Genomic DNA, 115,343 nt, shown 5'->3' on the forward strand with positions numbered 1-115,343 from the left:
ACCCTCGGGGTCATGCGGCCGGAGAAGCAGGCCAGGATCGCCAAGGTCACCCGGGACGTCCTCATCCCCCTCGCCGAACGCCTCGGCGTACAGGCCCTCAAGACGGAGCTGGAGGACCTGGTCTTCGCCATCCTCCACCCCGAGGAGTACGCGGGCACCCGGGCGCTGATCGCCGCGGCGGACGGCGGCCAGGACCCGCTCGCGGAGATCGCCGAGAGCGTGCGGGCGACCCTGCGTGAGGCCGGTATCAGCGCCGACGTCCTCATCAGGCCCCGCCACTTCGTCTCCGTGCACCGGGTCCGGAGCAAACGCGGCGCACTGCGGGGCACCGACTTCGGACGGCTGCTGGTGCTGGTCTCCGAGGACGCCGACTGCTACGCGGTCCTGGGGGAGCTGCACACCTGCTTCACCCCGGTCGTCTCCGAGTTCAAGGACTTCATCGCGGCGCCGAAGTTCAACCTGTACCAGTCGCTGCACACGGCGGTCGTCGGTCCCGAGGGCGCGGTCGCCGAAGTGCTCATCCGTACCCACCGGATGCACAAGGTCGCCGAGGCGGGCGTGGTCGCCCTGGGCAACCCCTATGTGCAGGACGGCACCACCGCGGCCCAGCACGACGAACCCGTGGACGGCGAGCGGGCCGACCCGACCCGGCCCGGCTGGCTCTCCCGGCTCCTCCAGTGGCAGGAGTCCGCGACCGACCCGGACACGTTCTGGACCACCCTGCGCGACGACCTCGCCCAGGACCGGGAGATCACCGTCTTCGGCCCCGAGGGCGGCACGCTCGGGCTGCCCGCCGGCGCGAGCTGTGTCGACGCCGCGTACGCCCGGTACGGCGACGCGGCGCACGGCTGTATAGGGGCGCGCGTCAACGGGCGTCTGGCCACCCTGAGCACCGTCCTGACCGACGGCGACACGGTCCAGCTGCTCCTCGCCCAGGACGCCTCCTCCGGGCCCTCCCCGGAGTGGCTGGACCACGCCCGTACGCCCGCCGCGAGGATCGCGATCGCCGGGTGGCTCGAAGCCCACCCCGACGCGGCCCCGGGGAACCCCAAGAGCCGGCCCGCACCGCCCCGGGCCCAGGACCGCTCCGACGACTCCGTGCCCGGCTCCGCCAGGAGGGGTGACCGCGACACCGGTGTGACCGTGGACGTCCCGGGGGCGCCGGTCCGGCTCGCCGGCTGCTGCACCCCCGTCCCGCCCGACGACATCATCGGTTTCACCGTGCGCGGCGGAGCCGTCACCGTGCACCGCCGGGAATGCCCCGCCACCACCCGGATGCGGGCGGTGGGCCGGCCCGCCGTCGGCGCCCGCTGGCACGACACCGGGGAGTGGGGCGGGCCCGCCGACCACCGGGTCACCCTCGTCGCCGAGTCCTTCGGACGTCCCCGGCTGCTCGCCGACCTCACCGAGGCCATCGCGGCCGCCGACGCGGCCATCGTGTCGGCCACCGTGGAACCGCCGAGCGAGCAGCGTGTCCGGCACACCTACACCCTCCAGCTCCCCGACGCGGCCGGGCTCCCCGCGCTGATGCGGGCGATGCGCGCCGTACCGGGCGTCTACGACGTCAGCCGCGCCCAGCAGCCCGCCGCCGCCCGCTGACCCCCGCCCCGCGACGGGACCCGGCGACCCCGTTCGGGTGGTGCGGCGCGCGCCACCCCCACCCGGGGTGTTTCCGCTGGTAGCGGTAGTCCATGCCGCATACCTCCCGCCGACTGCGTGCCGCGCTGCTGGTCACCGCGTCGGCCGCCCTCGTCGCCGCGACCCTGCCCGCCCCCGAACCGCTCGGCATCGGTGACCGCCTCTTCCCCCACCTCGGCAACCCCGGGTACGACGTCCTCGCGTACGACATCTCGCTCACCTACCGAGGGAAGAACACCGAACCCCTCGACGCCGTCACCACCATCGACGCGCGGACCACGCACTCCCTGGAGCGCGTCAACCTCGACTTCGCCGTGGGGACCGTCGAGGCCGTCGAGGTCGACGGACGCGCCGCCGAGTTCGCCACCCGGGACGAGGACCTCGTCATCCGGCCACCGGACCGCCTCCCCGCCGGTGTGCCCGTCCGCATCACCGTCCGGCACACCAGCGACCCCTCCGGGGACCCGTCCCGCGGCGGGTGGGTGCGCACCGCGGACGGCCTCGCGATGGCCAACCAGGCGGACGCCGCCCACCGCGTCTTCCCCGGCAACGACCACCCGGCGGACAAGGCCTACTTCACCTTCCGGGTCACCGCCCCGAACGGCCTCACGGTGGTGGCGGGCGGTCTGCCGGCGGGGCGGCGGCAGCACGGGGCCACGACCACCTGGACCTACCGCACCGCCCACCCGATGGCCACCGAACTGGCCCAGGTGTCCATCGGCCGCTCCACCGTCCAGCACCGCACGGGCCCCCACGGGCTGCCGGTCCGCGACGTGGTGCCCTCGGCCGACCGCGACACCCTGGAACCCTGGCTGGACAAGACCCCGAAGCACCTGGCCTGGATGGAGGAGCAGGTCGGCCCGTACCCGTTCGAGACGTACGGACTGCTGGTGGCCGACACCGAGACCGGCTTCGAGCTGGAGACCCAGACTCTCTCGCTCTTCGAACGGTCCCTGTTCACCGAGCCCGCCCACCCCGCCTGGTACGTCGAATCGGTCATGGTGCACGAGCTCGCCCACCAGTGGTTCGGCGACAGCGTCTCGCCCCGGGTCTGGTCCGACCTCTGGCTCAACGAGGGACACGCCACCTGGTACGAGGCCCGGTACGCCGAGGAGCACGCCGACAAGCCGCTCGAACAACGCATGCGGGAGGCCTACACCCACTCCGACGCCTGGCGCGCCGCGGGCGGACCGCCCGCCCACCCCGACGCGCCCTCACCGGACCACAAGATCAGCCTGTTCCGGCCGGTGGTCTACGACGGCAGCGCCCTGGTCCTGTACGCCCTGCGGCAGGAGATCGGCACGGACGCCTTCGACCGCCTGGAGCGCACCTGGGTGCGGGAACACCGGGACCGCTCGGCGACCACCGCGGACTTCACCCGGCTCGCCGCACGGATCGCCGGACGGGACCTGACGGCGTTCTTCGACGGCTGGCTCTTCGGCGAGAAGACACCCCCCATGCCGGGGCACCCCGACTGGCGCAGCGCGAAGCCCCGTACCACCGCGGGGCCGCGGGGCGCCGTACCCGCCCCGAAACCCGGGTGACGGGCCCATCGGGGGCATGCCACTATCGACACGTCGGCACGGCGACGTCCCGCGGGATCCCGGTCCATGGGAATCTTCCGGCGGCGTCACACGTTGTGACCGATGTAACGACTTCCATCGACGTAAGGATCCAATGACCTCCTCTTCCTCCCTTCCCCAGGACGCGCAGGACGCGCAGAGCGCCACGGACACCGCGTCCGAAAGCCTCACCGAGAGCCTTCGGGCCGACGCCCTGATGGAAGAGGACGTCGCCTGGAGCCACGAGATCGACACCGAGCGGGACGGCGAACAGCTCGACCGCTCGGAGCGCGCGGCACTGCGCCGTGTGTCCGGGCTCTCCACCGAGCTCGAGGACGTCACCGAGGTCGAGTACCGCCAGCTGCGCCTGGAGCGCGTGGTGCTGGTCGGTGTCTGGACCTCCGGCACGGTGACCGACGCGCAGAACTCCCTCGCCGAGCTGGCCGCCCTGGCCGAGACGGCCGGCGCGATGGTGCTCGACGCCGTCTACCAGCGGCGCGACAAGCCGGACCCGGCCACCTACATCGGCTCGGGCAAGGCGCTGGAGCTGCGGGACATCGTCCTCGAATCGGGGGCGGACACCGTCGTCTGCGACGGTGAGCTGAGCCCCGGCCAGCTGATCCACCTCGAAGACGTCGTCAAGGTCAAGGTGGTCGACAGGACCGCGCTGATCCTCGACATCTTCGCCCAGCACGCCAAGTCCCGTGAGGGCAAGGCGCAGGTCTCGCTGGCGCAGATGCAGTACATGCTGCCGAGGCTGCGCGGCTGGGGCCAGTCCCTCTCCCGGCAGATGGGCGGCGGCGGATCCAGCGGCGGTGGCGGCATGGCCACGCGTGGTCCCGGTGAGACCAAGATCGAGACCGACCGGCGCCGCATCCGCGAGAAGATGGCGAAGATGCGCCGCGAGATCGCGGAGATGAAGACCGGCCGCGAGATCAAGCGCCAGGAGCGCAGGCGCAACAAGGTGCCCTCGGTGGCGATCGCCGGATACACCAACGCGGGCAAGTCCTCCTTGCTCAACCGGCTCACCGGCGCGGGCGTGCTGGTGGAGAACGCGCTGTTCGCCACCCTCGACCCGACCGTGCGCCGGGCCGAGACCCCGAGCGGCCGCCTCTACACGCTGGCCGACACCGTCGGGTTCGTGCGCCACCTTCCGCACCACCTCGTCGAGGCGTTCCGCTCCACGATGGAGGAGGTCGGCGAGTCCGACCTGATCCTGCACGTGGTGGACGGCGCCCATCCGGTGCCGGAGGAGCAGCTCGCCGCCGTGCGTGAGGTGATCCGGGACGTCGGCGCCGTCGACGTACCCGAGATCGTCGTGATCAACAAGGCGGACGCGGCCGACCCCCTGGTGCTCCAGAGGCTGCTGCGCAACGAGAAGCACGCGATCGCCGTGTCGGCGCGTACGGGTGCCGGGATCGACGAGCTGCTCGCGCTCATCGACACCGAACTGCCCCGCCCGTCCGTCGAGATCGAGGCACTCGTGCCCTTCACCCAGGGCGCGCTCGTCTCCCGGGTGCACGCCGAGGGCGAGGTGGTCTCCGAGGAGCACACCCCGGAGGGCACCCTGCTCAAGGCCCGGGTCCACGAGGAACTGGCCGCGGAGCTCTCGACGTTCGTGCCCGCGGTCCACTAGGGACGTACGCACGGCCGTGACACGCCGGAGGCCCGGCCCCCCTCCACGAGGGGGGCCGGGCCTCCGGCCTGTGCGGGGTGCGCGGGACTCAGCGGTCGGCGTACTTCTTGCTGGCCGCCTCGTAGATCCCCTTGGCCTCCGTGCCGAGGCGCGGTCCGGCCAGCCAGCCCGCCCGCACCGGACCGATGGAGGTGTTGGAGACCAGCGCGGGCTCGCCGTCCCGGCCCTTCGCGACCCAGCCGCCGCCGGAGGAGCCGCCGGTCATCGTGCAGCCGATGCGGTACATCGTCGGCTGGTCCTCGAAGACCGAGAGACGTCCCGGCGTGTCGGCGCACTGGAACGCCTTCTGGCCGTCGTACGGCGGAGCCGCCGGGTAGCCGGTCGCCGTCATGCCGTCGATCTTCCCGGTCGCCGGGGCGTCGAAGTCGACCGGCAGGGCGGAACCGACCGTCTCCTCCAGCGACTTGCCCGTCGAGCCCTTCTCCGGAGTGACCTGGAGGACCGCGAAGTCGTACGGGGCGCCCTGCCCGCCGGTCGACGCGCCCTCGGAGATCCACTCGTCCGAGGTCTGCGCCCACTGGCCCCACCACACGCCGTACGGGGCGATCTGCTCCTTGGACGCGTTGTCCAGCTCGGCGGCCGGCATGGCGCTGTCGTTGTAGGACGGGACGAAGGCGATGTTGCGGTACCAGCCGCCCTTCTTGCCCGCGTGCACGCAGTGGCCCGCGGTCCACACCATGTTGGACTTGCCCGGGTGCGCCGGGTCCCGCACCACGGTCGCCGAACAGACCATCGGTCCCTCGGGGCCGTCGAAGAGCAGCTTCCCGGACGCCGGGGCGCTGTCGTGGTACGGCGTCGGCAGGCTCGTGGCCTCGACCGGGGCGGGTGTCGGGTCACTCACGCCCTCGTCGCCCGAGATGTCGTCGTCGACCGGGTTCTCCGGGGGCTTCTCCGCCTCACGCATCCGGTCCGGGTCCCACAGACCCTCGATGATCGGGTTGACGTAGTCCTTGGCCTCACGCAGCCATGTCTCGCGGTCCCAGTTCTTCCACTCGCCGTCGCGCCACTTGTCGACGTCGATCCCGTGCTCCTTGAGGCGGTCCTTCAGGTCCTCCGGAATCGTGATCTTGCCGTCGGACTGCCCGGCGGCGGCGTCGCTCGCCTTGTCGCCCGGACCGTCCTCGTCCGGTCCGCAGGCGGTGACCGTGAGCGTCAGGACGGCGGCGAGCGCCGTCACGGCGAGGGCGGGACGGCGTACGCTCCTCCCGCGGCGTGCGGTGTCGGTCGGGCGCATGGGTCGCATCTGGTGATCCCCCTGGGACTTCGTCACTGACGTCGGTACGGCACTGCCTTCGGTACTGCGCCGCGGAGTCGCCCGGCGCGCGCGGCGCGGACACCCGGTGCCCCGCCCCGTACGCCGAGCCGGAGCGCCGGCTCCCCTCGCGTGCGGCCCCCACTATGCCGGTGCCGTCGGGGACGGTGCGCGGCAGGGCCGCGGTTCCGCGGCCGCGAGGATCTCGCGCCGGAGCCGTGATCCCCGGTGCCCCGCGTCGTTGGTACACACGAGGGACGCCCGTACAGCGTTCACCGGCGGACTCCGCCTGTCGAGCGCCGTGCCGAGGTGCGACGTGACCGTGACAGCGGGAGGACCGAAGAGCCGTGGCCGTGACCGAACCAGCTCCGGCGGCAGCCACCGCCGCCCACGAGGGAATCCTGCGGCGCCAGGCACAGCGCGAGTCGGCCGCCCGCACCTACGCGCGCTCGCTGCCGATCGTGCCGGTGCGGGCCAGGGGCATGACCATCGAGGGCGCGGACGGGCGGCGCTATCTGGACTGCCTGTCCGGCGCGGGCACCCTGGCCCTCGGGCACAACCACCCGGTGGTGCTGGAGGCCATCAGGAAGGTCATCGACTCCGGTGCCCCGCTGCACGTCCTCGATCTCGCCACCCCGGTCAAGGACGCCTTCACGACGGAGCTGTTCGCCACCCTGCCCCGCGAACTGGCGGACGACGCCCGGGTCCAGTTCTGCGGGCCGGCCGGGACGGACGCCGTCGAAGCCGCGTTCAAGCTGGTGCGGGCCGCGACCGGCCGCGACGGACTGCTGGCGTTCACCGGCGCCTACCACGGGATGACGGCCGGGGCGCTGGCCGCCTCCGGAGGCGCCACCGACGTGCGGGTGACACGGCTGCCCTTCCCGCAGACCTACCGCTGCCCCTTCGGCACCGGTGGCGAACGCGGCGCGGAGATCGCCGCCCGCTGGACCGAGCACCTCCTGGACGACCCCAAGGGCGGGGTGCCCGCACCCGGCGCGATGATCGTGGAACCGGTCCAGGGGGAGGGCGGCGTCAACCCGGCGCCCGACAGCTGGCTCCGCCGGATGCGTGACATCACCCGGGACCGTTCCATCGCCCTGATCGCGGACGAGGTACAGACCGGGGTCGGCCGCACCGGCGCGTTCTGGGCGGTCGAACACAGCGGTGTCGTCCCCGACGTGATGGTGCTGTCCAAAGCCATCGGGGGCTCGCTGCCCCTCGCGGTGATCGTCTACCGCTCCGGGCTCGACCTCTGGCAGCCGGGCGCCCACGCCGGGACCTTCCGCGGCAACCAGCTCGCCATGGCGGCCGGGTCCGCCACGCTCGCCTACGTCCGGGAGAACCGCCTCGCCGAGCGCGCCGGGACGCTCGGCGCGCGCATGATCGCCCAGCTCCAGGCGCTCGCCGCGGACCACCCCAGCATCGGCGACGTCCGGGGCCGCGGTCTGATGATCGGGATCGAACTCGTCGACCCGGAGGCCGCGCCGGCCGACGTCACCGCGGAGAACGGCTGTGCCCCGCCCCCGGATCCCGCGCTCGCCGCCGCGGTCCAGCGGGAATGTCTGCGCCGAGGCCTTATCGTCGAACTCGGCGGACGCCACAGCGCCGTGGTCCGACTGCTCCCTCCCCTCACGCTCACCGACGAACAGGCAACGGCGGTCGTGGACCGCCTCGCTGACGCGCTGAGAGCAGCGGAGCGCTCGTCGCATCGTCGGACCGCCGCCGGCCGACCCGCTGACCCCGGATCCCTCACAAGGAAGACGCCGTGAACCCCACCCCCGCACCCCAGGCCGACGGCCCTCTCACCAGCCAGCAGCGAGGAGCGGAGCTGCCGGACAGCGACGTCGCCGTGGAACCGGCGACGGTACCTCGTCAGAAGTCCGGGGCCGGCGCGACACCGCGCACCCCGGCGGGCATCGACGCCGGACCGGTCCGACCGGTCACCCCCGCGCAGCCGTCCGGCGAACCGGACGCGCTGGACCACCCCGACCCCTCCCGCGCCGCCGACAGCGCGGGCACCGAGAGCCTGTTGCGCTGCTGGATCCGGGAGAACGACCTGCCCCGGCCCGAGGACGGCCTCATGCGCATCCCGCTGCCCGCCAGCGGCACCGCCCTGCTCGTCCCGGTCGGCCACTGGTCGGCGACCGGCTGGCACCGCCTGGGCACCCCCGCCCTGGAGAGCGCCCCGGCGGGCGCCCCGGGCGTCGACGCCGTCACCGTGGCCGCCCTCCTCGGGCGCGAGAGCGACCGGAACACCGGGACGGACCTGGTGGCCCGGGTCGCCGACTCGGTACGGCAGACCGCCGTCTTCCTCGCGGATCGGCGCCGGCAGCCCGCCGCCGACCCCGGAGCCGACCTCTTCCTCACCGCGGAGCAGGCCCTCGTCCTCGGCCACCCCCTGCACCCCACGCCCAAGAGCCGCGAGGGCCTCTCCGAGTCCGAAACCCTGCTCTACTCACCCGAGTTGCGCGGCTCCTTCCCGCTCCACTGGATGGCCGTGGACCGGTCGATCCTGGCCACCGAGTCGTCCTGGACCCAGGACGGACGGCCGGTCGGCGCCGAAGAACTCCTCGCGTCCCACACCGAGGGACTGCGCCTGCCCGACGGCACCGCCGCCCTGCCCCTCCACCCCTGGCAGGCGGCCGAACTCACCCGCCGCCCGGACGTCGTGGCCCTGCTGGACAAGGGCCTCCTGCACGACCTCGGCCCGTACGGCGACCGCTGGCACCCCACCTCCTCCGTACGCACCGTGCACCGCCCCGGCGCCGGGGTCATGCTCAAGCTGTCCCTGGGCGTCCGCATCACCAACTCCCGCCGGGAGAACCTCCGCAAGGAGCTGCGCAGGGGAGTGGAGGTGCACCGGCTGCTGGAGACCGGGCTGGCCCGGCAGTGGCACCAGGCGTACCCCGGCTTCGACATCGTCCGCGATCCCGCCTGGCTCGCCGCCGACACACCGGACGGCGCCCCCGTGCGCGGGCTCGACGTGATGCTCCGTCACAATCCGTTCGCCACCACCGACGACGCCGTGTGCATCGCCGGCCTCACCGCGCCACGCCCCTGGCCCGGCCACCCCGGCACGCACTCCCGGCTGGCGGACGTCGTCTCGTCGCTCGCCACACGCACCGGCCGCACCGTCCAGGCGGTCGGCGTGGAGTGGTTCCTGCGCTACCTCGACCAGGTCATCCGCCCCGTAATCTGGTTGGATGCCATGGCAGGCGTCGCCCTCGAAGCACACCAGCAGAACACGCTCGTACTCCTCGACGCGGACGGCTGGCCGGCCGGCGGCAGGTACCGCGACAACCAGGGGTATTACTTCCGTGAGTCCCACCGGGCCGCGCTGGAGCACCGGCTCCCGGGCATCGGCGCCGTCAGCGACACCTTCGTCACCGACTCCGTCACCGACGAACGGCTCGCCTACTACCTCGGCATCAACAACGTGTTCGGGCTCATCGGGGCGTTCGGCTCCCAGCGCCTGGCCGACGAACAGGTGCTCCTCGCCGCGTTCCGCGGATTCCTGGAGGAGGCCGCCGCACTCGGCTCGTCCCTGCCCGGATACCTGCTCGGCACCACCCAACTGCGGTGCAAGGCCAACATGATGACCCGGCTGCACGGGCTCGACGAACTCGTCGGTCCGGTCGACACCCAGTCCGTCTACGTCTCCATCACCAACCCCCTCCGCGCCTGAGGCCCCCGGGCGACCCCCACGAGAGGAGAGCGTCACGGTGCACCAGGCCGATGCGCACACCGACGCCGCGGCCGGGGCGGAACCGGCCGACGGACCGGGAGCCGAAGACACCCTGGAACTACGGCTCACCGAGGAACTGCTCGCCGTCCTCGGGGACGAGCCGCAGCAGGCCGGCACGCGCCGTGACGCCTCCGACCTGGTCGGCGACCCCGCGTCCTGGCGCCCTGCCGCCACACCCGCCGGGGAGTTCCGGCTCGTCCCCGTGGAGCTGACCCGCGACCTCGGGGTCCTCACCCGCTGGATGAACGATCCGGCGGTGGCGGCCTTCTGGGAGCTGGCCGGACCCGAGTCCACCACCGCCGACCACCTGCGGCGCCAACTGGACGGAGACGGCCGCAGCGTGCCCTGCCTCGGCGTGCTGGACGGCCGGCCGATGAGCTACTGGGAGATCTACCGCGCGGACCTGGACCCGCTGGCGCGCCACTACCCGGCCCGCCCCCACGACATCGGCCTCCACCTCCTCGTCGGAGGCGTCACCAACCGGGGCCGGGGCATCGGCACCCTGCTGCTGAAGGCCGTCGCCGATCTCGTACTCGACAACCACCCGCGCTGCGCCCGGGTCGTCGCGGAGCCCGACCTGCGCAACACCCCCTCCGTCGCAGCCTTCCTCGGCGCCGGGTTCCGCTTCTCCGCAGAGGTCGAACTGCCCGACAAACGAGCCGCCCTGATGATCAGAGAGCGAGCCCACCGTGCACAGCTGTGACCAGCAGACCGTCATATCCCGCTCACTTCAACCCACTCGGTCCCACCCGGAGGTGTCACCGTGCCGACATACCCTGCGAGCCACGACCCGGCCGAACCCGATCCCGCACACGGCCTCCCGGAGCTGACCCAGCCCCTCTGGGACCGGGTGTCGGCGCGGCTGCTCGCGAAGACGCTCGGTGAGTTCGCGTACGAGGAAGTCGTGGAACCCGCCCCGGCACCGGACGGTGAACCGGGCGCCGAGGGGCAGTACACCCTCCCGCTCGACGACGGCACCCTCCTGCGCTTCCGGGCCCGGCGCGGCGTGTACGGCAGCTGGCGCATCGACCCCGACTCGATCTCCGCGACCCCCCTCACCCCGGGACCGTCCGACGGAGCCGACGCCCCGGTGCCCTTCCGCGACCCGCTGGACTTCCTCGTCCGCGCCCGCCACCTCCTCGGACTGGACGGCGCCACCCTCGGCCACCTGATACGCGAGCTCACCGCCACCCTGGCCGCCGACGCCCGCCTCGCACACACGGCGCTCGGTGCCGACCGGCTCGCCGACCTCCCGTACGCCGAACTGGAAGGGCACCAGACCGGGCACCCCTGGCTCGTGGCCAACAAGGGCCGGCTCGGCTTCTCCGCCGCGGACGCCGCCCGGTTCACCCCGGAGGCGCGTACGGCCACCAGACTGCCCTGGATCGCCGTCAGCACCCGGATAGCCAGCTACCGGGGAGTGGCCCGCCTCGCCGCCCCCGAAGACCTCTACTCCCGCGAGCTCGACACGGCCGTCCGCGACTCCTTCACCGGCATCCTGCGCGCCCGCGGGCTCGACCCCGAGGCCTATCTGTTCCTTCCGGTCCACCCCTGGCAGTGGGACGAGTGGATCGTCCCCCTCTTCGCCCCGGCGATCGCCGGCGGCGACATCGTGCCCCTGCACGCGGACGACGACCTCCGGCTCCCGCAGCAGTCCATCCGCACGTTCAGCAACGTCCGACGGCCCGACCGGCACTCGGTCAAGCTGCCCCTGTCGATACTCAACACCCTCGTCTACCGGGGCCTGCCGACCGAACGCACCCTCGCCGCCCCGGCGGTCACCGCCTGGGTCCAGGGGCTCTGCGACAACGACCCGTTCCTGCGGGACACCTGCCAGGTCATCCTGCTGGGTGAAGTCGCCTCGGTGGCGGTCGAGCACCCGCTGTACGACCACCTCCCCGAGACCCCCTACCAGTTCAAGGAGATCCTCGGCGCGATCTGGCGGGAGCCGCTGCCGCCCCGGCTCGCCCCCGGCGAGCGGGCCCGCACCCTGGCCTCCCTGCTGCACACCGACCCCACGGGCCGGTCCTTCACCGCCGAGCTGGTCGCCCGCTCGGGGCTCACCCCGCAGGCCTGGCTGACCCACCTCTTCGCCGCCCTGCTGCCGCCGCTCCTGCACTTCCTGTACCGCTACGGCACCGTCTTCTCCCCGCACGGCGAGAACGCCATCGTCGTCTTCGACGCGAACGACGTCCCCGTACGCCTCGCGATCAAGGACTTCGTCGACGACGTGAACGTCAGCGCCCGGACGCTGCCCGAGCACGACTCGATGCCGCCGGAGGTCCGCCGCATCCTGCTGACCGAGGACCCCTCCTTCCTCACCCAGTTCATCCACTCGGGGCTCTTCGTCGGCGTCTTCCGTTACCTCTCGCCGCTCTGCGAGGACCAACTGGGAGTGCCGGAGGGCGAATTCTGGTCACTCGTCCGGGCCGAGATCCTGCGCCACCACACCCGGTTCCCCGAGCTCAAGGAGCGGTTCGAGCTCTTCGACATGCTGACGCCGACCATCGAGAGGCTCTGCCTCAACCGCAACCGTCTGCACGTGGACGGCTACCGCGACCGGCCGGAACGCCCGCACGCGGCCGTCCACGGCCACGTGCCCAACCCGCTCCACCCCTCCGCGTGAGCCCCCCGCCGCCCGTGAGCCCGGTCCCCCGGGGGGACCGGGCCGTCCGCGGGCGTCCGGGAGTGGGCGTCGATGTCGGTGGTGAGCCGTAGGGTGGACGCGCTATGACGAAGCCATCACTCCCCGAGCTCCTCCACGCCGCCGTCACCGCCGTGGGCGGTGCGGAACGGCCCGGCCAGGCCGCCATGGCCGGAGCCGTCGCCGAGGCCGTCGACGACAACGCCCACCTGCTGGTCCAGGCCGGTACCGGCACGGGCAAGTCCCTCGGATACCTGGTGCCCGCGCTGGCCCACGGGGAGCGTGTCGTGGTGGCGACCGCGACCCTGGCCCTCCAGCGCCAGCTGGTGGAGCGGGACCTCCCGCGCACGGTCGACGCGCTGCACCCGCTGCTGCGCCGCCGCCCGCAGTTCGCCATGCTCAAGGGCCGGTCGAACTACCTCTGCCTGCACCGGCTCCACGAGGGCGTCCCGCAGGACGAGGAGGAAGGCCTGTTCGACCAGTTCGAGGCGGCGGCGCCGTCCAGCAAGCTGGGCCAGGACCTGCTGCGGATGCGTGACTGGTCGGACGACACGGAGACCGGCGACCGCGACGACCTCACCCCGGGCGTCTCCGACCGGGCCTGGGCGCAGGTCTCGGTCTCCTCGCGCGAGTGCCTGGGCGCGACGAAGTGCGCGTACGGCGCGGAGTGCTTCGCGGAGGCGGCGCGGGAGCGGGCCAAGCTCGCCGATGTCGTCGTCACCAACCACGCGCTGCTCGCCATCGACGCCATCGAGGGCGCCCCGGTCCTCCCGCAGCACGAGGTGCTGATCGTGGACGAGGCCCATGAGCTGGTCTCGCGGGTCACCGGGGTGGCCACCGGCGAGCTGAACCCCGGCCAGGTCAACCGGGCGGTGCGCCGTGCGGCCAAGCTGGTCGACGAGAAGGCGGCCGACGCGCTGCAGACCGCCTCGGAGGGGTTCGAGCGGGTCATGGAGCTGGCGCTCCCGGGGCGCCTGGAGGAGGTGCCCGAGGATCTCGGCTACGCGCTGATGGCCCTGCGTGACGCCGCGCGTACGGTGATCTCCGCGCTCGGTTCCACCCGGGACAAGTCCGTGCAGGACGAGGACGCCGTCCGTAAGCAGGCGGTGGCGTCGGTCGAGTCCGTCCACAGCGTCGCGGAGCGCATCGTCCAGGGCTCCGAGTACGACGTCGTCTGGTACGAGCGCCACGACCGCTTCGGCGCCTCCGTGCGGGTCGCGCCGCTCTCCGTGTCGGGGCTGCTGCGGGAGAAGCTCTTCGCCGAGCGTTCGGTGGTCCTGACCTCGGCCACGCTGAAGCTGGGCGGCGACTTCAACGGGGTGGGCGCGTCCCTCGGGCTCGCCCCGGAGGGCACGGCCGGCGAGGACGTCCCGCAGTGGAAGGGGCTGGACGTCGGTTCGCCGTTCGACTATCCGAAGCAGGGCATCCTGTACGTCGCCCGGCACCTGGCGACCCCGGGCAGGGAGGGGTCGCGCACGGACATGCTGGACGAGCTCGCCGAGCTGGTGGACGCGGCGGGGGGCCGCACCCTGGGGCTGTTCTCGTCCATGCGGGCGGCCCAGGCCGCGGCGGAGGAGCTGCGCGGACGGCAGGACAGGACGATCCTCCTCCAGGGGGAGGAGACGCTCGGGGAGCTGATCAAGAACTTCGCGGCGGACCCGGAGACCTGCCTCTTCGGCACCCTGTCGCTCTGGCAGGGCGTGGACGTCCCCGGGCCGAGCTGTCAGCTCGTCGTCATGGACCGGATCCCCTTCCCCCGGCCCGACGACCCGCTGATGAGCGCGCGCCAGAAGGCGGTCGAGGAGGCCGGAGGCAACGGCTTCATGGCGGTCGCGGCCACGCACGCGGCACTGCTGATGGCGCAGGGCGCGGGTCGGCTGGTCCGGGCGACCGGTGACAAGGGGGTGGTCGCCGTGCTCGACCCACGGCTGGCCAACGCGCGGTACGGGAGCTATCTGCGGGCCTCGCTGCCCGACTTCTGGTACACCACGGACCGCAACCAGGCGCGACGCTCACTCGCGGCCATCGACGCGGCGGCGAAGGCGGCCACATAGGAGGGGGCGCGGGGCGGGGCGGCGGCCAGGCGGCACCCAGCGGGCGGCGACGGAGGCCGTGGCGGTCTACGGGGGCGTGCCCGGTCTGCCGGGCGTCGGCCTGCCGGGCGTCTGTGCGCGCCGACGCCGGTCCGTACCCGGGCGGGATGATGGGTGACAGGCGACCGGGCGGTTCGTGCCGCGTGGTCCACCCCCCCGCACCTGTCAGCGGCGCGCCTCAGGAGGCCAGGCAGCCCGGGGAGGTCAAGCGGGCCCCAGGGACATCACACAGGCCCCGGGGACCGGCAGTCAGGTCCCAGGGGCCCGGTTCGGCACGGGCGGCCTTCACACGCGCCGGAGCACTGCCACGACCTTGCCAAGGATGGTCGCCTCGTCACCCGGAATGGGCTGGTACGCGGAGTTGTGCGGGAGCAGCCACACATGGCCGTCCTCCCGCTTGAAGCGCTTCACCGTCGCCTCTCCGTCCAGCATGGCGGCCACGATGTCGCCGTTCTCCGCGACCGGCTGGCGGCGCACGGTGACCCAGTCGCCGTCCATGATCGCGGCCTCGATCATGGAGTCGCCGACGACCTTGAGGACGAACAGCTCACCGTCGCCGACGAGCTGGCGGGGGAGCGGGAAGACGTCCTCGACGGACTCCTCCGCGAGGATCGGGCCACCGGCCGCGATCCTGCCGACCAGCGGGACGTACGAAGCGGCGGGCTTGCCGGTCGTGTCCGTCGGCTGCGTGCTGGGCTGGTCGGACCCACGCACCTCGTACGCGCGGGGCCGGTGCGGGTCCCGGCGCAGGAACCCCTTGCGCTCCAGGGCCATCAGCTGATGGGCGACGGACGAGGTGCTGGACAGCCCCACCGCCTGGCCGATCTCCCGCATCGACGGGGGGTAGCCGCGGCGCTGCACCGAATCACGGATGACCTCGATCACGCGCCGCTGCCGGTCGGTCAGCCCCGAACTGTCCGCGCGGATGCCTGGTGGCCTTCCGGGCATGGACCGCGCGGGGCGGGCGGGCTCTGGCCCCTCCGGGTTCATGGCTGCGTCATTCATGGCGTGCACCGGCTCAAGTCGGCTCTGGGAGCGGTGGTCCTGGGCGGTGATGGTGGCACTGTCAGTGGTGGTCACGGCGGCCCCTCTCGAGTGTTCTCCCTAGTTAGGCAACGGTAGTAGCTTTCGAAAGGTTGCGCCAAACACACGTTCGAGTGAAAAACGGATAAAGGTCTGCCGCCCACGTGCTCCGAGGTGTATGGGTGGCCCCCGGCCGCCCTGGCCCGGGTGTCGGCCGAGCGATCTCGGTGGGCCCGTCCGGGGTGCCGCGCACCCGGGCCGGAGGTGCCCGGGGGGCCGGCGCGCGGGCCGGTGAGGGTCCCCTCGGAGCCCCGCGACAGTCTGCCATCCCCGGGGACCCGCGATCGGATCGGCCGGTCGTTTCCCGTACCCTCGTGCCGGGCCGTACGCTGCCTCCCGGGTGACCCGGGGAGCGCGACACGCCCTGGGGCCGCACCACGGCAAAACCCTAGATCTAGTGGTTGGATTGCCGTGAGTACCTAGAAGTAGTGGTCCCGGGTCTGTCGAGGCCGGAGCCATCGCCTATGCTTGCTGCTGCCGGGGACGGTCCCTCACGGGGCCTGACAGGGCTATTCAGTCGCGCTGTGAAGGAGGGTTCGGAGATATGCACTGCCCCTTCTGCAGGCACCCCGACAGCCGGGTCGTCGACAGCCGCACCACGGACGACGGGACGTCGATCCGGCGACGGCGCCAGTGCCCCGACTGCGCGCGCCGCTTCACCACGGTGGAGACCTGTTCGCTCATGGTGGTCAAGCGCAGCGGCGTGACCGAGCCCTTCAGCCGGACCAAGGTCATCTCGGGCGTCCGCAAGGCGTGCCAGGGGCGTCCCGTCACCGAGGACGCGCTCGCGAAGCTGGGGCAGCGGGTCGAAGAGGCGGTGCGTGCCACCGGGAGCGCGGAGCTGACCACGCACGACGTGGGTCTGGCCATACTCGGCCCCCTGCAGGAACTCGACCTCGTCGCCTACCTGCGCTTCGCGTCCGTCTACCGGGCGTTCAACTCGCTCGACGACTTCGAGGCCGCCGTCGCGGAGCTGCGGGAGCAGCGGCCACCCACGGGGGAGCGGGAGGGCGGAGAGACCCCCGAGGTCCCCGCGCCCGCCACCGCCGCCTCCGACTGATCGCGGGGCCGGTCCCGGCAGGGCGGCGGGGCCGGTGGGCGGGCGGTACAAGACCTGCTCCGGGGCGCTGTGCGCCCGGAGCATCAGACACACACTGTGCCCTGGGAAGAACTGGGCACTTCAGGGCGTTTTTGCCCATATATGGGAGGCGGCATGACAGAGACGGCGAGCGGCCCGGCACGAGGTTCCCGGAGCAAGGGAGCCAAGTCGACTGCGAACAAGCAGGGCCTGCGCATCGAGCGCATCCACACCACCCCCGGCGTGCATCCGTACGACGAGGTGGCGTGGGAGCGCCGTGACGTCGTCATGACCAATTGGCGCGACGGCTCGATCAACTTCGAGCAGCGTGGCGTCGAGTTCCCCGACTTCTGGTCGGTGAACGCGGTCAACATCGTCACCAGCAAGTATTTCCGGGGAGCCGTCGGCACGCCGCAGCGCGAGACCGGTCTGCGGCAGCTGATCGACCGGATCGTGAAGACGTACCGCAAGGCCGGTGAGGAGTACCACTACTTCGCCTCCCCGGACGACGCGGAGATCTTCGAGCACGAGCTGGCCTACGCCCTCCTGCACCAGATCTTCAGCTTCAACTCGCCGGTCTGGTTCAACGTCGGTACGCCCCAGCCGCAGCAGGTCTCGGCCTGCTTCATCCTGTCCGTCGACGACTCCATGGAGTCGATCCTCGACTGGTACAAGGAAGAGGGCATGATCTTCAAGGGCGGCTCCGGCGCCGGCCTGAACCTCTCCCGTATCCGCTCCTCCAAGGAGCTCCTCTCCTCGGGCGGCAACGCCTCCGGCCCCGTCTCCTTCATGCGGGGCGCCGACGCCTCCGCAGGAACGATCAAGTCGGGCGGCGCGACCCGCCGTGCGGCCAAGATGGTCATCCTCGACGTCGACCACCCCGACATCGAGAACTTCATCGAGACCAAGGTGAAGGAGGAGGAGAAGATCCGCGCCCTGCGTGACGCGGGCTTCGACATGGACCTGGGCGGCGACGACATCACGTCCGTCCAGTACCAGAACGCGAACAACTCGGTCCGGGTGAACGACGAGTTCATGAAGGCCGTGGAGTCCGGCGGGAAGTTCGGCCTGCGGGCCCGCATGACCGGCGACGTCATCGAAGAGGTCGAGGCCAAGTCCCTCTTCCGCAAGATGGCGGAGGCCGCCTGGGCCTGCGCCGACCCGGGTATCCAGTACGACGACACCATCAACGCCTGGCACACCTGCCCGGAGTCCGGCCGGATCAACGGCTCGAACCCGTGCAGCGAGTACATGCACCTGGACAACACCTCGTGCAACCTGGCCTCGCTGAACCTGATGAAGTTCCTCAAGGACGACGGCGAGGGCCGGCAGTCCTTCGAGTCCGAGCGCTTCGCCAAGGTCGTCGAGCTGGTCATCACCGCGATGGACATCTCGATCTGCTTCGCGGACTTCCCGACGCGGAAGATCGGCGAGAACACCCGTGCCTTCCGTCAGCTGGGCATCGGGTACGCCAACCTCGGCGCCCTGCTCATGGCGACCGGCCACGCCTACGACAGCGACGGCGGCCGCTCGCTCGCCGGTGCCATCACCTCGCTGATGACCGGTACCTCCTACCGGCGCTCCGCCGAGCTCGCCGGGGTCGTCGGCCCGTACGACGGCTACGCCCGCAACGCCGAGCCGCACCAGCGCGTCATGAAGCAGCACTCCGACGCCAACGCCGCGGCCGTCCGCGTGGACGACCTGGACTCGCCGATCTGGGCCGCCGCCACGGAGGCCTGGCAGGACGTGATCCGCGTCGGCGCCAAGAACGGCTTCCGTAACGCGCAGGCCTCGGTCATCGCCCCCACCGGCACCATCGGGCTCGCGATGTCCTGCGACACCACCGGCCTGGAGCCCGACCTCGCGCTGGTCAAGTTCAAGAAGCTGGTCGGCGGCGGCTCGATGCAGATCGTCAACGGCACGGTCCCGCAGGCCCTGCGCCGCCTCGGCTACCAGCCGGAGCAGATCGAGGCGATCGTCGCCCACATCGCCGAACACGGCAACGTGATCGACGCCCCGGGCCTGAAGACCGACCACTACGAGGTCTTCGACTGCGCCATGGGCGAGCGTTCCATCTCGGCCATGGGCCACGTCCGGATGATGGCGGCGATCCAGCCGTGGATCTCCGGCGCGCTGTCCAAGACGGTGAACCTGCCGGAGACGGCCACCGTCGAGGACGTCGAGGAGGTCTACTTCGAGGCCTGGAAGATGGGCGTCAAGGCGCTCGCGATCTACCGCGACAACTGCAAGGTCGGCCAGCCCCTCTCCACCAAGAAGTGGGAGGAGAAGAAGGACGAGGTCACGGCCAAGGCCGAGGACACCATCCGCTCCGCGGTCGAGAAGGTCGTCGAGTACCGTCCGGTCCGCAAGCGTCTGCCCAAGGGCCGTCCCGGCATCACCACCTCCTTCACGGTGGGCGGCGCCGAGGGGTACATGACCGCCAACTCCTACCCGGACGACGGTCTCGGTGAGGTCTTCCTGAAGATGTCCAAGCAGGGTTCGACCCTCGCGGGCATGATGGACGCCTTCTCGATCGCCGTCTCGGTCGGCCTCCAGTACGGCGTGCCCCTGGAGACGTACGTCTCCAAGTTCACCAACATGCGTTTCGAGCCGGCCGGCATGACGGACGACCCGGACGTGCGGATGGCGCAGTCGATCGTCGACTACATCTTCCGTCGCCTGGCACTCGACTTCCTGCCGTTCGAGACGCGCTCCGCGCTCGGCATCCACTCGGCCGAGGAGCGTCAGCGCCACCTGGACACCGGCTCGTACGAGCCGTCGTACGGGGACGACGCCCTCGACGTCGAGAGCCTGGCCCAGTCGGCCCCCGTGCAGGCCGCGCCGCTCAAGGCGGTCACGGCGACCAAGGACGGCGCGGTGGCACAGCCCGCTCCGCAGACGGCGCACACCTCGGCCGAACTGGTCGAGATGCAGCTCGGCATCAGCGCCGACGCCCCGCTCTGCTTCTCCTGCGGTACGAAGATGCAGCGCGCGGGCTCCTGCTACATCTGCGAGGGCTGCGGCTCGACCAGCGGATGCAGCTGACCGGCCGACGCCGCCGCTGACCCGGGTGAGGCCGCGCCGGACACGTCGTCCGACGCGCGCCTGACCGGCCGGCGGTGAACGAACCAGCGGTGTACGAAGGGGACCTGCCCACGGGCCGGTCCCCTTCTCCGCGTGCCGGTGCCGTTCCCTCTGCCGGTCGTCAGTCGACGCGGCTTCCCATCGCCGCGGCGAACGCCTCCGGGTCGGCGTCGAACCCGCGGATCGCGCTGTGGAACCCCCAGGAGCCGGCGGCGTCCCGGGTGAACTCGGCGACGACCGCGGCGGTGGCGGCCGGGACTCCGGAGAAGTCGTCCTCGGCCAGGGTGGTGTACCCCTCCAGGATCTGTACCGCCGTCTGTTCCACCTGGCCGAAGGTCTTGCGGCCGTCCCGCTGCTGGATCGCGACGCCGACGACGACCCTGGAGTACGCGTCCGACAGCCGGTTCAGTTCGAGGGTCATCACCTCGTCGAAACCGAAGCCCTGCCCGGTCTTGCTGTCGCGGTTCAGCGTGATCGTGCCGTCGGGCGCCCTGCTGTCGAAGTGCACGAGGTAGACGGGGCTGCCGAACGGCGCGTCCGACGCGTAGGTGGCCGCGATGATGTCGAGGTCGGTGGCGGGTTCACCGGCGGGGCTGGGATCCCATTTGATCCGCACCTCTGCCTTGTCGATGTCCTTGTTGGGAGTGTTCATGGGACTTCCCTCCTTGCCGCTGGCCGACGCCCCACGGATGGCGTCGCTGCGCAGGCCGGCCTCTTCCCCCTCAGATGATGTCCATAACCGGGGTATGAACCAACCAGGTTGGGGCCCTACGGCGGTTTCGGGCCATGGCATGGCCGAGGATGTGCGGTGCGGCCGTCGCGGTCGGACCGGAGCGCGACAGGCGTGACGCCCGCCGTGCCCGGCCCCGTACGATGGCGCGGTGCTGGTCAAGTGGATGCGCTGCACCGTGGTGGACCGTCGAGGTTTCGAACGGGGGCAGCGCAAGTGGGCCGAACTGCTCGGCGAACCCGGATTCCGGGCGCAGAGCGGCGGATGGAGCCGAGCACGCCCTGATGTCGCCCATGTCTTCGCGTTCTGGGAGAACCGCGCCTTCTACGACGCGTTCATGGCCCGAGGCCACGAGCGGCTGGCCGGCGACCAGTCGGGCACGTACACGGACCCACAGGTCACGCTCTTCGAGTACCGCTTCGACGTGAAGACGGGCTTCGAGCCGTGCTTCACCGACGCGGACGTCGTCAGGGTGGCCCACAGCACGGTGCGCGAGGACCGCGTCGAGCACTTCGCGCTCATGCAGGAGAAGGTCTGGAACCCGGCCATGGCGGGTTCCCCCGGGATGCTGCGCGGAGTGTTCGGCGAGGCGCCGGGCCACGAGTTTCTGGTGCTGTCGATGTGGCAGTCGGAGGCGGAACGCGGCAAGTACCGTCCGGCGAGCGCCGCCCGGCTCTCGGCCCGCGCGGAGACCGAGACGGACGTCGAGGCGCTGACCGGCGACGTGGTGCGGCTGGAGCCGTCCTGGACGGTGTGAACGAGGCCGGGACCGGTCCGCGCGGACCGCGCCGGCCGGACGTTTCCTTGGTCACATACGCCGGATCGGACCCGCGCGACCGCTCGGTCACGCCGTACGCCCTCTAGGGTCGGTGTATGGCACGACCGCAACGCATCGTTCTCGTCCGGCACGGCGAGTCCGTGGGCAATGCCGACGACTCGGTGTACGAACGCGAACCCGACCACGCCCTGAGGCTCACGGCGCGAGGACTGCGGCAGGCCCGGGAGACCGGCGCCGAGCTGCGCGAGGTCTTCGGACAGGAGCGGATCAGTGTCTACGTGTCCCCCTACCGGCGCACCCACGAGACGCTGAAGTCCTTCGCCCTGGCCCCGGAGCGCGTACGCGTCCGGGAGGAGCCGAGGCTCCGGGAACAGGACTGGGGCAACTGGCAGGACCGGGACGACGTCAGGCTGCAGAAGACCTACCGGGACGCGTACGGGCACTTCTTCTACCGCTTTCCCCAGGGCGAGTCCGGCGCGGACGTGTACGACCGGGTCGACGCGTTCCTGGAGAGCCTTCACCGTAGCTTCGAGTCCCCCGACCACCCCCAGAACGTCCTGCTGGTCACCCACGGCCTGACCATGCGGCTGTTCTGCATGCGCTGGTTCCACTGGTCGGTGGCGGAGTTCGAGTCGCTGTCCAACCCCGGGAACGGCGAGACGCGGATGCTGCTGCTGGGCGCGGACGGCCGCTACACGCTCGACCGGCCGTTCCGGCAGTGGCGCACCCCCGAGCCGTACGGCCGCACCGGATAGAGTGACGGAGCGATGACCGCTGATTCCGCTACCGACCGGCGCTTCGAGCGCGCCCTGGCCAGCCTGCGGGGACTGTCCGTGGGCGACGCCCTCGGTTCCCAGTTCTTCGTCCCGGCCAACTACCCCCTGCTCAAGGAACGGGCGCTGCCGCCCGGTCCGTGGCAGTGGACCGACGACACCGAGATGGCGTGTTCCGTACTCGCCGTGCTGGCCGCCCATCGGCGCGTCGACCAGGACGCGCTCGCGGACTCCTTCGCCCGGCGCCACGACTTCGACCGGGGCTACGGTCCCGCCGTGAACCGCCTGCTGCGGCTGGTCAGGGAAGGCGGGGACTGGCGGCAGCTGGCGTCCGCGCTGTTCCAGGGCCAGGGTTCCTGGGGCAACGGGTCGGCCATGCGGATCGCGCCCCTGGGCGCCTGGTACGCGGACGACCCGGAGCAGGCCACGCACCAGGCCGAGATCTCCTCGTACACCACCCACCAGCACCGTGAAGCCGTCGTCGGGGCGATGGCCGTGGCGGCCGCCGCGGCGCTCGTCGCCGCGCCCGGAGGCCCGCCGACGCCGGAGGCGCTGCTCGACGGCGTCGTGGCGCTGGTACCGCGCAGCGCGGTCGGCGCGGGACTGCGCAGGGCGCGCGACATGCTCGACTACCGGGACGCGGGTACGGTCGCGGCGGTGCTCGGCAACGGGCGCCGTACCAGCGCCCACGACACCGTCCCCTTCGCCCTCTGGTCGGCGGCGCGGTCCCTCGGCGACTTCGAGGAGGCGTTCTGGGTGACCGCTCAGGCGGGCGGCGACGTGGACACCACGTGCGCGATCGTGGGCGGTGTGGTCGCGTCCGGTCCGGCAGGTGCCCCTCCGGCCCGGTGGGCGGCGGACGCGGAAGCGCTGCCCGGCTGGCTTCCGGCAGCGGCTGCCTGAGCCGGGGGATCGGCCTGGGCGGCTGGGCCCGGGGATCGGCTTGTGCGGCTGAGCCGGGGATCGGCTTGTGCGGGGTCGTGTGCCTTCTTGGGCCGGAGGTGGCCGGGGTGTGCCGCCTCGCGGTCGATGTCCCGGATGTGCCGAGTGCTCTGTCACGGTCCTGCCACAGGGATTCCCGGGGCGGTCGACGGCGGCGGCTCCCGGCTACTCTTTCGGCCACGCCACCCTCAGTGATCTTGAGGGCTGTGTCCATGAGACGCCGAGGTCGCCGTGCCACCGCGTGGCCGTGCGCGGACCTCGGTGGGGAGGGGTCCCATGTCCGACCACGCGTCCGAAGCAGCCTCCGGCAGACCCGGTGCGTCGGCTACGCCACCGGAATCCGGCGAGGCCGAGCCGTCACGGTCCCGTGCCGTCGCGGGGGCCGGGAGGGCTGCGGGGCCTGAGGAGCCTGAGGGACCGGAGAGAGCTGGTGGGGCCAGGGACGTTGCGCAACCGGCGGCGTCCGCTCGGCCCCGGAGCGGTGTTCCGGCTCAGGGCTCGGGCTCGGTTCCGGGGTCGGGTTCGGCCCAGGGGTCGGGCTCGGTTCAGGCTTCGGATTCGGGTCGACGCGAGGCGATGCCGGGGAACGACGACCTGGCCGGGGAGGCCGGTCCTTCCGGGGCCACCAGTCCGTCCGGGGAAGCCGGTTCTGACGGTCCTGCCGCTCCTGGCGGCCGTACCGGTCCCAACGCGTCGACGGCTCCCGCCTACCGTAAAGCTCCGCCGCCTCCGGCCGTTTCCCGGCAGGGCCGCACGCAACAGCCACCGCCCGGTCTCCTGTCTCGGTTGCGGCCCCCCGGACCACCGCCGATCACGGCCGCGACGCTCTGCTCGGCCCTCGCCGCAGGGTTGCTCAGCGCCCTGCTCCTCGGCGACGGCCTGGGGCTGAACTTGCTGTTCGTGACGGTGGCCGCCGCCCTGGCCGCGTACTTCGCCGCGCGGGCGGCGGGCCGCAGGCTCCGGCCCTGGACCGCGGTCTGGGCGGTCGGAGGGCTGGCGCTCCTGGCCGTTCCGGCGCTCCGGGACGCGGGATGGCCCTCGTTCCTCGCCCTGGTGTCGGCCCTCGCCCTCGGTTCGCTCGCCCTGCACGGCAGCCGGGGCTGGCCCGGTATCCTGTTCGGCTCCTGGGGGCTGTGCACCTCCGTGTCGCGTGGGGTCCGCTGGGGATGGCGCGGAATACGCGACAGGGCGGACGACTCCCGTGGCCGGGTGCGCACCGCCACGCGCACCACCGGGGTGGCCGTCGCGCTGCTCGTCGTGTTCGGCGCGCTCTTCGCCAGTGCGGACCCCGCGTTCGCGGACCTGCTGAGCGGACTCGCACCGGACCTGAGCATCGGGGACAGCCCGTGGCGCGCAATGCTGTTCGTGCTGGGACTGTTCGGTGCCCTCGCCGCCGCCCACACGGCTGCCGCGCCGGTGCGCTGGGACGGCATCACCGTGCGCCCCGGGCCGGCTCGCAAGAGGGCCGAGTGGGCGGTGCCGCTGATCGTGCTCAATCTGCTCTTCGCGCTCTTCGTCGGGTTCCAGCTCGTCGTCCTGCTCGGTGGGTACGACAAGGTGCTGGAGGAGACGGGGCTGACCCGGTCCGCCTACGCGCGCCAGGGCTTCTGGCAGCTCCTGTGGGCCACGGTGCTGACTCTGGTCGTCATCGCGCTCGCCCGGCGCTGGGCGCCGCGTGGCGGTCGCCATGACCGCACCCTGGTCCGGAGCGTGCTCGGCGCCCTGTGCGTCCTCACGCTCGTCGTCGTGGCGTCCGCGCTGCGCAGGATGGACCTCTACGTGGAGGCGTTCGGCCTGACGCGGCTGCGGATCTCCGTGGCCGCCGTGGAACTCTGGCTCGGGGTCGTCCTCGTCCTCATCCTGGTGGCGGGCGTCTTCGGCGCCAGGCTGCTGCCGCGTGCCGTCGCTGTGAGCGCCGCCGCGGGCGTGCTCGCCTTCGGCCTGCTCTCGCCCGACGGGCTCATCGCGGAACAGAACGTCCACCGCTACCAGGAGCGGAAGGCGATCGACATCGACTACCTCCGCGAGCTGTCGGCCGACGCGGTGCCGGCGCTGGACACCTTGCCCGAACCGCTGCGGTCCTGTGCGCTGGAACGGATCCAGCGCACCCTCGCCACCTCGGACGCACCGTGGTACGCCACCAGTTGGGGCGAGGCGAGGGCCCGGGACATCCTGGCGGCGAACCCCGCGCAACTCCGAGGGTCGGAGTGCTACAGCCCCGGCCGGAGCGTCGACGAACAGGCCGACGAACGAGGAGACCACGAAGAGGGCGGGTACCCGCGCGAGGACCACGGCGGCGAGGACCCCTCCGCGTCGTACTAGAACCCCGCACCGAGCGGCCTTTCCGCCACGCGGGCGGGAGCCGAGGGTGGAGCCGGGAGCCGGGAGCCGGGAGCCGGGAGCCGGGAGCCGGGAGCCAGGGCCTTGGGACGGTCTCGGTCCCCGCCTCGCCGTTCCGCTCGCGGTGCTCTCGCCCGAGGTGTCTGATCGCCTTCCGATCCCGAGCCGGACGCGCCCTGTTCCGGCACGGATTCCGGCCCGGCGGCGATTCCCGGAGCAGCGGGACCCCCACCGGATGACCAAGGGGTGCCCCCGGGGTGTTCTCGCCGTGCCCGGCGGCGTAACCTGGCAGGCGCCATGCCGTATGAACCACCCACGCACACCGTCGAGCGCTCACTGCGCGCCACTTCCGGTGCCAAGACCGTCGCCGGTGTCGACGAGGTCGGACGCGGAGCGTGGGCGGGGCCCGTCACCGTGTGCGCGGCCGTCACCGGCCTACGCCGGGCTCCCGAGGGCCTCACCGACTCCAAGCTGATGAGCCCCAGGCGCCGTGCGGAACTGGCGCCGTTGCTGGAGAAATGGGTCACCGCCTTCGGGCTGGGGCACGCCTCACCGGAGGAGATCGACGACCTCGGCATGACCGCCGCACTCCGGCTCGCCGCGGTCAGGGCTCTCGACGCCCTGCCCGTCCGGCCGGACGCGGTGATTCTCGACGGCAAGCACGACTACCTCGGTGATCCCTGGAAGGTCCGCACGGTGATCAAGGGCGACCAGTCCTGTATCGCCGTTGCCGCGGCCTCGGTGATCGCCAAGGTGCACCGGGACACGATGATGGCCGAACTCGGCGCGGATTCGGGTCAGTACGCAGACTTCGCCTTCGACGCGAACGCCGGGTATCCGTCACCGGTGCACCGGGCCGCGCTGGAGGAGTGGGGGCCCACGGCTCATCACCGCCTCAGCTGGTCCTATCTGGACGCGCTGCCCAAGTGGCAGCACCTGAAGAAGGTCCGTTTCTCCGCCGAGGCGGCTGCACTGGAAAGCGGGGGCCAGCTCGGCTTCGACTTCTGATCGCACAGGCGTATCCCACCCGGCCCGAAGCGCCGGCGTTCGACAGACAACCATTCATGCCTCTCATTCCCGAGGAGCCTCCGATTTCCGAGAGTGCCCAGGGTCCCCGCGTTACTCCGGCCACCGGCCGTGCCACGCCGACCCCCCGTCCCGTACCCGGACCGCGTTCCGCGGCCACGCCGCGTCCCGGGCATCCGGGCTCCGGCCCCGCGCGGCCCGCGCCCCCGGCGCAGCGCCCGCGCCCCGTACCCACCCCGTCGTCCGCGGCGCCCACCCCGTCCGGCGCGGCCCGGCCGGCTCGGCGCGGCCGCCCGGAGAACCGTTCCGAAGCACAGCTCCAGGTGATTCCGGCACCCGTGGGCGGCGCGCTCGACGCCGCAGACGAGGCCGTGGACCTGCTGCTCGACTCCGGTCGCGCACCCGGTGAGATCCTGGTGCTCACCACGGGCGACCCGCATCCCTGGGCCGCCCATGAACTCTCCTTCGGCGAGAGCGCGTACTGGGCCCAGCAGGACGCCGGTGACGACGTCTTCTTCGCTCACGTCTCCAACGCCCAGCGTTGCAAGGGGCGTTCAGTCGTCGTCGTAGCCGTCAACGGCGGCGCGGACGACGGCATCGCCGGTGCGCTGGCGGTCGCCCGACAGCGCGCGGACGCGCTGCTGATCGTGTGCGGAGTACCGGAGAAGGTCAACCCCGCGCTCGGCGCGGGCGTCTGAACGCCTCACCCCTCGGTCCCGGTCGTCCGCGAGGGCGTCCGGGACCAGCCATGTGCCGACCAGCTGTGCGCGGGCAGGCCATGCGCGGACCACCCGTGTTCGTACTCGGTCCGCCTGTGCCCGGTCTGCCTGTGCCCGGTCCACCTGTGTACGAGACGTGCCGCGTCCAGGAGCGGCGCTGTCCGAGGCCCCGACGCAACCGGACCCGGCGGCGCACCCGCCTCACCGGGCGGCGGACCGCCTGAGCGCCTCGGCGGCGCCGCCCCCGGTGCGGACGGGAGCCGAGTCGGCCTCGGCCGAGGTGTCGGCGAGGGAGGACGGCTGCGACAGCGAGTTGGGCCTGCGACCTCCCCTGCCGTCACCGAGGACCTGCCAGCCACCCCGCGTCAGCGTGATGTACGCCCCGCAGCGCAGACCGTGCAGGGTGCAGGCGTCCCGCAGACCCCACATCCACGCCCCGTCCTCCTCCGTCCACCGCTCGTCCCCCTCGCGGCAGTAGAGCAGCACGGCCGTACGCACCGGGTTCCGCCGGCGCAGATCGTGCGGGAGGACGCGGCGCAGGTGGGCCAGCAGCGCGTTGCGGAACTCCCAGCCGTCCGCGGCCACCGTGGTCCGCCGGGTGAACGAGGCGCTGGCCGTGAGCCGTTCCTCGTGGTCGAGGACGGCGACGACCGCCGTGGTCGGAGTGGGCCCGTGGCGGGCGTGCAGCCCACTGACGACCTCACGCGGGCTGCGCAGCAGGGGTATCCCGGCGGCCGCCCACTCGGCCGGTTCGAGTATCCGGGAGAGGTTGTTGACGGAACCGGCGGACACCGGGGACGCGGACAGTGAGGTTGCTGCGGACGAAGCGAATCCGAAGGTCATGGTCCTCCCTTCGCTACGCGCCCACGGTGCGGGCAGGATCGAGTGAGGGCGCGCCGCGGCACAGCCCTTCCGGGCCCGCGAGAAGACCGTGCGGGGAGCGAGTCCAATTCTTCCTGTCGTACCGGCAGGCGGCAACGAGCAATTGACGCGGCTGACGGCTATCGGACGGAATGACACGGATATCCCTACTGATATCCCTGCCCGCTCGGGCAGTTGCCAAGCCCTCGTCACGCCTGAACCGCGAGGACCAGCGGGAACACCCCGGTCGCCCCGGCCCGGCGGAGCAACCGGGCCGCCACGGCCAGTGTCCAGCCCGTATCGGAGAGATCGTCCACGAGCAGGACCGGTCCGCCCGCGGCGCTCAGCGCCTCGGCCAACGGGGCCTCCACGACGAGGGCCTCGTGCAGAGCGCGCACCCGTTGAGCGCTGTTGGTCTGCGAGATGCGCAGGTCCTCGCTGCCCGGCGCGTAGCTCAGGGAACCCAGCAACGGCATACGGCCCACCTCAGCGATTCGGCTGCCCAGCGAGTGGACCAGAAGCGGCCGACGCCGTGACGCGACGGTGACGACCCCCGCGGGCCTCGCGGGTGAGTCCGGTCCACCGCCGGCCCAGCCACCGGGCCCCTTGGCCCAGTCGGCGAGAACGGTGACCACGGCATCGGCCACGTCGTCCGGGACGGGGGAGTCGGGGGCATCGGCCGCCAGCATGGGGCGGAGCCTGTTGCCCCAGCCGATGTCGGACAGCCGGCCGAGCGCCCGGCCGGGGAACGCCAGCTCGTCCGCCGGGATCCTCCCCTTGAGGTAGACACCCACCGAGGCCAGCCCGGTAGGCCACATCTTGCGGGCCTCCACCTCGACCCCCGGACGTCCCAACTCGCCCTGGGCCCCGTCGAGGGCGGCGGTGGAGACCTTGTCGTCGAACCGGGCACCCGCGCAGTTGTCACAGCGTCCGCACGCGGTGGCCTCCTCGTCGTCCAGCTGGCGACGCAGGAATTCCATGCGGCACCCCGTACCGGCCGCGTAGTCGCGCATGGCCTGTTGCTCGGCCTTTCGCTGCCGGGCGACCCAGGCATAGCGCTCCGCGTCGTAGACCCATGGCTCACCGGTGGAGGTCCAGCCGCCCTTCACACGCTTCACCGCGCCGTCCACGTCCAGCACCTTCAGCATCGTCTCCAGCCGGGTGCGCCTGAGATCGACCAGGGGCTCCATCGCGGGCAGCGAGAGGGGGCGGCCCGCGTGGGCGAGGACGTCGAGCGTGCGTCGCACCTGCTCCTCCGAGGGAAAGGCGACCGACGCGAAGTACTGCCAGATCGCCTCGTCCTCCTTTCCGGGCAGCAGCAGGACTTCGGCGTGCTCGACACCACGCCCCGCCCGCCCGACCTGCTGGTAGTAGGCGATGGGGGACGAGGGCGAGCCGAGGTGCACGACGAAGCCGAGGTCGGGCTTGTCGAATCCCATGCCGAGCGCGGACGTGGCCACCAGCGCCTTGACCCGGTTGGCCAGCAGATCGTCCTCGGCCAGTTGCCGGTCGGCGTTCTCGGTGCGGCCCGTGTACGAGGAGACCGTGTGTCCGCACCGGCGGAGATAGGTGGTGACCTCCTCGGCCGCCGCGACCGTGAGTGTGTAGATGATCCCGGAGCCGGGCAGCTCCCCGAGGTGGTCGCCGAGCCAGGCCAGGCGGTGTGCGGCGCTGGGCAGCCGGAGCACACCGAGACTCAGACTCTCCCGGTCCAGAGGCCCGCGCAGGACGAGGGCGTCCGTGCCCGCGCCCGTGCCGAGCTGCTCGGCGACGTCCGCGGTCACGCGCGCGTTGGCGGTCGCGGTGGTGGCCAGGACCGGCACCCCGGCCGGCAGATCGGCGAGCATCGTCCGGAGCCGGCGGTAGTCCGGCCGGAAGTCATGGCCCCAGTCGGAGATGCAGTGCGCCTCGTCGACCACGAGCAGACCGGTCGTGGCGGCGAGCTCCGGAAGGACCTGATCGCGGAAGTCCGGGTTGTTGAGCCGCTCGGGGCTCACCAGGAGCACGTCCACCTCGCCCGCCGCCACCTCGGCGCGCACGGTGTCCCATTCCTCGGTGTTCGAGGAGTTGATGGTGCGCGCGCTGATTCCGGCACGGGCGGCCGCGGCCACCTGGTTGCGCATCAGCGCGAGCAGCGGCGAGACGATGACGGTGGGCCCGTCCCCCCGCGCACGCAGCAGCGATGTCGCCACGAAATACACGGCGGACTTCCCCCAGCCGGTCCGCTGCACGACCAGAGCCCTGCGCTTGTCGGCGACGAGGGCTTCGATGGCCCGCCACTGGTCCTCGCGCAGCTTCGCGGTGCCCGTGGTGTCCCCGACCAGGCGGGCGAGTACGGAATCGGCCGAGGCCCTGAGCTCTGAGCGGTCTGCGTTGGTCATGCCCCCATGCAACCCGATGCCTGTGACAAACCGCGAACGGCCGGACGCGCCTGTGGATAACTTTATCCACAGGGGTCGCGGAAATCGCGGCGCCGCGGGACGGTCATCCCATGAACAAGCACCCCGAATCGACCGAACCGGCAGACGAGCAGCACATCACCCTGCGTGGTCCCGCCGAACTGGCCGACGCGCTTCCCTACCTGATGGGTTTCCATCCGAGCGACAGCGTGGTCATGGTGGCGCTCCACGGTGGCCTGGGCCGCTTCGGCGGGCGGCTGAGGCTGGACATTCCCCCCTCCCCGGCCGAGTGGACGCGTGTCTCGAACCAACTGGCGCGGAGCCTGGTCTCGGGCAGTGAGCGGCGTGACTCCCGTCCCGACGCGATCGTCGTCTTCCTGTGCCAGGACCCCGCCGAGGGCGAGAGCGCCAACCAGGTCATGGAGCGTCTGAGGCCGTTCGCGCAGCGTCTGCGCACAGCCTGCGGGGCACTCGACGTGCCCGTGCTGGAAGCGCTCTGCATCTCCGACGGCCGGTACTGGTCCTACTGCTGCCCCGACACGCGCTGCTGCCCGGCCGAGGGGAATCCGCTGGCGCTGCCGGGCACCACGGTCATGGCCGCGGCGGCCGCCTACGCGGGGATCCGGGTGCGTGGTTCCCTGCGGGAGATGGAGGCGCGGCTCATGCCCGGGGACACGGTGCCCGTGGAGGAGCAGCTACGGGCGCTGGACTCCGCGGGGGCCCGGCTCGTCTCGCGGATCCTCGACGTGCGGGGGCGGCGCCAAGTGGCCGACGAGACCCTGGTGCTCGCGGGGAAGCTCATCGAGCGCCTGGGGCGGGCCACGGCGGCCGCGGCGGGCGTTACCGAAACCGACATCGACACCGCCGACGACCGGCTGATCGACCCGGAGGAGGCCGCCGCGGTGATCCTCGGGCTACAGGACCGCGAGACCAGGGACCGGGCGGCGGAGTGGATGGAAGGGCACGAAGGGGAGAGTGCCCTGCGGCTGTGGCGGGCGCTCGCACGCCGGTGCGTCGGTGCGTACGTGGAACACTCCGCCGCGCCGCTCGCGCTGGTCGGCTGGGTGTCCTGGTCGACCGGCGACGAGCCGGCGGCCCGGGTCGCTCTGGGGCTCGCCCTCCGCGCGGACCCTGACTACACGTTCGCGCAATTGCTGCACCAGGCGTGCAACGACGGACTGGATCCGGAGACGCTGCGCCGCTGCCTGCGCGGGGAGCGCAGTCTGCGTGCCGCCCACGGTGGCACGGCTCCCGGCGGTGAACACCGGCCCCGGCGACGCGCCCCTGGCTCGCCCCGCCGACGCCAGGCACGCACCCGGGACGCGGAGCCGATGAACGCGGCGCGGCGGACGCGGCCGAAGCCCGGCCTTGATGGGCCCGCTCGCGGCACTTCTCGCTCCCGGCCGGCCGGAATCCGTGGGCGGGTACGCGTCCGGCGGATGCGAGCGCGGCGTGGCACCCGGACCGGCCGCTGACGATCAGGGCCCGGGAGAGCAGCTGCGGTGATCTCCTCCAAGGAGACGTCGCAGCCCAGGACGAACGCGTCCGGGGACTGGCGCCGTGGACGGAGAGATAGGGGCGTGGCGGGTTCGAACGTCCCGGTCGGATCGGGCGGCCTGGCGGGTTCGAACGGCCCGGCCGGTTCGAGTGGCCCGGTCGGTTCGAGTGGCCAGGGCGGGCGGGGACATCGGTGGGGCACGGACCGGGAGGTAGCAGGACCGGGACCTCGGTGGGGTGCGGGCTGGGCGGAGGCCGGTTCGGGCGGACCGCGGGTCGTGGGTGGAGGCGCATACAGCCGGGTGGTGGTCGGACCGAAACCCCGGTAGAAGCCCTCGGGCCGGGTGGTCGGTTCGGTCGGGGAGACGGAGATCGCGAAGGGAGTGTTTATCGTCAGGAAGACGACTATGATTTCGGCATGCCGCCCTACGACCCGTCGACCTTCCCGCCCTTCGCTGTCACCGTCGACCTGGTTGTGCTCACGGTGCGCCGCCACGCGCTCTGCGCACTGGTGGTGCGCCGCGGTGAGGCGCCCTTCCAGGGCATGTGGGCGCTGCCGGGCGGATTCGTCAGAACCGACGAGGATCTCGGCGCCGCCGCCGCGCGGGAACTCGCCGAGGAGACCGGACTCCGCGCGCAGGACCCGGCCGCTCCCGCCGTGGGAAACGGCGCCCACCTGGAGCAGTTGGCCACGTACGGGGACCCCGGGCGGGACCCCAGGATGCGGGTCGTCAGTGTGGCGCACCTCGCGCTGGCCCCCGATCTTCCCGCGCCGCGTGCCGGTGGTGACGCCAACAGCGCGCGCTGGGCGCCCGTCGGGGAACTGCTCGGCCCGGAAGGCGGCACGGGCCGCGACGGCGAGCAGCCGGCTCCGCTGGCGTTCGACCACGCGCGCATTCTCGACGACGGGGTGGAACGCGCCCGCTCCAAGATCGAATACTCCTCGCTGGCAACGGCGTTCTGCCCGCCCGAGTTCACCGTGGGCGAGCTTCGGCGGGTCTACGAGGCGGTGTGGGGTGTGGTCCTGGACCCGCGCAACTTCCACCGCAAGGTCACCGGCACACCGGGCTTCCTGGTGCCGTCCGGCGGGACCACCACGCGGCAGGGCGGGCGTCCCGCACAGCTGTTCAGGACGGGCTCCGCCACCGTGCTCAATCCTCCGATGCTCCGACCCGAAGTCTGATTGTCGGATTTTCGGTACCGGGGTTGGCCAGGCGCCCCGCCCCACGCGCCAATCGGGCAACGGAACGCCGGTAGAGGCAAAGCTGCAACAAAAGTCTGAAATGTCGCGTTATCTTGCAGGGGTACCTCGCCCTCAGAGGTACCCCCGCCCTGCCGCCGAGCGGTCTCCCCCTCCGCGAGAGAAGCGATGCTCCAGGCCACCGGACTGACCAGCGCCCCCGGCCGCGACAGACCCCCCGTCGTGGACGACTTGACCTTCGAAGCCCCTCCCGGCCGCGTCACCGCGCTCCTCGGCGCGCCCGGTTCCGGCAAGACCACCGCCCTGCGGCTGATGCTCGAACTCGAACCCGGGCGCGGCGTCACCTACTTCCGTGGCCGCCCCCTGCACCGCATCGGCCACCCCGCCCGTGAAGTCGGCGTACTGCTGGGCGACGTACCCGGTCACCCGGCGCGCACGGCCCGCGGTCAGCTCCGCATGCTCTGCGCCGCTGCCGGAGTCCCCGCGACCCGCGCGGACGAACTGCTGGAGGTCGTCGGCCTGGCGGGTCTCGGAGATCAGCGCCTCGGCGCCCTCTCGGCGGGCATGGACCGCCGGCTGGGTCTCGCCTCCGCGCTTCTCGGAGACCCGCACACGCTCGTGCTCGACGAGCCCGCCAAGGGCCTCTCCCCACGGGAGAGGAGCTGGATGCACGGGCTGCTGCGGGCCCACGCCGCCGAGGGCGGGACGGTCCTGCACACCACCAGCGACCCCAAAGAGGCCGCCGCGACGGCCGACCGGGTGGTCACCATCGACGGCGGCCGCCTGATCGCCGACCAGGCGGTGGCTGACTTCTCCCGGACGCGGCTGCGCCCCCGGGTCGCGGTGCGCACGCCCCACGCCGCACGGCTGGCGGCCGTCGTCAGCCGGGAGGCGCGGTCTGCCCGGCGCCCCGTCGAGGTGGTCGCCGAGGACGGCAGCCGCCTGTCGGTCTACGGCAGCAGTTGCGCGGAGATCGGGGACACGGCGTACCGGCACGGCGTCCCCGTACACCAACTCGCGGACGAGACCGGGGACGCGGGACCGGTCGCCGATCCCGCCGCCGCCCGGCGAGCCGTCCCGAGACCCGCCTCCGCCGTGGCGGTCTCGAAGCTCCCGCCCCCGATCCGGGTACGCCCCGACCGCGGCCCACTGCGGCCCCTGCGCTACGAGTTGCGCCGGCTCTTCGGTGTCCGGACGACCACCCTCGTCCTCACCGTCGTCGTGCTGCTCTCGGCGGTCGTCTCCGTCGTGCTCGCCCGCTCCGGCCGGGCGCCGCTCCCCGACCTGCTGGTCGCCTGGCCCGAACTGCTGCCCCTGCCGCCCGCCGCGTTCGGGGCCGGCCTGATCGGCGCCCTCTCCTTCGGTGACGAGTACAGGTACCCGGCGCTGGCCGCGGGGCGGGGAACCGTCCCCCGCCGCCTCGGGCTGCTGCTGGCGAAACTGGCCGTCTGCGGTGCCGTCGCCCTGCTGATCGCGCTGGTCTCCGTGCTCGCGGACGCCGAGGCCCTGCGCCTCGTGTACGGCGGTGACCTGGTCGCGGTGCCGGACAACGCCCTCGCGCTGGGAGCCAGTTGGGCCTGCTTCTCGGTGGGCTGCGCCTGGGCCGGGCTGCTCGCCGCGGGGATCTTCCGCAGGGCGGCGGCAGGGGTCGCGGCCGTTCTCGCGGTGCCCGTCCTCGTCGTCCCGCTGGTGCAGAAGCTGCTCGCCGTGCCGTCCGCGCGTTCGGTCGCCGGGCTCCCGGCCAGGCTCCGCGAACTCGCCTGGCTGCAGTGGCCGTACGAGACGGACCGGTGGGCCATGGCCGCGGTGCGGATCGTGACGCAACCCGTGGGTGCCGCTCTGTCCCTGTCGTTGTCGATCCTGGTCTGCGCCTACGTGTTCACCGGCCTGCGGGGGAGGGCGCGTTGGTGACCGCGTAGATCCGACAGAATGATGATCGGTCCTCAACTCCCCGGAGAATGCGCGATTTCTGCCGATAAGGCGTCAATTGTAGGGCGAGTGCCGATCACCCTTTCGTGTGCTTTTCACCAAAGACCTCAAGCGGCGGGTGAGCCACGCCGACAAAGGATGCGTGAGTACCCTTGCGCACGCCATGATGACCGCCGCCCGCTCCGCCGATTCCGGCCTCGCCGGACCGGGCGAAATCGACCGCTACCCCTACACGGAGCCGCCGGCCGGCGAGCAGGCCGCCCTGCGCGCCTGGGGCGGTACCGATTCCGATCTGGGACGGGCGGGCCGACGCGGCACGGCCGGTCGGGGCCGCGGCCTCCACGGCCAACTGGTCCAGCAGTTGGGCCAGATGATCGTTTCCGGGGACCTCGGCGCCGACCGGCCGCTCGTCCCGGAGGAGATCGGCCAGCGATTCGAGGTCTCCCGCACCGTGGTCAGGGAGTCCCTGCGTGTGCTGGAGGCCAAGGGCCTGGTCAGCGCACGCCCCAATGTCGGTACCCGGGTCCGCCCCGTCAGTGACTGGAACCTCCTGGATCCCGACATCATCGAATGGAGGGCCTTCGGTCCCCAGCGTGACGACCAGCGCCGTGAGCTGACCGAGCTGCGATGGACGATCGAGCCGCTGGCGGCGCGCCTGGCGGCCGGCCACGGGCGCGAGGACATCCAGCAGCGCCTCGGTGACATGATCGAGATCATGGGGCACGCGACGGGGCAGGGGGATACCATCACGTTCTCCCGGGCCGACGGGGAGTTCCACGCCCTGCTCGTCCAGGCCGCCGGAAACCGCATGCTGGAGCACCTCTCCGGGATCGTGTCCGCCGCCCTGCACGTCTCCGGCGGCCCGGTCATGGGCTGTGACCGGCCCGGCGAGGCGTCACTCGGACACCACGCGCGCATCGTGGAGGCGCTCGCCTCGGGTGACGCGACCGGCGCCGAGGCCGCCATGCGCCAGCTGCTCGTCGGTCACCCGGATGTCGAGCGAGTCGTCCCCGCCCCCCGCGAGCACTGAGCGCGGCGCTGCCGCCTGGTACGGCATGGCCGAGGCGCGCGGGCCGTGTGCCGCCGGGCCCACGGGTCCGGCGGCACAATTGTGCGGATAGGTGACACCTGGTTGAGTTTGTCGCGTATGGGGTGTGACTCGGGCCACGTGAATTGGCCGTAACACTCCTGGGGGCAGTGCGATGACTTAAGAGGTGACCGCCGCGGAAGGAATACAGCAGCCATGCAGTGCGCTGTCGAGTTCTGAGGCCAAGCCCGCGCCGTCGGCGACATCCCCAGCCGCCGGTCGTCGGTTCGAGCTCTCCCCAGGGCCGGACCGGAAGCCGTTTCCATCGTTCCGAGAGGTTGTTCGTGTCGGCCAGCACATCCCGTACGCTCCCGCCGGAGATCGCCGAGTCCGAGTCTGTGATGGCGCTCATCGAGCGGGGAAAGGCTGATGGGCAGATCGCCGGCGATGACGTGCGTCGGGCCTTCGAGGCTGACCAGATTCCGCCAACCCAGTGGAAGAATGTTCTGCGCAGCCTCAACCAGATCCTCGAGGAAGAGGGTGTGACGCTGATGGTCAGTGCCGCGGAGTCGCCGAAGCGCGCCCGCAAGAGCGTCGCAGCGAAGAGCCCGGTCAAGCGCACCGCCACCAAGTCCGTCGCCACCAAGACGACCGTGACGCGGACCGCCGCGGCCCCGGCCGCACCGGCGGCCGAGGCCGGCGCGGACACCGCGGCCGGTGACGCCACCGTGTCCGCTCCCGCGAAGAAGGCCGCGGCCAAGAAGACGGTCGCCAAGAAGGCCACCGCGAAGAAGACCGCGGCCAAGAAGGCCACCGCCAAGAAGGCCGGCAAGCAGGACGAGGAGCTCCTCGACGGCGACGAGGCGGTCGAGGAAGTCAAGGCCGGCAAGGGCGAGGAAGAGGAGGGCGAGGGCGAGAACAAGGGCTTCGTCCTCTCCGACGACGACGAGGACGACGCGCCCGCGCAGCAGGTCGCCGTCGCCGGTGCCACGGCCGACCCGGTCAAGGACTACCTGAAGCAGATCGGCAAGGTCCCGCTCCTCAACGCCGAGCAGGAGGTCGAGCTCGCCAAGCGCATCGAGGCCGGCCTCTTCGCCGAGGACAAGCTCGCCAACTCCGACAAGCTGGCGCCGAAGCTCAAGCGCGAGCTGGAGATCATCGCCGAGGACGGCCGCCGGGCGAAGAACCACCTGCTGGAGGCCAACCTCCGGCTCGTGGTCTCGCTGGCCAAGCGCTACACCGGCCGCGGCATGCTCTTCCTGGACCTGATCCAGGAAGGCAACCTCGGTCTGATCCGCGCGGTCGAGAAGTTCGACTACACCAAGGGCTACAAGTTCTCCACGTACGCCACCTGGTGGATCCGGCAGGCGATCACCCGCGCCATGGCCGACCAGGCCCGCACCATCCGCATCCCGGTGCACATGGTCGAGGTCATCAACAAGCTGGCCCGTGTGCAGCGCCAGATGCTCCAGGACCTGGGCCGCGAGCCCACCCCGGAGGAGCTGGCCAAGGAGCTCGACATGACCCCTGAGAAGGTCATCGAGGTCCAGAAGTACGGCCGTGAGCCCATCTCGCTGCACACCCCGCTCGGTGAGGACGGCGACAGTGAGTTCGGAGACCTGATCGAGGACTCCGAGGCGGTCGTACCGGCCGACGCGGTCAGCTTCACCCTCCTTCAGGAGCAGCTGCACTCGGTGCTCGACACCCTCTCCGAGCGTGAGGCGGGCGTCGTCTCGATGCGCTTCGGTCTCACCGACGGCCAGCCGAAGACGCTGGACGAGATCGGCAAGGTCTACGGCGTGACGCGTGAGCGCATCCGCCAGATCGAGTCGAAGACGATGTCGAAGCTCCGTCACCCGTCGCGGTCCCAGGTCCTGCGCGACTACCTGGACTAGGCCGCCGTCGCGGACGCACAGGGCGAGGGCCCGGGAACCTGGTGTGGTTCCCGGGCCCTCGCCCTGTGCGGGTGCGGGTGCGGGTGCGGGGGACAGGCGGGCGAATGACGCTGAGTAGGCATCGTTCACCTCGGAGTCAGGAGCCCTCATGCCCCGTCCACCGGTCCGCGTCCTCCCCCTGGCCTTCGTGCTGGCCGCCGCGGCGGCGCTTATACCCCTCGGCCACCCGGCCCCCGCCGCCGCAGACAGCATCATCGTGGGAGGGCGCCCGGCCGCCGTCTCGGACAGTCCGTGGGCCGTGGCCCTGTCGAGCCGTGACCGGTTCGGAGGAACACGCGCCGGACAGTTCTGCGGCGGGGTGGCCGTCTCACCCACCGAGGTGCTCACGGCGGCGCACTGTCTGCGGCCGGACGTGCTCGGCGGTGCCGTCTCGGAGGTACGCGATCTGAAGGTCATCGCCGGACGGGACGACCTGAGCGGTCCGGGCGGCCAGGAGGTCGCCGTACGGTCGGCCTGGTCCAATCCGGGTTACGACTCCCGGACGAACGCCGGGGACCTCGCGGTGCTCACCCTGGAGCGGGCCCTGCCCGCGGAGAGTGTCGTCCCGATGGCCCCGGCCGGTGACGAGGCGTACACGGTCGGTACCGAGGCCACGGTGTACGGCTGGGGCGACACCACCGGATACGGCGCCTACGCGTCCGTGCTGCGCGCCGCGGACGTACGGGTGCTGCCGGACCGGACATGCGCCCAGGCCTACCCCGGCGGCCCGTACGGCACGTACGACGCCTCATCGATGCTCTGCGCCGGTGACACGGCCGGAGGGCACGACGCCTGCCAGGGCGACAGCGGAGGCCCTCTGGTGGCCCGTGGGCGCCTCGTCGGGCTGGTGTCCTGGGGCAGCGGCTGCGGAAGCCCGGGCAGCCCCGGGGTCTACACCCGCGTCTCCGCGGCGACGGAGTGGATGGCCGACCGGCCCTGAGCGGCCGGCGACCAGGCCCCAGAGACACGAGAACGGGCGGCTCTCCCCAAGGGGGAAGCCGCCCGTCGGCCGGTCGCGGACCGGGCCCCTGGCTCGTCGTGGATGCGAGGTGTCAGTGTTCCTCGTCGGCAGCACTCGCCTGCGCGGCGGTGAGCCGATCCGTCTCATCCTGTATTTCCGCGGCGATCTTCTTGAGTTCCGGCTCGAACTTGCGCCCGTGGTGGGCACAGAAGAGCAGTTCACCGCCACTGATCAGGACGACGCGCAGATAGGCCTGGGCGCCGCAACGGTCACAGCGGTCTGCTGCGGTCAGCGGGCTCGCGGGGGTCAGAACAGTAGTCACGTCGCCTCTTCTCTAGCTCGACGAGCTGTCGTACCAGGGTCAACATCCAACCAGGCCGAAAACGTTCCCGCTCGTGGCATTTCTTCGAAACTTCTTCTCGGGATGGCTGTCTGTCGCCGGTTGGCGGCGAATGTGCCGTATTGCGTAGCGCTACGGTTTCGCGTTGCTTGGGTGGGCCGGTCCCCGGCTGGCTTGCCGGTTGTTCATGAGGACGTGCCCGGAGCCTAAATGGTTCATGCCTCGAAGGGAACGTGATGTGCACGTCACTCCAAGGGATGATCGAACGTGTATGCGAGGCTGCACTAGCATAAGGATTCCCCCCGGGTGGCGTCACAACCGCTCTACCAGGCCTCTGTAGGCTCTCAGCGGCCACCGAGGCCGAGCCCGACCCCCACGGGGACCCCAGATGAAATTCAGCGAGGAGCGAACCGCGTGACCGCCGATTCCGTGCCGTCCACTGCGCTGCTGACCGGAGCAGGCGGCGCAGACAGGGAGAGCTCCAACTACACCGCGCGGCACCTCCTCGTCCTTGAGGGGCTGGAGGCGGTCCGCAAGCGCCCCGGTATGTACATCGGCTCCACGGACAGCCGCGGACTGATGCACTGCCTCTGGGAGATCATCGACAACTCCGTCGACGAGGCCCTCGGCGGCTACTGCGACACGATCGAGGTCGTCCTCCACGACGACACCTCCGTCGAGGTCCGGGACAACGGCCGGGGCATCCCGGTGGACGTGGAGCCCAAGACCGGGCTGTCCGGCATCGAGGTCGTCATGACCAAGCTGCACGCCGGCGGGAAGTTCGGAGGCGGCTCGTACGCCGCCTCCGGCGGTCTGCACGGCGTCGGGGCCTCGGTCGTCAACGCCCTCTCCGCCCGGCTCGACGTCGAGGTCGACCGCAACAGCGCGACCCACTCGATCAGTTTCCGCCGCGGTGTCCCGGGCATGTTCACGGAGCAGGGGCCCGACAGCCCCTTCGACCCCGCCAACGGCCTGCGCAAGAGCAAGAGGATCCCCAAGACGCGCACGGGTACCCGGGTGCGGTACTGGGCGGACCGGCAGATCTTCCTCAAGGACGCCAAGCTCGACCTGGAGACGCTGTACCAGCGGGCCCGCCAGACCGCGTTCCTCGTCCCGGGCCTCACCCTCGTCGTACGCGACGAGCGCGGCATCAACGGCGAGGGGAAGACGGAGGAGACGTTCCGCTACGACGGCGGGATCAGCGAGTTCTGCGAGTACCTGGCGCAGGACCGGGCCGTCTGCGACGTCCAGCGGCTGACCGGCACCGGCACGTTCAAGGAGACCGTGCCCGTCCTGGACGACCGCGGCCACATGACGGCGACCGAGGTCACCCGCGAGCTGGGCGTGGACATCGCGCTCCGCTGGGGCACCGGCTACGACACCACCGTCCGGTCCTTCGTCAACATCATCGCCACCCCCAAGGGCGGCACCCACGTCACCGGCTTCGAGCGCTCCCTGACCAAGACGGTCAACGAGGCACTGCGCTCCACGAAGCTGCTGCGCGTCGCCGAGGACGACGTCGTCAAGGACGACGCCCTGGAGGGCCTCACCGCCGTCGTGACCGTACGGCTGGCGGAACCGCAGTTCGAGGGGCAGACCAAGGAGGTGCTCGGCACCTCCGCGGCCAACCGGATCGTGGCCAACGTGGTGGCCAAGGAACTGAAGGCGTTCCTCACCTCCACCAAGCGTGACGCCAAGGCCCAGGCCAGGGCGGTGCTGGACAAGGCGGTGGCCGCCGCTCGCACCCGTATCGCGGCCCGCCAGCACAAGGACGCCCAGCGCCGCAAGACCGCGCTGGAGTCCTCGTCGCTGCCGGCGAAGCTCGCCGACTGCCGCAGCGACGACGTGGAGCGCAGCGAGCTGTTCATCGTGGAGGGGGACTCGGCCCTCGGTACCGCGAAGCTGGCCCGGAACAGCGAGTTCCAGGCCCTGCTGCCGATCCGCGGGAAGATCCTCAACGTCCAGAAGTCGTCTGTCTCGGACATGCTCAAGAACGCCGAGTGCGGTGCCATCATCCAGGTCATAGGAGCCGGATCCGGGCGCACCTTCGACATCGACGCCGCGCGGTACGGCAAGGTGATCATGATGACGGACGCCGACGTCGACGGCTCCCACATCCGCACCCTGCTGCTCACGCTCTTCCAGCGCTACATGCGGCCGATGGTCGAGGCGGGGCGGGTCTTCGCCGCCGTGCCCCCGCTGCACCGGATCGAGCGGGTCCAGCCCAAGAAGGGCCAGGACAAGTACATCTACACGTACTCGGACAACGAGCTGCGGCAGACCCTTCTGGAGCTCCAGCGCAAGAACGTCCGGATCAAGGACTCGATCCAGCGCTACAAGGGTCTCGGCGAGATGGACGCGGACCAGCTGGCGGAGACGACGATGGATCCCCGGCACCGGACACTGCGCCGGATCAACATCGGTGACCTGGAATCCTCCGAGCGGATCTTCGACCTGCTCATGGGCAACGAGGTGGCGCCCCGCAAGGAGTTCATCACCAGCTCGGCCGCCACGCTGGACCGTTCACGCATCGACGTCTGACCCGCGCCGCGACCGGCCTGCCCCGCCCTCCCCGTCCGCGCTCCACCGTGGACGGGGAGGGCTTCCGCGCTTTTGGACCCCGTGGCGGAAGCCGCCGAGGCGCGCGGAGCGTCCGGTCCTGGGCACGCGCCCCCGTCATACGGTGCTTTACGCGCAGCGCCGGTGGATCGCGCGTCCCTGGCGGCTTCCTTCACCTGAAATGGTGAAGCCCACCCAATGCGAAGCCCGCCACACCCCGTTCTGCTCATTCTTGGCTACGCGGCCGAAAAGGTGCGTGGACAAGGGAGTTGTCGGTGGAGAAGGAAGCAGGGCCGGAGGCCGTGGCGACGCGGCGCGCGGACCCGTGGTACGACGAGCCGGACCCGGCGCGGGGCGGACAGGACGGTGGCGCGGCGGTCACGGAGGGCGGGAGGTCCGGACCGGGCGCGGAACCCGGCCGCGGCCCGGCCGGCACCTGCCTGGAGGCGGAACCCGGCCGAAGCGCGGCCGACATCTACCTGGAGGTGCAGCGCGGCCCGGCGTTCCAGGAGGTCCGGCGCCGCTACCGCCGGTTCGTGGTCCCCGCGTCGGCCGCCTTCCTCCTCTGGTACCTGGCCTATGTCGTCGTGGCCACCACCGCGCACGACCTGATGGCGCGGCCCGTCGCCGGAGCGCTCAACGTGGCCGTGCTCGCGGGACTCGGGCAGTTCCTCACGACGTTCCTGCTGACCTGGGCGTACGTCCGCCACGCCCGGTTGCACCGCGACCGGGCGGCACTGGAACTGCGCTGGGACACCCAGGAGATGACGAGAGGCGTCCGGCGGTGAGCGGCCACCACCAGGCCCTGGCGCTCCTGCTGTTCAGCGCGTTCGTCGTCGTGACCCTCGCCATCACCACCTGGGTGAGCCGGAAGAGGCAGGGCTCGGCCGAGGAGTTCTACGCGGGCGGGCGGTTGTTCTCCCCCATGGAGAACGGTTTCGCCATCGCCGGGGACTACATGTCCGCCGCCTCGTTCCTGGGGATCTCCGGTCTGATCGCCCTCTACGGCTACGACGGCATGCTGTACTCGGTGGGCTTCCTCGTCGCCTGGCTCGTCGTCCTGCTCCTGGTGGCCGAACTGGTTCGCAACTGCGGCCGGTTCACCCTCGCCGACGTGGTCGCCGCGCGTATGGCCGAGCGCCCGGTGCGCACGGCGGTCGGCGTCTCGTCGGTCACCGTGTCCGTGCTGTACCTGGTGGCCCAGATGGTCGGCGCGGGCAGTCTCGTCGCACTGCTGCTCGGCGGCACCGGCGACACCGCCCGGTCCTGGACCGTGGTGGGCGTCGGCGCGCTCATGGTGGTGTACGTGTCGCTGGGCGGCATGCGGGCCACGACCTGGATCCAGATCGTCAAGGCCGTTCTGCTGATGGGCGGAGCCGTGGCGCTCACGGTGCTGGTCCTCGCGCGCTTCCACGGCGACGTCAACTCCCTGCTCACCTCCGCCGCCGAACGCAGCGGCCGGGGCGTGGACTTCCTGTCGCCCGGAATCCTCTACGGCGGGAGCTGGACCGCGCGCCTCGACTTCATCAGCCTGGGGCTGGCCCTCGTGCTCGGCACCGCGGGGCTCCCGCACATCCTGTCCCGCTTCTACACCGTGCCGACGGCGCGGGCGGCACGGCGTTCCGTGGTCTGGTCGATCGGTCTGATCGGCGGCTTCTACCTGATGACGATCGTGCTCGGGTTCGGGGCCGCCGCACTGGTCGGTCCTGCGGACGTACACGCGTCGAACGCCTCGGGCAACACGGCCGTTCCGCTGCTGGCGCTCGTCCTCGGCGGAGGCGAGGGGTCCACCGGCGGCACGGTCCTGTTCGCCGTCGTGGCGGCCGTCGCCTTCGCGACGATCCTCGCGGTCGTCGCCGGGATCACCCTGGCGTCCTCCGCCTCGGTCGCCCATGACCTGTACGCGTCGTGGCGGCGTCCGGGCGCCCGTCGGCGCGGAGAGGTGGGGGTGGCCCGTGCGGCCGCCGTGGGCATCGGTGTGGTGGCCATCGGGCTGGGGCTCCTCGCGCGGGACCTGAACGTGGCCTTCCTGGTCGGGCTGGCCTTCGCGGTCGCGGCCTCCGCGAATCTCCCGGCGCTGCTCTACTCGCTGTTCTGGCGGAGTTTCACCACCCGTGGCGCGGTCTGGGCCGTCTACGGCGGGCTCATCCCGGCCGTGCTGCTCGTGCTCGTCTCCCCGGTCGTCTCCGGGAGCCCGTCCTCGCTGTTCCCGGGGGTGGACTTCCAGCTCTTCCCGTTGGAGAACCCGGGGCTGGTGTCCGTTCCCGCCGGTTTCCTGGCCGGCTGGATCGGTACGGTGACCTCGCCGGAGCCCCCGGACCGGGCCAGGCACGCCGAGACGGAGGTCCGCGCGCTCACCGGGGCGGGGGCGGTGTAGGAGCCGTACGGCCGGGACGTGCACCTGGGCCGGACCGGTCAGGCCGCGCCCCTGGGGCGGGCGACCGAATCGGGCGGCCGCACACCGTTCGGACGGCGGGTCGTGCCGGCCCGTGTGGGACACCTCTTGCCTCGGGAGGCTCCGTCTGTGAGCCTTTCCCTTGATTTCCGGGCCAACGCAATCGCCTTGCGTATCTTGCGCTAATCTTGCGCTCATGACGCGACGACTTGCTCAAGTTGCCCGGAAAGTGGGAGTCAGCGAGGCCACGGTCAGCCGGGTGCTCAACGGCAAGCCGGGGGTCTCCGACGCCACCAGGCAAGCCGTCCTCTCCGCCCTGGACGTCCTCGGCTACGAGCGCCCCACCCAGTTGCGCGGCGAACGCGCCAGGCTGGTCGGCCTGGTCCTGCCCGAACTGCAGAACCCGATCTTCCCGGCCTTCGCCGAGGTCGTCGGCGGCGCGCTCGCCCAGCGAGGGCTGACCCCGGTGCTCTGCACCCAGACCAAGGGCGGGGTCTCCGAGGCGGACTACGTCGAACTCCTCCTGCAACAGCAGGTCTCCGGCGTCGTGTTCGCGGGCGGGCTCTACCACCAGGCCGACGCCCCGCACGACCACTACCGGGCGCTCGCCGACCGGAAGATCCCCGTCGTGCTGATCAACGCGGCGATCGCCCACCTCGGCTTCCCGGGCGTCTCCTGCGACGACTCGGTGGCGGTGGAGCAGGCGTGGCGCCACCTGGTCTCGCTCGGCCACGAGCGGATCGGGTTCGTCCTCGGCCCCGCCGACCACGTGCCCTCGCAGCGCAAGCTCGCCGCCGCCCGGACGCTCGCCGAGGAGTCGGGGAGCGCCGTGCCGGACGAGTGGGTGGCCCGCGCCATGTTCTCGCTGGAGGGCGGGCAGGCCGCCGCCGTGCGACTGCTGGACCAGGGGGTCACCGGCATCATCTGCGCCAGTGACCCGCTGGCCCTGGGCGCGGTGCGCGCCGCGCGCCGCCGGGGGCTGTCCGTGCCCGCCGACGTGTCGGTCGTCGGCTACGACGACTCGGCCTTCATGAACTGCACCGAGCCGCCGCTGACCACGGTGCGCCAGCCCATCGAGGCGATGGGCCGGGCCGCCGTGGAGCTGCTGGCGGTGCAGATCGGCGGCCGTACGGTCCCCTCCGACGAACTGCTCTTCGAGCCGGAGCTGGTGGTACGCGGGTCCACGGCCCAGCCGCCCCGCGGCTGACGGCGGGCGTGACCCGGCCGCTCCGGCCCGGACCGTGGGCGCCTCGCGGAATTTCCGGCCGCGTGTAGCTATTTTGCGGAGCCGGCCGGGCCGGGAAACGGCTGCGGCGGCCGCGGGCCCTCGTACCGGCCGCTGGGCCTCATCCGCAGGGGCCGCTCGGCGTACTCCTCCAGGGCGTGGGCGATCCAGCCCGCCGTGCGGGCCACCGCGAAGACCGCTTCCCCCGCGTCCGCGGGCATCCCGCAGGCCACGGAGAGGACCGCGAGCGCCAGGTCCACGTTGGCGTGCAGGGGTGTGTGCCGGGCGGTGGTGGCGACCACGTCGCGGGCCGCCTCCAGCGCCGGGGCGGCCCCGGGCACCTCGGCCAGCAGCCCGAACAGCACCTCCGCACGCGGATCCTCGCCCGTGTAGAGGCGGTGGCCCAGCCCGGGGACCCGGCGTCCCGTGCGCAGATGGTCGGCGACGACCGGGGCCGCGCTGCCGAGGTCCACGACCTCGGTCAGCATCCGGTGCGCCAGGCCGCTCGCGGCACCGTGCAACGGGCCCTCCAGCACCCCGAGTCCGGCCGAGACCACCGCGTACGGGTGGGCGTGGGCGGACGCGGCGACCCGTGCGGCCAGGGTCGAGGCCGCCAGGTCGTGGTCGGCCAGCAGGCCGAGTGCCGTGTCCAGCACGGCCAGTGAGGGTGCGTCGGCCGGTGCGGCCGACAGCCTCGGCCACAACCGGCCGGCCAGCGAGCCGGCCGTGCCGCCGTCCTCGGTGCCCGGCGCCGACGGCCCGGCGCGCAGCGGCAGCGCGCCCACCAGGGTGGGGACCAGGCCCCGCGCGCTGCTCAGCACCCCGCGTGGCGACAGGTCGAACCGCAGCGGATCCGCCGTCGCCGCGGCGACCACCGCCACCCGCAGCCGGTCCGTCGAACCGCTGTGCCCCGGAAGGGCCGCCACCGCACGCCGCGCGGCGGCCAGCGACTCCGGTGGCGCGGTGAAGCGGACGCCCGCCCTCAGCTCCCCCGTCCAGATCCATTCCGCGATCTCCTCGAAGCCGTGGCGGCGGGCCAGTTCCGTCGCGTCGATCCCGCGGAAGTAGTACCGGTCGTGCTCGATGAGCGTGATACCGGTACGGATGACCGGCTCTCCGGCGGCCGGGGGCGGGCTCTGCCGCTCCCGGCGGCCGGTGCGCCGGGCCAGCGACTCCACCTCGGCCGCGTCGAACACGCTGCCCCGGTTGCCGGGCGTGCGCACGCTGCTGAGCTGGCCCCGGCTCACGTAGGCGTAGACGGTCTCGGGCTTCACGCCCAGCAGCTCCGCCGTCTCCCGGGTGGTCAGCCGGCGGCCCGCCGGGGGAGCCGAGGCGTCCGCGGTCTCGTCGGTACGCCCGTCCGGCACTGGCTCTCGCGTCATGGGGCCACCGTATCCATATCGGGTCCCTTCATCGAGATCCTTACATTGATTCAATCAATATTGACGTGACTCCAGTCCATCATGAACAGTGGAATCAAGTTGAACCGTCGCTCGGCCGCCCGGCGAACGAGCCGTCAGAAGAACCGAGAGAAGGAGAGGCCGGACATGTCCGCTCCACGCACGGATCCCGCCCCGCTCGACGTCCCCCGAGGCCTGGCCGGCGTGGTCGTCACCGACACTGCGCTCGGTGACGTCCGGGGCCGCGAGGGCTTCTACCATTACCGCCACTACTCGGCCGTCGACCTGGCCGGGTCACGCGGCTTCGAGGACGTCTGGTACCTGATGTTCCACGGAGAGTTGCCCGACCGCGCCGAGAGCGCCGCCTTCGCGGCCCGTACCGCCGGGTTCCGGCACCTGTCCGCCGAGGTGCGCGCCGCCCTGCCCGCCATCGCCCGCGCGGGCACCGTCTCGGGTCCGCTCGCCGGTCTGCGGAGCGCGCTCTCGCTGCTCGGCGCCGCCGCCGGCCTCCGCCCCGTCTACGACATCCCCGCCGAGCGGCGCCGCGAGGACGCGCTCGCCCTCTGCGCCGCCGTCCCCACCCTGCTGACCGCCCTGCACCGGCTCGGCCAGGGGCTCGAACCCGTCGAACCCCGCGACGACCTGCTGTTCGCCGCGAACTACCTGTACATGCTCACCGGCACCGAGCCGGACGCCGCACGGGCCTCGGCCGTCGAGCGCTACCTGATCTCCACCATCGACCACGGCTTCAACGCCTCGACCTTCACCGCCAGGGTCGTCGCCTCCACCGGGGCCGACGTGGCCGCCTGCCTGGTCGCCGCCGTCGGCGCGCTCTCCGGCCCTCTGCACGGCGGCGCCCCCAGCCGGGCCCTGGACACCCTGGACGCCATCGGCACCCCCGACCGCATCGACTCCTGGATCCGCGGACAGGTCCTCGGCGGCGGCCGGATCATGGGCTTCGGGCACCCCGTCTACCGCACCGAGGACCCGCGCTCCCGCATGCTCCGTTCGATCGCGCGGGAATTCGGCGGCCCGCTCGTCGACTTCGCCGTCGAGGTCGAACAGCGGGTCGAGGCGATACTCGCCGAGCTGAAGCCGGGCCGTGAGCTGCACACCAACGTGGAGTTCTACGCCGGGGTGGTCATGGAGCTCTGCGGGCTGCCCCGCGAGATGTTCACCCCCACCTTCTGCGCGGCACGTGTGGTCGGATGGAGCGCCAATATCCTGGAACAGGCGGCGGACCCCAAGATCATCCGCCCGGCGGCCCGTTACACCGGGACCCCGCCGCCCCAGCCCGTGCCCCCTGTCTGACCGACCCCGAGGAAGCCCCCGTTGACCCCGCTCCACACCCCGCAGATCCCGGTCGTCGTCCTGGCGGGGTTCCTGGGATCCGGCAAGACGACCCTGCTCAACCACCTGCTGCGCAACCGCGCCGGCAACCGGATCGGGGTGGTCGTCAACGACTTCGGCGCCATCGAGATCGACGCCATGACCGTCGCGGGCCAGGTCGGATCGACGGTGTCGCTCGGCAACGGATGCCTGTGCTGCGCCGTGGACGCGAGCGAACTCGACACCTATCTCGCCACCCTGACCAAGCCGGCCGCCCGCCTCGACGTGATCGTCATCGAGGCGAGCGGCCTGGCCGAACCACGCGAACTCGTACGGATGCTGCTGGCCAGCGACAACCCGCGCGTGCGGTACGGGGGACTGGTCGAGGTGGTGGACGCCGCGGAGTTCCTGGGCACCCGCGAGCGGCATCCGGAGATCGACCGCCACCTCGCGGTCGCCGACCTCGTCGTCCTGAACAAGACGGACCGCGTCTCCGGCGCCGCGCTGGACGCCGTGCGTGAGGCGGTCGCCGCCACCGGCGGAGGGGCGGCCGTCGTCGGTGCCGTCCACGGACGGATCGATCCGGGTCTGCTCTTCGACCCCGTACTCCGGCCGGAGGAGGACGACACCGCCCGCCAGCTGACCTTCGAGGACCTCCTGCGGGACGCGGAGGACGACGCGGAGGACGACGCGGGCGACGACGCGGACCTGAGGGCGGACGGCCACGCCCACGCGGGCCACGCGCACACCGCGTACGAGAGCGTCTCCTTCACCTCGGACGCGCCGATGGACCCCCGTCGCCTCATGGCGTTCCTCGACTCCCGGCCGCCGGGGCTGTACCGGATCAAGGGGTTCACCGACTTCGGTGCGGGCGACCCGGACCACACGTACGTCCTGCACGCCGTGGGCGGATTCCTGCGCTTCGAGCCGAGGCCGTGGGCACGGGACGAAGCGCGCCGCACCCAGCTGGTCCTGATCGGCTCCGGCATCGACACGGACGCGCTGCGCCAGGAACTCGCCGCCTGCCGGGCGCCCCTGGAGCCGAACCTTGCCGGTCCGGCCGGCGCGCGGGTGCGCCCCGACCTCCCGGACGTCCCGCAGGCACGGCGGGACGCCGACGACGAGCTGGAACGCGCCATGTGGGGCGTCCTGCGCCACGTGCGGCGGCCGGACGAGGACTGAGGCGCCCCCGGCCGGCCGCCCGCGGCGGACTACTGCGGCAGCGGTCCGGCGACCACCGCCACCGGGCTCGTCAGCGGTGTCCCCGAACCGTCCCGGCGCGGATCCGGGTCCGGCAGTCCGGCCGGTGCGCCGTTCTTCTGCGCGGCGCGCGCCGGTACACCACCCGCCCAGGCGAAGACCAGGACGTCCTCCCCCTTGAGGAAGCGCTGACAGCGCACCCCGCCGGTGGCCCTGCCCTTGCGCGGGTACTGGTCGAACGGGGTGAGCTTCCAGGTGCGCTCGGAATCGTCCAGCGTGCCGTGCGACCCGGCCACCGTGAACACCGCCGCGTCCGCCGAGGGATCCACCGCCGTGAACGAGAGGGCGGTGGCGCCCTCCGTGAGCTTCACGCCCGCCATACCGCCCGCAGGGCGTCCCTGCGGACGCACCTGCGCGGCGGGATACCGCAGCAGCTGGGCGTCGGAGGTGATGAAGACCAGGTCCTCCTCGCCCGTACGCAGCTGGGTGGCACCGACGATCCGGTCACCGTCCTTGAGCGAGATGACCTCCAGCTCGTCCTTGTGCGGCGGGTAGTCGGGCACCACGCGCTTCACCACCCCCTGCAGGGTGCCGATCGCGAGACCCGGCGACTCCTCGTCCAGCGTGGTGAGGCAGATCAGCTCCTCGTCCGCCTCCAGCGAGAGGAACTCCGAGATCTGCGCCCCTCCCGACAGGCTCGGGGACCCGTGGGTGTCGGGCAGCTGCGGCAGATCGATCACCGACAGCCGCAGCAGCCGCCCGGCGGACGTCACCGCGCCCACATCGCCCCGGGCCGTCGCCGGGACCGCCGAGACGATCACGTCGTGCTTGGTGCGCTTGGCGTCCTCCGCCACGGTGATCGGACCGGCACCCGCCGTACGGGCCAGCAGACCGGTGGAGGAGAGCAGCACCTGACACGGGTCGTCGGCCACCTCCAGCGGCACGGACGCCACCTGCGAACCCGCCGACTCCAGCAGCACCGTGCGCCGGTCGGTGCCGAACTTCTTCGCCACCGCCGCCAGTTCGGACGACACGAGCTTGCGCAGCTCCGCGTCCGACTCCAGGATCGCGGTCAGCGCGGCGATCTCGTCGTTCAGCTTGTCCCGCTCGCTCTCCAGCTCGATCCGGTCGAACCGGGTGAGCCTGCGCAGCGGGGTGTCCAGGATGTACTGCGTCTGGACCTCGCTCAGCGAGAAGCGCTCCATCAGGCGCTCCTTCGCCTGCCCGGAGTTGTCGCTGTCCCGGATGAGCCGGATGACCTCGTCGATGTCCAGCAGGGCGACGAGCAGGCCCTCGACCAGGTGCAGCCGGTCGCGGCGCTTGGTCCTGCGGAACTCGCTGCGCCGGCGCACCACCTCGAAGCGGTGGTCGAGATAGACCTCCAGCAGCTCCTTGAGGCCGAGCGTGAGCGGCTGGCCGTCCACCAGCGCCACGTTGTTGATGCCGAAGGACTCCTCCATCGGCGTCAGCTTGTAGAGCTGCTCCAGGACCGCCTCCGGCACGAAGCCGTTCTTGACCTCGATCACCAGCCGCAGACCGTGCGCGCGGTCGGTAAGGTCCTTGACGTCGGCGATGCCCTGGAGCTTCTTCGAACCGACGAGGTCCTTGATCTTCGAGACCACCTTCTCCGGCCCGACGGCGAAGGGGAGTTCGGTCACGACGAGGCCCTTGCGGCGGGCCGTGACGCTCTCTATGGCGACCGTGGCACGGATCTTGAAGGTGCCGCGGCCGGAGGCGTACGCGTCCCTGACGCCGCCGAGCCCCACGATCCTGCCGCCGGTCGGCAGGTCCGGACCCGGCACGAACCGCATGAGCGCGTCCAGGTCGGCGCCGGGGTGCCGGATGAGGTGGCGGGCCGCGGCGATCACCTCGCCGAGGTTGTGCGGGGGCATGTTGGTAGCCATGCCGACGGCGATCCCGGACGCCCCGTTGACCAGGAGGTTCGGGTAGGCGGCGGGCAGGACGACCGGTTCGCGCTCCTGGCCGTCGTAGTTCGACTGGTAGTCGACGGTGTCCTCGTCGATGGACTCCGTCATCAGCGAGGTGGCGTCGGCCATCCGGCACTCGGTGTACCGCATGGCGGCGGGCGGGTCGTCGTTGCCGAGCGAGCCGAAGTTGCCGTGTCCGTCGACGAGGGGCAGCCGCATCGAGAACGGCTGCGCCATGCGCACCAGCGCGTCGTAGATCGACGCGTCACCGTGCGGGTGCAACTTGCCCATCACTTCGCCGACGACCCGGGCGCACTTCACATAGCCGCGGTCCGGGCGCAGCCCCATCTCGTTCATCTGGGACACGATGCGACGGTGCACGGGCTTCATGCCGTCGCGGGCGTCGGGCAGCGCCCTGGCGTAGATCACCGAGTACGCGTACTCGAGGAAGGAGCCCTGCATTTCGTCGACGACGTCGATGTCGAGGATCTTCTCCTCGAAGTCGTCCGGCGGCGGGGTTTTCGTGCTGCGGCGGGCCATCGCGGCTGCGACTCCTTCACAGATTCTGTCGGGCAACCTCAGGTTCTGACGCGGACCATTGTGGACCGCCCGACTGACAACGCCGACCTCGACCCGTCCGAAGCGCCCCGCGCACTCCTTCCGGGAGCCCGCGCGCGGGGGCGTGCGGGACGACATTCACCCGGCGGGAACTTCGCCAGGCGCCCGTGCGCTTGCTTACAGTGGCAGGTCCGGCAGGAAATCCTGTACCGATCGAAGGGACGTACATGCCCATGGGTCACACGGCCACAACCCAGGCCGGTTCCGGCGGTTTGACGGCGACCGAACACCGCCTGGCCAACGGCCTGCGCGTGGTGCTCTCGGAGGACCATCTGACCCCGGTCGCGGCGGTCTGCCTCTGGTACGACGTCGGCTCCCGCCACGAGGTCAAGGGCCGCACCGGTCTGGCTCACCTTTTCGAGCACCTGATGTTCCAGGGCTCCGGCCAGGTCAAGGGGAACGGGCACTTCGAGCTGGTGCAGGGCGCCGGCGGATCGCTCAACGGCACCACCAGCTTCGAACGCACCAACTACTTCGAGACGATGCCCACACACCAGCTGGAGCTGGCCCTGTGGCTCGAAGCCGACCGGATGGGCTCGCTGCTCGCCGCGCTCGACGAGGAGTCCATGGAGAACCAGCGCGACGTCGTGAAGAACGAGCGCCGCCAGCGGTACGACAACGTCCCCTACGGCACCGCGTTCGAGAAGCTCACGGCCCTGGCCTACCCGGAGGGCCACCCGTACCACCACACGCCGATCGGCTCGATGGCCGACCTGGACGCCGCGACCCTGGAGGACGCCCGCGCGTTCTTCCGGACGTACTACGCGCCCAACAACGCGGTGCTCTCGGTCGTCGGCGACATCGACCCGGGGGAGACGCTGGCCTGGATCGAGAAGTACTTCGGCTCCATCCCGTCCCACGACGGCAAGCAGCCGCCGCGTGACGGCACGCTCCCGGACATCATCGGCGAGCAGTTGCGCGAGGTCGTCCAGGAGGAGGTCCCGGCGCGCGCGCTGATGGCCGCCTACCGGCTGCCGCACGACGGCACCCGGGCCTGCGACGCGGCCGACCTGGCGCTGACCGTGCTCGGCGGCGGCGAGTCGTCCCGGCTGCACAACCGTCTGGTCCGCCGCGACCGTACGGCGGTGGCCGCGGGCTTCGGGCTGCTCAGGCTGGCCGGCGCGCCCTCGCTGGGATGGCTGGACGTCAAGACGTCCGGGGGAGTCGAGGTGGACCGGATCGAGACGGCCGTCGACGAGGAGCTGGCCCGCTTCGCCGCCGAGGGCCCCACCCCGGAGGAAATGGAACGGGCGCAGGCCCAGTTGGAGCGCGAGTGGCTGGACCGGCTCGGTACGGTCGCCGGCCGCGCCGACGAACTCTGCCGGTACGCCGTCCTGTTCGGTGACCCGCAGCTCGCCCTGACCGCTGTGGGGCGGGTCCTCGACGTGACCGCCGACGAGGTCCGGGAGGCCGCCCGGGCGCATCTGCGTCCCGACAACCGGGCGGTCCTGGTCTACGAGCCGGTCGAACCGGCCGACGAGACCGAGGATTCCGGCGACGCGGCCCAGACGGCCGGCACCGACGCGCACGAGGGGGCGGACAAGTGACCGACGCCGCCGTGACGGGAGTGACGATGGAGTACCACCCGCAGCCGACCGCGGGCGAGGCCAGGCCCTGGGCGTTCCCGGCGCCCGAGCGAGGAGCCCTGTCCAACGGCCTGACCGTGCTGCGCTGCCACCGGCCCGGCCAGCAGGTCGTCGCCGTGGAGATCTTCCTCCAGGCGCCGCTGGACGCCGAGCCCGAGGGGCTGGACGGTGTGGCCACGATCATGGCCCGCGCCTTGTCCGAGGGCACCGACAAGCGCTCCGCGGAGGAGTTCGCCGCCGAGCTGGAACGCTGCGGCGCCACCCTGGACGCGCACGCCGACCACCCCGGGGTGCGCGTCTCGCTGGAGGTCCCGGTCTCCCGGCTGGCCAAGGCGCTCGGCCTCGTCGCCGAGGCGCTGCGGGCCCCGGCCTTCGCCGAGGACGAGATCGAACGCCTGGTGGGCAACCGCCTCGACGAGATCCCGCACGAGCAGGCCAACCCGGCCCGGCGCGCCGCGAAGCAGCTCTCCAAGGAGCTCTTCCCGGCCGCCGCGCGGATGTCCCGGCCGCGCCAGGGCACCGAGGAGACGGTACGGCGGATCGACGCCCCCGCCGTACGGGCGTTCTACGACGCCCACGTCCGGCCGTCCACCGCCACCGCGGTGATCGTCGGGGACCTCACCGGGGTGGACCTCGACGCGCTGCTGGCCGAGACCGTCGGTGACTGGTCGGGCAACACCGCCCCGGCCCGCCCCGTGCCGCCGATCACCGCCGACGACACGGGCCGGGTGGTCGTCGTGGACCGCCCCGGGGCCGTGCAGACGCAGTTGCTGATCGGCCGGATCGGCGCCGACCGCCATGACAGCGTCTGGCCCGCACAGGTGCTCGGCACCTACTGCCTGGGCGGCACCCTCACCTCCCGGCTGGACCGCGTGCTGCGTGAGGAGAAGGGCTACACCTACGGCGTGCGGGCCTTCGGCCAGGTGCTGCGCTCGACGGCGCCCGGGTCCGCCTCCGGGGCGACGGGTGCCGCGATGCTCGCCATCAGCGGTTCCGTGGACACCGAGTCCACCGGACCGGCGCTGGAGGACCTGTGGACGGTCCTGCGCACCCTGGCGGCCGAGGGGCTCACCGACGCGGAGCGCGAGACCGCCGTACAGAACCTGGTGGGCGTGGCCCCGCTGAAGTTCGAGACGGCGGCGTCCGTCGCGGCGACCCTGGCCGACCAGGTGGAGCAGCACCTCCCGGACGACTACCAGGCCCACCTGTACGCCCGCCTGGCCGAGACCGGCACGGTCGAGGCCACGGCCGCCGTGGTGAACGCCTTCCCGGTCGACCGTCTGGTCACGGTCCTGGTCGGTGACGCTGCCCGGATCGCGGAACCGGTCAGGGCGCTGGGCATCGGCGAGGTGTCGGTCGTCGGCGGCTGACGCGCCAGGACGGCACGGACCCCGGTGGGCAGTCGCCCGCCGGGGTCTTCTTTTTGCCCTTTTCAGGGCCATATGTACGTATATGGGTTGTGGGATGAGCGACACATCGGCTTGTCCGTTTGGTGCCGGAAAGGTGTCCGCCCTAGCGTCGGTGCGGCTGTCCGCCAGACGTATGCCGCGCCCGCGGCACCGGGCAGTCATCGCCGAGTCCCCGTCAGGCGCGAGCCTGGGGAGCCGGGGACCCATCCATGTCCCTGGGGTGAATCGGATGCCCGTGTCTCCTGTGAGCCGCGGGTGCCCGTAGGAGACCTTCCTGCTCCGAACCCGTCAGCTAACCCGGTAGGCGAGAAGGAAGGAAAGGAACCAGCCCCCTCCATGGCGTTCACCCGTGCCACCGGGAAGCACCGCGCCCCGGGCCGTCTGTCCCGCAGGAGCGCCCAGGCCGTCGGCATCGCCGCCCTGGCCACCGCCGGCGTCGTCGGCGCCACCGCCTCCCCGGCCCTCGCGGCCGGTACCCAGGACTCTCCTGCCCTGGCGGCCGGTACCCAGGCGTCCTCGGTCCTGGCGGCCGACACCCAGGCCTCTTCGGTCCTCGCCGCGGACTCCGGCGCCCCGGTGGCCGAGGCCACCGGCCTGAGCCAGGTCACGGCCATCGGCAGCAGCCTCGCGGTCCAGATCGACGCCCAGGCCCGTGCGCAGCGGCACCAGGCGGACCTGGCCGCGAAGGCGAAGGCCGCGGCCGAGGTGAAGGCGAAGGCGAAGGCCGAGGCGAAGGCGCGTGCCGAAGAGGCACGTCAGGCCGAGGCGCGCGCCGCCCGTGCCGCCGAGCGCGCCCGGCTGAACGCCTTCCGCCTCCCCGTCGCCGGCTCCTATGTCACCACCGGCTACAAGTCCGGCGGCTCGCTCTGGTCCTCCGGCAGCCACTCGGGCGTGGACTTCCGCGCCGCGTCCGGCAGCACCGTCGTCGCCGTCGGCGCCGGCACCGTCGTCGAGGCCGGGTGGGGCGGGGCGTACGGCAACAACATCGTGATCCGGATGACGGACGGCACGTACACCCAGTACGGCCACCTCTCCTCGATCGACGTCCAGGTCGGCCAGGGCGTCACCCCGGGGGAGCGGATCGGCCTCTCCGGCTCGACCGGCAACTCCACCGGGCCGCACCTGCACTTCGAGGCCCGCACCTCCCCGCGGTACGGCTCCGACATGGACCCCGTCGCCTACCTCCGCTCGCACGGCGTCCGGCTCTGAACCGCTCCGGGACGGCACCCCGCTCCTGACGAAGACCCCGGCACCCGCCGGGGTCTTCGCCGTACGGGCCGGGCCCCGCCGGGCGGGGCGCGCGCCGGACCACCGCGAAACGTTTTACCGGCCGGAAGCCAGGTGTGAATTCCGTCCCGCCGTCGGAAATTCGGTCCGATTGCCATAGAGTCGCGGAACAGGCGTCGGCCGGTCGCGCTCAGCGGATATCAAGGCGGAGGTTCGGACATGCGCATTCCCGCGCATTCGGTGTGCACGGCAATCCGTCACGACATCGTCTCCGGTGTCTTCCCGCGCGGCAGCCGCCTCACCGAGGAGGTGCTCGCGCGCCGCTACGGGGTCTCCCGCGTCCCGGTGCGCGAGGCCCTGCGCACCCTGGAGTCCGAGGGGTTCGTCGTCACCCGCCGGCACGCCGGTGCCTGTGTCGCCGAGCCGACCGAGCAGGAGGCCGCGGACCTGCTGGAGCTCCGCGTGCTGCTGGAGCCGCTCGGCGCGGCCCGTGCCGCGCAGCGCCGCACCGAGGCCCACCTCAAGGTGCTGCGCGGCCTGGTGAGGCTCGGTCAGGAGCGGGCGCGGCGGGGGAAGGGCGAGGACCTGCGGTCGCTGGGCGGCTGGTTCCACGACACGCTGGCCCAGGCCTCCGGCAGCCCCGCGCTCATCGCACTGCTCACCCAGCTCCGGCACAAGAGCGCCTGGATGTACGCGGTCGAGCCGCCGGCCCGCCCCACGGAATCCTGGGCCGAGCACGGCGCCCTCGTGGACGCCGTGGCGCGCGGCGACGCGGAACGCGCCAGGGTCCTCGCCGCCCGGCACACCGAGCGGACCGTCGCCGCGCACCGGCTGCGCGGGCCGGAAAGGCCCGGCCGGGTGCCGGGCCCCGCGCGGGTGAGGAATGCGCAACATGCCGTCAACACGGCGGGCGTCCGGAATTAACAAGGGCGCCGTATACAGAGAGAGCGCGGGGAAGGCTACCGCGAGGATTTCCGAAAGACCTTTCGGGAGGAATGGCTTCCGGGAAGGGCCCCTTTCCCTGCGCGAATTCCGTCGGCGCGGGGTGTTCCCGTTCGCCGGGCGCATGGTGCGCACGCGTTTCCGGTCGTCAGGACAACGAAAAGGCCGCGGCTCCCGAGGGGGAGCCGCGGCCTCGCCGCGGAGTGGACTCCGGTGCCGGAGTCCGGATCAGACCGTCTCCGGGAGCTCCTCGAGCCCCTCGGCGACCAGCTTCGCCAGCCGGTCCAGCGCGGCCTCGGCGTCGTCCGCCTCGGAGGCGAGCACGATCTCCTCGCCGCCCTGGGCGCCCAGGCCGAGCACCGCCAACATGGAGGCGGCGTTCACCGGGCTGCCGTCCGCCTTGGCGATGGTGACCGGCACGCCGGAAGCCGTGGCGGCCCGGACGAAGATGGAAGCGGGGCGGGCGTGCAGGCCCTCGGCCCAACCGACGTTGACGCGGCGCTCAGCCATGGTTCTGCCCTTCACATCAATGATTGTCTGGATCACATGGTTGTCTAGACCAGTCTCTCATGCGGTACGCACCGCGGTGCGCGCCCCCGCCCCCGCCGCCGCGCGCCGCCCTCCGTGGGCCCGGCGGCCTGGGCCAGGGGGCCCGGCGGCCGGGGCCGTACGGCCTCCCCCGAACCAGGCACGGCGAGCCGTAGGCTCTCTCCATGGAGCCCACGCCGGAGCAGAGTCCGCACCACGCGTACCCCGACCACTGGGAAGCGGACGTGGTCCTCCGCGACGGTGGCACCGCCCGTATCCGCCCCATCACCGCGGACGACGCCGAGCGGCTGGTCCACTTCTACGAGCAGGTCTCCGACGAGTCGAAGTACTACCGCTTCTTCGCCCCGTATCCGCGTCTCTCCGCCAAGGACGTGCACCGCTTCACCCATCACGACTACGTCGACCGGGTCGGGCTGGCCGTCACCGTCGGCGGCGAGTTCATCGCCACCGTCCGCTACGACCGGATCGACGCCCAGGGCCGGCCCGCCTCCGCGCCCGCGGACGAGGCCGAGGTCGCCTTCCTCGTCCAGGACGCCCACCAGGGCCGCGGCGTGGCCTCCGCCCTCCTGGAGCACATCGCCGCGGTCGCCCGGGAGCGCGGCATCCGGCGCTTCGCGGCGGAGGTGCTGCCTGCCAACAACAAGATGATCAAGGTGTTCCGGGACGCCGGCTACACCCAGCGGCGCAGTTTCGAGGACGGCTCGGTCCACCTCACGCTCGACCTGGAGCCCACCGCCGCGTCCCTCGCCGTCCAGCGCGGCCGTGAACAGCGCGCCGAGGCGCGTTCCGTGCAGCGGCTGCTGGCACCGGGATCGGTCGCCGTCGTCGGCGCGGGCCGCCTCCCCGGGGGTGTGGGCCGCACGGTGCTGCGCAACCTCCTCGGCTCGGGCTTCACCGGGCGTACGTACGCGGTGAACCGGTCCTTCGCCCCGGAGCGGACCGAGATCGACGGGGTGCCCGCGCACCGCTCCGTGGGGGAGATCGGCGAGCGGGTGGACCTCGCGATCGTCGCCGTCCCGGCCGACCGGGTGCCCGAGGCCGTCGCGGACTGCGGCGAGCACGGCGTCCGAGGCCTGGTCGTCCTGTCCGCCGGGTACGCCGAGCGCGGCGCCGAGGGGCGTGAACGGCAGCGCGAACTGGTCCGCCAGGCCCGCTCGTACGGGATGCGGATCATCGGCCCGAACGCCTTCGGGATCATCAACACCGCGGACACCGTCCGGCTCAACGCCTCCCTCGCCCCCGAGTCGCCCGCCGCCGGACGCATCGGGCTGTTCACCCAGTCCGGCGCGATCGGGATCGCCGTCCTCTCGGGCCTGCACCGGCGCGGGGCGGGGCTCTCGACGTTCATCTCCGCCGGGAACCGGGCCGACCTCTCCGGCAACGACTTCCTCCAGTACTGGTTCGAGGACCAGGACACCGACGTCGCCCTGCTGTACCTGGAGTCGTTCGGCAACCCGCGCAAGTTCCACCGGCTCGCCCGGCGGACCGCCGCCCTGAAGCCCGTGGTCGTCGTGAAGGGCGCCCGGCACAGCGGCTCCACACCACCGGGCCACGCGGTGCCCGTCAGCAGGGTCCCGGACGCGACGGTCTCCGCGCTGCTCCGGCAGGCGGGCGTGATCCGCGTCGACACGGTGACGGAGATGGTCGACGTCGGCCTGCTCCTCGCCGACCAGCCCCTCCCGGACGGCCCCCGGGTGGCCATCCTCGGCAACTCCGAGTCACTGGGGCTCCTCACCTACGACGCGTGCCTCGCGGAGGGGCTGCGTCCACGTCCGCCCCAGGACCTCACGACGGAGGCGGAACCCCGGGATTTCCGGGACGCGCTGGCCGCGGCGCTCGCCGACCCGACCTGCGACGCGGTGATCGTGACCGCGATCCCCTGGGTCGGGGAGAACGGCGAGGCGCACACCGGCGACGGCGAGGTGCTGGCCGCCGCCCTGCGCGAGGCGGCGGCGACGGGACCGGCCAAGCCGGTGGCGGTGGTGCACGTGGAGATGGGCGGCCTGGCCCACGCCCTGTCCGCGGCCACGGGCACGGCCACCCCTCCGGGGCCCGCGTCCCACCCCGCCCCGGCACCCGCCGGAACGCCCGTGCCCGACGGCGGGGCGGTGCCGCCGGGCGCACGCGAGGCCGCCCCCGGGGTGACGCCCCGGAGGACCGCCCCCGGCACGCGGCGGGACCCGGCCGGCGTGCCCTCCGGACCGGCCGGCGGTCTTCCGCGCCCCCCGGTGAACACACCGCGTGCCCCGGAGACCCCACCGCACCCCCCGGAGACCCCACCGCACCCGCCCACCCGCGGGGCCGTGGGACCGATCCCCGCCTACCCCGCCGCCGAGCGGGCCGTCCGGGCGCTCTCCGAGGCGGTGAAGTACGCGGGCTGGCGGCGCCAGGCGGCCAACCCCGGCAAGGTGCCGGAATACCTCGACGAGACCATCGACGAGCAGGCGGCCGCCGCACGCGTCAAGGCGCTGCTCGGCCCCGACCCGGAGCTCCGGGGCCGCCCGCTCACCCACCAGGAGGCGGCCGGCCTGCTGGGCCTCTACGGCATCGAGGTGCGCCCCGGGATCCCGGCCCCCGGCGTGGAGGCCGCCGTCGCCGCCGCCGCGCGGCTCGGCTACCCGGTCGCGCTCAAGACCACCGCCCCCCATCTGCGTCACCGCCCCGACCTCGGCGGGGTCCGCCTCGACCTCGTGGACGAGGGCGCCCTGCGCCGGGCGTACGAGGAGCTGACGGACCTGCTCGGCTCGCCCGCCGAACTCCGTCCGGTCGTCCAGGCGATGGCGCCCCGGGGCGTCGACACGGTCCTCCGGGCCTCCATCGACGCCTCCGCCGGGGCCGTCCTCTCCTTCGGCCTGTCCGGCGCCCCCTCGGAACTGCTCGGCGACACCGCCCACCGGCTGGTCCCGGCCACCGACCGGGACGCCGCCGAGCTGATCCGCTCCATCCGGGCGGCGCCCCTGCTCTTCGGCTGGCGCGGCTCGGCCCCGGCCGACACCGCGGCGCTCGAAGAGCTCGTGCTGCGGGTCTCGCGGCTGGTGGACGACCACCCCGAGGTGGTCTCGGTCGCCCTGGAGCCCGTCGTGGTCGCGACCCACGGCCTGGCCGTGCTGGGGGCGGGCATCCGGCTCGCCCCGCCCCCCGCCCGCAACGATCTCGGCCCCCGCCGGCTCCCCAGTTACTGACCGGCCGCGTACCCCCCGCGGGGAGTCCCCGGCACCCGGCGGCCCCCCGTAGGATGGTCCGTATGGCAAAGACCGGTACGACGACCCAGGGGCTGCGCGCGGCGATCGAGCGCAGCGGCTACTACCCGGCCCTCGTGGCCGAGGCGGTGGAGGCCGCCGTCGGCGGGGAGCCGGTCGCGTCGTACCTGGTGCACCAGGAGACCACCTTCGACTCCAACGAGGTGCGGCGCCATGTCACGGTCCTCGTCCTGACCAACACCCGCTTCATCGTCAGCCACACCGACGAGCAGGCCGCGGACACCAGTTCGCCCACGCCGTACGCCACGACGTCCACGGAGTCGGTCAAGCTCGACCGGATCTCGTCCGTCGTCGTCAGCCGCGTGGTCGCCAACCCCGAGAAGTACGTGCCCGGCACGCTGCCGCGCGAGGTCGTCCTGACCATCGGCTGGGGCGCCGTCTCCCGGATCGACCTGGAGCCCGCCGCCTGCGGCGACCCCAACTGCGAGGCCGACCACGGGTACACCGGCAACACCACCGCCGACGACCTGAGCCTGCGGGTCAGCGAAGCCGGTGACGGTCCGGACACCGTGCGCCAGACGCTCGCCTTCGCCCAGTCCCTCTCCGAGGCCACGGCCACCGTCGCGGCGACCGGCCGCTGATGGCCCAGCCGGCCTGGCAGGAGCCCGTTCCGCTCGCCCTCGACACCGCGCCCGTCCCCGAGTACGGCGGCGGTGCGCTCGCCGACCTGCTGCCGACGCTCGCCGCCGGACAGGGCGTACCCGGCTTCGAGGCCGTCATCCCCGAGCTCACCCCCGCCGACCGGAACTGCGTCTTCCTGATCGACGGGCTCGGCTGGGAGCAGATCAGGGCCCACCCGGACGAGGCGCCCTTCCTGCACTCCCTGCTCCCCACCTCGCGCGGTGGTACCGGACGCCCCCTCACGGCGGGCTTCCCCTCCACCACCGCGACCTCGCTCGCCTCGGTCGGGACGGGACGGCCCCCCGGCGAGCACGGACTGCCCGGCTACACGGCCCGCAACCCGGAGACGGGCGCGCTGATGAACCAGCTGCGCTGGAACCCCTGGACCGAGCCCCGCGTCTGGCAGCCCTACCCCACGGTCTTCCAGCTCGCCCACGAGGCGGGCGTACGCACCGCGCAGGTCTCCGCCCCCGCCTTCGAGCAGACCCCGCTCACCAAGGTGGCGCTCAGCGGCGGTTCCTTCCTCGGCCGGCTCTCCGGCGAGGAGCGGATGGACCTCGCCGCGGAACGGCTCGCCGCGGGCGACCGGTCCCTGGTCTACACGTACTACAGCGAGGTCGACGGGAAGGGGCACCGCTTCGGCGTCGACTCCGACGCCTGGCGGGGCCAGTTGATGTACGTGGACGGGCTCGCCCGGCGCCTCGCCGAGCAACTGCCGCCCCGCTCGGCGCTCTACATCACCGCCGACCACGGCATGATCGACATCCCGTTCGACGAGCAGTCCCGTATCGACTTCGACGAGGACTGGGAGCTGAGCGCCGGGGTGGCCCTGCTCGGCGGCGAGGGACGGGCCCGCCATGTGTACGCGGTGCCCGGGGCCGAGGCGGATGTGCTGGCCGTCTGGCGCGAGGTGCTCGGCGAGCAGTTCTGGGTGGCCGGCCGTGACGAGGCGGTGGCGGCCGGCTGGTTCGGGCCGCACGTCGACGCACGGGTGCGCGGCAGGATCGGCGACGTGGTGGCGGCCGCCCACGACGACGTGGTGATCACCGCCTCGGTCAACGAACCCCACGAGTCCGCGATGGTCGGCATGCACGGTTCGCTGACCCCCGTGGAACTGCTCGTCCCGCTCCTCGAAGTACGCTCCTGACGCGCTCCCCCCACCTGTACACCGCACCCGAAAGGCGCTCACCTCCTCATGCCCGAGCTCGTGTTCTTCTCCGGCACCATGGACTGCGGGAAAAGCACCCTGGCGCTCCAGATCGGGCACAACAGATCGGCACGCGGTCTCCAGGGAGTGATCTTCACCCGGGACGACCGGGCGGGCGAGGGCAAGCTCTCCTCCCGTCTGGGCCTGGTGACGGAGGCGGTCGAGGCCGCCGAGGGCATGGACCTGTACGCCTACCTGGTCGGCCAGCTCTCCCAGGGCGGCAAGGCCGACTACGTCATCGTGGACGAGGCGCAGTTCCTCGCCCCGGAGCAGATCGACCAGTTGGCCCGGGTGGTGGACGACCTGGAGCTGGACGTCTTCGCGTTCGGCATCACCACCGACTTCCGCACCAAGCTCTTCCCGGGGTCCCAGCGGCTGATCGAGCTGGCGGACCGGATAGAGCAGCTCCAGGTCGAGGCGCTGTGCTGGTGCGGCGCCCGCGCCACGCACAACGCGCGTACGGTGGACGGTCAGATGGTCGTGGAGGGCGCCCAGGTCGTGGTGGGGGACGTGCACCGCGCGGCGGCGGCGACGGGGTACGAGGTGCTCTGCCGCCGGCACCACCGCCGCCGTATGACGAGCGCCGCCGCGCTCGCCGGCACCCTCTCCCCGGACGTCCTGCCGGTCGCCCCGGCCTGAGCCCTGGCCCGACTCCGCCGAGTACGCGGAACACGCCGACGGGCGGTTCGCCGTACACGGGTCAGCAGATGAGCTGTGCGGTCTTCTCCTTGTACTCCTGTGCGTCCCCCGCCTCGTAGCCCGCTTCCTTCAGGTTCTTCGCCAGTGTCCGCATGTCTCCGCACAGGCGGTGGCGCTGCTCCCTGACGTAGGACTTCACGCCGTCGGCGCGCAGTTGCTCCCACGTGCGCTTGACGTCTTCGTTCTGCTCGTGCGTGTACGAGAACTCGACCCATTCCTTTTCCCGGTCGGTCAGGCGGGACGTGTCGACAGGAGTGTCGCTCTGTCCGCACGAGGCCGCCATGAGGACGCACACCACCGCCAGGCATATCCGCGCCTTCTTCATCGTGGCCTCTTTCGGGTGGAGTTCGGAGGGGCGAGAGGAGGGCAGGACGGGGGTTCCGGGAGACGGGCGGGGCGGTCCCGGCTCAGTGCCCGGCCGACCGCTGGATCGTGAACACCGCGCCCTCCGGGTCCGCGACGGTGGCCAGTCTGCCCTCGGAGGTCTCCCGGGGCGGCTGGAGCACATGTCCGCCCAGCTCCACCACCTGGGCGGCGGACTCGTCCGTGTCGGCCACCTCGAAGTAGGTCATCCAGTGCGGTCCGCGGTCACGCGGCAGGCCGTGGCCGACGCCGTGCAGGGCGGCGACCGGGCGGCCTTCCAGGCTCAGGGTCTGGTAGTCGAAGTCGGCCGAGACGACCGCCTCCGTCTCGAAGCCGAAGACGGCCTGGTAGAACTTGGCGACCGACGCGGTCTCCCGGGTCACCAGCTCGTTCCAGACGGGTGTGCCGGGCTCACCGGCCAGGGCCGTGCCGAGGTGCTCACCGGCCTGCCAGACGCCGAAGACCGCCCCGCTCGGGTCCGAGGCGATGGCCAGGCGTCCCGCGCGGCCCGCTTCGAGCGGCCCGACGGCGACCGTGCCACCGCAGCAACGGATCGACTCGGCGGTCGCGTCCGCGTCCTCGGAGGCGAGATAGGTCGTCCAGGCGATCGGCAGGTGGCGGTCCGGCGGCAGCTGACCGATGCCGGCGACCTCACGCCCGTGCAGCAGCGCACGTACGTAGGGCCCCAGTTCCTCGGGTCCCGGCCTGAACTCCCAGCCGAACAACCGGCCGTAGAAATCCTCGGTCGCGCTCAGCGCGTGCACCATCAGACTCACCCAGCACGGAGCTCCTGGCGCGCGCCGGGCGGCAGCCTCGGTCATCTTCATCCATCTCCTCGTACCTTCGGGGTGGCCGTACGGGGGAACGGAGCCGGTGCGTCGTCCGGTGGTACGGACGCCCGCCTCCGCGCTCCGGTCCAGATGCTCGCACCACCGGGCGGCCCAGATGCTCGGGCCGCGCCGCGTCGCGGGCTTCCGACCACAAGGAGGGGGTGCTTTGTCGTGGTACACCCCTTTCGAAATCGGGCCCCGGTCGTGGCGGCCCTGCGCGAAGATGGCACCTATGAATCCCACCATCACCGTAACCGAATGTGTGAGCGAATTGACGGGGGCGCGCCCCCCGATACTCCTGGACGTCCGCTGGCAGCTCGGCGGCCCGCACGGCCGCGCCGACTACGACGCCGGGCACCTGCCCGGCGCGGTGTTCGTGGACCTCGACGCCGAACTGGCCGGTCCGCCCGGAGCCGGCGGCCGGCACCCGCTGCCCGACCCGGAGACCTTCGGAGCCGTCATGCGGCGCGCGGGTGTCTCCCGGGACGTCCCGGTGGTGGTGTACGACGGCGGACAGGGCTGGGCGGCGGCGCGCGCCTGGTGGCTGCTGCGCTGGGCCGGGCACCCTGAGGTGAGGGTGCTCGACGGCGGTCTCGCGGCGTGGACCGGTGACCTCTCCACCAAGGTGCCCGAGCCGGACGCGGGCGACTTCCGGCCCGAGCCCGGAGGGCTGCCGCTGCTGGACGCGGACGGTGCCGCCGCCCTGGCCGACTCCGGTCTGCTGCTGGACGCGCGGGCCGCCGAACGCTACCGGGGCGATGTGGAACCCATCGACCGGGTCGGCGGCCACATCCCCGGCGCGGTCTCCGCGCCGACCACCGGGAACGTCACCGAGGACGGACGCTTCCTGCCCGCCGAGACGCTCGCCGCCCGGTTCGCCGGGCTGGGCGCGGGCCCCGGGGCCGAGGTCGGCGTGTACTGCGGTTCGGGTGTCTCGGGCGCCCACGAGGTCCTGGCCCTGGAGATCGCCGGGCACCGCGCCGCCCTCTACGCCGGTTCCTGGTCCGAGTGGTCCTCGGACGCGTCCCGCCCGGTCGCCACGGGACCCGACCCGCGATGAGGTGACCTGGTGGCCGGTCCGGGCACCGTCGCCCCGGCCGCCGGAGGGGCCCGTACGTCACCGCGTACGGGCCCCTCCGGTCGCGGTCACCGGCCTTCCGGCGCGGCGGCGGCCCGCGTCGGTGGTGCGGTGGCGGGAGGCTCAGTCCTGCTTCTTCCGGCGGGTGCCGAACACGATCTCGTCCCAGCTGGGCACCGCGGCACGGCGCCCCGGGCGCACCCCGTCCGCCTCCGCCTGCCGGTCCGTCGTGCCCGTCAGCCGGTCCCGGTGGCCCGCCACCGCACGCGGCATCAGCACGTCCGCGTACGCCGAACCCGCACCGGCGGACGCGGCCGCCGGGGGCTCGTCGGCCTCCGGCTGGTCGGCGGCGGGCTCGATCGCGGGGGGCTCAGGCTGCGCCGGCCGCTGGGGCACGACCATGTCACCGCGGAAGCTCGGCACCGCCTCCAGGAGGCTGGTCAGCGAGTCGCGCTCACTGGCCGAGATCCCCTCGACGCGCTCCTCCGGCTCGGGGGCCGGGGGAACGGGGCGCTCGATCTGCCGGTCGAGCGCGCGGTCCATCGGCCGGTCGCGCGGCAGCCGGGCGATCCGGGGCACGAACGGGAAGCTCGGCTCGGGGGCCGCCACCTCGTCGGTCTCACCGATGAGCGAGCGCGCCTCGTCGTCCACGGCCTGCACCAGGCGGCGCGGCGGGTCGTAGGTCCAGCTCGCCGAGTGCGGTTCGCCCGCGACCCGGTAGACCAGCAGCACCTCCCAGGTGCCGTCGTCCCGGCGCCAGGAGTCCCACTGGGCGGTCTCCCGGTCGGCGCCGCGCAGCAGGAGCCGCTCGTGGACCGCCTCGCCGAGCTGGGGTCCGGTGTTCTCGCCGGGACGCCGCACCGGCGTCTTCCGGGCCCGCTCCGCCATGAAGGCGCGCTCCGCGAGCACCGGTCCCTCGAAGCGGCGCACCCGGTCCACCGGGATGCCCGCGAACTGGGCGACCTCTTCGGCGGAGGCGCCTGCTCGTATACGCGCCTGGATGTCACGGGGGCGGAGGTGGCTCTCCACCTCGATCTCGATCTGGCCGAGCCGGGCGCGGTCGTTGCGCACGGCGGCACGCAGCCGCTCGTCGATCGGCAGCGTGTACTCCGTGCTGTCGGCAGCCTTGAGCACCAGTCGTGTGCCGTCGTTCGAGACGGCCACGACACGCAGTTCGGGCATGGGAACCTCCCGGGTGGTGCCTGCCGACGTCACGTGCGTCGCTGCTTCCGCTAGTCGAGTGTGACCTGCCCGGGTTCAGCCTGCCACAACCTTGCCAAGTTACCCGGCGTGCCGGACCTCGGCCCTGGAACACCAGGAAGCACGGTCACCTGTGCGCGACCCGCGGCGACCTGGCTGGTCACCCCGCTCGCAGGCGTCCGTGCGATGCCGTGGCGCCGCCGGTCCGAGTGCCGCCTCCGGCCCCCTTCCGCAGGTCCGGCCACCCGTACGGGAGTCCGGCCCCAGGGCTCGTCACAGTACTCCATTCGGGCCACCTGGGTGGACCGGCGCGCCGCCGAACTTCTCGGCAGGCGCAGGAGGGGGCTACCCAGCTGTCGGGGAATTGCCCCCAATGGGTGTGCTGCTTCACACAATCTACAGAATCGGAACTATTCGCTTCGCCCAAATGTCCCTTCCTGATGCAAGCTGGGGTAGTTGTCGAGCAGGGGCTGGTCATGGTTCAGGAGCCGCAGAACGATGCGGAACGCAAGGAAAGGCGCTTCGACCTGAGTGTCCCTCAGGTCGCGGGCAGTGCCCTGGCCGCGGTCGCGGCCGCGGTGATGGCCTCGCAACTGGGTGTGTACGGCACGATCGCCGGCGCGGGCGTGATGAGCATCGTGGCCACCAGCGGGGGACCGGTCTTCCAGCACTTCTTCCGGCGTACCGGGGAGCAGATCCGCGAGGTCACCGTCCATGTGAAGCAGCCGGGCGGACGCCAGGTGACCGTCCGCAGCCGGGGCACGGTCCCCGCCGCCAGGCGGCCGGACGACGACACCGCGGCGGCCCACGCGGTGCCCCCGGAGACCGGCCACGCGCGGCAGGTCAACGACGACCTGGAGCGCACCCGGCTGCTCGGCGCGGTGGACCCGGAGGCCACGCAGCTGCTGGGCGCGGTGGACCCGGAGCGTACGCAGCTGCTGGGCGCCGTGGATCCGGAGCGTACGCAATTGCTCGGGGCCGTCGATCCGGAAGGCGGGCGGGTACGGGGGCAGGCCGCTCCGGGGGGTGTGCGGGCGGGAGTGAACGACCCGGAGGAGACCCGGCTGTTCGGACAGGGTGAGACGCCCGGCGCCGACGACGCCTACTCCGAAGCCCGCACCCACGGCACCCGCGTCCGCGGCTGGAAGCGCTCGGCCCTCGCCGCCGTGGCGGTCTTCGCCGTCGCGATGGGCGGCATCACCGTGTACGAACTGGCCTCCGGCAACGACCTCAGCGGGAACGGCGGCACGACCGTCGGGTCGGTGGTGCGCGGCGGGCACGGCAAGGCGTCGAAGGACCCGGCGCCCACGCACAGCGCCGACCCGGGGCAAAGCGGTGACACCGAGGACCGCCGCCCGGACGACGGAGGCTCATCGGCTCCCGGCACGGCCCCCGGTGAGGACAGCGGCTCCACCCCCGGCAGCGGCAGCGGTTCCGGATCGGGTGACCCCTCGACGGGGCAGCCGGACCCGACGCCCTCCACCACCGGTGGGAGCACGGCGCCGGACCCCACCACCTCCACGGCCCCGGAGGAGACCGCCCCGGACGCGCCGGAGCCCACCGCGACCGGGGACGCGCCGGCGGACGGGAACGGCGCCCCGGGCCGCGCGGACACCGACGGGTGAGCACCGCCCCGGGCCGTCATCGGGTGACCACCGTGCTCCGGGGCATCGGCACTCGGCGGCCGGCCGCCGCCCGGTGACGGCCGCCCGGACTGCCCGGTGGCCGTCCGCCCGGCTCAGTCGCCCAGGACGCGGCGCAGGTAGTCGTTGCCGAACAGCCGGTCCGGGTCGAGCCGGTCGCGCAGGGCGGTGAACTCGCCGAACCGGGGATACGCCTCGGAGAGGTAGGCGGCGTCCCGGGTGTGGATCTTGCCCCAGTGCGGGCGGCCGCCGAAGCCCGTCATGATCCGCTCGACCGCCGTGAAGTACCCCCGGTACGGGGTGCCCCGGTACATGTGGACCGCGATGTAGGCGGTCTCCCGGCCCGAGGCCGTCGAGAGCGCGATGTCGTCCGGAGGCGCCGTGCGCACCTCGACGGGGAAGCTGATCCGCAGCGGAGAGCGGTCGATCATGGCCCGTACCTCCCGCAGGGCCTCGACGGCGGCCTCACGCGGCAGCGCGTACTCCATCTCGACGAAGCGCACCCGGCGGGGGCTGGTGAAGACCTTGTACGGGATGTCCGTGTAGCTGCGGGCCGACAGCGCCCGGCTGGACACCCCGGCTATCGCCGGTATGGCGCCGGGGAGCGCCCGGCCCACGGAGCAGGCGACCTGGAAGACCCCGTTGGAGAGGAACTCGTCCTCGATCCAGCCACTGACCCTGCCGGGGGGCGCCGCGGGACCGGCGCTGCGGTTGTTGCGCTTGGTGTTGCAGTTGCCGGTGTGCGGGAACCAGTAGAACTCGAAGTGCTCGTTCTCGGTGACCAACTGGTCGAATTCGGCCGTGACCCGGTCGAAGGGCATCGGTTCCTCACGGGCCGTCAGCAGGAAGACCGGCTCCACCGCGAAGGTGATCGCGGTGACCACCCCGAGCGCCCCGAGCCCGATCCGCGCGGCCGCGAAGACGTCGGCGTGCTCGTCCGCCGAGCAGCGCAGCAGCGTGCCGTCGGCGGTGACCAGCTCCAGCGCCCGGATCTGCGCCGCGACGGAGGCGGAGTCCCGCCCGGTGCCATGGGTGCCGGTGGAGGTGGCCCCGGCGACGGTCTGCTCCATGATGTCGCCCATGTTGGTGAGGGAGAGCCCCTCCCGGGCGAGCGCCGTGTTCAGGTACTTCAGCGGGGTGCCGGCCTCCACGGTCACCGTCATCGCCGTACGGTCGATCTCCCGGACCCCGGTGAGCAGGTCCGGCCGTATCAGCACCCCGTCGGTGGCGGCCGCCGCCGTGAACGAGTGGCCCGTCCCGGCGGGCTTCACCCGCAGGCCCTCCCCGGCCGCCCGCCGGACCACCTCCGCCAGCTCCTCCACCGAGGCGGGGGACACGGCCCGCGCCGGCCGGGCCGTGACGTTGCCCGCCCAGTTACGCCAGGTGCCCGTCGTAGTTGCGTAGGTCTCGGTCATCTTCCCCGCGCCCTCCCGTCGGTTCCGGCTCCACGAGCCGGCGGTACCCCAGGAACGCCACCGCGGCCGCGAGCGCTCCCGCCACCGCGGGCACCAGGTACCCCGCCCGTGCCCCCGAGGCGTCGACCATCCAGCCGGCGGCGGAGGAGCCGAGCGCCACCCCGACCGCCAGCCCGGTGCTGGTCCAGGTCATGCCCTCGGTCAGCTGGGTGCGCGGTACGTGCTGCTCGACGAGGGCCATGGTGGTGACCATCGTGGGTGCGATGGCGAGGCCCGCGGCGAAGAGCGCCACGGCCAGGAACGGCAGACTCCCGGCCAGTTGGAGGGGGATCATACTCACGGCCATCGCGCACACCCCCAGCAGCCACCGCGTGGACGGCTTCCCCTTGAGGTGCAGCACCCCGAAGACGGCCCCGGCGAGGCACGACCCCAGGGCGTAGACGGCCAGGACGAGGCTGGCGGCGGCCTTGTGGCCGCGTTCCTCGGCGAAGGCCACCGTCACCACGTCCACCGCGCCGAAGATCGCGCCCGTGGCGACGAAGGTCACCACCAGGACCTGGAGTCCCGGGGAGCGCAACGCCGAGCCGGCCGTGTGGTGCTCCGCCGGGAGCGGCCGGGGCTCGGTGGCCCGCTGGGACGTCAGCCAGAAGACGCCGGTCACCAGGAACACGGCGGCCAGCAGCGGACCGGCCTCCGGGAACCACGCGGTGGACAGCCCGATGGAGACGATCGGGCCGATGATGAAGCACACCTCGTCGACGACCGACTCCCAGGCGTACGCGGTGTGCAGCTGCCGCCCGGCCCCCCGGTAGATCTCCGCCCACCGGGCCCGGACCATCGACCCCATGCTCGGGACGCACCCGGCGCCCGCCGCGAAGACGAAGAGCGTCCACTCGGGCAGCCCCCGCTGCGCGCAGACCAGCAGCCCCGCGACCGCGGTGACCGCCACCAGGGTCACCGGGCGCAGCACCCGGCGCTGCCCGTACCGGTCGACCATCCGTGACACCTGCGGGCCCATGACGGCCGCCGCCATCGCCAGGGTCGCGGAGAGCGCGCCGGCCAGCCCGTACCGCCCGGTGAGCTGCGACACCATCGTCACGACGCCGATGCCCATCATGGACAGCGGCATCCGGCCGATGAAGCCCGCCGCGGAGAAGGACCGGGTTCCCGGTGCGGTGAAGACGGCGCGGTAGGGGCTGGGCACGAGGGACTCCGGTGAAACCTGACATGTGTGGAGATGACCGGCACAGCTTACGGCGCGGCCGGGCCCCGGCCGACCGGCGGATGTCGGGTGCCGGGCTGTCGGAGGCGGGTGGCAGGATCGAGGCATGTCCGATCTGCGCGATCCCGCACCCTACGACGCCCTGCTGCTGCTCTCCTTCGGCGGCCCCGAAGGCCCGGACGACGTGGTCCCGTTCCTGGCGAACGTGACCCGCGGCCGGGGCATTCCGGAGGAACGGCTGAAGGAAGTCGGCAAGCACTACTTCCTGTTCGGCGGAGTCAGCCCGATCAACGCGCAGAACCAGGCACTCCTGGGCGCCCTGCGCGAGGACTTCGCCGGACACGGCGTGGACCTGCCGGTGTACTGGGGCAACCGGAACTGGGCGCCGTACCTCACCGACACCCTCCGCGAGATGGTCCAGGACGGGCATCGCCGCATCGCCGTGCTCGCCACCAGCGCCTACGCCTCGTACTCCGGCTGCCGGCAGTACCGCGAGAACCTCGCCGCGTCGCTGGCCGAGCTGGAGGCGGAGGGGCTGCCCGTACCCCGGGTGGACAAGCTCCGGCACTACTTCAACCACCCCGGCTTCGTACGCCCCATGGTGGACGGGGTCCTGGCCTCGCTCGCCGACCTTCCGGAGGACGTCCGGGCCGGCGCGCACCTCGCGTTCTGCACGCACTCCATCCCGACCGCGGCGGCCGACACCTCCGGCCCGGTGGAGACCCACGGCGACGGCGGGGCGTACGTCGCCGAGCACCTGGACGTGGCCCGGGTGATCGTGGACGCCGTACGCGAGGAGACCGGGATCACCTACCCCTGGCAGCTCGTCTACCAGTCGCGCAGCGGGGCCCCGCACATCCCGTGGCTGGAGCCCGACATCTGCGACCACCTGGAGACGCTGCGCGGCGAGGGCGTCCCGGCGGTCGTGATGGCCCCCATCGGGTTCGTCTCCGACCACATGGAGGTCCTCTACGACCTCGACACGGAGGCCACCGCCAAGGCCGCCGAGCTGGGCCTGCCCGTCCGCCGGTCCGCGACCGTGGGCGCCGACCCCCGGTTCGCCGCGGCCGTCCGCGAGCTGGTCCTGGAGCGCGCCGCCGCCGAACGCGGTCAGCCGGTCCGGCGGTGCGCGCTCGGCTCCCTCGGCCCCTCCCACGACCTGTGCCCGGTCGGCTGCTGCCCGGCCCGTGCCCCCAAGCCGGCCGCCGCCGGAGCCGACAGCCCGTACGCCTGAGAGCCGGCCGGGCGGCCTTCGCCGGAAAGGGCCGCCCGGCCGGCTGTGTACCCTCCCGCAGGCGCGCCGGCCGGCCGGCGCCACCGACCCCTGGAGCGTTGTGACCGACCCCTTCCTGACCGAACTGCTCGACCTCGCCCTGGAGGCCGCCCGCCGCGCCGGGGCCCTGCTGCGCGACGGCCGTCCCGCCGATCTCGGTGTCGCGGCGACGAAGTCCAGCCCCATCGACGTCGTCACCGAGATGGACATCGGCGCCGAGAAGCTGATCACCGGTTTCCTCTCCGACCGCCGCCCCGCGGACGGCTTCCTCGGCGAGGAGGGCGCCAGCGCCGAGGGCACCAGCGGCGTCCGGTGGGTCATCGACCCGCTCGACGGCACGGTGAACTACCTCTACGGGCTGCCGACCTGGGCCGTCTCCATCGCCGCGGAGCGGGACGGCGAGCGGGTCGTGGGCGTGGTCGAGGCCCCGATGCGACGGGAGACCTTCCACGCGGTCCTCGGCTCCGGCGCCCACCTCAACGGCGCACCCCTCCGCTGCCGCCCCACCGCGCCGCTCGACCAGGCCCTCGTGTCGACCGGCTTCAACTACGTCACCGAGGTACGCACCCACCAGGCGGAGGTGGCACGGCGGCTGATCCCGCGACTGCGCGACATCCGGCGCGGGGGATCGGCCGCCATCGACCTCTGCGACGTCGCCGCGGGCCGGCTCGACGGCTACTTCGAGCGCGGGCTGCACCCCTGGGACCTGGCGGCCGGCGACCTGATCGCCCGGGAGGCCGGAGCGCTCACCGGAGGACGCCCCGGGCTGCCCGCGGACGGGGACCTCACCGTCGCCGCCACCCCCGGGGTCTTCGAGCCGCTCCAGGCACTCCTGGAGGAGCTGGGGGCCTGGCACGACTGACCGGACCGACCGGCTGGGGGCCTGGCACGACTGACCGGACTGACCGGCTGTGCCGGGAGCCGCCGGGCGCGCCCGGCGGCCCCCGGACATGACGAGAGGGCCCCGGGTGCCCACTGCGGCACCCCGGGGCCCTCCCGGCCTGGATCAGACGCTGGTGGTACCGATCTCGACACCGTGCTCGGCGGCCAGACGGCGCAGGTCGTCCAGCTCGCTCTGCTCGACGTCCGCGAGGAAGTCGTCGCCCGTCTCACGCGCCCTCGTGAGGTCGGACTCGGTGGTCTTGATGCGGTGCAGCAGACCTGCGGTGAAAGCGTCCATGTAGCGCCCCCTCATCGTGGGTCGGTGGCACGGGGGTGTGCCCGGGATTCCTCCGGCAGGTGCCGGAGTGCGGACGATCACGCGGCCCTCTGGGAACAGAGCGGGCTGTGGTACGCCACATGCAGGGCGTGATCGCGGGTGTGCATTCGTCCTCCCCGGAGCGCTCGCGGGGGAAACCTCAACTGGCCCGGAAATCCGATGATTTCCCGGCAAGGGTCCCGGGGCGGGCGTCGTCTTACCGCCGGTTTATGCGCGTTACGGGCAGGATGGACGCGCACAGCCGGCGCCGCCGGCGTGCGACGAGCGGCCGGGGACCCGGGCCGCTCGACGTCTGTTTCGAAGATCTACGGAAGGACTGCGCCGTGCGCGTACTCGTCGTCGAGGACGAGCAGCTGCTCGCCGATGCGGTGGCCACCGGACTGCGCCGGGAGGCCATGGCCGTCGACGTCGTCTACGACGGAGCCGCGGCCCTGGAGCGGGTGGGCGTCAACGACTACGACGTCGTCGTCCTGGACCGGGACCTCCCGCTGGTGCACGGCGACGACGTCTGCCGGCGGATCGTGGAGCTGGGCATGCCCACCCGGGTGCTCATGCTCACCGCGTCCGGGGACGTCAGCGACCGGGTGGAGGGCCTGGAGCTCGGTGCGGACGACTACCTTCCCAAGCCGTTCGCCTTCAGCGAGCTCACCGCGCGCGTCCGCGCCCTGGGCCGCCGGACCACCGTCGCGCTGCCGCCCGTGCTGGAGCGTGCCGGCATCAGGCTCGACCCGAACCGCCGCGAGGTCTTCCGGGGCGAGCAGGAGATCCAGCTCGCCCCGAAGGAGTTCGCGGTGCTGGAGGTCCTGATGCGCAGCGAGGGCGCGGTCGTCTCCGCCGAGCAGCTGCTGGAGAAGGCCTGGGACGAGAACACCGACCCCTTCACCAACGTGGTCCGGGTGACCGTGATGACCCTGCGCCGCAAGCTCGGCGAACCGCCCGTCATCGTCACCGTCCCCGGCTCCGGATACCGGATCTGAGCGCGGTGCCCGTCTCTCCGGCGCCCCTGAAGGCGCCCCCGAAACCGACCTGGGAGCCGAAGCCGCAGGACTCCCCGTACCCCTGGCTGCGTCCGACCATCCGGATACGGCTCACGCTGCTGTACGGCGGCATGTTCCTGATCGCGGGCATCCTGCTGCTCTCGATCATCTACATGCTGGCGGCCCAGGCCGTGAACGCGGGCAGCGACCTGCCGTTCGAGGTGGTGAACGGGCAGGTCACCAGCCAGGTGTGCGACCTGCCGACGAAGGCCAGCCCGGACACCTTCAACGCCGCCCTGAACGCCTGCGCCAACCAGCAGCGGGACCACGCGCTCGACTCGCTGCTGAACCGCTCGCTGCTGGCCCTGGTGGGCCTCAGCGTCATCGCCTTCGCGTTCGGCTACGCCATGGCGGGCCGCGTCCTGTCGCCGCTCGGCCGGATCACCCGTACCGCCCGCCGGGTGGTCGGCACGGACCTGAGCCGCCGTATCGAGCTGGACGGCCCGGACGACGAGCTCAAGGAGCTCGCGGACACCTTCGACGAGATGCTGGACCGCCTGGAGCGCGCCTTCACGGCCCAGCAGAGGTTCGTGGGCAACGCCTCGCACGAGCTGCGCACGCCCCTGGCGATCAACCGCACGCTGCTGGAGGTCCACCTCTCCGACCCGGAGGCACCGCCGGAGCTGCACCAGCTGGGCCGGACCCTGCTGGCCACCAACGAGCGCAGCGAGCAGCTGGTCGAAGGGCTGCTGCTGCTCGCCCGCAGCGAGAACCAGATCGTGGAGCGCAAACCGGTGGACCTCGCCGAGGTCGCCGACCGCGCCATCGACCAGGCCCGCTCGGAGGCGGCGGGGAAGGGCGTGGAGATCCGCGGCGAGCGGACCCCCGCGGTCGTCCAGGGCAACGGGGTCCTGCTGGAGCGGATCGCGCTGAACCTCGTCCAGAACGCCGTGCGCTACAACGTGGCCGAAGGGGGCTGGGTGGAGGTCGCCACCGAGCTGCGGCCCGGCCAGGCGCTCCTGACCGTCACCAACACGGGCCCCGTGGTGCCCGCCTACGAGGTCGACAACCTCTTCGAGCCGTTCCGGCGGCTGCGTACGGAGCGCACGGGCAGCGACAAGGGCGTCGGGCTCGGCCTGTCGATCGCGCGGTCCGTCGCGCGGGCGCACGGAGGCCGTATCATCGCGGAGCCCCGTGAGGGCGGTGGTCTCGTGATGCGTGTCACGCTTCCGGTCTGAGATGCTTCGCCGCGTGAAGTGGCATTGGATCGCCCTGTTCGCTTTGGGCGGAATTCAGGACCCCCGCCTCCGGCGTGTCCCTGTGTGATCGATCACAGCAACGAATTTCAGACTCTCTACTCTCTGTGACCACATCTCTCCCGGGATGCCGGGAAAAGTCCGGGTTTTCGGGGGGTGGTATCACGGGAAGTACACGGGGTGGCGCCCGTGAACCGCACGAACGGGACCGTGTACGGTCCCCATCGCCACCCAAGCTGATCGCTACCGAGGGATCCGGTTGGGTGTCGATTGAGTAACAGACCTTGATGTGAGGCAAAATCTCCGCCTCAGGTCGGGCACAAGTCCGGCCTCTCACGCGTTACGTGCGCTGAGACACCGCAGACACCCATGAGGGGGAGAGCGACATGGCAACGGATTACGACACCCCACGCAAGACCGACGACGACGTCGATCAGGACAGCCTGGAGGAGCTCAAGGCCCGTCGGAGCGACAAGACGGCATCGGCCGTCGACGTCGACGAGTTCGACGCGGCGGAAGGACTGGAGCTCCCCGGAGCGGACCTGTCCAACGAAGAACTGGCCGTGCGCGTGCTGCCCAAGCAGGCTGACGAGTTCACCTGCATGAGCTGCTTCCTCGTGCACCACCGCAGCCAGCTGGCCCGCGAGAAGAACGGCCAGCCCATCTGCCGCGACTGCGACTGAGTCCGGTCGGCCGTGGCAGGCGACACACCGTTTCGGAAGCGGCGCCTGCGGCGCACGAAATCGTCGGAGGCACATCAGGGCGGCACCGGCCCGGCAGAAGGCGTTCGCGCGTCTGCCGAGCATCCGGCCGCCCTGTCCGCCTCTCCCGGCACATCCGACGACGAGCGAGGCCGCCCGGCCTCGCTCGAAGCAGTCCCGGGGGCGGTTCCTCCGGGAACGCCCGGACCCCAGGACCCCCACGAGGACGCGAAGGCGCCGGGTCGTCCGCGTGGCCTGGGACGTGGTGCCCTCAAGGGCAGGGAGACCGTCCGCGCGATGGTCGGCCGGCTGGCCGACCGGATCATCGACACGGCTCCCCGGATCCCCGTACGGGACCTCGCCACCCTGCGCCGGCAGTTCCCCGGGCTCGGCCCGGAAGAGCTCGCCGACAGACTCGTCGCGGGCGCGTGCAACGCGACCGCGACCGTCGGCGCGGGCATCGGGGCGGCCGCGATGATGCCCGTACCCCCCGTCATGACGGCCGGACTGGCCGCGGAGATCACCGGTGTGGCCGCCGTGGAGATGAAGCTCGTCGCCGAGCTCCACGAGGTCTACGGCAGACGCCCGCCGGGCAACATCGCCCAGCGCAGCACCGCCTACCTGACGTCCTGGACGCGGGAGCGCGGTATCGAGGTGGCACGCCCCGCCACGCTGAACGCGGCGCTCGGCGGCCAGATGAAGCGTGAACTGCGCCAGCAGATCATGAAGCGCACCGTGCGCGACCTGCCGAACCTCATCCCGTTCATGATCGGCGCCGCCGTCGGCGCGCTGATGAACCGCCGGGACACCAGAAAGCTCGCCGACCGGGTCAGGAACGACCTGCGGCGCGACCAGGTCGACTGGGACCGGCTCACCGGGCTCCCCCCGCTGGAGCAGCCGTCCGTCCCCGCGAAGGAACTGCCCGAAGGGCTCGACGACCCCGGCCTCTGAGCCCGGCCGGGCGTCAGGCGGGCACGGCCGCGAGCGCCGCCACCAGGGCCTGCGGCTCCCGGGTCGAGAGATAGAGATACGGCGTCGGGTCGGCCGGATCCGTGACCTTCACCCGCACCGCCGTCGGGACGTAGCTCCGCAGCAGCATGAACGCGCGGGTGTCCGCCTTGTACGAACGCCAGGCGCGCGCCTCCTCCGCGTCCAGCACCTCGGCGTCGCCCAGGGCCGACAGCGGGATCGTGGCGTCCCCCGCGACGAGGGTGTCCCCCACCACCCGGATGCGCACCGAGCCGTAGCCGCTGACGGCCATCGCGGACAGGACCGCCCCGCCGGCCAGGGCACCGAGCATGGGCAGGGTCCCCAGGGGCAGGAACATCAGCGCGCAGGCGACACCGATCAGGAAGGCGATGAGCCACCACGAGCGGGGCGCGGTGAGGCGTTCGTCGAAAGACGATGCGGAAGGCTGCATGGATCCAAGCTTGGCACGGAGCCCCCCGTGCGAGGCCGCGCGGGTAAGGTCTGCGGCTGTGAGTGGAACATCTGAAGGTCTGACACCCCCCGAGGACGCGGTGAAGCCGGTCCGGCACCCGGACGCCCCGCAGCCCGGCGAGCTCCTCGGCTCGCACTACGAACACTGTTTCGGTTGCGGAGGCGCCCAGCCGCACGGCCTGCACCTGGAGGCCCGCGCCGGGGAAGGTGTGAGCGTCACCGCGGAGTTCACCGTGAAGCCCGCCCACCAGGGCGCCCCCGGTCTCGCGCACGGCGGTGTCCTGGCCACGGCGCTCGACGAGACCCTCGGCGCGCTCAGCTGGCTGCTCCGGGGCATCGCGGTCACCGGACGGCTGGAGACCGACTACGTCCGGCCGGTGCCGGTGGACACGGTGCTCTACCTGGACGCCGAGGTCACGGCGGTGCACAAGCGGAAGATCTACTCCCGGGCGACCGGCCGGATCGGCGGCCCGAACGGCCCCGTCGCGGTCCGGGCGAAGGGCCTGTTCATCAAGGTCGAGGTGGACCACTTCACCCGGAACGGCCGGGCCGAGGACATCGACGCGGCCATGTCCGACCCGGACACCGTCCGCCGCACCCGCGCCTTCGAGGTGAACCCGTGACACGCCCTCCCGTCGACGTACTCATCCGCCGGGTCGACCCGGACGTGCCGCTCCCGGCCTACGGGCACCCCGGCGACGCCGGTGCCGACCTGGTCACCACCGAGGCCGCCGAGCTCGCCCCCGGCGAGCGGACGGTGCTGCCCACCGGGGTGTCGATCGCGCTCCCCGACGGCTACGCGGCCTTCGTGCACCCCCGCTCCGGCCTCGCCGCACGCTGCGGACTGGCCCTGGTGAATGCCCCGGGGACGGTTGACGCCGGGTACCGTGGGGAGATCAAGGTGATCGTGGTCAACCTCGATCCGCGCGAGACCGTGCGGTTCGAACGGTTCGACCGGATTGCCCAACTGGTCGTCCAGCAGGTCGAGAAGGTCCGCTTCCACGAGGTGGCGGAACTCCCCGGTTCGGCGCGGTCCGAGGGAGGCTTCGGGTCCACCGGCGGTCACGCCGCCGTGGACGGCGTCAGGGGCGGTAACACCCAGGGTGGGAACAGCTACGCTTCGGTCGTATCCGACCGGGAAGGACAGTGACGTGTTCGGACGTCGCAAGAACAGTGATGCCGCCAAGGAACCGGCGGACGAGGCGCGCGAGGCCGAGCAGGTCGTCGACGGGCCCGACGACTCCGACGCGGCCGGGGAAGGCCGCCGCCGGACGAACCTTCCGCCGGCCCCCCGGCCGGACGGGCCGTGGGACCTCTCGGAGGTCTCCGAGCCCGGTGAGGGCCGGGTGGACCTCGGCGGTGTCTTCGTCCCCGGAGTCGAGGGCATGGAGCTGCGCGTGGAGGTCGCCGGCGACGCGATCGTCGCGGCCACCGTCGTGCTGCGCGACAGCGCGATCCAGCTGCAGGCCTTCGCCGCCCCCAAGAAGGAGGGCATCTGGGGCGAGGTCCGCGAGGAGATCGCCTCGGGCATCACCCAGCAGGGCGGGATCATCGACGAGGTCGAGGGCCCGCTGGGCTGGGAGCTGCGCGCGCAGGTCCCCGTACAGCTCCCGGACGGGACGAACGGCGTTCAGCTGGTGCGTTTCGTCGGCGTCGACGGGCCGCGCTGGTTCCTGCGCGGTGTGATCTCCGGCCAGGGCGCGGTGCAGCCGGCCGCCGCCGGGCTGCTGGAGACCATCTTCCGGGACACCGTGGTGGTCCGCGGCGACGGCCCGATGGCCCCCCGTGACCCGATCGTCCTCAAGCTCCCCAACGACGCCCAGATGGTGCCCGAGGGCGTGCAGCAGGACGACCAGGCGGGCTCGAAGTTCTCCGGTGGCATGGGCCAGCTCCAGCGCGGCCCGGAGATCACCGAGGTGCGCTGACCCGTACATCCGTACGCCGAGGCCGGTGGGCCGCCCCGCACGAGGGGGCGGCCCACCGGCCTTCGTACGTCCGGAGACCGCTCCGGCCCTCGCACGGGGTGCCCGGCCCGCCCCGCGGCCGTCAGCGGCGCGTATCGGCGGCGTACGGGGCCCGTCAAGGGTGGGCCGCCGGCCGTAGGGAAGCCGTCAACGCGGGCCGGGAGGGGCCGGGACGGGGGTTTGCTCAGGAGGTCCCCGAAACCGACCTCTCCAAGGAGCTCACGATGGCCGACGCGGCCTTCGTCGTCACCACGCTCGCGGTGTTCGCGCTGGTGGCCCTCATCGCCCGGGGGGTGGCCAAGCTGTGACCGCCGAGAACATCGCCGGACTCGTCGTGGCCGTCGCCCTGCTCGGCTACCTCGTCCTCGCCCTCCTCCACCCGGAGAGGTTCTGAGCGCGCCATGAGCCCCGTCCTCGCCGGTGTCCTCCAGGTGCTCGCGCTCGTCGCGGCCCTGGCACTGGCCTACCGTCCGCTCGGCGACCACATGGCCCGGGTCTACTCCTCGACGAGGCATCTGCGGGTCGAGAAGTGGATCTACCGGGCCATCGGCGCCGACCCCGCCGCCGAGATGCGCTGGCCCGCCTATCTGCGCGGGGTCCTCGCCTTCTCCGCGGTGGGTGTCCTCTTCCTGTACGCCCTTCAGCGGTTCCAGGGCGCCCTGCCCGGTTCCCTCGGCTTCGCCTCGATCGACCCCGACCAGGCGTTCAACACGGCGGCGTCCTTCGTCGCCAACACCAACTGGCAGTCGTACTACGGCGAGCAGGCCATGGGCCACGTCGTACAGACCGGCGGCCTCGCGGTGCAGAACTTCGTCTCCGCCGCGGTCGGCATGGCCGTCGCGGTGGCCCTCGTACGGGGCTTCGCCCGGTCCCGAACCGGGGAGCTCGGCAACTTCTGGGCCGACCTGGTGCGCGGCACCGTGCGGATTCTGCTGCCGCTCTCCGTGGTGGGCGCCCTCGTCCTGGTCGCCACCGGCGTGATCCAGAACTTCTCCGGCATCCACGAGGTCGGACAGTTCGACGGCGGCGCCCGGCAGTGGAACGGCGGCGCGGTCGCCTCCCAGGAGGTCATCAAGGTGCTGGGCACGAACGGAGGCGGATACTTCAACGCCAACTCGGCCCATCCCTTCGAGAACCCGAACGGGCTGTCCAACCTCTTCGAGGTCTTCCTGATCCTCGTCATCCCCTTCGCGCTGACCCGGACGTTCGGCAGGATGGCCGGCTCCCTGAAGCAGGGCTACGCGATCCTGGCGGCGATGGCCTCCCTCTGGCTCGGCTTCACCGCGCTGATGATGTGGACCGAGTTCGCCCACCACGGTCCCGCGTTCGAGCTCGCGGGCGGGGCGATGGAGGGCAAGGAGACCCGGTTCGGCATCGCCGGATCCTCGGTCTTCGCGGTCGCCACCACCCTGACGTCCACCGGCGCCGTGAACTCCTTCCACTCCTCCTACACGGGCTTCGGCGGCGGCATCACGATGCTGGGCATGCAGCTCGGCGAGATCGCGCCCGGCGGCGTCGGGTCCGGCCTCTACGGCATGCTGGTCATGGCGGTCCTCGCGGTGTTCGTCGCGGGGCTGATGGTGGGCCGTACGCCCGAGTACCTCGGCAAGAAGATCGGTACCCGGGAGATCAAGCTGGCGGCCTGCTACATCCTGATCACGCCCGCCCTGGTGCTCTGCTTCACCGCCGCGGCGACGGCCCTGCCCACCCCGGCCGACTCGACGGCGAACCCCGGGGCGCACGGCTTCTCCGAGATCCTCTACGCCTACACCTCCGGGGCCAACAACAACGGCTCCGCCTTCGCCGGGCTGAACGCGGACACCCAGTGGTTCAACACCACGATCGGCATCGCCATGCTGCTCGGCCGCTTCCTGCCGATGGTGTTCGTGCTGGCCCTGGCCGGCTCGCTGGCCCGGCAGAGTCCGGTTCCCGCGACCGCCGGGACCCTCGGTACGCACCGGCCGCTCTTCAGCGGACTGCTGGTCGGCACCGTCCTGGTCGTCACCGGCCTGACCTACTTCCCGGCGCTCGCGCTGGGACCGCTGGCGGAAGGGCTGGCGTCATGACCGCCCTCCCGGAACCCCCGGAGCGGACCGCTCTCGCGGAACGCCCGGAGCAGACCGCTCTCGCACAACCCCCGACGCAGGAGGACCCGATGTCCGCCGTCACCCACGCACCCGCTCCGCACCAGGACACGTCCGGCCAGGGCCCGGGGCGCGGCGGCCCCTCCGAAGGTCCGTTCGACCCCACGCGGCTGCTCAGGTCCCTCCCGGACGCGATACGCAAGCTCGACCCCCGGGTCATGGTCAAGTCCCCGGTGATGTTCGTCGTCCTCGTCGGGTCCGTGTTCACCACGGTCCTGGCGGCCCTGGACCCGACCGACCTGTTCGGCTGGGCGATCACCGGCTGGCTGTGGCTGACCACCCTCTTCGCCAACCTCGCCGAGGCCGTGGCGGAGGGGCGCGGCAAGGCGCAGGCGGACACCCTGCGCAAGGCGCGGACCGGCACCGTGGCACGCCGGGTCGTCGGCCCGAACGAGGAGCGCGTCCCCGGCACCGCGCTGCGCGTCGGTGACCTGGTGGTCTGCGAGGCCGGCGACCTGGTGCCCGGGGACGGCGACGTCGTCGAGGGCGTGGCGAGCGTCGACGAATCGGCGATCACGGGGGAGTCCGCCCCGGTGATCCGGGAGTCGGGCGGCGACCGCAGCGCCGTCACCGGGGGTACGAGGGTGCTCTCCGACCGGATCGTCGTCAGGATCACCGCCAAACCGGGCGAGACGTTCGTCGACCGGATGATCGGCCTGGTGGAGGGGGCCGCCCGGCAGAAGACGCCCAACGAGATCGCGCTCAACATCCTCCTGGCGTCCCTCACCGCCGTCTTCCTGCTCGCGGTCGTCACCCTCCAGCCCTTCGCGGCGTACGCGGGCCGGGCGCAGTTGATGACCGTGCTGACCGCGCTGCTGGTCTGCCTCATCCCCACCACCATCGGCGCCCTGCTCTCCGCGATCGGCATCGCCGGGATGGACCGGCTGGTGCGGCGCAACGTGCTCGCCCTGTCCGGCCGGGCCGTCGAGGCGGCGGGCGACGTCTCCACCCTGCTGCTCGACAAGACCGGCACCATCACCCTGGGCAGCAGACAGGCCGCCGAGTTCCTGCCCGTCGAGGGCGTCACCGAGGCGGAGCTCGCCGAGGCCGCCGAGCTGTCGTCGCTGGTCGACGAGACGCCCGAGGGCCGCTCGATCGTGGCGCTGGCCACCGAGGGCCACGGCCCGCGCGAACGCCCCGGGGAGGAGCTGTCCGGCGCCACGTGGGTGGCGTTCACCGCCCGGACCCGGATGTCCGGCGTGGACCTCGCCGGCCGCCGGGTGCGCAAGGGGGCGGCCCGTTCCGTCACCGCCTGGGTCACCGGGCAGGGCGGTGTCGTACCGCCGGACACCCAGGTGCTCACCGACCTGGTCGCCACCTCCGGCGGCACCCCGCTGCTGGTGGCCGTCCAGGACGACCGGGGCGCCCGGGTGCTCGGGGTGGTCCACCTCAAGGACGTCGTCAAGCCCGGCATGCGGGAACGGTTCGCCGAACTGCGGCGCATGGGCATCCGTACGGTCATGATCACCGGGGACAACCCGCTGACGGCGAAGGCGATCGCCCAGGAGGCGGGGGTCGACGACTACCTGGCCGAGGCCACCCCCGAGGACAAGATGGCCCTCATCAAGCGGGAACAGGCCGGCGGCAGGCTCGTCGCGATGACCGGGGACGGCACCAACGACGCCCCCGCCCTCGCCCAGGCGGACGTCGGCGTGGCCATGAACACCGGCACCTCGGCCGCCAAGGAGGCCGGGAACATGGTGGACCTGGACTCCGACCCCACCAAGCTCATCGAGATCGTCGCCATCGGCAAGCAACTGCTGATCACCCGGGGCGCCCTGACCACCTTCTCCCTCGCCAACGACGTCGCGAAGTACTTCGCGATCATCCCCGCGATGTTCACCGCCGTGTATCCGGGCCTGGACAAGCTCAACATCATGGACCTGTCCTCGCCCCGGACCGCGATCCTCTCGGCGGTGGTCTTCAACGCGCTGATCATCGTCGCCCTGGTACCGCTCGCGCTGAAGGGCGTCCGCTACCGGCCGGCCGGGGCCGACCGGATGCTGCGGCGCAACCTCGCGGTCTACGGGCTCGGCGGACTCGTCGCCCCGTTCATCGGCATCAAGATCATCGACCTGGCCCTCTCCCTCGTCCCCGGACTGCGCTGAAACCGGAGCGTGCAGACACCCATGAACACTTCCGCGGGCACCACCGCCCGGCTTCTCGGAGCGGGCCTCCGCGCCCTGCTCGTCCTGACCGCCCTGTGCGGGGTGCTCTACCCGCTCGCCGTCACCGGGGCCGCCCAGGCATTCCTCCCCGGCAGGGCCAACGGCTCCGAGGTCACCTCCGACGGCGAGGTCGTCGGTTCGCGCCTCGTCGGACAGCGCTACGACCTGCCGACGGCCGACGGCCAGGAAACGCCCGAGCCGGACCTCAGATGGTTCCAGCCGCGCCCCTCGAACGGTCTGGGGAGCAACGGCGTCAACACCCGGTACTCGCTGCTCCTCTCCGGCGCCACCAACCTCTCCGGCGACAACGGGGAACTCATCGACCAGGTCACCGAAGCCAAGGCAGCCGTCGTGCGGGACAACTCGGTGCCCGGCCACCCCGTCGACCCCGCCGACGTACCGGCCGACGCCGTCACCTCCTCCGCGTCCGGCCTCGACCCCCACATCTCACCGCAGTACGCCCAACTCCAGGTCCGCCGCGTCGCCGCACACGACGACCTGCCGGTGGAGCGGGTCGCCCGACTGGTCCGGGAGCACACCGAGGGCCGGATCCTCGGCTTCGTGGGGGAGCCCCGGGTCAACGTCCTCGCGCTCAACACGGCCCTGAGGGAACTTCTGGAGCCGGCCGCGACGCCCTGACCCGGGGGGTGCGCGGGCCCGCCGGGACCGGCGGGCCCGCGCACCCGCTCTCCGCCCCGGGGACCATTGCCCCGCCGGACACCTCATGCCCATACTGGCCGCGGTGGAGGAGCGGTACGCGCGCCGGCGCACAGAGCGGTACACGGCAGCGCACGCACAGAGCGCGGCGCGTGGCAGCGCGGCACGGGGGAGAGCGATGACACAGCACACCACGGGACAGAGCGGCACGGCACTGGCCGACGGCCCCGGCGACGGACCCATGATCCGCGTCGAGGACCTGCACCGCTCCTACGGCACCGGGACGGCCGCCGTGCACGCCCTGCGGGGGGTCTCCTTCGAGATCCCGCGCGGCGAACTCGTCGCGCTCAAGGGCCGCTCCGGGTCCGGCAAGACGACCCTGCTCAACCTGGTCGGCGGCCTCGACACCCCCGACAGCGGACGGATCACCGTCGCCGGCACCGAACTCTCCGGCCTCGGCGAGGACGGCCTGCTCGCCCTGCGCCGGGACCGCGTCGGCTTCATCTTCCAGTCGTTCGGCCTGATCCCGATCCTGACCGCGGCGGAGAACATCGGCGTACCCATGCGGCTGCGCAAGGCCGACCCCCGCGAACGCGAGGAACGCGTGGCGCTCCTCCTCTCCCTGGTCGGCCTCGGCGACCACGCCCGGCAGCGCCCCTCCGAGCTGTCCGGCGGCCAGCAGCAGCGCGTCGCCATCGCCCGCGCGCTCGCCAACCGGCCCGCCCTCCTGATCGCCGACGAACCCACCGGGCAGCTCGACGCGGAGACGGGCCTGGCCGTCATGGAACTGCTGCGGGCCGTCGTACGCGGCGAGGGCGTCACCGCGCTCGTCGCCACCCACGACCCCCAGCTCCTCGGATTCGCCGACCGGGTCCTGGAACTCAGCGACGGGCACATCGTCGAACACGCCTGAGCGGGACCGACGCGTCAGAATCCCGTCAATACGGACCCCACGGACACCGTCCCGGGCGCTGTGCCGCGACGCGCCGAGGTAGCTTCGAGCAGGGCCTCCGCACCGGCGGTGGCCTCCCGGAAGAAGACAATGGGGCCATGGGACGCGGCAAGCTTCGGATCTACCTGGGTGCGGCACCCGGCGTCGGCAAGACGTACGCGATGCTGTCCGAGGCCCACCGCCGGGTGGAGCGGGGCACGGACTGCGTCGTCGCGTTCGTCGAGCACCACGACCGCCCCCGCACCGAGACGCTGCTGCACGGCCTGGAGCAGATCGGCCGGCGTGAGATCGAACACCGCTCCGCCGTCTTCTCCGAGATGGACGTCGACGCCGTCCTGGAGCGCGCCCCCGCGGTCGCCCTCGTCGACGAACTCGCCCACACCAACGTGCCCGGCTCCCGCAACGCCAAGCGCTGGCAGGACGTCGAGGAGCTCCTGAGGGCCGGCATCGACGTCATCTCCACCGTCAACATCCAGCACCTGGAGTCCCTCGGCGACGTCGTCGAGTCCATAACCGGCGTACGGCAGCAGGAGACGGTCCCCGACGAGGTCGCCCGCCACGCCGACCAGATCGAGCTGGTCGACATGTCGCCCCAGGCCCTGCGCCGTCGCATGGCCCACGGGAACGTCTACCAGTCCGACAAGGTCGACGCGGCCCTGTCCAACTACTTCCGCCCCGGCAACCTCACCGCCCTGCGCGAGCTGGCCCTCCTCTGGGTCGCCGACCGGGTGGACGAGTACCTCCAGCAGTACCGCGGCGAACACGGCATCAGCGCCCCCTGGCAGGCCCGCGAACGCATCGTCGTCGGACTGACCGGCGGACCCGAGGGCCGCACCCTGATCCGCCGCGCGTCCCGGATGGCCGCCAAGGGCTCCGGCAGCGAGATCATGGCCGTCTACATCGCCCGCAGCGACGGACTGACCTCCGCCTCGCCCAAGGAGCTGGCCGGACAGCGCACCCTCGTCGAGGACCTCGGCGGCACCTTCCACCACGTCATCGGCGACGACATCCCCTCCGCGCTCCTCGCCTTCGCCCGCGGGGTCAACGCCACCCAGATCGTCCTCGGCTCCAGCCGCCGCAAGGCCTGGCAGTACATCTACGGGCCTGGCGTCGGCGCCACCGTCGCCCGCGAGTCCGGCCCCGAGCTGGACGTCCACATCGTCACCCACGAAGCGGTCGCCAAGGGGCGCGGACTGCCCATCGCCCGCGGCGCCCGGCTCGGCCGCACCCGGATCCTGTGGGGCTGGGCGGTCGGCGTCGGCTGCCCGGCCCTGCTGGCCCTGCTGCTGCGCGGCATGGAGAACGGACCGGGACTCGCCAACGACGTCCTGCTCTTCCTCTTCATGACCGTCGCCGCCGCCCTGCTCGGCGGACTGGCACCCGCCCTGGCCTCCGCCGCGGTCGGCTCGCTGCTCCTGAACTACTGGTTCACCCCGCCCACCCACACCCTGACCGTGCAGGACCCGGAGAACTTCGTCGCCATCGTGATCTTCTTCGCGGTGGCCGTCGCGGTCGCCTCCGTGGTGGACCTGGCGGCCCGCCGCACCCACCAGGCGGCCCGGCTGCGCGCCGAGTCGGAGATCCTCTCCGCCCTGGCCGGCAGCGTGCTGCGGGGCGAGACGGCCCTGGGCGCCCTCCTGGAGCGGGTACGCGAGACCTTCGGCATGGAGTCCGTCGCCCTGCTGGAGAGGCGGAGCGAGGTCGATCCCTGGACCCGCGCCGGATCCGTCGGCCCCGCACCGGTCGCCCGGCCCGACGACGCCGACGTGGACATGCCGGTCGGTGACCACATGGCCCTGGCGCTCTCCGGCCGGGTCCTGCCCGCCGAGGACCGCCGGGTGCTCGGCGCGTTCGCCGCCCAGGCCGCCGTCGTCCTGGACCGCCAGCGCCTCGTGGACGAGGCCGAGACCGCCCGGCGCCTCGCCGAGGGCAACCGGATCAGGACCGCGCTGCTCGCCGCCGTCAGCCACGACCTGCGCACGCCCCTCGCCGCCATCAAGGCCGCCGTCAGCTCCCTGCGCTCCGACGACGTCGCCTGGTCCGAGGAGGACGAGGCGGAGTTCCTGGCCGCCATCGAGGACGGCGCCGACCGGCTGGACCACCTGGTCGGCAACCTGCTCGACATGTCCCGGCTCCAGACCGGCACCGTCACCCCGCTGATCAGGGAGATAGACCTCGACGAGGTGGTACCGGTCGCCCTCGGCGGCGTACCGGAGGGCAGTGTGGACCTGGACATCCCGGAGACGCTGCCGATGGTCGCCGTCGACCCGGGGCTGCTCGAGCGGGCCGTCGCCAACATCGTCGAGAACGCCGTCAAGTACAGCCCCGGCGGGGAACGCGTCACCGCCGCCGCCAGCGCCCTGGGCGAACGGGTCGAGCTGCGGGTCGCCGACCGGGGCCGGGGCGTGCCCGACGAGGCCAAGGACCGCATCTTCGAGCCCTTCCAGCGGTACGGCGACGCCCCGCGCGGCGCGGGCGTGGGCCTCGGTCTCGCCGTGGCCAGGGGCTTCGTGGAGTCCATGGGCGGCACCCTGGGCGCCGAGGACACCCCGGGCGGCGGGCTCACCATGGTCCTCACCCTCAAGGCCGTGCCCGGCCGAGCACGCGACTGCCCCGGCACCCCGGAGCGGGCGGTCCCGTGAGCCGCACGCGGACCTGGGGTCCGCCCCCACCCCGTACACACTTCTCCGGAAAGGCAGGACCGCGATGACCCGGGTGCTTGTGGTCGACGACGAGCCGCAGATCGTACGCGCCCTCGTGATCAACCTGAAGGCGCGCCGCTACGAGGTGGACGCGGCGCCCGACGGGGCGACCGCCCTGCAACTCGCCGCCGCGCGCCACCCCGACGTCGTCGTCCTCGACCTGGGGCTGCCGGACATGGACGGCGTCGAGGTGATCAGGGGACTGCGCGGCTGGACCCGCGTCCCGATCCTCGTCCTGTCCGCCCGGCACACCTCGGACGAGAAGGTGGAGGCCCTGGACGCGGGGGCCGACGACTACGTCACCAAGCCGTTCGGCATGGACGAGCTGCTGGCCAGGCTGCGCGCCGCCGTACGCCGGGCCGAACCCGTCGGCCAGGACGGCGCCGACGACCTGGTGATCGTGGAGACCGGCGGGTTCACCGTGGACCTGGCGGCGAAGAAGGTGAACCGGCAGGGCCGCGACGTACGGCTCACCCCCACGGAGTGGCACCTGCTGGAGGTCCTGGTCCGCAACGGCGGCCGGCTCGTCAGCCAGAAGCAGCTGCTCCAGGAGGTCTGGGGGCCCTCGTACGGCACCGAGACCAACTATCTGCGGGTCTACATGGCGCAGCTCCGCCGCAAGCTGGAGGCCGACCCCTCGCACCCCCGCCACTTCGTGACGGAGCCGGGCATGGGGTACCGCTTCGAGCGGGGCTGACGGGTGGGGCTTCCTGGGGCCTTCCGGGCGGTTCCCGGGGCGGCTTCCCGCGGCGGCCCGACGGCCTTCCGGGGACCCGGCGGGTCCTCCGTACGGGTGACCTGCCTCGGGCCGCCCGGCGCCCTGGACGACCGGTACCCTTCGGGTATGAGCGCTGTATCCCGACCCGAGAAGTCAGGCAGGGCGGAAAGGCCGTCCGGCCGCTTCCGCCGCATGCTCGACCGGCTCTCCAGCTCCCAGGAGGACCTGGAGTCCGAGGAGCTGCGGGAGGACGCGCAGGCGTCGGGCTGCACGCGCATCTCGGAATGCAACGACCGCCAGATCGTCAAGGTGACTGGTACCTTGCGGACGGTCACCCTGCGTCCGCGGGCCGGAGTGCCCGCCCTGGAGGCGGAGCTCTTCGACGGCACCGCGCCGCTCGACGTGGTCTGGCTGGGACGGCGTTCCATCGTCGGCATCGAGCCGGGCCGCAAGCTCATCGTCTCGGGCCGCATCGCCATGAGTCACGGGCGCCGGGTGCTGTTCAATCCCACATACGAACTCCGACCGTTCGGCAAGGAGTAGCCGGTGACGTCTCTCGACAAGCCGACGTCCGACACGGACCAGCCCCACCGCACGCCCCAGCAGGACGCCGAGGCGAAGGCGGTCACCGAGGCCGCGCTCTTCGAGGCCTTCGGCGGCGTGCGCGGCATGGTGGAGACAGTCCTCCCCGGGCTGCTCTTCGTCACGATCTTCACGATCAACAAGAACCTGCACTTCTCGGCGATCGCCGCGCTGGCGGTGTCGCTGCTGCTCGTCGTCGTGCGCCTGGTCCGCAGGGACACCGTCAAGCACGCCTTCAGCGGCGTCTTCGGTGTGGCCTTCGGCGTGGTCTTCGCGATGATGACGGGCAACGCCAAGGACTTCTACCTCCCGGGCATGGTCTACACGCTCGGGCTGGCGCTCGCCTACCTCGTCACCACCCTCGCCGGGGTGCCGCTGATCGGCCTCATCCTCGGCCCGGTCTTCAAGGAGAACCTCTCCTGGCGTACGAGGAACCCCGGCCGCAAGAAGGCGTACGCCAAGGCCAGCTACGCCTGGGGGCTCATCCTCCTCGCCAAGTGCGCGATCCTCTTCCCGCTGTACTGGTGGGCCGACACCACCCAGCTCGGCTGGGTGCTGGTCGCGCTCAAGATCCCGCCGTTCCTGCTCGCGGTGTATCTGACCTGGGTCTTCCTCGCCAAGGCGCCTCCGCCCATCGATGTCTTCGCCGAGATGGAGGCGGAGGAAGAGGCCGAGAAGGCCCGCAAGGCCGCCGCGGCGCGAGGCGGCGACCGGGCACCGGAGGAGGCCCGCGGCTACGAGGGCTGAGGACCGCGGCTACGAGGGTTGAGGACCGCGCCCCGTACGCGCGAAAAGAAAGGGGACCCGGACCGTGATCACTCACGGTCCGGGTCCCCTTTTCACGTTCCGGCGGGGGTTGTCTTGAACGCCGCGCCGGCGAGAGCCACCCGTACGGCAGCCCACGCCGGCGAGGGGACGTTCAGGTGCCGGACGACTCCTGGCGGACCGACAGCAGGTCCTCCAGCTGTTCCTCGCGCGCCTGGGCGGCCACGAACAGCAGCTCGTCACCGGGCTCCAGCGTCTCCTCCGCGCTCGGCGTCAGGACGCGCGGACCCCGGATGATCGTGACCAGGGAGGTGTCCTCCGGCCAGGCCACGTCACCGACCCGGGTGCCGGCCAGCGCCGACTCCGGGGGCAGGGTGAGTTCCACCAGGTTGGCGTCGCCGTGGCTGAAGCGCAGCAGCCGGACCAGATCGCCGACGCTCACCGCCTCCTCGACCAGCGCGGACATCAGACGCGGCGTGGAGACCGCGACGTCCACCCCCCAGGACTCGTTGAACAGCCACTCGTTCTTGGGGTTGTTGACCCGGGCCACGACCCGTGGGACGCCGTACTCGGTCTTGGCGAGCAGCGAGACGACCAGGTTGACCTTGTCGTCACCGGTCGCCGCGATCACGACGTTGCACCGCTGGAGCGCCGCCTCGTCGAGCGAGGTGATCTCACACGCGTCCGCGAGCAGCCACTCGGCCATCGGCACCCGCTCCACCGAGATGGCGGTGGGCGCCTTGTCGATCAGCAGCACCTCGTGCCCGTTCTCCAGGAGCTCGGCCGCGATGGAACGCCCCACCGCACCCGCCCCGGCAATCGACACGCGCATCAGTGACCGCCCTCCTCGGGACCCTCGGCGAAGGCCTCCTCGACCTGCGCGATCTCGTCCGTACGCATCATCACGTGGACCAGATCACCGTCCTGGAGCACCGTCTGCGACGTCGGCAGTATGGCCTCGCCCAGGCGGGTGAGGAAGGCGACACGGACGCCCGTCTCCTCCTGCAAGGTGCTGATCTTGTGGCCGATCCAGGACGGCGTGGTGTGCACCTCGGCGAGCTGCACACCACCGCTCGGGTCCCGCCACAGCGGCTCGGCACCCGACGGCAGCAGCCGCCGCAGCATCTGGTCGGCCGTCCAGCGGACGGTGGCCACGGTGGGGATACCGAGACGCTGGTAGACCTCGGCGCGGCGGGGGTCGTAGATGCGCGCGGCGACGTTCTCGATGCCGAACGTCTCGCGGGCCACCCGGGCCGCGATGATGTTGGAGTTGTCGCCGCTGCTCACCGCGGCGAAGGCTCCGGCCTCCTCGATCCCGGCCTCACGCAGGGTGTCCTGGTCGAAGCCGACACCGCTGACCCGCCGGCCGCCGAACCCGGAACCGAGGCGGCGGAAGGCCGTGGGGTCCTGGTCGATCACGGCGACCGTGTGCCCCTGCTCCTCCAGAGTCTGTGCGAGAGCGGCTCCGACGCGCCCGCAGCCCATGATGACGATGTGCACCTCGCGCCTACCTCGCAGTCCTGGTCGTCGGGATGACCTGCGAAAACACCCTGCTCACACTTCTCTCTCAGCTTGCGGGGAAGAACAGTGGGCCGACCGTCTTCGGGGTCGCCGGGGATGAGCTTATGCGGCCGCGCGTCCGCCGACTCATCCGCGTGTGCGTACGACGTGTCCTCGCAGGTGCGGGCGGGGAGCGGAGGGGAAGCGGACGCGACGGATCCGGTGACGGACCTGGCGGCAGACCCGTCGGCAGACGTGGCTCGTACCGGGGCTCGACCAGGCCGGATCCGGGCTCGTCCGACCGCCTCCACCGCAAAAATTCCGTTAAGGATTTCATGGACTTTTGCGGTGACGACGGGTAATTATGAAGGTTTTCCTGGCTTTGGGAGGGTGGTGGCCCGTCTGCCCCTCCCCGCACCGCTTACGATCCTCAGCGTGTCCAAATTGACCGACGTTCCGAAACGGATCCTGATCGGCCGGGCGCTGCGCAGCGACAGGCTGGGGGAGACGCTCCTCCCGAAGCGCATCGCGCTCCCCGTGTTCGCATCCGACCCGCTGTCCTCGGTGGCGTACGCACCCGGAGAAGTCCTCCTCGTGCTGTCCATCGCGGGCGTTTCGGCGTACCGCTTCAGCCCGTGGATCGCGGTGGCCGTCGTGGTGCTCATGTTCACGGTCGTCGCCTCGTACCGGCAGAACGTCCGCGAGTACCCGAGCGGCGGCGGCGACTACGAGGTGGCCAACACCAACCTCGGCCCCAAGGCCGGCCTGACCGTCGCCAGCGCCCTCCTCGTCGACTACGTCCTCACCGTCGCGGTGTCGATCTCCTCCGGCGTCGAGAACCTCGGCTCCGCCATCCCCTTCGTCGTCGAACACAAGACGCTCTGCGCCGTCGGCGCCATCGTGCTGCTCACCCTGATGAACCTGCGCGGGGTCAAGGAGTCCGGGAAGCTCTTCGCCATCCCGACGTACCTGTTCGTGGCGGGCGTCTTCATCATGATCATCTGGGGGGCGTTCCGGGGACTGGTCCTCGGGGACACCATGCACGCGCCGACCTCGGACTACGAGATCAGGCCCGAGCACCAGGGGCTCGCCGGTTTCGCCCTCGTCTTCCTGCTGCTGCGGGCGTTCTCCTCCGGCTGTGCGGCGCTCACCGGCGTCGAGGCGATCAGCAACGGCGTGCCCGCCTTCCGCAAGCCGAAGAGCAAGAACGCCGCCACCACGCTCGCCGCGATGGGACTGCTGGCCGTCACCATGTTCTGCGGCATCATCGCCCTCGCCATGGCCACCGACGTGAAGATGGCCCAGAACCCGGCGACGGACCTGATCCACAACGGTTCCCCGGTCGGCGGGACCTTCGTCCAGGACCCGGTGATCTCCCAGGTCGCCGCGGCGGTCTTCGGCGACGGCTCGTTCTTCTTCGTCCTGCTGGCCGCGGCGACCGCGCTGGTGCTCTTCCTCGCCGCCAACACCGCCTACAACGGCTTCCCGCTGCTCGGCTCCATCCTGGCCCAGGACCGCTACCTGCCGCGCCAGTTGCACACCCGCGGCGACCGGCTGGCCTTCTCCAACGGCATCGTGCTGCTCGCCGGCGCCGCGATCCTGCTCGTATGGGTCTACGGGGCGGACTCGACGCGGCTCATCCAGCTGTACATCGTCGGCGTCTTCGTCTCCTTCACCCTCAGCCAGACCGGCATGGTGCGGCACTGGAACCGCCACCTGCGCACCGAGCGTGACCCGGCGCGGCGCCGCCACATGATGCGCTCGCGGGCGATCAACACGTTCGGCGCCTTCTTCACCGGGCTGGTCCTGGTCGTCGTCCTGGCCACCAAGTTCAGCCACGGTGCCTGGGTCGCGCTGCTCGGCATGGTCATCTTCTTCGGCACGATGACCGCGATCCGCAAGCACTACGACCGTGTCGCCGAGGAGATCGCGGCCCCCGACACCCCGGCCGACGACAGCATCCGCCCCTCGCGGGTCCACTCGATCGTCCTGGTCTCCAAGCTCCACCGGCCCACGCTGCGCGCCCTGGCCTACGCCAAGCTGGTGCGCTCCGACCAACTGGAGGCGCTCTCCATCAGCGTCGACGCGGCCGACACGAAGGCACTCCGCGAGGACTGGGAGCGGCGGGGCATCGACATCCCGCTGAAGATCCTCGACTCGCCCTACCGCGAGGTGACCCGGCCGGTCATCGACTACGTGAAGGCGCTGCGCAAGGACCGCCCGCGCGACGTGGTCAGCGTCTACATCCCCGAGTACGTCGTCGGGCACTGGTACGAACACCTGCTGCACAACCAGAGCGCCCTGCGCCTGAAGGGCAGGCTGCTCTTCACCCCGGGGGTGATGGTCACCTCGGTGCCGTACCAGCTGGAGTCCTCGGAGGCGGCGAAGCTGCGGGCCAGGAGGCGCGCGAACTGGACGGCGCCGGGGTCGGTGCGGCGCGGCCCGGTGGAACGGCGGCAGAAGGAGCCGCGCTGAGCGCGGGACGGTGATGAGAGGGAGCCGGAGAGGCAGCCGGGTCAGGGCGTGTTCCGTGCTCCATGAACAGATGCCGCCGGGCCCCGGGCGGGGCTGACGCGGGGGCCCTCACCGTGGTAAAAGGCCGGCTGCCGCCCACGTAGACTGGTGGGCTGTTGTCCGGCCGTACCCGCTTTTCCCGATCACTGGAGCCACCCCCTCATGCAGAACGAATCCACCCCGTCGCCGGCCGGGGAGTCGCTGGTCGGCCGGGAGTACGAGGTCGAGGTCGGCCCCGTCGCCCACGGCGGCCACTGCATCGCGCGTACGGCGGAGGGCCAGGTCCTCTTCGTACGCCACACCCTGCCCGGCGAGAAGGTCGTCGCCCGGGTCACCGAGGGGGAGAGCGACTCGCGCTTCCTGCGCGCCGACGCCGTCACGGTCCTCGACGCGTCCAAGGACCGGGTCGAGGCCCCGTGCCCGTACGCCGGCCCCGGCAAGTGCGGCGGCTGCGACTGGCAGCACGCCAAGCCGGGTGCCCAGCGCCGCCTCAAGGGCGAGGTGATCACCGAGCAGCTCCAGCGCCTCGCGGGCCTCAGCCCGGAGGAGGCCGGCTGGGACGGCACGGTCATGCCGGCCGAGGGCGACAAGCTCCCGCCGGGCGAGGTCCCGGCCTGGCGCACCCGCGTCCAGTACGCGATCGACGCGGACGGCCGGGTCGGCCTGCGCAAGCACCGCTCGCACGACATCGAGATCATCGACGAGTGCCTGATCGCCGCCCCCGGCGTCTCCGAGCTGGGCGTCGAGAAGCAGGACTGGCCGCAGATGGCCACGGTGGAGGCCATCTCCGCCACCGGTTCCCACGACCGCCAGGTCATCCTCACCCCGCGCGAGGGCGGCCGCCTCCCGCTGGTCGAGCTGGACAAGCCGGTCTCCGTACTCCGCGTCGACGAGAAGGACGGCGGCGTCCACCGCGTCCACGGCCGCGCCTTCGTCCGCGAGCGCGCCGACGACCGTACGTACCGCGTCGGCTCCGGCGGCTTCTGGCAGGTCCACCCGCAGGCGGCCGACACCCTGGTCCGCGCGGTGATGCAGGGCCTGCTGCCGCGCAAGAACGACACGGCGCTCGACCTCTACTGCGGCGTCGGCCTCTTCGCCGGCGCCATCGGCCAGCGGATCGGCGAGAAGGGCGCGGTCCTGGGCATCGAGTCCGGCAAGCGCGCGGTCGAGGACGCCCGGCACAACCTGAAGGACCTCGACCGGGTCCGCATCGAGCACGGCAAGGTCGACCAGGTCCTGCCGCGCACGGGCATCACGGAATGCGACCTGATCGTCCTGGACCCGCCCCGCGCGGGCGCCGGCAAGGCGACGGTGAAGCACCTGTCCTCGCTGGGGGCACGCCGCATCGCGTACGTGGCATGCGACCCGGCGGCACTGGCACGGGACCTCGCGTACTTCCGGGAGGGGGGATACCGGGTGCGGACGCTGCGGGCGTTCGATCTGTTTCCGATGACGCATCATGTGGAGTGCGTTGCGATCCTTGAACCTGTCGCAAAGGGCGCTTGACCTGGGGGTTTGGGTGGTGTGCGTTATGTGCAGTGTGGGCGTTACGGGCGATATCTTGACGCTGAAATGACGCTCTCGGAGGCATCGCGACGCTCATTTGACGCTCGTTCTGATGGACCATCAGGCGCGTTGCCTCGCTGATCAGGGGCCTCCTGACTGCGCGGTCGTGGCAAGGCGCCGGGAATTTCGTGGTGCTGAGCGATCCCACTAAGCCACCTGCGCAGAGTGCCAGTAGGTTCTTCGTCTGCTGGCAGTACGGAGATTATGCTGCGCTGACCAGCAGAAACGTTGTCTGCGCCCCTTGGTTTCCTGAGTCCGGCCCGCGTATGGCCATGATCTTGGTCGCGGTCGTCGGTTCTGCACGAGAAGGGTTCAGGTGGGCCTTGCTGGACCCAGTGGACCACGTCATGAAATTTGTCTACCTGGTGGTGCTGACCTGCATCGATTGGGTTGTTGCCGCCCCTGACCTGCACGGACAAGTCTTTCAGCGTCTTTCGGATTCGTGCTGCGCTATGCGGTCGATTCTCCCCACGCGCTCCCCAGGACCGTCGATACTCCCCAGATTCTCCCCAGGAAGAGCCATTGCGGCGGGGTGTTCTGTCCACGGAGGTTGATGACGGATCCCACGGCTTGGGGATCTTGAACGAGTGAGGGCCTTCCGGGTTCGGTGTGGATTGCGACATCACCACCGAACCACCAGAAGGCCCTCATGCCCCACCGTAATGCACCCCTGACCGAGACCGGACGTCTGCGTCTGGCCCGCTGCGTCGTGGAGGACGGCTGGTCCCTGCGCCGGGCCGCCGAGCGCTTCCAGGTCTCGCCCACGACGGCTCAGCGGTGGGCGGCCCGCTACCGCGCGCTGGGCGAGGCCGGGATGGCCGACCGCTCCTCCCGGCCCCACCACAGCCCGCGCCGGACACCGACCCGGACCGAGCGGCGGATCATCAAGGTCCGCGTCCTGCGCCGCTGGGGACCGGCCCGCATCGCCTACCTCCTGGGGCTGAACTCGGCGACCGTCCACCGCGTCCTGACCCGCTACAAGCTGGCCCGCCTGGCCCACCTGGACCGGGCGACCGGCCGGGTGGTCCGCCGCTATGAGTACGCCGCACCCGGCGACCTCGTCCATGTCGACATCAAGAAACTCGGGAACATCCCCGCCGGCGGCGGCCGCAAGGCCGGCCGCAAGAACCGGGCCAAGGCAGGCATGAGCTTCCTGCACAAACGCCGTCGACGACCACTCCCGCCTGGCCTACAGCGAGATCCTCGCCGACGAGAAGAAGGAAACAGCCGTCGGATTCTGGCAACGGGCGCATGCCTTCTTCGCCGCCGCCGGCATCACCGTCCAGCGGGTCCTGACCGACAACGGCTCCTGCTACAAGTCGCATCTATGGCACAACTCCCTTACCGTCCAAGGGATTTTACATAAACGCACCCGCCCCTACCGGCCGCAGACGAACGGGAAGGTCGAGAGGTTCAACCGCACCCTCCTCGACGAATGGGCCTACGCGAAGACCTACCGAACCGAGACCGAACGACGCGAGGCATACCCCATCTGGCTCCACACCTACAATCACCACTGCGGACACACCGCGCTCAAGGGCCAACCACCCGCCAGCCGCGTCCCCAACCTCACGGGTCAATACACCTAGGTTGCATAGGCACTCACGCCACCGAAATTGCCGCCAAGGCACATTGAGTGACGGCTGGGGAGGGCAGGGTAGAAGTTCGGTGCTTGAGCGGATGAGCGCAAGGCGTGTGATCCACATCAGTGCCCGGCAGCTCTCACCGTCGGCCGTCGCTGTAGCGGGCCACACAGGCGCCGCCGTCACGGCGGATGATGCGACACCGGATGGCCGGCCAGTTGCGCGGGAGGCGCTGGTGGCGGGTGCTTCCTTCCCACGCCCTAACGCCCTCCTCCGTTGGGGCTCGGCGTCTACGCTGCGAGCATGCTGAAGAAGTGGCTGATGGCCCACGGGTACGGAGCGATAGACGACGTAGCCCGCGCGGCTTTCGACCGTGGGGACGCGGTCTTCTCGTATAAGTTCCATCCGCGGCCGACGCGAAATGACACCGACCTGGCAGAAGCGATTGCCTCCGTGGAACAGATCGGATGGCGGCTGCTGTCGCAGTTCCGGCAAGGCGAAGGGCTTCAGCGTTTCGTCAGCCTGACGTTCCGCCGTGCCGGCGTCTGACGTAGCTCAGCCCCGCTCGCGGATACACGTCGACACCGTGGCGGGGCTGTCGTCGGGGTAGCGGGATTTGAGCCTGCGGCCCTCCGCTCCCAAAGGGGATGCGCTGACCAAGCTGCGCCGTACCCCGTGAACTGCCTAATTTTGCAGTCCGGTTGGAGGCCGGTAGTCTGTCGGCACCCATCAGAAGAGGAGCCCCTGTGCGTGCACTCAGGCGACGGTAGGGCAGCTGCCCCGCCGTCCACTTGGAAGCTTTGGCATCGATGACGCATGCCCGCTTTCAAGTCCGAGACGACATGACACAACTGGAGGCTCCACCCGTGACGACTACCTCACCCCAGCCCCACATTCGTAAGGGCCTGGAGGTCACCACCGTCTTCTTCGCGTCTACGACTGCCGCACTGAGTGCCGGCATCGTCGCCGCCCTCTGGCACGCACCGGCCCTGGCCATCATCAGTGCCGGCGGCGTCACGTTCGGCGTCGTCTTCGGTAGTGGTATGACGGTCGTGCAGTACCTCAATCGTAGCAATTGACAGCAGTTGGGCGGGGGTGGCATCAGCCTCTCCCGCCCAGTGCGTTGCCCGTGGAATCGAACCGACGCCGCCCGCTACGGCACTCCGGCAGCAGTTGACTGCATGCACGAAACCCCCGGCACCGAGCCTCCGTCCCGTGTAACCGTCGCGAGACCGGAGCGCATGCGTCTGCACAGCCCACACAAGGGGAAAAGATCATCCGCTGGCGCTGGGACTTCTCTGGGACTTTCGGCTGCATCAACAGGCAAGAGCGCGAAAGGACCGAAAGGTCATTTCCGCAGGTCAGCACCCCCTAAGCACCAATCACCGTAGGTCACAAAGCTGGCTGGTCTCTTCCGGGACAAGTCTTAATACGCCGAGGTCCGGGTGTGAGGGTGACGGCCAGAACATCTGACTGCCTGTAACCGACTGAGACGACAAGAGGTTCGCCAGGGACACCGTGCTCATCGTGTTCCCGGAGATGAACTTCTCACGGTTCTTGCGCCCGGCCGCTGGACAACGTGCCTGGACCTCGGTGGCGTTGATGACTCTGGTCTGCCCGCTCGCACCGAGATGGTCGATGACCTCGGCGAGTGTACGCAGATCGGACGGCGGGCGCGACGGTGCAGCCCCGCTCGGCGAGCAGGGGCCGCATTTTACCGATCGCACGCGTAATGGTGGAGCGGTCCACGCCGAAACAGCAGGCCAGGACATCGTGCGCCGTTGCATGGCGGAGGTACATGAGCGTGGCCAACAGGCGGTCAATGAAGACCAGCTTGTGCTTGGCTCCGGCACCGGTGGCCCGGCGACGGGGGCGTTACGTCAACACGGCCTGGTGCCGCTCGTGCCACAGCGGGCCGAGTCCAGCGATCACAGCGGGCGTCAGCCCGGTGATCCGCTGGCTACGGATGATTGCTGCACGCGCCCAGTCCTCTACCACACGGATCATGATCAACGATCAAGGTCTCGACGCGTTACCGCCAACCAGGCATGAGCTCGTCAGGTTGTCGGGGGATGCTGTGGCTGGTGGGGAAATGGGTGACTGGGTCCGGTGTGATCAGCCATACTTTGAAGTGGAAACGCGGAGGGGAAGTGCGAGTGATGCGGGACTGTTGGTGAAGCGTCGTGTCGGCCCCGACGGGGTACATCTCTTTGACCGCCGCACGGGTCTGAACGTCCTCTTCGATGAGGTCGATGCCCCTCAAATGCAATGGGCCCGTGCGCCCCGCCAGGTTTCGATCGCCCTGACCAACGCGTGCGACCTTGCCTGCCCGTTCTGCTACGCGCCCAAGACCGCTGCGGTGCTCGACGCCGAACGGCTGTGCGCGTGGATCGACGAACTGGACACAGAGGGCTGCCTCGGCATCGGGTTCGGCGGCGGAGAGCCTACCCTCTACCGTCGCCTTCCGCAGGTGTGTCGTCACGCGGCGCAGCGCACGGGGCTTGCGGTGACGATGACGACGCACGCACACCGCTTCACTCCCCAGTTGGTCGACGCGCTGGCCGGATCGGTCAACTTCGTCCGGGTTAGTGTCGACGGAGCCGGCGCCACCTACGAGAAGCTGCGCGGCCGCCCTTTCGCCGAGCTCGTGCAGCGGCTCACCTGGATCGGGCGGACTTTTCAGTTCGGGCTCAACTGCGTTGTCAATGCGGAAACGTTGCCGGATCTCGACGTGGTCGCCGACCTGGCGGCTTCGGCCGGGGCCGCGGAACTCCTGCTGCTCCCCGAGCGACCGGCACGCGGACGCCCAGGCTCCACCCCCCACACCGTGGCCGCCCTCCACCAATGGATCACCAACTACCGCGGGCCGGTAGCCCTCACCATCGGCGAAGGCGAGAGCGGTGCTCTGCCGACTGCCCAGCCGTTGCCAGGCGAGACGGGGCTGCGCGCCTACGCCCACATAGATGCCGTCGGAACCCTGCGGCGCACCTCCTACCATTCAGTCGGCGAACCGGTCGACGACCGTGGCGTTCTCGCCGCGCTCGACCGACTGCAGCAGAAGGGTGTCGCATGAAGGTCTGGTACGGGTACGGAACCGAGCACTCCATGAACCTCGTCATGATCGGCCGGTTCAGGGACGCCACTGCCGCCGAACGAGCCCACGCTGTCATCAAAGAGGTCACGAAGACTCTGGAAGCGGAGGAGGCAGCTGGCCGTTTGACCATCGGCGAGCCGGACGACCGATTCAGCGACGAGGTCTTGAAACTGCTGAGCAGCCTCAACATTCACAGCATCGGACCCCGTGAGCTTGAGCAGTTCCTGTACGACCTCACCATGCGGCGCGAGGGCGACTCCATCGTGGTGACCACCGATGAGAACGATGTTCAGGCGCTGCTTAAGGTCCTCCTGGACAAGGGGGCTCGCATCGAGGTGTATTCCGCGCACGACTACCCCGGCACCAACCACGGCCGGGGCGAATAGGGGGCGTTCGATCCGATGACCGGTCTGGATTGGGAGAAGTTCACCGCGCTGCCAGGAAGCCGTCGGGACAACTTCGAGCTGCTGTGCAGGGGGGCCGTCACCCACGCATACGCTCGTTACGGTCGCTTCATCGCCCTGGCCCAGCAGCCTGGGGTCGAGTTCCACCTCGACATCGACCAGCCGGCCTGCCCGCTGGGTGAACCCGGTCGCTGCTTCGGGTGGCAGACCAAGTGGTGGGACATCGCGTCGGGCCGTGCCATCGGTGCCACCCGCCGAGCCGATATCGAGGATTCCCTCAAGAAGACCGAGAAGCACTTCCCGGGTATCACCGACTTCGTGCTGTGGACACGGCGCCCTCTCACCACCGGTGACCAAGCGTGGTTCCGTGGTCTGCCCACCAAGATGAAGCTGCACCTGGCCACGGAGGTCGAGCTCGACCACCTCCTCGTCGGAGATGCCATCTTGCTGCGCGAGTCCTACTTCGGTTCCCTCGTCCTAACCCCGGAGCGTCTGGCCGAACAGCATGAGCGGGCCGCCGCCGAGGCGGGCGAGCGCTGGATTCCCGAGGTGCATCAGGCGTCGGCTGCCGAACACCGGCTTCGGCGGATGCTCGCCGAACCCGACGCGTGGGACGATTTGAGCGACACTCACCATAACATCGCTCGCTTCGAATCGGCCCTCGATGACGCGGCCATTACTATGCCTCCCCCGCTGGCCGAGCAGACCGCGAAGGTGATCGCCACGGGACGAGACGTCTCCGAGCTTCTGCACGAGGCACACCAGCTGATCCGCAACAGCCTGCCCTCCCCGCTGCTGGGGGCCACCGACCGCACCGTGCCCCCGGCTCCCCCGGCGCACCCCACCGTGCTTCGGCAGCTGCGGGCCCTGCGGCATCCCGCAGCGCTGCCGCTGACCAATCTGATCGCCCACATCCGCGACGCCGCTGCTCTCGCTCACCACGTCACCGATCACCTGTCGATCCGACTCGCGGTCATCACCGGTGACGCCGGATTCGGCAAAACACAACTGTCTGCGACGCTTACCGCGCCGACTGCGGCACGCCCCGCCGGAGTCCTGCTCTACGGCAGGCGCCTGGGCGCCCGACAGAGCCTCGACAACCTCGCCAGTCAGATCACCGTAGCGGGCAAGCCCCTGTCCTCCTTTGAGGAACTCCTCGCCGCCGTTGACGCGGCCGCACAGCGCGCCGGATGCCGGCTGCCCATCGTCATCGACGGTCTCAACGAGGCCGAAACCCCTGCTATGTGGTCGCCGTTGCTGAGCAGCCTGCAGGTGGCTCTCAAGCGGTACCCGTCCGTACTCGTGGTTTGCACGGTCCGCGAGGCATTTCTCGACGACACCATCCCTCCCGGCGTGCACGACATTTACGAGCTCGACGGATTCGACGAGGACCTAGACGAGGCTATCGCCCGCTACTTCACCCACTACAAAATCGAACCAGGCGATGCCGACCTACCACGCGAACTCCTCAGTCATCCACTGACACTGAAGATCTACTGCACCGTAGCCAACCGGGAGCGCCGACAGCCCGTCAGTGCTGCGAGCCTGCCCAGCTCCCTCACTGGAATCTTCAGCGCTTTCCTCACCTCCGCCGCCCGCCGCGTCTACGAACTCATCCCATCCATCCACCCCAACGACGTCAACCAGGCCCTCGACGCGCTGGGGGACGCCCTGTGGGAGAAACAAGCACGCGATCTTCCCGACACCCATGCGAAGCAACTCTGCCAGGACACCAATCGCCGCTGGCAGGAAAGCCTTCTCGCCGCACTCGAGCACGAGGGCGTCCTCCTGCGTCACCCGGACGACGTGGGAGGCGCGGCCTGGTCGTTCGTCTACGACCTGATGGCCGGACACGTCGTCGCCACCAGTCTGGTGCGCATCCACGGCACGAGAGGCATCCGCCAGCTGTTGAACGAAGACACCACCACGGCACGCTTCAACGGGACGCCGGAGGAACGCCATCCGCTCGCCACCGACATCTTCCAGGCCCTAGCAGGTGTTCTGCCCCGCGCAGGCGCAGCACAATTGTGGCAGTCCGTTGCCGAACCCCTCCGCCTGCGTGCCCTCCTGCAGTCCGCCCGGCTCGAAGCAGACCACCTCGACTCCGCCACCGTGGACGCCCTCGCCGCACACTGCGATGACCTCCGGGGAAGAAGCGACATTCTCCAACGGCTTTACAGCACCCGCGCAGCCCCTCGGCATCCCCTCAACGCGGTCTTCCTTGACCGGATTCTGCGTGACCGATCCGTCGCCAACCGCGACCTGCGGTGGAGCGAGTGGCAGCGCGACCACAGCCGCCGCTTCCGCGTCGACGCCGCCGCCTTGGCCACACGCTGGCGCGAGCACCCGCACCGCACGGAGTCCGACGAGCTGCGAGCCCGGTGGCTGATGTGGACGCTGACCAGCACTGACCGTGATCTCCGCGATGCCGCCACGGCGGCCCTGTACTGGTACGGCCGGCACGACATCAATGGCCTGTTCAACCTCGCACTGGAAGCGATCACCATCAACGACGCCTACGTCGGTGAACGTATGGTCGCCGCCTGCTACGGCGTCGCGACGGCACACCCACTCCATAACCCAGACCTGGAAGCCGCCCTGCCTGACTATCTCGCAGGACTGCTGAACGCATACACCGGGGCCGAAGCGACCGACCCCACCTTCCACGCCCTGATCCGGTACTACGTCTCCTCAACGTTCGATCTCGCTCACCGCTCGTATCCCGCCACGGTGCCAGACACAGCCGAACTACCGCTGACTTTCAGCCCAGCACCGGCCATCACCCCGCTGGCCGAGGGCGACCCGCGCCGGGATGACGTCAGCTCGACGATCGGCATGGACTTCGGTAACTACACCCTCGGACGCCTGTTTTCGGACCGCGACAACTACGATGACTCCCACCCAGGCCACCGGGAAGCCACCGCTGTCGTTCTCGGTGTAGTGCACGCACTGGGCTGGCGCCCTGACCCGTTCGACGAGGTGGAACGCCGCATCACCTCAGCAGCCTCCCTCCGGCGTCGCACCTCCGGCGGCCGGACCGACCGCTACGGCAAGAAGTACGGCTGGATCGGCTTCCACACCATGGCGGGCATGCTCGCAGACCGCGGCCAGCCACCCGAGGACCTCGAAGTAGACATCGACCCGACCTTCCCCCAGCCTTCTCAGCCGGTCCCGGTCCCGCTTGGCACATGGACGCTGCGGACCCCAGCCGACGACCTCGAATGGCTGCGCCACGGAATCGTCGACGTGCCGGACGACTTCCTTGCGCCGGCCCGGCTCGGTGAGGACGAAGGCCCCTGGGTACTCGTGCACGCAGAGATCGACACTAAGGATGTGACCACCGGACGCGACGCCTTCGGCCTGTTCAACACCGTCCTCATCGACCAGGAGAACCTGACCGATCTCCTAGAGGTGTTCGATGCCTTGCCTCACCCCGGCCGAGACATGATCGACTTGCCAACCGAGTATTACGTCTTTGCTGGCGAGATCCCATGGCACACCCGGTTCGCTGCACCCGAACCGGGACTGAACACCGAGGACCTGTACAGCGGCACACCTCGCTACGACCGGCCCGATCTCCGCTTCGAGAGGCTGGCCCACCACTTCGTCTGGGAGCCCCACCACAGCAGCCAAAACCAGGCTACCGCCTACGTCCCCAGCAGACCGTTCTCACAGGCTTTCGACCTGCGTACTCTCCCGGCCGGCTTCGATCAGTGTGAACCCTCCGGTGCACACGCCGCCCGGTCTTTCGCTGCCCCCTCCGGCTTCTCGGGAGGACTGTTGTACCTGCGTGCCGACCTCCTTCGACAATATGCGGCCGGCCGTGCGATCGTCACCCTCTGCTGGGGGGAGCGGCAGATCACGACCGCCTGGCCCGAAAGACCGTCCGGCGCCTTGAGTGATCTATTCCGGGCTTATCAGAACATTTGGCGTCAGGCTACTGAGATTGAACGCGTGGTGTCGTAGGGGGTGACGGCTGGTCGGTGGCTGCGGTATCACCGAAGGTATGCGGTATCCACAGGGGGGCGGGCTGACCGCCGAACGGCAGCAGTTTCGCGAGGAGTTACGGCTGCGGGCGGCCGAGCGGTTCGCCTTGGGCGAGGGCAGTACGGCGATCGCCAGAGATCTGCGGGTCAGTGTCCGCTCGGTCCAGCGATGGCGTCACGCGTGGGCCGAGGGCGGCCCGCGATCCCTGCGTTCTCAGGGGCCGGCGTCCCTGCCAAGACTGAGTGATCAGCAGTTCGCTCAGCTGGAGGCGGAGCTGGCCAAGGGGCCGGCCGCGCATGGCTGGGAGGACCAGCGCTGGACGCTGGCCCGGGTCAAGACGGTGATCGGCCGGCGCTTCCATCTGACGTACACGATCCAGGGTGTGCGGAAGCTGTTGGTGCGTAACGGCTGGTCCTGCCAGATTCCGGCCCGTCGTGCGATGGAGCGGGACGATGACGCGGTCGCGGGGTGGGTCAAGGAGGTGTGGCCCCGCGCGGAAGGTTGGCGGCGGCCCGTGGGGCCTGGCTGGTCTTCGAGGACGAAGCCGGCTTCTCCATGATGCCGCCGCACGCGAAGACATGGTCCCAGCGCGGCCGCACCCCGGTAGTCCGGGTCCGCGGCCGTTCCCGCCGCCGACTCTCCATCGCCGCGCTGACCTGCTACGAGCCCGGGCACCGGTCGAGGCTGATCTACCGGCCCCGCCGCGATGACGGCAACCGTGACGGGCGCAAGAGCTTCTCCTGGCGCGACTACTGGGACCTGCTGATCGCCGCCCACCAGCAGCTCGATGGCTCCATCGTCCTCGTCTGGGACAACCTCAACGTCCACAAAGCCGCAGGTCTGCGGGAGTTCGCCGAATCCCGCGACAGGCTGACCATCTACTACCTGCCGCCCTATGCCCCCGACCTCAATCCCGTCGAAGGCATCTGGTCACTTCTACGGCGTGGATGGCTCTCGAACGTCGCCTTCAGCACCCCCGAACACCTCGTCCAGACCGTCCGGCGCGGCCTGCGACACATCCAGTACCGCAGCCACCTCATCGACGGCTGCCTCACCGAGACCGGCCTGACCATCCGACCCGTCTGACCAGCAGACGACATCCCGAGTTCAACCTCAGTAGGCACTGTCCGGCGGATCATGGGCGGAGCCATAAGCGGACTGCCGCTGCTGTGACCGTGCCGTGGAAGACGTAGGCCCTCTTGTCGTAACGAGTGGCGACCGCGCGGGAGTTCTTGAGTCGGTTGATGGTCCGCTCGACCTCGTTGCGCCGCCGGTAGCGCTCGCGGTCGAAGCCAGCAGGTCTGCCGCCCGCGCTGCCTCTGCGCCGGTGGTTGGCCCGCTGGTCCTTCGGCTCGGGGATCGTGTGCTTGATGCGCCGTCTTCGCAGGTAGCGGCGATTTCGGCGGGAGCTGTAAGCCTTGTCGCCGCTGACGTGATCGGGCCTTGTCCGGGGCCGGCCGGCCAGTGGGCGGGGAACTCTGATCCGGTCCAAGACCTCGATCATCTGCGGGGCGTCACCCCACTGACCTGGAGTGATCAGTAAAGCCATGGGACGGCAGCCGCCTTCACCGGCGAGGTGGATCTTGGAGGTCAGACCGCCCCGGGACCGTCCGAGTCCCTCATCGGGGCGGTGGTGCCGGGGCGTCGTCCTTTTTTTCGGGACCCGCGGCCTGGCCTTGCGGGCGTCGGCCGCGTGCTGGTGGGCCCTGCAGGACGTCGAGTCGACGCCGACCATGCCCCAGTCGATCCGGCCGGCGAGGTCGGCGTCGGCCTGGACCGCCTGCAGGAGCCTGTCCCAGGTGCCTTCCGCCGACCAGCGGCGATGCCGTTTATAGACGGTCTTCCACGAGCCGTAGCGTTCCGGCAGGTCACGCCACGGAACGCCGGTCCGGACCCGGAACAGAATCCCGTTGAGCACGGTCCGGTGATCGTTCCACCTGCCGCCCCGGCCACCCGGCGAAGGCAGACGCGGCTCCAGCAGCGACCACTCGCGATTCGTCAGATCCCCCCGACCCATGACCCAACCAACGAGCGACCGGTCGGAAAAGTCACATGATCCGCCGGACAGGCCCTAGTAGGGCTTTGTTAGGTGGTGTCGTAGGTCTGCCATGGGGTGGGTTGTCGGCAGGTGGGGCAGGTTCCGGTCCAGGTGGCCAGCAGGTGTTGGAGGAGAGCCAGGGACTGGTAGAGGGTCAGGCCCTGGCAGGGACTTTTGGGCAGGACCTCTGTTCGGTCAGGAAGAGGTGGGCGGCGGTGACGAGGGTGACGTGGCGGTGCCAGCCGGTGAACGAGCGGCCCTCGAAGTGGTCGAGTCCGAGAGTCGTCTTCAGCTCGCGGTAGTCGTGCTCGATGCGCCACCGCAGCTTCGCGAGGCGGACCAGGTCCTGGGCGGGGATGTCGGCGGGCAGGTTGGAGATCCAGTACTTGACCGGCTCGTTCTGCCCTTCGGGCCACTGGGCGATCAGCCACCGCAGGCCGATGACTCCGTCGGGGGCGGGTTTCGGGCGGCGGCCGGCGAGGCGGACCCGCAGGAACACGAAGCGGGCGGACATGGCAGCCTTCGAGCCCGTGCGCCAGGTCACCGCGACCGCGCTGCCACGTCCGGCGGCCAAGACGTGTTCACGCAGACTGACCGGACGGGTGCGGTAGCGGGGCAGCGGACGCGGACCGAGCCCGCCGTAAGGCGGCTGGTGCGGCACGGCCGACTCGGAGTGGGCGGTCATCTCACCCTTGACCTGCAGAGCGTAGGCCAGGCCCCGGTCTTCCAGGCCGTGACGGAAGTCGGCGTTCGCTCCGTAGCCTGTGTCCGCGACCAGTACTGCGGGCCGCAGTCCGACCGCGGCCAGTTCGTCGAGTATGTCCAGTGCGAGCTGCCACTTCGGCTGGTGATGCTCGCTCTCGGGGATCCGGCAGCGGGCCCGACGGCTGGCAGCTTCGGCCCCGTCCCAGCTGCCGGGCAGGAACAAACGCCAGGACAGCGGGCACGAGGCGGTGTCGGAGGCGGCGTGGACACTGACTCCTATCTGGCAGTTTCCGACCTTGCCCAGGGTGCCGGAGTACTGCCTGGCCACCCCGGGCGAGGCTGTTCCGTCCTTCGGGAAGCCGGTGTCATCCACCACCCACACCTGCGGCCGGACCACTGCAACCGCCCGGCGGGCCAGCCTCGTACGAACCGTGTCCACCGGCCAGGTCGACGAGGTCATGAACTGCTGTAACCGCTGATGGTCCACGCCCAGGCGTCCGGCCATCGGCTGCATCGACTTCCGACGCCCGTCCAGCAGCAGACCCCGCAGATAGAGGCTGCCCTTCACCCGCTGGTCAGCACGCGACAAAGGCGCGAACACCTCCCCAGCGAACTCCTCCAACCGGCCCCGACACGATGCAAGTTCATTCGCCCTCATACCAGCAGGAAACCACCAAGGCGACCACTTGCCCAGACACGTAACAAAGCCCTACTAGCTCCGTTGGGCCGAGAGGGACCGCCAGGAGGCCGTCTGGGTCGAGCGGCAGATGGCCACCGCACCCTCCTGACCGTGGCCCAGACCCAGATGCTCCGGCGCATGAAGACGGATCTGATGCAGTTGGTACGAACACGCGCCTGAAACCTCGGTGACGCTGTCATCCCTCAGCCGTACCTTCGATAGATGAGCAAGCCCGATGGCAGGAAGACGAAGCGCCACCACCACACCGTGCCGCGCTTCTACCTGCGACGTTTCGCAGCGCCGGACAGCCGCCTCCTACGGGTGCCCATCGACGGCAGCGCTGCCCGCCTCGTGGGGGTGGGCGACGCTGCTGTTCACAAGGACTTCTACTCATTCAGAGGACCAGACGGATCCCTTGACGATGTGGTCGAAAACCAGCTCTCCGTTGTGGAGGACGCAGCAGCTCCTGTTCTGCGAAGGGTTGTAGACGAGCGCCGATGGCCTCTGTTCGGGGATGACCGCGAGATCATGGCCCTCTGGGTCGCGCTTCAGTACCTGAGGGTCCCCGCTCACCGAAAGGCCGGGAATGAGGTCACTGACCACTTGGTCAAGACCACGATGGCGATGGGCGGTAAGCCCGGCCTGCGCAGCCGGATGGAGGAGTTGGCGAAGGGCCCCGTCGCTGACGACGAAGTCGAGCGTGCATGGGCTGAGGTGAGCGACTTCTCGAACTATGAAGTTCGATCCGACAATGCCGAACATCTCAGCCTGATGGGGATGATGATCCCGGAGATAGCTCAGTTGCTGATGAGCCGGACGTGGGTCTTGGTGAGGTTCAGCCGGAAGACGCTTATTACCTCTGACCATCCTGTTGTGCAGATCTGGGACCCCTCGGTACCGGATTGGATTGGCCAGGGCATGGCGACTGTCCCCGCCGTCTGTCTGCCCCTCGATCGGCGCGTCGCTCTGTTGATGTTGCTTCCTGGCGGTGCGCCGGACCGCGAGACGACGCCTACCGTGGCGATGGCGCGCGATCTCAATCAACGAGTGGCGGCCAGCGCGCGAGGCGCCGTCTTTCACCATCCTGAGGACGACCTGGAGGGCATCGTTCTTCCGGAACCGCGTCTGAGGGAGATGCGTATCAGCGTAGGCCCGGCAGGTTTTCTCCTCCCCGACGGTCCGTCCGAGGAGTTCAAGGCCACCATGAGCGAGGCCCCGGAGCCACCCCCTACCGCCAGAGCACCTCGACGCGGTCCGGGTTCTACACGTTGAAAGGCCGGGTCGCGGGGTGGGTCAGGATTTCCCTGATCAGGCCCCGGTACGTCGACTGCTTTCGGGCGACGGAGTAGTCCTTCCACGCCTTCCGAAGCTCGGCCGCGCTGATCTCATGGAGGTTGGCCTTGACCCCGTATTCTGCGGACTTCCGGCGGGCGTCGGTCATGCGGACGTTCAAGGTGTCGGTGGCCTCCCTGATCTCCCGGGCCGGGCGGTCGCCGTCCAGGTAGTGGTAGGAACGACGTGCTGCCGACTGCGTCGCCTGGCTTCCGGGCAACCGTCGTGTAGCGCAAGCGACCTCTGCGGGAAAACGAACCGGAAGCACCAGGCGCTTACAGCGGCTAACACAATGAGGTGGATCGGGCCTGTTGGCCGTGTCCGTGTCCGGAGTTGGGCGTTGTCTGGGCATGGGGGCTTCGCCGTGGATCGTGTCGGATGCTCTGTGGGAGCGGATAGAGCCGCTGCTGCCGCGCAAGGAACGCCGGTTTCGGCACCCTGGACGGAAGCCGCTGCCGGATCGGCAAGTGCTGTGCGGCATCCTGTTCGTGCTGCACACCGGCATCCAGTGGGAGTACCTGCCGCAGGAGTTGGGCTTCGGTTCGGGCATGACGTGCTGGCGGAGGTTGCGGGACTGGAACGAGGCCGGCGTCTGGCAGCAGCTGCACGAGGTGCTGCTGGCCGAGCTCAACGCGGCGGCCCGTCTCGACTGGTCGCGTGCCGTGGTCGACTCCAGCCACGTACGGGCCATAAAAGGGGGAGCCTCACGGGACCGAGTCCGGTCGATCGTGGCCGAAGCGGATCGAAACACCACCTGATCACCGACGGACAAGGCACACCGCTCGCCGTGATCCTCACGGGCGGCAATCGCAACGACGTCACCCAGCTCCTGCCCCTGCTCGACGCCGTCCCACCCGTCAGAGGCCGGATCGGGCACCCGCGACGCAAGCCAGACTCACTCTTCGCCGACCGCGGGTACGACCACGACATCTACCGCGACCAGGTCCGCCAGCGCCGCATCGTCCCTGCCATCGCCCGCCGCGGCACCCTCCACGGCACCGGACTGGGAACCTACCGCTGGGTCGTCGAACGCAGCTTCGCCTGGCTCCACGGCTTCAAACGCCTCCGCATCCGCTGGGAACGACGGGCCGACATCCACGAAGCCTTCCTCAAACTCGCCTGCTGCCTCATCACCCACCGACAGATCAACTCATTGTGTTAGCCGCTGTTAGAAGGCGCCTGCTCTGTCCCTGGCTCCTCGCTGCCCGGCGCTGGTGCGGCTGGCAGTACCCCCGCGCGGTGCTTGATTGTGCTGATTCGCCGACGGCAGACACGTTGAGGGCGCAATTGACTGGAATGACGCGCCGAAGCAAGCAAACCTGGAACAGTCCGCAGCAACGCGGCTACGCGCTGCTTTCACTTGTGTGCGCCAGGGCGTCGGGAGTATGGAGTCGGGCGCAACATAGCCGACGATCGCCGGTTAGCCAAACCGGCGTTTCTCCAGACCATTGAACTACCCGCTGATCTGGCGGGTGTGTTCCGTCGTTCCCGCAAGGAGTTCAAAAAGTATGTCGGTCGAAGTCATGGAAGAAGAGTGGCTGTATTCCGAGGAGCAGGTTCGAGCGCTGCTTGAGTGGGTGCGTGGAAGGGAGGGTGTTGAACGTTCGGTGTACCCCTTCATGCGTGTTGTGGCCGAGCAGGCTCTGCGCCCGGGCGAAGCCCGTGAGCTGCGAGTGAGCGACGTGGTGCTCCCGGAGCGTGGTCTGGGCAAGCTGACCGTCCGCTACAGCGGGAAAGTGAGGGAGGTTCCTCTCCGCTCGCAGTCCGTCGTGCTTCTGCGGGCGTGGATAGGCGAGGCCGGCCTGCGGGAGGACGCTCTCCTGTTTCCCGACCTGCGCGGACGTTCTGCCTCGACTTCCGTATACCAGCAGGTATGGAAGCAGGCCCAAGAGGCCGTTCTGCCACGGGACGAGCGGTACTCGTGGCGCCTGGGGGAGCCCATCTCCATTCTCCGGGAGTCCGGCCTGGTGAAATGGCTCGGGATGGGCATCTCACCCTTTACGGTTGCTGAGTTGGCCGGTGTGACTCCGAGTTGGCTGGTCCTGCGTTACCCGCATTGCTTCCGTGTGGAAGACGCCGAGATCGACCGGGACCGCCTGGAGGCCGTCATGGCCTTCCAGAGTCACTGAAGTCGTGAATTTCGCCCCGCGCTCTGGCTGAGGTCCAGAGCGCGGGGGCGCATGGGGCACACCCGCCCTCAAGATATGAACTCCTGAGCGCGATGAAGCCGCCGTGTGATCAACCTCCGTTCGGCCGAGGCTCTCCCTACAGGTTTCACCTCCCGACAGGGTTACTTGACCGCCCCTTGCACCGGCCGATGCTCTGATGGCCGTCTCGCCGGGCGCCCAGCCCTTCCCCAGTACTTCGAGGCCCCGCTATGTCCGCACGTCTGCTGTCCATACCCACCGTCGCCGCCGCCCTGGACGTCGACCGTCGAACCGTCTATCGCTTCATCGCAGCCGGCGACCTGCCTGTCGTCGACCTCCGCACCGAGCCAGGACGCTCCCGTGTGCGGGTCCCAGCGGCCAGTCTTGACGAGTTCCTCAGCCGTCGCGCCGTTGTCATGCCGACAACGCGCCGCTGACCCCGATCACGGCGGCCCCGTCATCGAACAAGGAGTAGAGCCTGTACCTCCGCAAGTTGAAGACCGGCAACTGGCAGGCGACCGTACGCAACCGGGCAGGAGACCGGTACAGCGAGTCGTTCCCCCTCAAGGCGCAGGCCCGCGCCTGGGGCACCGAGATGGAGACACAGTCCGCCCGCGGAGGCATCCGCGACCCACGCTCCGGCGAAATCACCTTCCGCGAGTGGCACGACAGGTGGTGGGATGCCTGCATCGTTGAGCCCCGTACTCTGCGCGGCGACGCCTCCACCATCAAAAACCATGTCATGCCCCACTGGGCGGACTGGGAGATGCGGGCCGTTACTCGCATGGACGTCCAGAGCTGGATCCGCTCCCTGGTGGAGAAGGGCGTGGGCGCTGCCGCGATCAAGCGGGCGTACAACCTGACGTCGTCCATCATGCGCGCGGCCGTGGACGACGATGTGATCGCGTTGAGCCCGTGCCGCCGCATCGACCTGCCTCAGATCGCCGTCAAGCCGCCGCAGTGGTTCACGACCGACCAGGCGCAGAGCATCCTCGACGAGCTTCCCGCCCCCTGGAAGACGATGTGCCTACTGGGCGTTTACACCGGACTGCGCTGGGGCGAACTCTCCGGCCTTCACCGTCACCGCATCGACCAGCGTCGCTCGCGCCTCTTCGTGGTCGAGGTCAACACCAAGCGGGGCATCAAGGAGTATCCCAAGAGCTCCAGGAGCCGTCGGGAGGTCCCGCTCCCGGCCCATGTCCTGGAAGCACTTGAACGTCACATCTACCGGCTCGACCGGGACGCCGTGGTGTTCACCACCGTCACCAAGGGCAGGGCTGGACGGCTCCTCGATGACGGTAACTGGCACCGACAGACATGGTGGCCAGCCATCGAAAAGGCTCACTACTTCGATGACGACGGCGAGCAGAAGCTCGTCCCGCACTATCCGCCCCACTCCATGCGCCACACCTGCGCCTCATGGCTGGTCCAGAAAGGAGTCTCCCTCTACGAGGTCCAGCACCTCCTCGGCCACGAGAGCTTCCAGACCACCCAGCGCTACGCCCACCTGCAGCCGGACGCGCACAAGGCCGTCCTCGGGGCCTGGGAGCGGATGGAAACCCCGCTCACGATCGCCGCATAAACGTCCCTTCGCCCCTGTCCTGCTTGGACAGGGGCGAAGCCGGTTGCGAGCAGAACGCGGTCACGATCACGAGTTCGAGTCGGCCGGCTGTTCCTGGGGGAGCACCCAGCGGCCATCAGCGTCGAACGCCCACGGATAGGCGTAGGCATCGACCTTCGCGAGCTCGCGAAGAACCTCCCGCCTGGCCGGGGGATCCGGCGGAGTGACAAGCGCGCGGGGCAGCGGGTCGAGCCGTGCGGCATACGCCTCCGCCCACTGCAGCCATTGCGCCTCGCCGGCCGGAAGCGGAGCATGGCCAGCTCGAGCACGGGCTGCCTGGCAGAAGGCGCGGATCTCGACAGCCTGATTCCAAGCACTCATCTGTTCGGCGAGCACCTTCGCACGCTGCTGATCGATCTGCTGCTCACGCGCCTGTGCGATAGCTGCGTACCATCGGCGCCGCCGCTCGGCTTCGAGCAGTTCCTGCTCCCGGTCCCGGCGTTCGCCTTCAGCAGCGAGACGTTCGAGGTCCTGTAGGAGGTGTCCCAGGCGCGACTCCAGCGTCCAGCGGGCCCCGTCGCTGTGCGTATACGAGTGCTGGTACTGGCCCTTGGCGGGTGCACCGAGGGCGAGGCGTCCGTTGAACTCCTCGTCGTACTTGGCGGACCGCATCCAGGGATTGCGCTCCCTTTGGCGTACCTCCTTCGGACTCGGCTCGTGCGGGACTTTGGTCGTCCGTTCCGTGAGGACGAGGGGAAAGGCTCGGCCCCGGATCACGATCGCCAGTGTGTGCACGGCCTCCCCGCGTTGGAGGTCGGTCTGAGCCTCAGCTGTATAGCCGCGGCTCTCAGCTTCGGCCAGTAGCGCGTGCATGATCCGTAGGGCGCGGTCGGCAAGCGGACGCGACACATGCAACGAGATAGCCCCTGCTCTGCCTCGAGTGTCGACCACGCCCTGCGAGCGGCCCATGGCTTTACGCGTCGCACGGACGGGAGGGTGCGGCCGATCCAGAACCTCCGGTACGTCGATGCGCGGCACCGGAGCAGGCTGGGCAGCCTTCTCGGCCTCTTCGTTGACCAGGGTGAAGACACAGTCGCCACGTTGGCGACCGTTCCACCGCACCTTGTGACCTTCCGGAACGTGCCCGTTGTGGAGTGCGTCGTAATAAGCGGCCCGCCACCGCCCCCGGGTCCGAGGCGCAGGATCAGCAACCGTGACCGTCCCTGATGCCGACTGCAGTCGGGCAACCAGTTCAGCCCCGCCGGCCGGAGCGAGCGCAGCTTGAGCGCTGTCACCCTCCAACCGCTCCTTCTCCGCCTGAACCTGCCGGGGATGCTTGCCGTGCTTAAGGTAGTAGCGGCCGTCCGCAGTCACCACGGCGACGTGACCACTGCCGCGCCAAGTCCTCTTAATCAGCCCACGTTGCTCCAGCGCCCAGGCGACCTGTGTACAGCCGGGTGCGATACGCACGGCATCGG

The 115,343-nt window shown here is 71.1% G+C and carries 93 protein-coding genes, 1 tRNA gene, 2 pseudogenes and 1 riboswitch (2 of these 97 only partly in view); of the genes and pseudogenes, 72 read left to right on the top strand and 24 right to left on the bottom strand.

Translation table 11 applies throughout. The features are described from left to right. The 3 genes from B9S64_RS24835 to hflX form a co-directional block, all read left to right on the top strand. Window positions 1-1,599 carry the 3' portion of a bifunctional (p)ppGpp synthetase/guanosine-3',5'-bis(diphosphate) 3'-pyrophosphohydrolase gene (locus B9S64_RS24835; RefSeq protein ID WP_103491929.1) on the top strand. 546 nt of this gene lie to the left of the window's left edge, so only the last 1,599 of its 2,145 coding nucleotides appear in the window; its start codon lies off the left edge, out of view; it ends in the stop codon at window positions 1,597-1,599. A gap of 92 nt (window positions 1,600-1,691) precedes the next feature. Further along, window positions 1,692-3,182: a M1 family metallopeptidase gene (locus B9S64_RS24840; RefSeq protein ID WP_103491930.1), complete on the top strand. Its 1,491-nt coding sequence runs from the start codon at window positions 1,692-1,694 to the stop codon at window positions 3,180-3,182. Window positions 3,183-3,315: 133 nt separating this feature from the next. Further along, a complete protein-coding gene (gene hflX, locus B9S64_RS24845) occupies window positions 3,316-4,836 on the top strand; it encodes a GTPase HflX (RefSeq protein ID WP_103491931.1) in 1,521 nt (506 codons plus the stop codon). A gap of 88 nt (window positions 4,837-4,924) precedes the next feature. On the opposite strand, the gene B9S64_RS24850 is transcribed toward hflX, so the two are convergent. Continuing rightward, on the bottom strand, window positions 4,925-6,139 hold the full coding sequence (locus B9S64_RS24850; protein WP_103491932.1) for a serine protease: 1,215 nt from the start codon (window positions 6,137-6,139) through the stop codon (window positions 4,925-4,927). A 356-nt stretch (window positions 6,140-6,495) separates the two neighbouring features. On the opposite strand from B9S64_RS24850, the gene B9S64_RS24855 reads away from it, so the two are divergent. The 5 genes from B9S64_RS24855 (at window position 6,496) to B9S64_RS24875 (ending at window position 14,591) form a co-directional block, all read left to right on the top strand. After that, on the top strand, window positions 6,496-7,917 hold the full coding sequence (locus B9S64_RS24855) for a diaminobutyrate--2-oxoglutarate transaminase family protein (protein WP_103491933.1): 1,422 nt from the start codon (window positions 6,496-6,498) through the stop codon (window positions 7,915-7,917). After that, a complete protein-coding gene (locus B9S64_RS24860) occupies window positions 7,914-9,833 on the top strand; it encodes an IucA/IucC family siderophore biosynthesis protein (RefSeq protein ID WP_103491934.1) in 1,920 nt (639 codons plus the stop codon). Before B9S64_RS24855 ends, B9S64_RS24860 begins: the two co-directional genes overlap by 4 nt. A 37-nt stretch (window positions 9,834-9,870) precedes the next feature. Next, a complete protein-coding gene (locus B9S64_RS24865; protein ID WP_103491935.1) occupies window positions 9,871-10,596 on the top strand; it encodes a GNAT family N-acetyltransferase in 726 nt (241 codons plus the stop codon). 60 nt (window positions 10,597-10,656) lie between these two features. Continuing rightward, entirely contained in the window at window positions 10,657-12,519 is a 1,863-nt protein-coding gene (locus tag B9S64_RS24870; RefSeq protein ID WP_103491936.1) for an IucA/IucC family siderophore biosynthesis protein, read from the top strand. A gap of 104 nt (window positions 12,520-12,623) precedes the next feature. Beyond that, window positions 12,624-14,591: an ATP-dependent DNA helicase gene (locus B9S64_RS24875; RefSeq protein WP_103491937.1), complete on the top strand. Its 1,968-nt coding sequence runs from the start codon at window positions 12,624-12,626 to the stop codon at window positions 14,589-14,591. A gap of 324 nt (window positions 14,592-14,915) precedes the next feature. Here the strand turns inward: B9S64_RS24875 and lexA are convergent, their stop codons facing one another. Beyond that, the gene (lexA, locus tag B9S64_RS24880) at window positions 14,916-15,710 is read right to left on the bottom strand and encodes a transcriptional repressor LexA (RefSeq protein WP_028441196.1); all 795 of its coding nucleotides are present in this window, start codon (window positions 15,708-15,710) and stop codon (window positions 14,916-14,918) included. A 547-nt stretch (window positions 15,711-16,257) separates the two neighbouring features. Between lexA and nrdR the strand changes: the two genes are divergently transcribed. Both nrdR and B9S64_RS24890 read left to right on the top strand, forming a co-directional pair. After that, window positions 16,258-16,773 carry a transcriptional regulator NrdR gene (gene nrdR / locus B9S64_RS24885; protein WP_103491938.1) on the top strand — a complete coding sequence of 172 codons (516 nt, stop codon included), beginning with the start codon at window positions 16,258-16,260 and terminating at the stop codon, window positions 16,771-16,773. A 153-nt stretch (window positions 16,774-16,926) separates the two neighbouring features. Further along, window positions 16,927-19,836: a vitamin B12-dependent ribonucleotide reductase gene (locus B9S64_RS24890; protein WP_103491939.1), complete on the top strand. Its 2,910-nt coding sequence runs from the start codon at window positions 16,927-16,929 to the stop codon at window positions 19,834-19,836. Window positions 19,837-19,996: 160 nt separating this feature from the next. Here the strand turns inward: B9S64_RS24890 and B9S64_RS24895 are convergent, their stop codons facing one another. Beyond that, window positions 19,997-20,527: a TerD family protein gene (locus B9S64_RS24895; protein ID WP_103491940.1), complete on the bottom strand. Its 531-nt coding sequence runs from the start codon at window positions 20,525-20,527 to the stop codon at window positions 19,997-19,999. 229 nt (window positions 20,528-20,756) lie between these two features. Between B9S64_RS24895 and B9S64_RS24900 the strand changes: the two genes are divergently transcribed. From B9S64_RS24900 to B9S64_RS24925, 6 genes are all read left to right on the top strand, one after another. Continuing rightward, entirely contained in the window at window positions 20,757-21,362 is a 606-nt protein-coding gene (locus tag B9S64_RS24900; protein WP_103491941.1) for a YdbC family protein, read from the top strand. Between the two features lie 116 nt (window positions 21,363-21,478). Beyond that, entirely contained in the window at window positions 21,479-22,138 is a 660-nt protein-coding gene (locus tag B9S64_RS24905; protein ID WP_103491942.1) for a histidine phosphatase family protein, read from the top strand. A 12-nt stretch (window positions 22,139-22,150) separates the two neighbouring features. Continuing rightward, complete coding sequence (locus B9S64_RS24910) at window positions 22,151-23,059, top strand: ADP-ribosylglycohydrolase family protein (protein WP_103491943.1); 909 nt, start codon at window positions 22,151-22,153, stop codon at window positions 23,057-23,059. 315 nt (window positions 23,060-23,374) lie between these two features. Next, entirely contained in the window at window positions 23,375-25,420 is a 2,046-nt protein-coding gene (locus B9S64_RS24915; RefSeq protein ID WP_103491944.1) for a DUF4153 domain-containing protein, read from the top strand. A gap of 315 nt (window positions 25,421-25,735) precedes the next feature. Continuing rightward, entirely contained in the window at window positions 25,736-26,446 is a 711-nt protein-coding gene (locus tag B9S64_RS24920) for a ribonuclease HII (protein WP_103491945.1), read from the top strand. Between the two features lie 56 nt (window positions 26,447-26,502). Continuing rightward, the gene (locus tag B9S64_RS24925) at window positions 26,503-27,162 is read left to right on the top strand and encodes a hypothetical protein (protein ID WP_109492119.1); all 660 of its coding nucleotides are present in this window, start codon (window positions 26,503-26,505) and stop codon (window positions 27,160-27,162) included. Window positions 27,163-27,384: 222 nt separating this feature from the next. Here B9S64_RS24925 and B9S64_RS24930 read toward each other — a convergent pair whose 3' ends face one another. After that, window positions 27,385-28,026, bottom strand: a complete 642-nt coding sequence (locus tag B9S64_RS24930) for a hypothetical protein (RefSeq protein ID WP_103492472.1) — start codon at window positions 28,024-28,026, stop codon at window positions 27,385-27,387. Between the two features lie 227 nt (window positions 28,027-28,253). Continuing rightward, window positions 28,254-30,425, bottom strand: a complete 2,172-nt coding sequence (locus B9S64_RS24935; protein ID WP_103492473.1) for a RecQ family ATP-dependent DNA helicase — start codon at window positions 30,423-30,425, stop codon at window positions 28,254-28,256. 110 nt (window positions 30,426-30,535) lie between these two features. Here B9S64_RS24935 and B9S64_RS24940 point away from each other — a divergent pair, with 110 nt between their 5' ends. The 6 genes from B9S64_RS24940 (at window position 30,536) to B9S64_RS24965 (ending at window position 38,971) form a co-directional block, all read left to right on the top strand. Beyond that, complete coding sequence (locus B9S64_RS24940) at window positions 30,536-31,918, top strand: DUF4192 domain-containing protein (protein WP_103492474.1); 1,383 nt, start codon at window positions 30,536-30,538, stop codon at window positions 31,916-31,918. 440 nt (window positions 31,919-32,358) lie between these two features. Further along, window positions 32,359-33,123 carry an NUDIX domain-containing protein gene (locus tag B9S64_RS24945; protein WP_103492475.1) on the top strand — a complete coding sequence of 255 codons (765 nt, stop codon included), beginning with the start codon at window positions 32,359-32,361 and terminating at the stop codon, window positions 33,121-33,123. Window positions 33,124-33,309: 186 nt separating this feature from the next. Then, window positions 33,310-35,052, top strand: a complete 1,743-nt coding sequence (locus B9S64_RS24950) for an ATP-binding cassette domain-containing protein (RefSeq protein WP_103492476.1) — start codon at window positions 33,310-33,312, stop codon at window positions 35,050-35,052. Between the two features lie 181 nt (window positions 35,053-35,233). Next, the gene (locus tag B9S64_RS24955) at window positions 35,234-36,100 is read left to right on the top strand and encodes a FadR/GntR family transcriptional regulator (RefSeq protein WP_203632219.1); all 867 of its coding nucleotides are present in this window, start codon (window positions 35,234-35,236) and stop codon (window positions 36,098-36,100) included. Window positions 36,101-36,441: 341 nt separating this feature from the next. Continuing rightward, window positions 36,442-37,992, top strand: coding sequence for an RNA polymerase sigma factor (locus B9S64_RS24960; RefSeq protein WP_103492482.1), 1,551 nt, complete (start codon window positions 36,442-36,444; stop codon window positions 37,990-37,992). A 148-nt stretch (window positions 37,993-38,140) separates the two neighbouring features. Then, window positions 38,141-38,971, top strand: a complete 831-nt coding sequence (locus tag B9S64_RS24965; RefSeq protein ID WP_103492478.1) for a trypsin-like serine protease — start codon at window positions 38,141-38,143, stop codon at window positions 38,969-38,971. 112 nt (window positions 38,972-39,083) lie between these two features. Here B9S64_RS24965 and B9S64_RS24970 read toward each other — a convergent pair whose 3' ends face one another. Then, a complete protein-coding gene (locus tag B9S64_RS24970) occupies window positions 39,084-39,314 on the bottom strand; it encodes a hypothetical protein (RefSeq protein WP_014048767.1) in 231 nt (76 codons plus the stop codon). A gap of 432 nt (window positions 39,315-39,746) precedes the next feature. On the opposite strand from B9S64_RS24970, the gene B9S64_RS24975 reads away from it, so the two are divergent. From B9S64_RS24975 to B9S64_RS24990, 4 genes are all read left to right on the top strand, one after another. Further along, complete coding sequence (locus B9S64_RS24975; protein ID WP_028441179.1) at window positions 39,747-41,873, top strand: type IIA DNA topoisomerase subunit B; 2,127 nt, start codon at window positions 39,747-39,749, stop codon at window positions 41,871-41,873. A 293-nt stretch (window positions 41,874-42,166) separates the two neighbouring features. Beyond that, window positions 42,167-42,679 carry a DUF485 domain-containing protein gene (locus B9S64_RS24980; RefSeq protein WP_258037954.1) on the top strand — a complete coding sequence of 171 codons (513 nt, stop codon included), beginning with the start codon at window positions 42,167-42,169 and terminating at the stop codon, window positions 42,677-42,679. Then, window positions 42,676-44,268 carry a cation acetate symporter gene (locus B9S64_RS24985; protein WP_103492479.1) on the top strand — a complete coding sequence of 531 codons (1,593 nt, stop codon included), beginning with the start codon at window positions 42,676-42,678 and terminating at the stop codon, window positions 44,266-44,268. Before B9S64_RS24980 ends, B9S64_RS24985 begins: the two co-directional genes overlap by 4 nt. A 214-nt stretch (window positions 44,269-44,482) precedes the next feature. Further along, window positions 44,483-45,493, top strand: coding sequence for a LacI family DNA-binding transcriptional regulator (locus tag B9S64_RS24990; protein ID WP_103492480.1), 1,011 nt, complete (start codon window positions 44,483-44,485; stop codon window positions 45,491-45,493). Window positions 45,494-45,561: 68 nt separating this feature from the next. On the opposite strand, the gene B9S64_RS24995 is transcribed toward B9S64_RS24990, so the two are convergent. Beyond that, window positions 45,562-46,893: a citrate/2-methylcitrate synthase gene (locus B9S64_RS24995; protein ID WP_103505129.1), complete on the bottom strand. Its 1,332-nt coding sequence runs from the start codon at window positions 46,891-46,893 to the stop codon at window positions 45,562-45,564. Between the two features lie 165 nt (window positions 46,894-47,058). Between B9S64_RS24995 and B9S64_RS25000 the strand changes: the two genes are divergently transcribed. Together B9S64_RS25000 and B9S64_RS25005 are read left to right on the top strand one after the other, a co-directional pair. After that, window positions 47,059-48,222, top strand: a complete 1,164-nt coding sequence (locus tag B9S64_RS25000) for a citrate synthase (RefSeq protein ID WP_103490956.1) — start codon at window positions 47,059-47,061, stop codon at window positions 48,220-48,222. Window positions 48,223-48,243: 21 nt separating this feature from the next. Next, the gene (locus tag B9S64_RS25005) at window positions 48,244-49,422 is read left to right on the top strand and encodes a GTP-binding protein (RefSeq protein ID WP_103490955.1); all 1,179 of its coding nucleotides are present in this window, start codon (window positions 48,244-48,246) and stop codon (window positions 49,420-49,422) included. Window positions 49,423-49,451: 29 nt separating this feature from the next. Here B9S64_RS25005 and B9S64_RS25010 read toward each other — a convergent pair whose 3' ends face one another. Then, the gene (locus B9S64_RS25010) at window positions 49,452-51,908 is read right to left on the bottom strand and encodes a DNA topoisomerase (ATP-hydrolyzing) subunit A (RefSeq protein WP_103490954.1); all 2,457 of its coding nucleotides are present in this window, start codon (window positions 51,906-51,908) and stop codon (window positions 49,452-49,454) included. Between the two features lie 245 nt (window positions 51,909-52,153). Here B9S64_RS25010 and B9S64_RS25015 point away from each other — a divergent pair, with 245 nt between their 5' ends. The 4 genes from B9S64_RS25015 to B9S64_RS25030 all read left to right on the top strand — a co-directional run bounded on the left by B9S64_RS25015 (window position 52,154) and on the right by B9S64_RS25030 (window position 57,132). Further along, entirely contained in the window at window positions 52,154-53,533 is a 1,380-nt protein-coding gene (locus B9S64_RS25015; protein WP_103490953.1) for a pitrilysin family protein, read from the top strand. Window positions 53,534-53,559: 26 nt separating this feature from the next. After that, complete coding sequence (locus tag B9S64_RS25020; RefSeq protein WP_103490957.1) at window positions 53,560-54,942, top strand: pitrilysin family protein; 1,383 nt, start codon at window positions 53,560-53,562, stop codon at window positions 54,940-54,942. A 191-nt stretch (window positions 54,943-55,133) separates the two neighbouring features. After that, window positions 55,134-55,303: riboswitch (cyclic di-AMP (ydaO/yuaA leader) on the top strand. A 14-nt stretch (window positions 55,304-55,317) separates the two neighbouring features. Further along, window positions 55,318-56,190: a M23 family metallopeptidase gene (locus tag B9S64_RS25025; protein WP_103490952.1), complete on the top strand. Its 873-nt coding sequence runs from the start codon at window positions 55,318-55,320 to the stop codon at window positions 56,188-56,190. Window positions 56,191-56,427: 237 nt separating this feature from the next. Continuing rightward, window positions 56,428-57,132, top strand: coding sequence for a GntR family transcriptional regulator (locus tag B9S64_RS25030; RefSeq protein ID WP_103490951.1), 705 nt, complete (start codon window positions 56,428-56,430; stop codon window positions 57,130-57,132). Window positions 57,133-57,378: 246 nt separating this feature from the next. On the opposite strand, the gene B9S64_RS25035 is transcribed toward B9S64_RS25030, so the two are convergent. After that, window positions 57,379-57,660, bottom strand: coding sequence for an HPr family phosphocarrier protein (locus B9S64_RS25035; protein ID WP_028441167.1), 282 nt, complete (start codon window positions 57,658-57,660; stop codon window positions 57,379-57,381). Between the two features lie 203 nt (window positions 57,661-57,863). Between B9S64_RS25035 and B9S64_RS25040 the strand changes: the two genes are divergently transcribed. From B9S64_RS25040 to B9S64_RS25055, 4 genes are all read left to right on the top strand, one after another. Further along, entirely contained in the window at window positions 57,864-60,881 is a 3,018-nt protein-coding gene (locus B9S64_RS25040; RefSeq protein WP_109492120.1) for a bifunctional GNAT family N-acetyltransferase/acetate--CoA ligase family protein, read from the top strand. A 62-nt stretch (window positions 60,882-60,943) separates the two neighbouring features. Further along, window positions 60,944-61,540 carry a DUF5998 family protein gene (locus B9S64_RS25045; protein WP_103492614.1) on the top strand — a complete coding sequence of 199 codons (597 nt, stop codon included), beginning with the start codon at window positions 60,944-60,946 and terminating at the stop codon, window positions 61,538-61,540. Further along, on the top strand, window positions 61,540-62,727 hold the full coding sequence (locus tag B9S64_RS25050; RefSeq protein ID WP_103492613.1) for an alkaline phosphatase family protein: 1,188 nt from the start codon (window positions 61,540-61,542) through the stop codon (window positions 62,725-62,727). Before B9S64_RS25045 ends, B9S64_RS25050 begins: the two co-directional genes overlap by 1 nt. Window positions 62,728-62,775: 48 nt before the next feature. Then, the gene (locus tag B9S64_RS25055) at window positions 62,776-63,426 is read left to right on the top strand and encodes a thymidine kinase (protein ID WP_103492612.1); all 651 of its coding nucleotides are present in this window, start codon (window positions 62,776-62,778) and stop codon (window positions 63,424-63,426) included. 61 nt (window positions 63,427-63,487) lie between these two features. Here B9S64_RS25055 and B9S64_RS25060 read toward each other — a convergent pair whose 3' ends face one another. Continuing rightward, a complete protein-coding gene (locus tag B9S64_RS25060) occupies window positions 63,488-63,811 on the bottom strand; it encodes a hypothetical protein (RefSeq protein ID WP_103492611.1) in 324 nt (107 codons plus the stop codon). 82 nt (window positions 63,812-63,893) lie between these two features. Continuing rightward, window positions 63,894-64,670 carry a VOC family protein gene (locus B9S64_RS25065; RefSeq protein WP_103492618.1) on the bottom strand — a complete coding sequence of 259 codons (777 nt, stop codon included), beginning with the start codon at window positions 64,668-64,670 and terminating at the stop codon, window positions 63,894-63,896. A gap of 241 nt (window positions 64,671-64,911) precedes the next feature. Between B9S64_RS25065 and B9S64_RS25070 the strand changes: the two genes are divergently transcribed. Beyond that, window positions 64,912-65,739 (top strand): sulfurtransferase, encoded by an 828-nt coding sequence (locus B9S64_RS25070; RefSeq protein ID WP_103492610.1) that lies wholly within the window; start codon window positions 64,912-64,914, stop codon window positions 65,737-65,739. A 141-nt stretch (window positions 65,740-65,880) separates the two neighbouring features. Here B9S64_RS25070 and sepH read toward each other — a convergent pair whose 3' ends face one another. Beyond that, window positions 65,881-66,939 carry a septation protein SepH gene (sepH, locus tag B9S64_RS25075; protein ID WP_028441159.1) on the bottom strand — a complete coding sequence of 353 codons (1,059 nt, stop codon included), beginning with the start codon at window positions 66,937-66,939 and terminating at the stop codon, window positions 65,881-65,883. A 494-nt stretch (window positions 66,940-67,433) separates the two neighbouring features. Between sepH and B9S64_RS25080 the strand changes: the two genes are divergently transcribed. Beyond that, on the top strand, window positions 67,434-68,582 hold the full coding sequence (locus tag B9S64_RS25080) for a hypothetical protein (RefSeq protein WP_103492609.1): 1,149 nt from the start codon (window positions 67,434-67,436) through the stop codon (window positions 68,580-68,582). A gap of 113 nt (window positions 68,583-68,695) precedes the next feature. Here B9S64_RS25080 and B9S64_RS25085 read toward each other — a convergent pair whose 3' ends face one another. Then, window positions 68,696-70,015 carry a D-arabinono-1,4-lactone oxidase gene (locus tag B9S64_RS25085; RefSeq protein WP_103492608.1) on the bottom strand — a complete coding sequence of 440 codons (1,320 nt, stop codon included), beginning with the start codon at window positions 70,013-70,015 and terminating at the stop codon, window positions 68,696-68,698. After that, on the bottom strand, window positions 69,975-71,219 hold the full coding sequence (locus B9S64_RS25090; protein WP_103492607.1) for an MFS transporter: 1,245 nt from the start codon (window positions 71,217-71,219) through the stop codon (window positions 69,975-69,977). The genes B9S64_RS25085 and B9S64_RS25090 overlap by 41 nt, the downstream gene beginning before the upstream one ends. Window positions 71,220-71,343: 124 nt before the next feature. Between B9S64_RS25090 and B9S64_RS25095 the strand changes: the two genes are divergently transcribed. Beyond that, on the top strand, window positions 71,344-72,471 hold the full coding sequence (locus B9S64_RS25095; RefSeq protein ID WP_103492606.1) for a ferrochelatase: 1,128 nt from the start codon (window positions 71,344-71,346) through the stop codon (window positions 72,469-72,471). 100 nt (window positions 72,472-72,571) lie between these two features. Further along, complete coding sequence (locus B9S64_RS25100; protein ID WP_103492605.1) at window positions 72,572-73,372, top strand: inositol monophosphatase family protein; 801 nt, start codon at window positions 72,572-72,574, stop codon at window positions 73,370-73,372. A 144-nt stretch (window positions 73,373-73,516) separates the two neighbouring features. Here the strand turns inward: B9S64_RS25100 and B9S64_RS34600 are convergent, their stop codons facing one another. Beyond that, window positions 73,517-73,690, bottom strand: coding sequence for a hypothetical protein (locus B9S64_RS34600; RefSeq protein ID WP_167344442.1), 174 nt, complete (start codon window positions 73,688-73,690; stop codon window positions 73,517-73,519). A gap of 362 nt (window positions 73,691-74,052) precedes the next feature. Here B9S64_RS34600 and B9S64_RS25105 point away from each other — a divergent pair, with 362 nt between their 5' ends. The 4 genes from B9S64_RS25105 (at window position 74,053) to B9S64_RS25120 (ending at window position 77,614) form a co-directional block, all read left to right on the top strand. Beyond that, on the top strand, window positions 74,053-74,706 hold the full coding sequence (locus B9S64_RS25105; RefSeq protein ID WP_028441153.1) for a response regulator transcription factor: 654 nt from the start codon (window positions 74,053-74,055) through the stop codon (window positions 74,704-74,706). A gap of 5 nt (window positions 74,707-74,711) precedes the next feature. After that, entirely contained in the window at window positions 74,712-75,944 is a 1,233-nt protein-coding gene (locus B9S64_RS25110) for a cell wall metabolism sensor histidine kinase WalK (protein ID WP_103492604.1), read from the top strand. Between the two features lie 404 nt (window positions 75,945-76,348). Continuing rightward, complete coding sequence (locus B9S64_RS25115; protein WP_003965732.1) at window positions 76,349-76,645, top strand: DUF4193 domain-containing protein; 297 nt, start codon at window positions 76,349-76,351, stop codon at window positions 76,643-76,645. Window positions 76,646-76,657: 12 nt separating this feature from the next. Then, a complete protein-coding gene (locus tag B9S64_RS25120) occupies window positions 76,658-77,614 on the top strand; it encodes a hypothetical protein (protein ID WP_103492603.1) in 957 nt (318 codons plus the stop codon). A gap of 13 nt (window positions 77,615-77,627) precedes the next feature. On the opposite strand, the gene B9S64_RS25125 is transcribed toward B9S64_RS25120, so the two are convergent. Next, window positions 77,628-78,083 (bottom strand): DUF3093 domain-containing protein, encoded by a 456-nt coding sequence (locus tag B9S64_RS25125; RefSeq protein WP_103492602.1) that lies wholly within the window; start codon window positions 78,081-78,083, stop codon window positions 77,628-77,630. A gap of 100 nt (window positions 78,084-78,183) precedes the next feature. Here B9S64_RS25125 and B9S64_RS25130 point away from each other — a divergent pair, with 100 nt between their 5' ends. The 13 genes from B9S64_RS25130 to B9S64_RS25185 all read left to right on the top strand — a co-directional run bounded on the left by B9S64_RS25130 (window position 78,184) and on the right by B9S64_RS25185 (window position 90,737). Continuing rightward, window positions 78,184-78,726, top strand: a complete 543-nt coding sequence (locus B9S64_RS25130; protein ID WP_372454114.1) for a PaaI family thioesterase — start codon at window positions 78,184-78,186, stop codon at window positions 78,724-78,726. Next, complete coding sequence (gene dut / locus B9S64_RS25135; RefSeq protein WP_030623827.1) at window positions 78,723-79,253, top strand: dUTP diphosphatase; 531 nt, start codon at window positions 78,723-78,725, stop codon at window positions 79,251-79,253. The genes B9S64_RS25130 and dut overlap by 4 nt, the downstream gene beginning before the upstream one ends. Window position 79,254: 1 nt before the next feature. Next, window positions 79,255-80,028, top strand: coding sequence for a DUF3710 domain-containing protein (locus tag B9S64_RS25140; RefSeq protein ID WP_028441147.1), 774 nt, complete (start codon window positions 79,255-79,257; stop codon window positions 80,026-80,028). 98 nt (window positions 80,029-80,126) lie between these two features. Further along, the gene (locus B9S64_RS34210) at window positions 80,127-80,375 is read left to right on the top strand and encodes a hypothetical protein (RefSeq protein ID WP_146060150.1); all 249 of its coding nucleotides are present in this window, start codon (window positions 80,127-80,129) and stop codon (window positions 80,373-80,375) included. After that, window positions 80,372-80,461, top strand: coding sequence for a K(+)-transporting ATPase subunit F (kdpF, locus tag B9S64_RS25145; protein WP_103492600.1), 90 nt, complete (start codon window positions 80,372-80,374; stop codon window positions 80,459-80,461). Before B9S64_RS34210 ends, kdpF begins: the two co-directional genes overlap by 4 nt. Window positions 80,462-80,468: 7 nt before the next feature. Beyond that, window positions 80,469-82,133 carry a potassium-transporting ATPase subunit KdpA gene (gene kdpA, locus B9S64_RS25150; protein ID WP_103492599.1) on the top strand — a complete coding sequence of 555 codons (1,665 nt, stop codon included), beginning with the start codon at window positions 80,469-80,471 and terminating at the stop codon, window positions 82,131-82,133. A gap of 89 nt (window positions 82,134-82,222) precedes the next feature. After that, complete coding sequence (kdpB, locus tag B9S64_RS25155) at window positions 82,223-84,319, top strand: potassium-transporting ATPase subunit KdpB (RefSeq protein WP_103492617.1); 2,097 nt, start codon at window positions 82,223-82,225, stop codon at window positions 84,317-84,319. A 21-nt stretch (window positions 84,320-84,340) separates the two neighbouring features. Then, window positions 84,341-85,018, top strand: coding sequence for a potassium-transporting ATPase subunit C (locus B9S64_RS25160; protein ID WP_103492598.1), 678 nt, complete (start codon window positions 84,341-84,343; stop codon window positions 85,016-85,018). A gap of 196 nt (window positions 85,019-85,214) precedes the next feature. Beyond that, window positions 85,215-85,949, top strand: coding sequence for an ABC transporter ATP-binding protein (locus B9S64_RS25165; RefSeq protein ID WP_103492597.1), 735 nt, complete (start codon window positions 85,215-85,217; stop codon window positions 85,947-85,949). 137 nt (window positions 85,950-86,086) lie between these two features. After that, complete coding sequence (locus tag B9S64_RS25170) at window positions 86,087-88,630, top strand: sensor histidine kinase KdpD (protein WP_103492596.1); 2,544 nt, start codon at window positions 86,087-86,089, stop codon at window positions 88,628-88,630. Window positions 88,631-88,694: 64 nt separating this feature from the next. After that, the gene (locus B9S64_RS25175) at window positions 88,695-89,387 is read left to right on the top strand and encodes a response regulator (RefSeq protein WP_028441141.1); all 693 of its coding nucleotides are present in this window, start codon (window positions 88,695-88,697) and stop codon (window positions 89,385-89,387) included. A gap of 213 nt (window positions 89,388-89,600) precedes the next feature. Next, a complete protein-coding gene (locus B9S64_RS25180) occupies window positions 89,601-89,951 on the top strand; it encodes an OB-fold nucleic acid binding domain-containing protein (RefSeq protein ID WP_028441140.1) in 351 nt (116 codons plus the stop codon). Window positions 89,952-89,954: 3 nt separating this feature from the next. Beyond that, complete coding sequence (locus B9S64_RS25185) at window positions 89,955-90,737, top strand: DUF3159 domain-containing protein (protein ID WP_103492594.1); 783 nt, start codon at window positions 89,955-89,957, stop codon at window positions 90,735-90,737. A gap of 172 nt (window positions 90,738-90,909) precedes the next feature. On the opposite strand, the gene B9S64_RS25190 is transcribed toward B9S64_RS25185, so the two are convergent. Continuing rightward, window positions 90,910-91,587: a TrkA family potassium uptake protein gene (locus tag B9S64_RS25190; RefSeq protein WP_103492593.1), complete on the bottom strand. Its 678-nt coding sequence runs from the start codon at window positions 91,585-91,587 to the stop codon at window positions 90,910-90,912. Further along, window positions 91,587-92,255, bottom strand: a complete 669-nt coding sequence (locus B9S64_RS25195) for a TrkA family potassium uptake protein (RefSeq protein WP_028441137.1) — start codon at window positions 92,253-92,255, stop codon at window positions 91,587-91,589. Before B9S64_RS25195 ends, B9S64_RS25190 begins: the two co-directional genes overlap by 1 nt. Before the next feature lie 435 nt (window positions 92,256-92,690). Between B9S64_RS25195 and B9S64_RS25200 the strand changes: the two genes are divergently transcribed. The 4 genes and pseudogenes from B9S64_RS25200 (at window position 92,691) to B9S64_RS25220 (ending at window position 98,467) form a co-directional block, all read left to right on the top strand. Beyond that, window positions 92,691-94,730 (top strand): APC family permease, encoded by a 2,040-nt coding sequence (locus B9S64_RS25200; RefSeq protein WP_103492616.1) that lies wholly within the window; start codon window positions 92,691-92,693, stop codon window positions 94,728-94,730. A gap of 201 nt (window positions 94,731-94,931) precedes the next feature. Then, the gene (locus B9S64_RS25205; RefSeq protein WP_103492592.1) at window positions 94,932-96,275 is read left to right on the top strand and encodes a class I SAM-dependent RNA methyltransferase; all 1,344 of its coding nucleotides are present in this window, start codon (window positions 94,932-94,934) and stop codon (window positions 96,273-96,275) included. A gap of 709 nt (window positions 96,276-96,984) precedes the next feature. Further along, window positions 96,985-97,924: pseudogene (locus tag B9S64_RS25210) on the top strand (IS481 family transposase). A 297-nt stretch (window positions 97,925-98,221) separates the two neighbouring features. After that, the gene (locus B9S64_RS25220) at window positions 98,222-98,467 is read left to right on the top strand and encodes a hypothetical protein (RefSeq protein WP_103492615.1); all 246 of its coding nucleotides are present in this window, start codon (window positions 98,222-98,224) and stop codon (window positions 98,465-98,467) included. A 52-nt stretch (window positions 98,468-98,519) separates the two neighbouring features. Here B9S64_RS25220 and B9S64_RS25225 read toward each other — a convergent pair. Further along, window positions 98,520-98,594, bottom strand: a tRNA-Pro gene (locus tag B9S64_RS25225). Between the two features lie 190 nt (window positions 98,595-98,784). Between B9S64_RS25225 and B9S64_RS25230 the strand changes: the two genes are divergently transcribed. Then, window positions 98,785-98,997, top strand: a complete 213-nt coding sequence (locus B9S64_RS25230; RefSeq protein ID WP_103492591.1) for a hypothetical protein — start codon at window positions 98,785-98,787, stop codon at window positions 98,995-98,997. 469 nt (window positions 98,998-99,466) lie between these two features. Here the strand turns inward: B9S64_RS25230 and B9S64_RS35160 are convergent, their stop codons facing one another. Further along, window positions 99,467-99,718 carry a transposase family protein gene (locus B9S64_RS35160; protein WP_258037970.1) on the bottom strand — a complete coding sequence of 84 codons (252 nt, stop codon included), beginning with the start codon at window positions 99,716-99,718 and terminating at the stop codon, window positions 99,467-99,469. A gap of 205 nt (window positions 99,719-99,923) precedes the next feature. On the opposite strand from B9S64_RS35160, the gene B9S64_RS25240 reads away from it, so the two are divergent. From B9S64_RS25240 to B9S64_RS25260, 5 genes are read left to right on the top strand one after another with little or no spacing between them, the layout of a single operon-like run. Further along, the gene (locus tag B9S64_RS25240; RefSeq protein ID WP_219818802.1) at window positions 99,924-100,991 is read left to right on the top strand and encodes a radical SAM protein; all 1,068 of its coding nucleotides are present in this window, start codon (window positions 99,924-99,926) and stop codon (window positions 100,989-100,991) included. Continuing rightward, window positions 100,988-101,398 carry a DUF6375 family protein gene (locus tag B9S64_RS25245; protein ID WP_103492589.1) on the top strand — a complete coding sequence of 137 codons (411 nt, stop codon included), beginning with the start codon at window positions 100,988-100,990 and terminating at the stop codon, window positions 101,396-101,398. Before B9S64_RS25240 ends, B9S64_RS25245 begins: the two co-directional genes overlap by 4 nt. Window positions 101,399-101,413: 15 nt before the next feature. Beyond that, window positions 101,414-105,382 (top strand): NACHT domain-containing NTPase, encoded by a 3,969-nt coding sequence (locus B9S64_RS25250; RefSeq protein WP_103492588.1) that lies wholly within the window; start codon window positions 101,414-101,416, stop codon window positions 105,380-105,382. A 40-nt stretch (window positions 105,383-105,422) separates the two neighbouring features. Then, window positions 105,423-105,962 carry a winged helix-turn-helix domain-containing protein gene (locus B9S64_RS25255; RefSeq protein ID WP_103492587.1) on the top strand — a complete coding sequence of 180 codons (540 nt, stop codon included), beginning with the start codon at window positions 105,423-105,425 and terminating at the stop codon, window positions 105,960-105,962. Further along, window positions 105,959-106,489, top strand: a complete 531-nt coding sequence (locus B9S64_RS25260) for a transposase (RefSeq protein WP_258037969.1) — start codon at window positions 105,959-105,961, stop codon at window positions 106,487-106,489. The genes B9S64_RS25255 and B9S64_RS25260 overlap by 4 nt, the downstream gene beginning before the upstream one ends. 49 nt (window positions 106,490-106,538) lie before the next feature. On the opposite strand, the gene B9S64_RS25265 is transcribed toward B9S64_RS25260, so the two are convergent. After that, on the bottom strand, window positions 106,539-107,420 hold the full coding sequence (locus tag B9S64_RS25265) for an IS5 family transposase (protein ID WP_103492585.1): 882 nt from the start codon (window positions 107,418-107,420) through the stop codon (window positions 106,539-106,541). A 175-nt stretch (window positions 107,421-107,595) separates the two neighbouring features. Continuing rightward, window positions 107,596-108,804, bottom strand: a complete 1,209-nt coding sequence (locus B9S64_RS25270; RefSeq protein WP_103492584.1) for an IS701 family transposase — start codon at window positions 108,802-108,804, stop codon at window positions 107,596-107,598. Between the two features lie 243 nt (window positions 108,805-109,047). Here B9S64_RS25270 and B9S64_RS25275 point away from each other — a divergent pair, with 243 nt between their 5' ends. Next, window positions 109,048-110,097, top strand: coding sequence for a DUF4238 domain-containing protein (locus tag B9S64_RS25275; RefSeq protein ID WP_103492583.1), 1,050 nt, complete (start codon window positions 109,048-109,050; stop codon window positions 110,095-110,097). Here the strand turns inward: B9S64_RS25275 and B9S64_RS25280 are convergent. Next, on the bottom strand, window positions 110,087-110,377 hold the full coding sequence (locus B9S64_RS25280; protein ID WP_103492582.1) for a hypothetical protein: 291 nt from the start codon (window positions 110,375-110,377) through the stop codon (window positions 110,087-110,089). The genes B9S64_RS25275 and B9S64_RS25280 overlap by 11 nt on opposite strands. Before the next feature lie 113 nt (window positions 110,378-110,490). Here B9S64_RS25280 and B9S64_RS25285 point away from each other — a divergent pair. From B9S64_RS25285 to B9S64_RS25300, 4 genes and pseudogenes are all read left to right on the top strand, one after another. Further along, a pseudogene (locus B9S64_RS25285) lies at window positions 110,491-111,319 on the top strand (IS5 family transposase). 346 nt (window positions 111,320-111,665) lie between these two features. Next, window positions 111,666-112,286 (top strand): site-specific integrase, encoded by a 621-nt coding sequence (locus B9S64_RS25290; RefSeq protein WP_103491398.1) that lies wholly within the window; start codon window positions 111,666-111,668, stop codon window positions 112,284-112,286. A 248-nt stretch (window positions 112,287-112,534) separates the two neighbouring features. Then, the gene (locus B9S64_RS25295) at window positions 112,535-112,741 is read left to right on the top strand and encodes a helix-turn-helix domain-containing protein (protein ID WP_103491397.1); all 207 of its coding nucleotides are present in this window, start codon (window positions 112,535-112,537) and stop codon (window positions 112,739-112,741) included. A gap of 56 nt (window positions 112,742-112,797) precedes the next feature. Beyond that, window positions 112,798-113,886, top strand: coding sequence for a tyrosine-type recombinase/integrase (locus B9S64_RS25300; protein WP_103491396.1), 1,089 nt, complete (start codon window positions 112,798-112,800; stop codon window positions 113,884-113,886). Window positions 113,887-113,952: 66 nt separating this feature from the next. Here B9S64_RS25300 and B9S64_RS25305 read toward each other — a convergent pair whose 3' ends face one another. Continuing rightward, window positions 113,953-115,343, bottom strand: partial view of a hypothetical protein gene (locus B9S64_RS25305; RefSeq protein ID WP_258037862.1) — the 3' portion only. Its footprint extends 61 nt past the window's final position; only the last 1,391 of its 1,452 coding nucleotides appear in the window; its start codon lies beyond the right edge, outside the window; its stop codon occupies window positions 113,953-113,955.

This window comes from Streptomyces sp. SM18 (assembly GCF_002910775.2).
GTDB classification, from domain to species: Bacteria; Actinomycetota; Actinomycetes; order Streptomycetales; family Streptomycetaceae; genus Streptomyces; species Streptomyces halstedii.

Bases quoted from the DNA above. Each gene is read 5' to 3' on its own strand.
- B9S64_RS25040 (WP_109492120.1), top strand. From the start codon at position 57,864: ATGGAGCCCACGCCGGAGCAGAGTCCGCACCACGCGTACCCCGACCAC.
- B9S64_RS25240 (WP_219818802.1), top strand. From the start codon at position 99,924: ATGATCAACGATCAAGGTCTCGACGCGTTACCGCCAACCAGGCATGAG.
- sepH (WP_028441159.1), bottom strand. From the start codon at position 66,939: ATGCCCGAACTGCGTGTCGTGGCCGTCTCGAACGACGGCACACGACTG.
- B9S64_RS24945 (WP_103492475.1), top strand. From the start codon at position 32,359: ATGCCGCCCTACGACCCGTCGACCTTCCCGCCCTTCGCTGTCACCGTC.
- B9S64_RS25020 (WP_103490957.1), top strand. From the start codon at position 53,560: ATGGAGTACCACCCGCAGCCGACCGCGGGCGAGGCCAGGCCCTGGGCG.
- B9S64_RS25025 (WP_103490952.1), top strand. From the start codon at position 55,318: ATGGCGTTCACCCGTGCCACCGGGAAGCACCGCGCCCCGGGCCGTCTG.
- B9S64_RS25275 (WP_103492583.1), top strand. From the start codon at position 109,048: ATGAGCAAGCCCGATGGCAGGAAGACGAAGCGCCACCACCACACCGTG.
- B9S64_RS25160 (WP_103492598.1), top strand. From the start codon at position 84,341: ATGAACACTTCCGCGGGCACCACCGCCCGGCTTCTCGGAGCGGGCCTC.
- B9S64_RS25015 (WP_103490953.1), top strand. From the start codon at position 52,154: ATGCCCATGGGTCACACGGCCACAACCCAGGCCGGTTCCGGCGGTTTG.
- B9S64_RS25260 (WP_258037969.1), top strand. From the start codon at position 105,959: ATGATGCCGCCGCACGCGAAGACATGGTCCCAGCGCGGCCGCACCCCG.
- B9S64_RS25250 (WP_103492588.1), top strand. From the start codon at position 101,414: ATGACCGGTCTGGATTGGGAGAAGTTCACCGCGCTGCCAGGAAGCCGT.
- B9S64_RS24950 (WP_103492476.1), top strand. From the start codon at position 33,310: ATGCTCCAGGCCACCGGACTGACCAGCGCCCCCGGCCGCGACAGACCC.
- B9S64_RS24935 (WP_103492473.1), bottom strand. From the start codon at position 30,425: ATGACCAACGCAGACCGCTCAGAGCTCAGGGCCTCGGCCGATTCCGTA.
- B9S64_RS25000 (WP_103490956.1), top strand. From the start codon at position 47,059: ATGTCCGCTCCACGCACGGATCCCGCCCCGCTCGACGTCCCCCGAGGC.
- B9S64_RS25080 (WP_103492609.1), top strand. From the start codon at position 67,434: ATGGTTCAGGAGCCGCAGAACGATGCGGAACGCAAGGAAAGGCGCTTC.
- B9S64_RS35160 (WP_258037970.1), bottom strand. From the start codon at position 99,718: ATGTACCTCCGCCATGCAACGGCGCACGATGTCCTGGCCTGCTGTTTC.
- B9S64_RS25115 (WP_003965732.1), top strand. From the start codon at position 76,349: ATGGCAACGGATTACGACACCCCACGCAAGACCGACGACGACGTCGAT.
- B9S64_RS24965 (WP_103492478.1), top strand. From the start codon at position 38,141: ATGCCCCGTCCACCGGTCCGCGTCCTCCCCCTGGCCTTCGTGCTGGCC.
- B9S64_RS25070 (WP_103492610.1), top strand. From the start codon at position 64,912: ATGAATCCCACCATCACCGTAACCGAATGTGTGAGCGAATTGACGGGG.
- hflX (WP_103491931.1), top strand. From the start codon at position 3,316: ATGACCTCCTCTTCCTCCCTTCCCCAGGACGCGCAGGACGCGCAGAGC.
- B9S64_RS25060 (WP_103492611.1), bottom strand. From the start codon at position 63,811: ATGAAGAAGGCGCGGATATGCCTGGCGGTGGTGTGCGTCCTCATGGCG.
- B9S64_RS25165 (WP_103492597.1), top strand. From the start codon at position 85,215: ATGACACAGCACACCACGGGACAGAGCGGCACGGCACTGGCCGACGGC.
- B9S64_RS34600 (WP_167344442.1), bottom strand. From the start codon at position 73,690: ATGGACGCTTTCACCGCAGGTCTGCTGCACCGCATCAAGACCACCGAG.
- B9S64_RS24890 (WP_103491939.1), top strand. From the start codon at position 16,927: ATGACAGAGACGGCGAGCGGCCCGGCACGAGGTTCCCGGAGCAAGGGA.
- B9S64_RS25125 (WP_103492602.1), bottom strand. From the start codon at position 78,083: ATGCAGCCTTCCGCATCGTCTTTCGACGAACGCCTCACCGCGCCCCGC.
- B9S64_RS24955 (WP_203632219.1), top strand. From the start codon at position 35,234: ATGATGACCGCCGCCCGCTCCGCCGATTCCGGCCTCGCCGGACCGGGC.
- B9S64_RS25045 (WP_103492614.1), top strand. From the start codon at position 60,944: ATGGCAAAGACCGGTACGACGACCCAGGGGCTGCGCGCGGCGATCGAG.
- B9S64_RS25170 (WP_103492596.1), top strand. From the start codon at position 86,087: ATGGGACGCGGCAAGCTTCGGATCTACCTGGGTGCGGCACCCGGCGTC.
- B9S64_RS25290 (WP_103491398.1), top strand. From the start codon at position 111,666: ATGTCGGTCGAAGTCATGGAAGAAGAGTGGCTGTATTCCGAGGAGCAG.
- B9S64_RS24925 (WP_109492119.1), top strand. From the start codon at position 26,503: ATGCCTCTCATTCCCGAGGAGCCTCCGATTTCCGAGAGTGCCCAGGGT.
- B9S64_RS25095 (WP_103492606.1), top strand. From the start codon at position 71,344: ATGTCCGATCTGCGCGATCCCGCACCCTACGACGCCCTGCTGCTGCTC.
- B9S64_RS24930 (WP_103492472.1), bottom strand. From the start codon at position 28,026: ATGACCTTCGGATTCGCTTCGTCCGCAGCAACCTCACTGTCCGCGTCC.
- B9S64_RS25255 (WP_103492587.1), top strand. From the start codon at position 105,423: ATGCGGTATCCACAGGGGGGCGGGCTGACCGCCGAACGGCAGCAGTTT.
- B9S64_RS24850 (WP_103491932.1), bottom strand. From the start codon at position 6,139: ATGCGACCCATGCGCCCGACCGACACCGCACGCCGCGGGAGGAGCGTA.
- B9S64_RS25180 (WP_028441140.1), top strand. From the start codon at position 89,601: ATGCTCGACCGGCTCTCCAGCTCCCAGGAGGACCTGGAGTCCGAGGAG.
- B9S64_RS25175 (WP_028441141.1), top strand. From the start codon at position 88,695: ATGACCCGGGTGCTTGTGGTCGACGACGAGCCGCAGATCGTACGCGCC.
- B9S64_RS25030 (WP_103490951.1), top strand. From the start codon at position 56,428: ATGCGCATTCCCGCGCATTCGGTGTGCACGGCAATCCGTCACGACATC.
- B9S64_RS25205 (WP_103492592.1), top strand. From the start codon at position 94,932: ATGCAGAACGAATCCACCCCGTCGCCGGCCGGGGAGTCGCTGGTCGGC.
- B9S64_RS25035 (WP_028441167.1), bottom strand. From the start codon at position 57,660: ATGGCTGAGCGCCGCGTCAACGTCGGTTGGGCCGAGGGCCTGCACGCC.
- B9S64_RS25055 (WP_103492612.1), top strand. From the start codon at position 62,776: ATGCCCGAGCTCGTGTTCTTCTCCGGCACCATGGACTGCGGGAAAAGC.
- kdpB (WP_103492617.1), top strand. From the start codon at position 82,223: ATGTCCGCCGTCACCCACGCACCCGCTCCGCACCAGGACACGTCCGGC.
- B9S64_RS25220 (WP_103492615.1), top strand. From the start codon at position 98,222: ATGCTGAAGAAGTGGCTGATGGCCCACGGGTACGGAGCGATAGACGAC.
- B9S64_RS25295 (WP_103491397.1), top strand. From the start codon at position 112,535: ATGTCCGCACGTCTGCTGTCCATACCCACCGTCGCCGCCGCCCTGGAC.
- B9S64_RS25085 (WP_103492608.1), bottom strand. From the start codon at position 70,015: ATGACCGAGACCTACGCAACTACGACGGGCACCTGGCGTAACTGGGCG.
- B9S64_RS25050 (WP_103492613.1), top strand. From the start codon at position 61,540: ATGGCCCAGCCGGCCTGGCAGGAGCCCGTTCCGCTCGCCCTCGACACC.
- B9S64_RS24840 (WP_103491930.1), top strand. From the start codon at position 1,692: ATGCCGCATACCTCCCGCCGACTGCGTGCCGCGCTGCTGGTCACCGCG.
- B9S64_RS24940 (WP_103492474.1), top strand. From the start codon at position 30,536: ATGAACAAGCACCCCGAATCGACCGAACCGGCAGACGAGCAGCACATC.
- kdpA (WP_103492599.1), top strand. From the start codon at position 80,469: ATGAGCCCCGTCCTCGCCGGTGTCCTCCAGGTGCTCGCGCTCGTCGCG.
- B9S64_RS25190 (WP_103492593.1), bottom strand. From the start codon at position 91,587: ATGCGCGTGTCGATTGCCGGGGCGGGTGCGGTGGGGCGTTCCATCGCG.
- B9S64_RS25265 (WP_103492585.1), bottom strand. From the start codon at position 107,420: ATGGGTCGGGGGGATCTGACGAATCGCGAGTGGTCGCTGCTGGAGCCG.
- B9S64_RS25065 (WP_103492618.1), bottom strand. From the start codon at position 64,670: ATGACCGAGGCTGCCGCCCGGCGCGCGCCAGGAGCTCCGTGCTGGGTG.
- nrdR (WP_103491938.1), top strand. From the start codon at position 16,258: ATGCACTGCCCCTTCTGCAGGCACCCCGACAGCCGGGTCGTCGACAGC.
- B9S64_RS24895 (WP_103491940.1), bottom strand. From the start codon at position 20,527: ATGAACACTCCCAACAAGGACATCGACAAGGCAGAGGTGCGGATCAAA.
- B9S64_RS25010 (WP_103490954.1), bottom strand. From the start codon at position 51,908: ATGGCCCGCCGCAGCACGAAAACCCCGCCGCCGGACGACTTCGAGGAG.
- B9S64_RS24995 (WP_103505129.1), bottom strand. From the start codon at position 46,893: ATGACGCGAGAGCCAGTGCCGGACGGGCGTACCGACGAGACCGCGGAC.
- B9S64_RS24875 (WP_103491937.1), top strand. From the start codon at position 12,624: ATGACGAAGCCATCACTCCCCGAGCTCCTCCACGCCGCCGTCACCGCC.
- B9S64_RS24910 (WP_103491943.1), top strand. From the start codon at position 22,151: ATGACCGCTGATTCCGCTACCGACCGGCGCTTCGAGCGCGCCCTGGCC.
- B9S64_RS24920 (WP_103491945.1), top strand. From the start codon at position 25,736: ATGCCGTATGAACCACCCACGCACACCGTCGAGCGCTCACTGCGCGCC.
- B9S64_RS24990 (WP_103492480.1), top strand. From the start codon at position 44,483: ATGACGCGACGACTTGCTCAAGTTGCCCGGAAAGTGGGAGTCAGCGAG.
- B9S64_RS25245 (WP_103492589.1), top strand. From the start codon at position 100,988: ATGAAGGTCTGGTACGGGTACGGAACCGAGCACTCCATGAACCTCGTC.
- B9S64_RS25270 (WP_103492584.1), bottom strand. From the start codon at position 108,804: ATGAGGGCGAATGAACTTGCATCGTGTCGGGGCCGGTTGGAGGAGTTC.
- B9S64_RS24915 (WP_103491944.1), top strand. From the start codon at position 23,375: ATGTCCGACCACGCGTCCGAAGCAGCCTCCGGCAGACCCGGTGCGTCG.
- B9S64_RS24905 (WP_103491942.1), top strand. From the start codon at position 21,479: ATGGCACGACCGCAACGCATCGTTCTCGTCCGGCACGGCGAGTCCGTG.